General features: G+C 72.4%; 113 protein-coding genes and 2 pseudogenes (2 of these 115 running past the window's edge). 59 read left to right on the top strand and 56 right to left on the bottom strand.

Features of this window, described 5'->3' with window-relative positions; translation table 11 throughout:
- Positions 1-1,040, top strand: partial view of a ketosynthase chain-length factor gene (locus ACRAS8_RS16235; RefSeq protein ID WP_438486768.1) — the 3' portion only. Its footprint begins 196 nt before the window's first position; 1,040 of the gene's 1,236 nt are visible here — the last part of the coding sequence; its start codon lies off the left edge, out of view; it ends in the stop codon at positions 1,038-1,040.
- Between the two features lie 78 nt (positions 1,041-1,118).
- Positions 1,119-1,376 (top strand): acyl carrier protein, encoded by a 258-nt coding sequence (locus tag ACRAS8_RS16230; protein WP_438486767.1) that lies wholly within the window; start codon positions 1,119-1,121, stop codon positions 1,374-1,376.
- A gap of 34 nt (positions 1,377-1,410) precedes the next feature.
- Here ACRAS8_RS16230 and ACRAS8_RS16225 read toward each other — a convergent pair whose 3' ends face one another.
- From ACRAS8_RS16225 to ACRAS8_RS16215, 3 genes are all read right to left on the bottom strand, one after another.
- A complete protein-coding gene (locus ACRAS8_RS16225) occupies positions 1,411-2,589 on the bottom strand; it encodes an MAB_1171c family putative transporter (RefSeq protein ID WP_438486766.1) in 1,179 nt (392 codons plus the stop codon).
- A 34-nt stretch (positions 2,590-2,623) separates the two neighbouring features.
- Positions 2,624-3,052, bottom strand: coding sequence for a toxin (locus ACRAS8_RS16220; RefSeq protein ID WP_438486765.1), 429 nt, complete (start codon positions 3,050-3,052; stop codon positions 2,624-2,626).
- A 177-nt stretch (positions 3,053-3,229) separates the two neighbouring features.
- Positions 3,230-3,655, bottom strand: a complete 426-nt coding sequence (locus ACRAS8_RS16215) for a helix-turn-helix domain-containing protein (protein ID WP_438486764.1) — start codon at positions 3,653-3,655, stop codon at positions 3,230-3,232.
- 179 nt (positions 3,656-3,834) lie between these two features.
- On the opposite strand from ACRAS8_RS16215, the gene ACRAS8_RS16210 reads away from it, so the two are divergent.
- The 3 genes and pseudogenes from ACRAS8_RS16210 to ACRAS8_RS16200 form a co-directional block, all read left to right on the top strand.
- A complete protein-coding gene (locus tag ACRAS8_RS16210) occupies positions 3,835-4,716 on the top strand; it encodes an AfsR/SARP family transcriptional regulator (protein ID WP_438486763.1) in 882 nt (293 codons plus the stop codon).
- A gap of 39 nt (positions 4,717-4,755) precedes the next feature.
- Positions 4,756-5,912, top strand: a pseudogene (locus tag ACRAS8_RS16205) (MFS transporter); the annotation flags it as partial.
- 99 nt (positions 5,913-6,011) lie between these two features.
- Positions 6,012-6,182: pseudogene (locus tag ACRAS8_RS16200) on the top strand (DUF190 domain-containing protein); the annotation flags it as partial.
- A gap of 316 nt (positions 6,183-6,498) precedes the next feature.
- Here the strand turns inward: ACRAS8_RS16200 and ACRAS8_RS16195 are convergent.
- Positions 6,499-6,954, bottom strand: coding sequence for a nuclear transport factor 2 family protein (locus ACRAS8_RS16195; RefSeq protein ID WP_438486762.1), 456 nt, complete (start codon positions 6,952-6,954; stop codon positions 6,499-6,501).
- 299 nt (positions 6,955-7,253) lie between these two features.
- On the opposite strand from ACRAS8_RS16195, the gene ACRAS8_RS16190 reads away from it, so the two are divergent.
- The 3 genes from ACRAS8_RS16190 (at position 7,254) to ACRAS8_RS16180 (ending at position 9,772) form a co-directional block, all read left to right on the top strand.
- A complete protein-coding gene (locus ACRAS8_RS16190; RefSeq protein ID WP_438486761.1) occupies positions 7,254-8,039 on the top strand; it encodes an SDR family NAD(P)-dependent oxidoreductase in 786 nt (261 codons plus the stop codon).
- A 32-nt stretch (positions 8,040-8,071) separates the two neighbouring features.
- The gene (locus tag ACRAS8_RS16185) at positions 8,072-9,040 is read left to right on the top strand and encodes an aromatase/cyclase (RefSeq protein ID WP_438486760.1); all 969 of its coding nucleotides are present in this window, start codon (positions 8,072-8,074) and stop codon (positions 9,038-9,040) included.
- A 126-nt stretch (positions 9,041-9,166) separates the two neighbouring features.
- Entirely contained in the window at positions 9,167-9,772 is a 606-nt protein-coding gene (locus ACRAS8_RS16180) for a response regulator transcription factor (protein WP_438486759.1), read from the top strand.
- Here ACRAS8_RS16180 and ACRAS8_RS16175 read toward each other — a convergent pair.
- The 4 genes from ACRAS8_RS16175 to ACRAS8_RS16160 all read right to left on the bottom strand — a co-directional run bounded on the left by ACRAS8_RS16175 (position 9,714) and on the right by ACRAS8_RS16160 (position 15,186).
- Complete coding sequence (locus tag ACRAS8_RS16175; RefSeq protein WP_438490504.1) at positions 9,714-10,739, bottom strand: sensor histidine kinase; 1,026 nt, start codon at positions 10,737-10,739, stop codon at positions 9,714-9,716. The genes ACRAS8_RS16180 and ACRAS8_RS16175 overlap by 59 nt on opposite strands.
- A gap of 365 nt (positions 10,740-11,104) precedes the next feature.
- Positions 11,105-12,664 carry a SagB family peptide dehydrogenase gene (locus ACRAS8_RS16170; protein WP_438486758.1) on the bottom strand — a complete coding sequence of 520 codons (1,560 nt, stop codon included), beginning with the start codon at positions 12,662-12,664 and terminating at the stop codon, positions 11,105-11,107.
- Positions 12,665-12,691: 27 nt separating this feature from the next.
- Positions 12,692-14,908, bottom strand: coding sequence for a TOMM precursor leader peptide-binding protein (locus ACRAS8_RS16165; protein WP_438486757.1), 2,217 nt, complete (start codon positions 14,906-14,908; stop codon positions 12,692-12,694).
- 113 nt (positions 14,909-15,021) lie between these two features.
- Positions 15,022-15,186, bottom strand: a complete 165-nt coding sequence (locus ACRAS8_RS16160) for a hypothetical protein (RefSeq protein ID WP_438486756.1) — start codon at positions 15,184-15,186, stop codon at positions 15,022-15,024.
- 238 nt (positions 15,187-15,424) lie between these two features.
- On the opposite strand from ACRAS8_RS16160, the gene ACRAS8_RS16155 reads away from it, so the two are divergent.
- From ACRAS8_RS16155 to ACRAS8_RS16140, 4 genes are all read left to right on the top strand, one after another.
- The gene (locus ACRAS8_RS16155; protein ID WP_438486755.1) at positions 15,425-16,246 is read left to right on the top strand and encodes an AfsR/SARP family transcriptional regulator; all 822 of its coding nucleotides are present in this window, start codon (positions 15,425-15,427) and stop codon (positions 16,244-16,246) included.
- 156 nt (positions 16,247-16,402) lie between these two features.
- A complete protein-coding gene (locus ACRAS8_RS16150) occupies positions 16,403-17,164 on the top strand; it encodes a thioesterase II family protein (protein ID WP_438486754.1) in 762 nt (253 codons plus the stop codon).
- A 34-nt stretch (positions 17,165-17,198) separates the two neighbouring features.
- A complete protein-coding gene (locus ACRAS8_RS16145) occupies positions 17,199-17,462 on the top strand; it encodes an acyl carrier protein (protein WP_438486753.1) in 264 nt (87 codons plus the stop codon).
- A 5-nt stretch (positions 17,463-17,467) separates the two neighbouring features.
- The gene (locus ACRAS8_RS16140; RefSeq protein WP_438486752.1) at positions 17,468-18,265 is read left to right on the top strand and encodes a cyclase family protein; all 798 of its coding nucleotides are present in this window, start codon (positions 17,468-17,470) and stop codon (positions 18,263-18,265) included.
- Here the strand turns inward: ACRAS8_RS16140 and ACRAS8_RS16135 are convergent.
- Together ACRAS8_RS16135 and ACRAS8_RS16130 are read right to left on the bottom strand one after the other, a co-directional pair.
- The gene (locus ACRAS8_RS16135; RefSeq protein ID WP_438486751.1) at positions 18,160-18,591 is read right to left on the bottom strand and encodes a DUF5701 family protein; all 432 of its coding nucleotides are present in this window, start codon (positions 18,589-18,591) and stop codon (positions 18,160-18,162) included. The two genes, ACRAS8_RS16140 and ACRAS8_RS16135, sit on opposite strands and share 106 nt — an antisense overlap.
- A 334-nt stretch (positions 18,592-18,925) precedes the next feature.
- Entirely contained in the window at positions 18,926-19,621 is a 696-nt protein-coding gene (locus ACRAS8_RS16130; RefSeq protein WP_438486750.1) for an indole-3-glycerol-phosphate synthase, read from the bottom strand.
- A 162-nt stretch (positions 19,622-19,783) separates the two neighbouring features.
- Here ACRAS8_RS16130 and ACRAS8_RS16125 point away from each other — a divergent pair, with 162 nt between their 5' ends.
- Positions 19,784-21,391: a PDR/VanB family oxidoreductase gene (locus ACRAS8_RS16125; RefSeq protein ID WP_438486749.1), complete on the top strand. Its 1,608-nt coding sequence runs from the start codon at positions 19,784-19,786 to the stop codon at positions 21,389-21,391.
- 7 nt (positions 21,392-21,398) lie between these two features.
- Here ACRAS8_RS16125 and ACRAS8_RS16120 read toward each other — a convergent pair whose 3' ends face one another.
- From ACRAS8_RS16120 to ACRAS8_RS16075, 10 genes are all read right to left on the bottom strand, one after another.
- Positions 21,399-22,076 (bottom strand): phosphoribosylanthranilate isomerase, encoded by a 678-nt coding sequence (locus ACRAS8_RS16120; protein WP_438486748.1) that lies wholly within the window; start codon positions 22,074-22,076, stop codon positions 21,399-21,401.
- Positions 22,076-22,759, bottom strand: a complete 684-nt coding sequence (locus ACRAS8_RS16115) for a transglutaminase-like domain-containing protein (RefSeq protein WP_438486747.1) — start codon at positions 22,757-22,759, stop codon at positions 22,076-22,078. Before ACRAS8_RS16115 ends, ACRAS8_RS16120 begins: the two co-directional genes overlap by 1 nt.
- Positions 22,760-22,773: 14 nt before the next feature.
- The gene (locus tag ACRAS8_RS16110; protein ID WP_438486746.1) at positions 22,774-23,913 is read right to left on the bottom strand and encodes an acyl-CoA dehydrogenase family protein; all 1,140 of its coding nucleotides are present in this window, start codon (positions 23,911-23,913) and stop codon (positions 22,774-22,776) included.
- A complete protein-coding gene (gene trpA, locus ACRAS8_RS16105; RefSeq protein WP_438486745.1) occupies positions 23,897-24,766 on the bottom strand; it encodes a tryptophan synthase subunit alpha in 870 nt (289 codons plus the stop codon). The genes ACRAS8_RS16110 and trpA overlap by 17 nt, the downstream gene beginning before the upstream one ends.
- 2 nt (positions 24,767-24,768) lie before the next feature.
- Positions 24,769-26,244, bottom strand: coding sequence for an AMP-binding protein (locus ACRAS8_RS16100; RefSeq protein WP_438486744.1), 1,476 nt, complete (start codon positions 26,242-26,244; stop codon positions 24,769-24,771).
- Positions 26,245-26,431: 187 nt separating this feature from the next.
- Entirely contained in the window at positions 26,432-27,502 is a 1,071-nt protein-coding gene (locus ACRAS8_RS16095; RefSeq protein ID WP_438486743.1) for an alpha/beta hydrolase, read from the bottom strand.
- A gap of 33 nt (positions 27,503-27,535) precedes the next feature.
- Entirely contained in the window at positions 27,536-28,363 is an 828-nt protein-coding gene (locus ACRAS8_RS16090; RefSeq protein ID WP_438486742.1) for an ABC transporter permease, read from the bottom strand.
- Positions 28,360-29,367, bottom strand: coding sequence for an ATP-binding cassette domain-containing protein (locus tag ACRAS8_RS16085; RefSeq protein WP_438486741.1), 1,008 nt, complete (start codon positions 29,365-29,367; stop codon positions 28,360-28,362). The genes ACRAS8_RS16090 and ACRAS8_RS16085 overlap by 4 nt, the downstream gene beginning before the upstream one ends.
- Positions 29,368-29,396: 29 nt before the next feature.
- Positions 29,397-30,434 (bottom strand): alpha-ketoacid dehydrogenase subunit beta, encoded by a 1,038-nt coding sequence (locus tag ACRAS8_RS16080; protein WP_438486740.1) that lies wholly within the window; start codon positions 30,432-30,434, stop codon positions 29,397-29,399.
- Positions 30,435-30,446: 12 nt separating this feature from the next.
- A complete protein-coding gene (locus tag ACRAS8_RS16075) occupies positions 30,447-31,454 on the bottom strand; it encodes a thiamine pyrophosphate-dependent dehydrogenase E1 component subunit alpha (RefSeq protein WP_438486739.1) in 1,008 nt (335 codons plus the stop codon).
- Between the two features lie 198 nt (positions 31,455-31,652).
- Between ACRAS8_RS16075 and ACRAS8_RS16070 the strand changes: the two genes are divergently transcribed.
- Complete coding sequence (locus tag ACRAS8_RS16070; protein ID WP_438486738.1) at positions 31,653-32,777, top strand: cytochrome P450; 1,125 nt, start codon at positions 31,653-31,655, stop codon at positions 32,775-32,777.
- A gap of 46 nt (positions 32,778-32,823) precedes the next feature.
- On the opposite strand, the gene ACRAS8_RS16065 is transcribed toward ACRAS8_RS16070, so the two are convergent.
- From ACRAS8_RS16065 to ACRAS8_RS16055, 3 genes are all read right to left on the bottom strand, one after another.
- Complete coding sequence (locus ACRAS8_RS16065) at positions 32,824-33,114, bottom strand: antibiotic biosynthesis monooxygenase family protein (RefSeq protein ID WP_438486737.1); 291 nt, start codon at positions 33,112-33,114, stop codon at positions 32,824-32,826.
- Between the two features lie 125 nt (positions 33,115-33,239).
- On the bottom strand, positions 33,240-34,196 hold the full coding sequence (locus tag ACRAS8_RS16060) for a DMT family transporter (protein ID WP_438486736.1): 957 nt from the start codon (positions 34,194-34,196) through the stop codon (positions 33,240-33,242).
- Positions 34,197-34,259: 63 nt separating this feature from the next.
- Positions 34,260-35,729 carry an MFS transporter gene (locus tag ACRAS8_RS16055; protein WP_438486735.1) on the bottom strand — a complete coding sequence of 490 codons (1,470 nt, stop codon included), beginning with the start codon at positions 35,727-35,729 and terminating at the stop codon, positions 34,260-34,262.
- 121 nt (positions 35,730-35,850) lie between these two features.
- Between ACRAS8_RS16055 and ACRAS8_RS16050 the strand changes: the two genes are divergently transcribed.
- Positions 35,851-36,633: an SDR family NAD(P)-dependent oxidoreductase gene (locus ACRAS8_RS16050; protein ID WP_438486734.1), complete on the top strand. Its 783-nt coding sequence runs from the start codon at positions 35,851-35,853 to the stop codon at positions 36,631-36,633.
- On the opposite strand, the gene ACRAS8_RS16045 is transcribed toward ACRAS8_RS16050, so the two are convergent.
- Genes ACRAS8_RS16045 through ACRAS8_RS16030 form a run of 4 tightly spaced genes read right to left on the bottom strand, consistent with a single transcriptional unit; the run spans position 36,582 to position 42,106 of the window.
- The gene (locus tag ACRAS8_RS16045) at positions 36,582-37,919 is read right to left on the bottom strand and encodes an activator-dependent family glycosyltransferase (protein ID WP_438486733.1); all 1,338 of its coding nucleotides are present in this window, start codon (positions 37,917-37,919) and stop codon (positions 36,582-36,584) included. The genes ACRAS8_RS16050 and ACRAS8_RS16045 overlap by 52 nt on opposite strands.
- On the bottom strand, positions 37,916-39,562 hold the full coding sequence (locus tag ACRAS8_RS16040; RefSeq protein WP_438486732.1) for an FAD-binding protein: 1,647 nt from the start codon (positions 39,560-39,562) through the stop codon (positions 37,916-37,918). The genes ACRAS8_RS16045 and ACRAS8_RS16040 overlap by 4 nt, the downstream gene beginning before the upstream one ends.
- 34 nt (positions 39,563-39,596) lie before the next feature.
- Positions 39,597-40,847: a beta-ketoacyl synthase N-terminal-like domain-containing protein gene (locus ACRAS8_RS16035; RefSeq protein ID WP_438486731.1), complete on the bottom strand. Its 1,251-nt coding sequence runs from the start codon at positions 40,845-40,847 to the stop codon at positions 39,597-39,599.
- Positions 40,844-42,106 (bottom strand): beta-ketoacyl-[acyl-carrier-protein] synthase family protein, encoded by a 1,263-nt coding sequence (locus tag ACRAS8_RS16030; RefSeq protein WP_438486730.1) that lies wholly within the window; start codon positions 42,104-42,106, stop codon positions 40,844-40,846. The genes ACRAS8_RS16035 and ACRAS8_RS16030 overlap by 4 nt, the downstream gene beginning before the upstream one ends.
- A 330-nt stretch (positions 42,107-42,436) precedes the next feature.
- On the opposite strand from ACRAS8_RS16030, the gene ACRAS8_RS16025 reads away from it, so the two are divergent.
- Entirely contained in the window at positions 42,437-43,513 is a 1,077-nt protein-coding gene (locus ACRAS8_RS16025; protein ID WP_438486729.1) for a serine hydrolase domain-containing protein, read from the top strand.
- A complete protein-coding gene (locus ACRAS8_RS16020; RefSeq protein ID WP_438486728.1) occupies positions 43,510-44,277 on the top strand; it encodes an SDR family NAD(P)-dependent oxidoreductase in 768 nt (255 codons plus the stop codon). Before ACRAS8_RS16025 ends, ACRAS8_RS16020 begins: the two co-directional genes overlap by 4 nt.
- Positions 44,278-44,346: 69 nt before the next feature.
- Here the strand turns inward: ACRAS8_RS16020 and ACRAS8_RS16015 are convergent, their stop codons facing one another.
- Positions 44,347-45,210: a class I SAM-dependent methyltransferase gene (locus ACRAS8_RS16015; protein ID WP_438486727.1), complete on the bottom strand. Its 864-nt coding sequence runs from the start codon at positions 45,208-45,210 to the stop codon at positions 44,347-44,349.
- 218 nt (positions 45,211-45,428) lie between these two features.
- On the opposite strand from ACRAS8_RS16015, the gene ACRAS8_RS16010 reads away from it, so the two are divergent.
- Genes ACRAS8_RS16010 through ACRAS8_RS16000 form a run of 3 tightly spaced genes read left to right on the top strand, consistent with a single transcriptional unit; the run spans position 45,429 to position 47,607 of the window.
- Entirely contained in the window at positions 45,429-45,863 is a 435-nt protein-coding gene (locus ACRAS8_RS16010; RefSeq protein WP_438486726.1) for a SnoaL/DnrD family polyketide biosynthesis methyl ester cyclase, read from the top strand.
- A 3-nt stretch (positions 45,864-45,866) separates the two neighbouring features.
- Entirely contained in the window at positions 45,867-46,706 is an 840-nt protein-coding gene (locus tag ACRAS8_RS16005; RefSeq protein WP_438486725.1) for an SDR family oxidoreductase, read from the top strand.
- A 10-nt stretch (positions 46,707-46,716) separates the two neighbouring features.
- Positions 46,717-47,607, top strand: a complete 891-nt coding sequence (locus tag ACRAS8_RS16000; RefSeq protein WP_438486724.1) for an NmrA/HSCARG family protein — start codon at positions 46,717-46,719, stop codon at positions 47,605-47,607.
- Positions 47,608-47,671: 64 nt separating this feature from the next.
- Here ACRAS8_RS16000 and ACRAS8_RS15995 read toward each other — a convergent pair whose 3' ends face one another.
- The 8 genes from ACRAS8_RS15995 to ACRAS8_RS15960 form a co-directional block, all read right to left on the bottom strand.
- Positions 47,672-48,127: an ester cyclase gene (locus ACRAS8_RS15995; RefSeq protein ID WP_438486723.1), complete on the bottom strand. Its 456-nt coding sequence runs from the start codon at positions 48,125-48,127 to the stop codon at positions 47,672-47,674.
- 28 nt (positions 48,128-48,155) lie between these two features.
- Positions 48,156-49,193 carry a zinc-binding dehydrogenase gene (locus ACRAS8_RS15990; protein WP_438486722.1) on the bottom strand — a complete coding sequence of 346 codons (1,038 nt, stop codon included), beginning with the start codon at positions 49,191-49,193 and terminating at the stop codon, positions 48,156-48,158.
- The gene (locus ACRAS8_RS15985; protein ID WP_438486721.1) at positions 49,190-50,050 is read right to left on the bottom strand and encodes an SDR family oxidoreductase; all 861 of its coding nucleotides are present in this window, start codon (positions 50,048-50,050) and stop codon (positions 49,190-49,192) included. The genes ACRAS8_RS15990 and ACRAS8_RS15985 overlap by 4 nt, the downstream gene beginning before the upstream one ends.
- 174 nt (positions 50,051-50,224) lie before the next feature.
- A complete protein-coding gene (locus ACRAS8_RS15980) occupies positions 50,225-50,599 on the bottom strand; it encodes an ectoine synthase (RefSeq protein WP_438486720.1) in 375 nt (124 codons plus the stop codon).
- Between the two features lie 84 nt (positions 50,600-50,683).
- A complete protein-coding gene (locus ACRAS8_RS15975) occupies positions 50,684-51,715 on the bottom strand; it encodes an anthranilate phosphoribosyltransferase (protein WP_438486719.1) in 1,032 nt (343 codons plus the stop codon).
- Positions 51,716-51,717: 2 nt separating this feature from the next.
- The gene (locus ACRAS8_RS15970; protein ID WP_438486718.1) at positions 51,718-51,987 is read right to left on the bottom strand and encodes a phosphopantetheine-binding protein; all 270 of its coding nucleotides are present in this window, start codon (positions 51,985-51,987) and stop codon (positions 51,718-51,720) included.
- 179 nt (positions 51,988-52,166) lie between these two features.
- Positions 52,167-53,504, bottom strand: a complete 1,338-nt coding sequence (locus ACRAS8_RS15965) for an SWIM zinc finger family protein (protein WP_438486717.1) — start codon at positions 53,502-53,504, stop codon at positions 52,167-52,169.
- On the bottom strand, positions 53,504-56,311 hold the full coding sequence (locus ACRAS8_RS15960; protein ID WP_438486716.1) for a DEAD/DEAH box helicase: 2,808 nt from the start codon (positions 56,309-56,311) through the stop codon (positions 53,504-53,506). Before ACRAS8_RS15960 ends, ACRAS8_RS15965 begins: the two co-directional genes overlap by 1 nt.
- A gap of 232 nt (positions 56,312-56,543) precedes the next feature.
- On the opposite strand from ACRAS8_RS15960, the gene ACRAS8_RS15955 reads away from it, so the two are divergent.
- Entirely contained in the window at positions 56,544-57,227 is a 684-nt protein-coding gene (locus ACRAS8_RS15955) for a dTDP-4-dehydrorhamnose 3,5-epimerase family protein (protein WP_438486715.1), read from the top strand.
- Between the two features lie 26 nt (positions 57,228-57,253).
- On the opposite strand, the gene ACRAS8_RS15950 is transcribed toward ACRAS8_RS15955, so the two are convergent.
- Positions 57,254-58,663 carry an NDP-hexose 2,3-dehydratase family protein gene (locus tag ACRAS8_RS15950; RefSeq protein WP_438486714.1) on the bottom strand — a complete coding sequence of 470 codons (1,410 nt, stop codon included), beginning with the start codon at positions 58,661-58,663 and terminating at the stop codon, positions 57,254-57,256.
- Between the two features lie 216 nt (positions 58,664-58,879).
- Between ACRAS8_RS15950 and ACRAS8_RS15945 the strand changes: the two genes are divergently transcribed.
- Positions 58,880-59,875, top strand: a complete 996-nt coding sequence (locus tag ACRAS8_RS15945; RefSeq protein WP_438486713.1) for a Gfo/Idh/MocA family protein — start codon at positions 58,880-58,882, stop codon at positions 59,873-59,875.
- Here ACRAS8_RS15945 and rfbB read toward each other — a convergent pair.
- Together rfbB and ACRAS8_RS15935 are read right to left on the bottom strand one after the other, a co-directional pair.
- On the bottom strand, positions 59,775-60,833 hold the full coding sequence (gene rfbB / locus ACRAS8_RS15940) for a dTDP-glucose 4,6-dehydratase (protein WP_438486712.1): 1,059 nt from the start codon (positions 60,831-60,833) through the stop codon (positions 59,775-59,777). The genes ACRAS8_RS15945 and rfbB overlap by 101 nt on opposite strands.
- On the bottom strand, positions 60,830-61,897 hold the full coding sequence (locus ACRAS8_RS15935) for a glucose-1-phosphate thymidylyltransferase (protein ID WP_438486711.1): 1,068 nt from the start codon (positions 61,895-61,897) through the stop codon (positions 60,830-60,832). The genes rfbB and ACRAS8_RS15935 overlap by 4 nt, the downstream gene beginning before the upstream one ends.
- Before the next feature lie 224 nt (positions 61,898-62,121).
- On the opposite strand from ACRAS8_RS15935, the gene ACRAS8_RS15930 reads away from it, so the two are divergent.
- A complete protein-coding gene (locus ACRAS8_RS15930) occupies positions 62,122-62,253 on the top strand; it encodes a hypothetical protein (RefSeq protein ID WP_438486710.1) in 132 nt (43 codons plus the stop codon).
- A gap of 26 nt (positions 62,254-62,279) precedes the next feature.
- Here the strand turns inward: ACRAS8_RS15930 and ACRAS8_RS15925 are convergent, their stop codons facing one another.
- Positions 62,280-63,227, bottom strand: coding sequence for a serine/threonine dehydratase (locus ACRAS8_RS15925; protein ID WP_438486709.1), 948 nt, complete (start codon positions 63,225-63,227; stop codon positions 62,280-62,282).
- 101 nt (positions 63,228-63,328) lie between these two features.
- The gene (locus ACRAS8_RS15920; RefSeq protein ID WP_438486708.1) at positions 63,329-63,892 is read right to left on the bottom strand and encodes a YbaK/EbsC family protein; all 564 of its coding nucleotides are present in this window, start codon (positions 63,890-63,892) and stop codon (positions 63,329-63,331) included.
- A gap of 375 nt (positions 63,893-64,267) precedes the next feature.
- Here ACRAS8_RS15920 and ACRAS8_RS15915 point away from each other — a divergent pair, with 375 nt between their 5' ends.
- The 3 genes from ACRAS8_RS15915 to ACRAS8_RS15905 all read left to right on the top strand — a co-directional run bounded on the left by ACRAS8_RS15915 (position 64,268) and on the right by ACRAS8_RS15905 (position 67,898).
- Entirely contained in the window at positions 64,268-65,098 is an 831-nt protein-coding gene (locus tag ACRAS8_RS15915; protein WP_438490503.1) for a glycerophosphodiester phosphodiesterase, read from the top strand.
- Positions 65,099-65,529: 431 nt separating this feature from the next.
- A complete protein-coding gene (locus ACRAS8_RS15910) occupies positions 65,530-66,852 on the top strand; it encodes an acyltransferase family protein (protein ID WP_438486707.1) in 1,323 nt (440 codons plus the stop codon).
- Positions 66,853-67,055: 203 nt separating this feature from the next.
- Positions 67,056-67,898: an arylamine N-acetyltransferase family protein gene (locus tag ACRAS8_RS15905; protein WP_438486706.1), complete on the top strand. Its 843-nt coding sequence runs from the start codon at positions 67,056-67,058 to the stop codon at positions 67,896-67,898.
- Positions 67,899-67,951: 53 nt separating this feature from the next.
- On the opposite strand, the gene ACRAS8_RS15900 is transcribed toward ACRAS8_RS15905, so the two are convergent.
- The 3 genes from ACRAS8_RS15900 to ACRAS8_RS15890 form a co-directional block, all read right to left on the bottom strand.
- On the bottom strand, positions 67,952-68,347 hold the full coding sequence (locus tag ACRAS8_RS15900) for a RidA family protein (RefSeq protein ID WP_438490502.1): 396 nt from the start codon (positions 68,345-68,347) through the stop codon (positions 67,952-67,954).
- 155 nt (positions 68,348-68,502) lie between these two features.
- On the bottom strand, positions 68,503-68,754 hold the full coding sequence (locus ACRAS8_RS15895; RefSeq protein WP_438486705.1) for a hypothetical protein: 252 nt from the start codon (positions 68,752-68,754) through the stop codon (positions 68,503-68,505).
- A gap of 77 nt (positions 68,755-68,831) precedes the next feature.
- Positions 68,832-69,542 (bottom strand): spheroidene monooxygenase, encoded by a 711-nt coding sequence (locus tag ACRAS8_RS15890; protein ID WP_438486704.1) that lies wholly within the window; start codon positions 69,540-69,542, stop codon positions 68,832-68,834.
- A gap of 324 nt (positions 69,543-69,866) precedes the next feature.
- Between ACRAS8_RS15890 and ACRAS8_RS15885 the strand changes: the two genes are divergently transcribed.
- Positions 69,867-70,499 carry a TetR/AcrR family transcriptional regulator gene (locus ACRAS8_RS15885; RefSeq protein WP_438486703.1) on the top strand — a complete coding sequence of 211 codons (633 nt, stop codon included), beginning with the start codon at positions 69,867-69,869 and terminating at the stop codon, positions 70,497-70,499.
- On the opposite strand, the gene ACRAS8_RS15880 is transcribed toward ACRAS8_RS15885, so the two are convergent.
- The gene (locus ACRAS8_RS15880; protein ID WP_438486702.1) at positions 70,496-71,539 is read right to left on the bottom strand and encodes an alpha/beta hydrolase; all 1,044 of its coding nucleotides are present in this window, start codon (positions 71,537-71,539) and stop codon (positions 70,496-70,498) included. The genes ACRAS8_RS15885 and ACRAS8_RS15880 overlap by 4 nt on opposite strands.
- 168 nt (positions 71,540-71,707) lie before the next feature.
- A complete protein-coding gene (locus ACRAS8_RS15875) occupies positions 71,708-73,387 on the bottom strand; it encodes a bifunctional 3'-5' exonuclease/DNA polymerase (protein WP_438486701.1) in 1,680 nt (559 codons plus the stop codon).
- 326 nt (positions 73,388-73,713) lie between these two features.
- Between ACRAS8_RS15875 and ACRAS8_RS15870 the strand changes: the two genes are divergently transcribed.
- The 8 genes from ACRAS8_RS15870 (at position 73,714) to ACRAS8_RS15835 (ending at position 79,206) form a co-directional block, all read left to right on the top strand.
- On the top strand, positions 73,714-73,968 hold the full coding sequence (locus ACRAS8_RS15870) for a chaplin (RefSeq protein ID WP_438490501.1): 255 nt from the start codon (positions 73,714-73,716) through the stop codon (positions 73,966-73,968).
- Positions 73,969-74,219: 251 nt separating this feature from the next.
- A complete protein-coding gene (locus tag ACRAS8_RS15865; protein ID WP_438486700.1) occupies positions 74,220-74,675 on the top strand; it encodes a rodlin in 456 nt (151 codons plus the stop codon).
- A 345-nt stretch (positions 74,676-75,020) separates the two neighbouring features.
- Entirely contained in the window at positions 75,021-75,254 is a 234-nt protein-coding gene (locus ACRAS8_RS15860) for a chaplin (RefSeq protein WP_438486699.1), read from the top strand.
- A 281-nt stretch (positions 75,255-75,535) separates the two neighbouring features.
- Entirely contained in the window at positions 75,536-75,841 is a 306-nt protein-coding gene (locus ACRAS8_RS15855) for a hypothetical protein (RefSeq protein WP_438486698.1), read from the top strand.
- A gap of 291 nt (positions 75,842-76,132) precedes the next feature.
- Positions 76,133-76,546: a rodlin gene (locus ACRAS8_RS15850; RefSeq protein ID WP_438486697.1), complete on the top strand. Its 414-nt coding sequence runs from the start codon at positions 76,133-76,135 to the stop codon at positions 76,544-76,546.
- Positions 76,547-76,932: 386 nt separating this feature from the next.
- Positions 76,933-77,370, top strand: a complete 438-nt coding sequence (locus tag ACRAS8_RS15845) for a rodlin (protein WP_438486696.1) — start codon at positions 76,933-76,935, stop codon at positions 77,368-77,370.
- 137 nt (positions 77,371-77,507) lie between these two features.
- Entirely contained in the window at positions 77,508-78,029 is a 522-nt protein-coding gene (locus tag ACRAS8_RS15840; protein ID WP_438486695.1) for a chaplin, read from the top strand.
- A 331-nt stretch (positions 78,030-78,360) separates the two neighbouring features.
- Positions 78,361-79,206 (top strand): nitrilase-related carbon-nitrogen hydrolase, encoded by an 846-nt coding sequence (locus ACRAS8_RS15835; RefSeq protein ID WP_438486694.1) that lies wholly within the window; start codon positions 78,361-78,363, stop codon positions 79,204-79,206.
- 18 nt (positions 79,207-79,224) lie between these two features.
- Here the strand turns inward: ACRAS8_RS15835 and tatA are convergent, their stop codons facing one another.
- From tatA to rpmB, 3 genes are all read right to left on the bottom strand, one after another.
- The gene (gene tatA, locus ACRAS8_RS15830; RefSeq protein WP_438486693.1) at positions 79,225-79,422 is read right to left on the bottom strand and encodes a Sec-independent protein translocase subunit TatA; all 198 of its coding nucleotides are present in this window, start codon (positions 79,420-79,422) and stop codon (positions 79,225-79,227) included.
- A gap of 110 nt (positions 79,423-79,532) precedes the next feature.
- Positions 79,533-79,838, bottom strand: a complete 306-nt coding sequence (gene rpsN / locus ACRAS8_RS15825; protein ID WP_438486692.1) for a 30S ribosomal protein S14 — start codon at positions 79,836-79,838, stop codon at positions 79,533-79,535.
- Positions 79,838-80,074, bottom strand: a complete 237-nt coding sequence (gene rpmB, locus ACRAS8_RS15820; protein ID WP_438486691.1) for a 50S ribosomal protein L28 — start codon at positions 80,072-80,074, stop codon at positions 79,838-79,840. Before rpmB ends, rpsN begins: the two co-directional genes overlap by 1 nt.
- Before the next feature lie 73 nt (positions 80,075-80,147).
- On the opposite strand from rpmB, the gene rpmG reads away from it, so the two are divergent.
- The 5 genes from rpmG (at position 80,148) to ACRAS8_RS15795 (ending at position 82,641) form a co-directional block, all read left to right on the top strand.
- Complete coding sequence (gene rpmG, locus ACRAS8_RS15815; RefSeq protein WP_189302228.1) at positions 80,148-80,312, top strand: 50S ribosomal protein L33; 165 nt, start codon at positions 80,148-80,150, stop codon at positions 80,310-80,312.
- A 5-nt stretch (positions 80,313-80,317) separates the two neighbouring features.
- Positions 80,318-80,572, top strand: coding sequence for a type B 50S ribosomal protein L31 (locus ACRAS8_RS15810; RefSeq protein WP_018536468.1), 255 nt, complete (start codon positions 80,318-80,320; stop codon positions 80,570-80,572).
- On the top strand, positions 80,572-81,720 hold the full coding sequence (locus tag ACRAS8_RS15805) for a GTP-binding protein (protein WP_438486690.1): 1,149 nt from the start codon (positions 80,572-80,574) through the stop codon (positions 81,718-81,720). The genes ACRAS8_RS15810 and ACRAS8_RS15805 overlap by 1 nt, the downstream gene beginning before the upstream one ends.
- Before the next feature lie 131 nt (positions 81,721-81,851).
- Entirely contained in the window at positions 81,852-82,091 is a 240-nt protein-coding gene (rpsR, locus tag ACRAS8_RS15800; protein WP_438486689.1) for a 30S ribosomal protein S18, read from the top strand.
- 310 nt (positions 82,092-82,401) lie between these two features.
- Positions 82,402-82,641 carry a DUF397 domain-containing protein gene (locus ACRAS8_RS15795; protein ID WP_039634203.1) on the top strand — a complete coding sequence of 80 codons (240 nt, stop codon included), beginning with the start codon at positions 82,402-82,404 and terminating at the stop codon, positions 82,639-82,641.
- A 133-nt stretch (positions 82,642-82,774) separates the two neighbouring features.
- On the opposite strand, the gene ACRAS8_RS15790 is transcribed toward ACRAS8_RS15795, so the two are convergent.
- Positions 82,775-83,284 (bottom strand): ATP-binding protein, encoded by a 510-nt coding sequence (locus tag ACRAS8_RS15790; RefSeq protein ID WP_438486688.1) that lies wholly within the window; start codon positions 83,282-83,284, stop codon positions 82,775-82,777.
- Between the two features lie 316 nt (positions 83,285-83,600).
- Between ACRAS8_RS15790 and ACRAS8_RS15785 the strand changes: the two genes are divergently transcribed.
- The 4 genes from ACRAS8_RS15785 to ACRAS8_RS15770 all read left to right on the top strand — a co-directional run bounded on the left by ACRAS8_RS15785 (position 83,601) and on the right by ACRAS8_RS15770 (position 87,453).
- Positions 83,601-84,464: a helix-turn-helix domain-containing protein gene (locus ACRAS8_RS15785; protein WP_438486687.1), complete on the top strand. Its 864-nt coding sequence runs from the start codon at positions 83,601-83,603 to the stop codon at positions 84,462-84,464.
- Positions 84,465-84,528: 64 nt separating this feature from the next.
- Positions 84,529-85,986: an aldehyde dehydrogenase family protein gene (locus tag ACRAS8_RS15780; protein WP_438486686.1), complete on the top strand. Its 1,458-nt coding sequence runs from the start codon at positions 84,529-84,531 to the stop codon at positions 85,984-85,986.
- Between the two features lie 178 nt (positions 85,987-86,164).
- Positions 86,165-86,713, top strand: a complete 549-nt coding sequence (locus tag ACRAS8_RS15775) for a DinB family protein (RefSeq protein ID WP_438486685.1) — start codon at positions 86,165-86,167, stop codon at positions 86,711-86,713.
- A 77-nt stretch (positions 86,714-86,790) separates the two neighbouring features.
- Complete coding sequence (locus tag ACRAS8_RS15770) at positions 86,791-87,453, top strand: PadR family transcriptional regulator (protein WP_438490500.1); 663 nt, start codon at positions 86,791-86,793, stop codon at positions 87,451-87,453.
- Positions 87,454-87,500: 47 nt separating this feature from the next.
- On the opposite strand, the gene ACRAS8_RS15765 is transcribed toward ACRAS8_RS15770, so the two are convergent.
- The 3 genes from ACRAS8_RS15765 to leuE all read right to left on the bottom strand — a co-directional run bounded on the left by ACRAS8_RS15765 (position 87,501) and on the right by leuE (position 90,409).
- A complete protein-coding gene (locus tag ACRAS8_RS15765; protein WP_438486684.1) occupies positions 87,501-88,916 on the bottom strand; it encodes a glutamate decarboxylase in 1,416 nt (471 codons plus the stop codon).
- A gap of 16 nt (positions 88,917-88,932) precedes the next feature.
- Entirely contained in the window at positions 88,933-89,556 is a 624-nt protein-coding gene (gene wrbA, locus ACRAS8_RS15760) for an NAD(P)H:quinone oxidoreductase (RefSeq protein ID WP_438486683.1), read from the bottom strand.
- 145 nt (positions 89,557-89,701) lie between these two features.
- The gene (gene leuE / locus ACRAS8_RS15755; RefSeq protein ID WP_438486682.1) at positions 89,702-90,409 is read right to left on the bottom strand and encodes a leucine efflux protein LeuE; all 708 of its coding nucleotides are present in this window, start codon (positions 90,407-90,409) and stop codon (positions 89,702-89,704) included.
- Between the two features lie 122 nt (positions 90,410-90,531).
- Between leuE and ACRAS8_RS15750 the strand changes: the two genes are divergently transcribed.
- The gene (locus ACRAS8_RS15750; RefSeq protein ID WP_438486681.1) at positions 90,532-91,290 is read left to right on the top strand and encodes a MerR family transcriptional regulator; all 759 of its coding nucleotides are present in this window, start codon (positions 90,532-90,534) and stop codon (positions 91,288-91,290) included.
- 43 nt (positions 91,291-91,333) lie between these two features.
- On the opposite strand, the gene ACRAS8_RS15745 is transcribed toward ACRAS8_RS15750, so the two are convergent.
- Entirely contained in the window at positions 91,334-91,702 is a 369-nt protein-coding gene (locus ACRAS8_RS15745) for a YbjQ family protein (protein ID WP_438486680.1), read from the bottom strand.
- A gap of 296 nt (positions 91,703-91,998) precedes the next feature.
- On the opposite strand from ACRAS8_RS15745, the gene ACRAS8_RS15740 reads away from it, so the two are divergent.
- Both ACRAS8_RS15740 and ACRAS8_RS15735 read left to right on the top strand, forming a co-directional pair.
- Positions 91,999-92,688 (top strand): DedA family protein, encoded by a 690-nt coding sequence (locus ACRAS8_RS15740; protein ID WP_438486679.1) that lies wholly within the window; start codon positions 91,999-92,001, stop codon positions 92,686-92,688.
- Positions 92,689-93,016: 328 nt separating this feature from the next.
- Positions 93,017-94,681 carry a threonine/serine ThrE exporter family protein gene (locus tag ACRAS8_RS15735; protein ID WP_438486678.1) on the top strand — a complete coding sequence of 555 codons (1,665 nt, stop codon included), beginning with the start codon at positions 93,017-93,019 and terminating at the stop codon, positions 94,679-94,681.
- Positions 94,682-94,826: 145 nt separating this feature from the next.
- Here the strand turns inward: ACRAS8_RS15735 and ACRAS8_RS15730 are convergent, their stop codons facing one another.
- Positions 94,827-95,318 carry an inorganic diphosphatase gene (locus ACRAS8_RS15730; RefSeq protein WP_438490499.1) on the bottom strand — a complete coding sequence of 164 codons (492 nt, stop codon included), beginning with the start codon at positions 95,316-95,318 and terminating at the stop codon, positions 94,827-94,829.
- Between the two features lie 86 nt (positions 95,319-95,404).
- On the opposite strand from ACRAS8_RS15730, the gene dacB reads away from it, so the two are divergent.
- The 6 genes from dacB to folE all read left to right on the top strand — a co-directional run bounded on the left by dacB (position 95,405) and on the right by folE (position 103,328).
- Complete coding sequence (dacB, locus tag ACRAS8_RS15725) at positions 95,405-97,021, top strand: D-alanyl-D-alanine carboxypeptidase/D-alanyl-D-alanine endopeptidase (protein WP_438486677.1); 1,617 nt, start codon at positions 95,405-95,407, stop codon at positions 97,019-97,021.
- A 279-nt stretch (positions 97,022-97,300) separates the two neighbouring features.
- The gene (locus tag ACRAS8_RS15720; RefSeq protein ID WP_438486676.1) at positions 97,301-98,455 is read left to right on the top strand and encodes a zinc-dependent metalloprotease; all 1,155 of its coding nucleotides are present in this window, start codon (positions 97,301-97,303) and stop codon (positions 98,453-98,455) included.
- A gap of 195 nt (positions 98,456-98,650) precedes the next feature.
- Positions 98,651-99,658, top strand: coding sequence for a tRNA lysidine(34) synthetase TilS (gene tilS / locus ACRAS8_RS15715; RefSeq protein ID WP_438486675.1), 1,008 nt, complete (start codon positions 98,651-98,653; stop codon positions 99,656-99,658).
- A 115-nt stretch (positions 99,659-99,773) separates the two neighbouring features.
- Positions 99,774-100,313 (top strand): hypoxanthine phosphoribosyltransferase, encoded by a 540-nt coding sequence (hpt, locus tag ACRAS8_RS15710; RefSeq protein WP_037812418.1) that lies wholly within the window; start codon positions 99,774-99,776, stop codon positions 100,311-100,313.
- Between the two features lie 294 nt (positions 100,314-100,607).
- A complete protein-coding gene (gene ftsH, locus ACRAS8_RS15705) occupies positions 100,608-102,614 on the top strand; it encodes an ATP-dependent zinc metalloprotease FtsH (RefSeq protein ID WP_438486674.1) in 2,007 nt (668 codons plus the stop codon).
- Positions 102,615-102,722: 108 nt separating this feature from the next.
- Positions 102,723-103,328 (top strand): GTP cyclohydrolase I FolE, encoded by a 606-nt coding sequence (gene folE / locus ACRAS8_RS15700; protein ID WP_438486673.1) that lies wholly within the window; start codon positions 102,723-102,725, stop codon positions 103,326-103,328.
- A 126-nt stretch (positions 103,329-103,454) separates the two neighbouring features.
- On the opposite strand, the gene ACRAS8_RS15695 is transcribed toward folE, so the two are convergent.
- Complete coding sequence (locus ACRAS8_RS15695) at positions 103,455-104,570, bottom strand: alpha/beta hydrolase (RefSeq protein WP_438486672.1); 1,116 nt, start codon at positions 104,568-104,570, stop codon at positions 103,455-103,457.
- A gap of 141 nt (positions 104,571-104,711) precedes the next feature.
- Here ACRAS8_RS15695 and ACRAS8_RS15690 point away from each other — a divergent pair, with 141 nt between their 5' ends.
- From ACRAS8_RS15690 to ACRAS8_RS15665, 6 genes are all read left to right on the top strand, one after another.
- Positions 104,712-106,553, top strand: coding sequence for a phosphatidylglycerol lysyltransferase domain-containing protein (locus ACRAS8_RS15690; RefSeq protein ID WP_438486671.1), 1,842 nt, complete (start codon positions 104,712-104,714; stop codon positions 106,551-106,553).
- Positions 106,554-106,674: 121 nt separating this feature from the next.
- Positions 106,675-107,601 (top strand): dihydropteroate synthase, encoded by a 927-nt coding sequence (folP, locus tag ACRAS8_RS15685; RefSeq protein WP_438486670.1) that lies wholly within the window; start codon positions 106,675-106,677, stop codon positions 107,599-107,601.
- Positions 107,602-107,606: 5 nt separating this feature from the next.
- Positions 107,607-108,086: a nuclear transport factor 2 family protein gene (locus ACRAS8_RS15680; RefSeq protein WP_438486669.1), complete on the top strand. Its 480-nt coding sequence runs from the start codon at positions 107,607-107,609 to the stop codon at positions 108,084-108,086.
- Positions 108,087-108,468: 382 nt separating this feature from the next.
- Entirely contained in the window at positions 108,469-108,828 is a 360-nt protein-coding gene (gene folB / locus ACRAS8_RS15675) for a dihydroneopterin aldolase (RefSeq protein ID WP_016574864.1), read from the top strand.
- A complete protein-coding gene (folK, locus tag ACRAS8_RS15670) occupies positions 108,825-109,469 on the top strand; it encodes a 2-amino-4-hydroxy-6-hydroxymethyldihydropteridine diphosphokinase (protein ID WP_438486668.1) in 645 nt (214 codons plus the stop codon). The genes folB and folK overlap by 4 nt, the downstream gene beginning before the upstream one ends.
- A gap of 221 nt (positions 109,470-109,690) precedes the next feature.
- Positions 109,691-109,855 carry the beginning of a DUF3180 domain-containing protein gene (locus tag ACRAS8_RS15665; protein WP_438486667.1) on the top strand. The gene runs 324 nt beyond the window's last position, so 165 of the gene's 489 nt are visible here — the first part of the coding sequence; its start codon is at positions 109,691-109,693; its stop codon lies off the right edge, out of view.

The raw sequence follows: 109,855 nt of genomic DNA, 5'->3' as shown, positions 1-109,855 counted from the left end.
TCCTGCCACAGACGGACGTCTCCACGCGGTACGCGCTTGCGGCCGCGGCGAGCGCCCTGGAGGACGCCGGGGTGGACCCGGCCGGGTTCCCGGAGTTCGACATGGGCGTGATGACCTCGAACGCCACCGGTGGTTTCGAGTTCACGCACCGGGAGTTCAACAAGCTGTGGTCGCAAGGCCCGTCCAAGGTGAGCGTCTATGAGTCCTTCGCCTGGTTCTACGCCGTCAACACCGGCCAGATCTCCATCCGGCACGGCATGCGCGGCCCCGGCAGCGTGGTGGTCAGCGAGCAGGCCGGAGGGCTCGACGCAGTCGGCAACGCGCGCCGCGCCGTCCGCCTCGGCACCCCGCTCGTGGTGTGTGGCGGCCTCGACTCCGCCTTCGACCCCTGGGGCTGGGCATCCCATCTGTCCGGCGGCCGGGTCAGCACCACCGCCGACCCTGCCCGCGCCTACACGCCGTTCGACGTCCACGCGGACGGCTATGTGCCGGGCGAGGGCGGCGCGATCCTCATTGCTGAGAACGCGGACGCGGCCCGGGCGCGTGGCTGTGCCGTGTACGGCGAGATCGCGGGCTATGCCGCCACGTTCGACCCGGCTCCCGGCCGCGGTCGCCCGCCGGGCCTGCGCCGCGCCGCCGAACTGGCCATCGCCGACGCCGGGTTGCGCCCCGCGGACGTCGGCGCCGTCTTCGCGGACGCGGCCGGACTGCGGGCCGAGGACGCCACCGAAGCGGCCGTCGTCCGGGAAGTGTTCGGGCCCGGGGCCGTGCCCGTGACCGTCCCGAAGGCGCTGACGGGCCGTCTGTTCGCGGGCGGCGGGCCCCTCGACCTGGCCGCTGCCTTCCTCGCCCTGCGCGACCGGGTCCTGCCGGCCACCGCGCACACCACCACCGTGCCCCGGTCGTACGGCATCGACCTCGTCCTCGGGGAACCCCGCCCCTGCGACTTCGACGTCGCCCTGGTCCTCGCCCGCGGCAAGGGTGGCTTCAACTCGGCCGTCGTGGTGCGGCGCGCGGAAGCCGGGGACACCCCGCGCTGACCCGCACGCCCGCCTCCGTACCGCCTTCTCTTCCTGACCTTTCGCACGGCCACGTACCGACACCAAGGAGAAGACCCCATGACACGGATCACAGCCCAGGACATCATCCGTCTGCTCGCCCAGAGCGCGGGAGACCTGGAGTTCACCGGGAACCCGGCGGACGCCCTCGACCTCACCTTCGACGCGCTCGGCTGCGACTCGCTCGCCCTCCTGGAGACGGCGGCCCGTATCCAGGACGACTACGGTGTCTCGCTGTCCGAGCAGGTGGTGGGGGATCTCGACACCCCGCGCTCCCTCATGGCCGCCGTCAACGATGCGGTTGCCCAGGCCGGTTGAGCCCCGCGACGTGCACGCTGCACGCCCCGGCCCCTCAGCGCAGTCGGACGAAGGCGTCGGCGACCCGGACCAGCCACGCGATGTCGTCCTGCAACCCGGACGAGCGGCTGCCGCTGTCCGTCCTCGAATCGACGGTGGTCGAGACCTCGGGTGCCCTGCCTGCGCCTTTCTCCCGGATCGCCACGGACAGCGCATACGCCTCGGCTTCGGCGCAGGAAAGCAGCGCAGTGGCGTGCCGGCTGAGGCCGGGAGGCAGATAGGGGCGCAGGGCGCGCTGGCCGTCGCGGATCTCGATGACGCGCCGGTAGAGCCGGTAGTCCAGGTCCCGGAGCGGCAGCAGGTGTTCGAGGCGGTAGGGGAGCGGCGGGTCGAGGACGATGTCGGGCACGGCGCGGTAGAGCGCCAGCCACAGGGGCCGCAGTCGCAGGTAGGCACGGTACTTCGCGCACCATCGCGACCCCCTGCCCAGGCTCGGCCCCCAGGCGGGAACGGTCCAGCCGAACACCTTGAGGACGGTGCCGATGTCACCGGTGAGCCAGTCCGGGGCGTCAGGCAGATGCGCATCGCTCCCTGACAGCTCACCGGTGATCTCCCAGCAGCGGAGCCCGCAGTGACTGAAGGAGAGCACGGCGCCCAGCATGGCGGCCCCCATGCCCCAGCCCAACCAGGACCGCTTGGCGATCTTCATGTACCGCCACGACAGGCGCGCCGTCTCCAGCTGCCCGAACGCGCATACCCCGAAGAAGAGGTAGAGGTATGCCGCATATCCGGGGTCACGCATGTCCGCGGTGCTGAGCCGGTCCGCCACGAGCCGTCGGCCGTCGAGCCCCAGCGCGGCGTGCAGGGTGACGAGCAGGACCGCCATGCCCACCCAGGCGGCGACCAGTCTGCGCGCCCGGGGCCGTGCGGCGTCCGGAGGGTGGGACCAGTAGGTCATGAACACCGTCTGCGCGCCGGTGAAGCCGACGACGGCGACCTCGGTCACCAGGGGCGCCAGATGCTGGTGCCAGGGCAGCAGGGTCGTGGTCGGAGTCACCCGGTTGAGCTGTTCCAGGAAGCTGACGGAGGAACACAGGAAGTACACGCACAGGGCGAGCACGGCCGGGTCCCTGCGGCTGCGCAGCAGCACGGGGAGGTTGTAGAGGAACGCGGCCAGGGCCGCGGCGGCGCAGGCCCAGCCCATGACCTGACTGGGAAGGCTGTCGATCAGCATTCCCCGGGGGAGATTGGCACGGGGGGTGGGGAGTTCAGTCAAGACGACCGGGTTCGGTCGGGGCGCTCGCTCGAGGCAGGCGTGGGCCGATGGTCGCCTCGATGCGCGCGATGATTTCTGCGTCCGCGGGGGGAGGGACCTCGCCGGTAACCTCCGGGGGGCCCGAGGCGGCCTGCTTGAGGAAGAGCGACGCGATCATCTCGGCCTCGCGCTCCTGCGGATCCGTGTATGCGGACCGGTAGAGGACGTCCCGCACCAGCTGAGGGTCGAGATCGGGGAAGAGCGTGTCGGCGCCTTGGGCGATCGGGTCGTCGGCGGTGCGGTGGCCGCAGAGGATGTGGGCCAGTTCGTGGACGATGATGTGGTCCTGATACGCGTGGCTCGCATCGGCCGCGTACACGACGACATCCACATCCTGCCAGGCGAGCCACATCCCGCAGGGCTCCGGGGGCTTGAGCCTCATGGGGACGGTCACCACGGGTCGGCCCCGTAACGCACTGATGTGGCTGCGCAGTTCGGTTATGCTCCGTGGGCCGGGGGCGCCGAGCGACGCGAGGCGCCGTTGGCAGGCGCGGCGCAGATCGGCGTTCCTCCGGAGCCACGTCCGGCGCGGACTCGGCAGAGCGGACACTACGTGGATCTACTCCTCAACGGGCGGTAATCCCTGCAGTTTGCGGACTTGGTCGATAACGGCGGTGATGGCGGCGAGGCTCTCCGGCGGTAGTCCCACCACACGCAGGGCGACGCCGCGCACGCCGGCTTGGCCCAGCTCGTTGAGCGCCGTCAGCTGGGAGTCGACGCGGTCGGCGTGATCGGGGTCGACGAAGTAGGCCGGCGAGACACCGAAGAACTTCGCCAGGGCGCTCAGCAGGTCGGTGGAGGGGTTGGACCGCTTGCCCGTGCGCAGTGCCGACAGATATGCACTGCTCACCTTCAACCCGGGGTTGATGCGCTTGACTTCCTCGGCCACCTCCCGGTTGGTCCAGTGCCTGCCCTGTGGTCGACTTGTGCGGAACAGATGGTTGAGTCTTTCCGCGAGCACCACTTGATCGTCGTTGTCCGGCATGTTCTCACTCTCTGCGCCATTCCGGCACGCTGAAGACTCCAATTGTCTTCAAACAGACGGCAGTTGACAATGAAAGGGCCGTATATGCAGAATGCATACGACTGACAGTTGTCTTCATGTGGCTTCTATCAACTGATAGTTGACTTTTGCTGACGAGCGCTCCGTCATGGAGGGGGACCATGGCAGTCCACATAGGCATCGACGTACTCGGCTCGCTCTCGCTCCATGCGGACGAGATACAGGCGACCCCGACTGCTCCCAAGGAGCGCAAGGTTCTGGCGCTCTTGCTGATGAACCACTCACATGTCGTGCCGGTCTCGCAGCTCGTGGAGGAGCTGTGGCACGACAGTCCGCCCAAGACCGCAGTCACTGCGCTGCAGACCTATATCCGCAACATCCGCCGCAGCATCTCGGCCAAGATGTCGCTGCCGCCGGCTGTGGTGAGCGGTGAGCTCCTGCAGACCAAGAGCATGGGCTACGTCTTCAACACCGCGGCCTGCACCTTCGACCTGGCTGAATTCCGCAGGTACGCGGCGGCCGGCCGGGACGCGCTGCGCGTCGGCGACCAGGCCGGCGCGGTACGGCAGTTGCAGTTGGCCGACGACCTCTGGCAGGGCTCGGCGCTCGTCGACGTCGACCAGGGACTGCCGCTGCAGGCGGAGGTGTCGCGCCTCGAACAGTCGCGGCAGACGGCGCGCAGCTTACGTATCGAGACCGCACTTCGCATCGGCCGCCACGCGGAAGTCCTCGGCGAGCTGGCCGGATTGGTGCTCCAGCAGCCCTTCGACGAGCACCTGCACGCGTACTACATGCTTGCTCTCCAGCGCTCCGGGCGTCGTCCCCAGGCGCTGGAGGTATTCGACCGGCTCCGCCGCTCCATGGCCGACGAACTGGGGCTCGAACCCTCCCCCGACCTGCGCCGGTTGCAGCAGGACATCCTCGGCCCCACGGAACCCACCCGCTATGGAGAGGGGCAGGCGGGCAGGGGCCCGGCCGGCTCGCGCGACGTGCACGCTCTGCTGCAGCGAACCCGCCTCGGTGCACCCGCGCCCGTGGCCTGAGGCGCATCGGCCGGCGGTCCTCGGACAGATCGCAGGGCCGGAAGCCTGCTGCTGTTCGGCGGTCGCATCGCCGACCTGTGGGGCCGCAAACGCGCCTTCGTCACCGGCGTCACCGGCTTCGCCGCAGCCTCCGCCCTGGGCGGCGGCGCCGTCGACACCGCCATGCTCATGGGCGCCCGCGCCCTGCAGGGCGTCTTCGGCGCCCTGCTCGCCCCGGCCGCGCTGTCCCTGTTGGCCGTGACCTTCACCGAGGCCAGGGAACGTGCCAAGGCGTTCGGGATCTACGGGGCCATCGCTGCCAGCGGCGCCGCCCTGGGCCTCATCCTGGGCGGCGTACTCACCGAGTACCTCACCTGGCGCTGGACGCTGCTGGTCAACGTCTTCTTCGCCGCCGCGGCAGCACCGGCGGCTGGAACGCCGCCGGCACCCTCGGCCCGATCGGCACCGGTCTGTTACTGCTGGCGGTGTTCGTGCTCCTGGAGCACCGCGTGAACGCCCCGCTGCTGCCGCTGCGGGTGATCCTCGACCGCAACCGCGGCGGCGCCTTCCTCTGCCTGGCCATCTCGATCACCGGCATGTTCGGCTTGCTGCTGTTCCTGGCCTTCTACCTCCAGGTCGTCCTCGGCTTCAGCCCCCTGCGGTGCGGACTGGCGTTCCTGCCGTTGACGGCCGGCATGATGACCGGCGCCACCCGGATCGGCACCCGCCTGGTTCCGCGCCTTCCCGCCCGCACACTGATGGCCCCCGGCTACCTCGTCGCCGCCGCGGGCCTGGTCATCCTCGCCCAGATCACTCCCGACAGCTCCTACCCCGCCGTCGTCCTGCCCGGCATGGTCGTCACGGGACTGGGCATGGGCACCGCCCTGATGCCCGCCATGAGCCTGGCCACCCACGGCGTCGCCCCGCGGGACTCCGGCGTCGCCTCCGCCTTGGTCAACACCTCCCAGCAGATCGGCGGCGCCATCGGCACCGCCCTGCTCAACACCATCGCCACCACCACCTACCTTCGCCACCACACTGCTGCGAGCCCCGCAGGAGCCGGACGCCTGCATCTGCAGGCGATGGTCCACGGCTACTCCGCCGCCATCCGGTGGGCAGCCGGCTTCCTCACCCTCTCCGCCGCCCTCGCGGCCCTCCTCGTCAACCACCGACCCCGCTCCACCCCACAGACACCTGCAGTCGACGAGTACGCCTGAGGGGCCCCGCGTTTCCCGGACGGGTGTCCGACGGTTCATTTCACGTCCCGCACCGACGCGCTGCCGGCCCCGCCGCGAGCCTGGACGGCGCGAGAGTCTCTCGTCGACACCGAAGAACGCATCCGCGCCTTCCTCCACCAACTCGACGAACTGATCAAGGAGGGCCTGGTCATCCTCGACGACAGCCTGCTCCGGCACCTGTCAACGGCCCGTTGCTCGCCACGTCGGCACGACCGCCGCCGTCGTCGGGATCGTCACCGGCATCGGTGAGGCCGCCGCGTCTTCACGGACACCACCCTGGCCGGCTTCACCCGGGGTGCCTTCTCCTCCAACTTCCGTGACAAAGAAGAGCTGTTCCCTCCCACTACGACGCCCACGTCGACCGGCGGCAGGCCGAACTCGCCTGCCGCGCCGCGTCCCTCGGTGACGCACCCGACCCGGTGGCCGGCCCGGAGCGCCCCCGGCGCTCATCCACCATGCCCTGCCCTACCTCGTACGGGCGCTGAGCAGGTCGGAGGAGGACGGCTGATCGGGACACTGCCAGGAAGTACCGGGGCCCCGGTCACCGTTCCCGCGGATCCGCGGTTCAGCCCAGATCGTCCCGGCGGACCACCCGGGCGCTGATCCGCAGCACGCCATCCTCGCGGACCAGCACGTCATCGCAGGTGCAGACGCGGTGCACCCGCGAGGCGCCGCCCCGTGTGGTGGCGTACACGACGGCGTAGGACCGGACCCGCACCGTGCCGTCCTCCTGCGGGCGGATGTCGAAGACGCCGGGCCAGTGGCGATGCTGTTCGCCGTTCTCCGCCAGCGTCGTGTGGGCGGTCCGCGCTGCTGCCGCCAGCGCGGCCCGGCCCCGTACGGGCTCCGGCGCCGTGGGCACGTCGAACGTTCCGTCCGCGGTGAAGCCCGCCGCCCACTCTTCGGCTGCGCCGGCATCGAGCAGCTGCATGTGGTGGGCGTAGAACTGCTGTGCCTCGGCACGGAGGGCGGCGAGCGCGAGCGCCTCGGTGGTGGGCGGGGTCAGGGTCTGAAGGGTCACTGCGTGCTCCGAATCGTGGTCGGCGTGCCGGTCGGCACGGACGGCAGGGGCAGCGCCAGGCTCCGACGGCGCGATCGAGCCGCGTTGGAGTCCCGCACGTGCCGGTCGCGGGAACCCCGCCCATGAGGCACGCCCGCGCCGTCCAGTACAGCTCCGGCACAGCTCCAGCTGGGGTCCAGTCCGGGTCTTCACAGTGGCGTCGGTTGCCCGTCAGGGCACACCGGACAGCACGTCGACGACACGGCACCCGGCCCGGGCCCCGAGCCCGGGTGCAGCGGCGCCGCCCGGAAGGATGCGTCATGACCTCACAGAACGGACCCGTCGCGCTCGTCACGGGTGCCACCAGCGGCATCGGGCTCGCAGTGGCCCGCGACCTGGCGGCACGGGGCATGCGGGTCTTCCTCTGCGCCAGGACCGCCGAAGCGGTCGCCCGCACCGTCGCCGGACTCCGCGCCGAGGGCCACGACGTGGACGGCATCGCCGCCGACGTCCGCGACCGCGCGTCGGTCACGGAGCTGGTCCGCGCCACCGTGGACCGCTACGGCCCCATAGGCGTCCTCGTCAACAACGCGGGGCGCAACGGAGGAGGCCGGACCTCCCAGATCTCCGACGAGCTGTGGGACGACGTCATCGGCACCAACCTCACCAGTGTCTTCCGGCTGACCCGGGAGGTGCTCAAGAACGGTGGGCTGGAGGGCGCCGCCTACGGACGCATCATCAACATCGCCTCCACCGCCGGCAAGCAGGGCGTCGTCCTCGGGGCTCCGTACAGCGCCTCCAAGCATGGCGTGGTGGGGTTCACCAAGGCGCTCGGCCGGGAGCTGGCACCCAGTGGCGTCACCGTCAACGCGGTGTGCCCCGGCTATGTGGAGACGCCCATGGCGCAGCGGGTCCGCGCGGGCTACGCCGCCGCCTGGGACACAACCGAGGACGCGGTGATCGAGCAGTTCGAGGCCAAGATCCCGCTGGGCCGCTACTCCACCCCCGAGGAGGTGGCCGGGCTCGTCGGCTACCTGACCACTGACCAGGCAGCTTCCATCACTGCCCAGGCGCTCAACGTCTGCGGCGGACTGGGCAACTTCTGACCGTCCGGCTGACCGGAGAGAAAGGCGACCGCATGTCCCGCGACCGTATCCACCAGACTGCCCATCACACCGACGTGGCGGCACCCGCCGGGGTTGTGTACGGCCTGCTCGCCGACGCGACGCGCTGGCCGCAGTATCTCGCACCCAACGTGTACGTCGAACGCCTGGAACACGACGCGACCGGCGAGCGGCTGCGCATGTGGGCCACGGCCAACGGCCAGGTGAAGTCGTGGACGTCACGGCGGCTGCTGGACATCGAGGCTCGGAAGATCGAATTTCGGCAGGAGCGGTCCGCCGCCCCCGTCGCGTCGATGACCGGCACCTGGATCGCCGAACCCACAGGCCCGCAGCGGACCCGGCTGACGCTGCTGCACACCTTCTCCGTCATCGATGACCGGCCGGCGGACGTCACCTGGGTCGAGCAGGCCACCGACCGCAACAGCCGCACGGAGTTGGCGAACATCAGGGATCTGGCGGAGAGTTGGCAGACGCTGGAGCAGCGGACGCTCACATTCGAGGACTCTGTGCGCGTCCAGGGTTCCGCCGACGCCGTCTACGAGTTTCTCTACCACGCGAGCCGGTGGCCCGAACGGCTGCCGCACGTCGCCCGGCTCGACCTGACCGAGGACGAACCCGGCGTACAGACCATGGAGATGGAGACCCGGACGGCCGATGGCTCCACCCACACCACGGAGTCGGTCCGGGTCTGCTTCCCGCATGCCCGGCGCATCGTCTACAAGCAGACCACCACCCCCGCCCTGATGACCGCGCACACCGGCGAGTGGAGCATCTCCACCGACGAGACCGGCACCACCGTCACCTCACAGCACTCGGTGCTGCTGCGGGAGTCGGCCGTTCCGGCGGTGCTCGGCGCGGACGCCGGGCTCCCCGAAGCACGCGCCTATGTACGTGAGGCGCTGGGCCGCAACAGCACGGCCACCATGAACCTGGCACGGGAGTACGCTGAAAAGACCGTGCCCTGGCTTCAGGTCTCCACCTGATTCCGTCGTATTCGGAGTGCCGCCGGTCCGGCGGTGGGGTCACCCTTCGAGCCTTCCCGCTGTCGGACCGGACAGTTACGATCTACCGTGCGATGCCAGCATTGAGCGACGTACGGGGGAAATTCTGTGGTCAGAGTTCTGCTCGCTGAAGACATGCTGATGCTCCGCAAGGCGCTGGTGACACTGCTGGAACTGGAACCGGACATCGAGGTCGTGGCCGAGGAGGAATCCGGGGACGCCGTGCTCGCCTGGGCGTTGAAAACCCGTCCGGATGTGGCGGTGCTCGACATCGATCTTCCGGGAACGGACGGAATCGAAGTGGCGGCCCAGCTCCATGAGCAGGTGCCCGAATGCCGGACACTGATCCTCACCAGTCTGGGACGGCCCGGCAACCTCCGTCGGGCCTTCGAGGCGCACGCCTCCGGATTCCTGCTCAAGGACGCCGAACCCGAGCGGCTGGCCGATGCCATTCGCAAGGTGGCCAAGGGCGAGCGGGTACTCGATCCCAATCTGGCGGTCGTCGCCCTGCAGTCCGCGGAGAATCCGCTGACCGCCCGGGAACGCGAGACCCTGCGGCTGGCCGCCGACGGCGAGAGCGCCGTGGAGATCGCCGGCCGGCTCTTCCTCTCCACCGGCACCGTACGCAACTACCTGACCACCGCGGTCACCAAACTCAACGCGCGCAATCGGATGGACGCGGTAAGGATCGCCCGGGACTCGGGCTGGCTGTGAGCGCCTTCGGGGGCCCGGTGCCCGGACCCCGGGGGGAACGCAGCGGCAGCGAGACGTCCAGCTGGAACCACCCGTTGCCTTCGGGACCCGCGGTGAGCCGGCCGCCGAGCGCCTGGGCCCGCTCCGTGAGGTTGACGAGACCGCGCCCGCCCGCGCCCTGACCTTCGCCGAGGACACTGCCCTTGGCAGAGGCGCCGTCGTTCCGGAGGAGCAGCCGGGCGGTGCCGTCGTCCGTGCTCACCACGATCCGGCAGCGCTGGGCCTTGCTGTGCCGCAGCAGGTTGGTCACCGCCTCCCGCACCACCGCCGCCAGGGTGTCGTTGACCGCCTGCGGGAGGTTCAGGTCCGCCACCCGTGTCGCCGTACGGATGCCCACCGCCTCCAGCACAGACTTCGCCGCCGCGACCTCGGCCACCAGCGACATCCCGCGGTAGCCGCTGGCGACGGCCCGCACATCGGCCAGTGCCGCGCGCGCCGAGGACACCACCTCGGCCAGCTCCTGCTCCGCGCGGACGGGGTCCACCCCCACCATCTTGCGGGCCACCTCGCACTTGACCGTGAGGGTGGAGAGGCTGTAGCCGAGCATGTCGTGGAGGTCGCGGGCGAAGCGCAGTCGCTCCTGGGTGACCGCCAGCGCGGCCACGTCACTCTGGGCCGCGTGCACCTCCCGCACCAGATCGGCGAGGCGGCTCAGCCCGAACACCACCAGCGCGGTGATGAGCGTGGAGACGCCGTTGTACGCCACATCCTCCCAGCCGTAGCCGACCGAGAACTGGATGACTACGGTGCTCGCCACCACCAGCCCCAGAAACGGCCATGCCAGGGCCTTGTGGAGGGCCAGTGCCATGGAGCCGGCCAGGAATCCGGGCATTCCCAGCCAGGCGTTCTTGAATGCCAGGAACGGCAGATAGGTGAGCAGGGCCTGCAGGCACAGCGTTGCGTACCGATAACGCGCCAAGCGGGGCATCAGACCGGGAAAGGAATGAGAAATTTGAAGGAGAAACAAAAGGGCAAGGATTCCGATGCAGCAGACGACAATCCACGGCGCGCTGTGCATCCGTAACACGAATATTCCGGACACCAGGAAAAATCCGAAGAAAACCACGGCAGTGATGGTGACGGCCAATCGCGGCGCGAGCTGTGGACGGCCGGAGCCCCCCAGCATTCTGGCCGCCTCCACAGGGAAACTGGCGAAGAGACAGCTGGCGAGCTTCATCACGCATACCCTCCCGGGAGAATGGCCCTCGGGTCAGCATATGCCGGAAGACCGGAACGCGGAGCTGCTCCGGTTACCCGCAACTGGAACCATTCGTACCGGAATTGGCCGTAAGGTCAGTCCCGCCGGCGCCGGCGGGAGAAGCAATCCCGCAACACCTCGGCCGAACGCCCGGGCCAGTCATAACCGTTGAGCGGCATGCCGCCCGCCGCGGGCTCCGCCTCGGCGGGCGGCAGCGAACCCAGCGCGAACCCCCCGACGCTCGACTCGACCCGCCAGTCCAGACCCGCGGCGCGGGCGAACAGATCGCCGTCCCCGCCCGACGTTGCGCAGGACGCCAGCCCCATCGCGGTGCACACCAGATACAGCGTCTGCTGGAGCACCCCGACATCCTTCAGGAGCGCGGTGTACGCCATCCCGCTGTACTTCCACGTCATCCTGCGGAAACGGCCCGTGATGGTGATCAGCGCCGGCGGCTCGGCCCGCCCGCCGGCCAGCAGCCGTGTCTGGGAAAGCAGTTGACCTGCCACCGGTCGGCCGGTGGCCACCGCCCGGAGCGCGTGCTCCACCGGGTCGTAGTGGTACGTGCCGCACTCCAGCCCCTCACAGTCGCCCACGGTCAGGTAGAGCTCCAGCGCGTAGGTCGAGCCGATGCTCGGATAGGGGCGGCTGCTGCTGCCCGCGCCGTATTCGGCGACATCCGGCGCGGAGCCCAGGGAGCGGATACGGGCCACCCGGAACAGCAGCTCGCCCAGCTGGCGAAGCGTCAAGGGCTCGGTGCCGTACTGCCGCATCGACCGGCGGCCCTCCAGGACCGCGGTCATCGGCGGGTCCTGTGCGAGCAGCCGGTCGAGCGCGGGGCGGACCAGCGGGACGCGCTGGTGCGCCACGACCGGTTTGACCACCGGCTCCGGCGCCATCCGCCCGGCGTACGGGTACGTCGCCCCGTGGGCACCGTCGTGGCAGTCCACCCGGCTACGCGAGTGCAGCATCAGATCGTGCGGCGACCAGGCGATCAGGGCCGGATCGCCGTCCTCGGCGAACCGGCCCGGCTCCTCATCGGGCCCCGATCCGTCGGAGACCAGCATGCCCGCGGCGAGGAGGTAGGAGACCACTGCCCGTACCGTCCCCGCAGGCAGGTGCAGCTCGGCGGCGGTGTCCTCGACGGTGGACGCGCGGCCGAAGCAGCCGGTCAGCCGGACCCCGTCGATGCCCGGCAGCGCGACCCGGTGCCCGGACAGCGGCGACTCGATGCACAGCCCGTCCCCGTCCGACCGCATCAGGGCGAACCGCGACAGCCGGTGCAGGGCACCAGGCCGCGGCGGCACCGGCCGGAAGCTCGCCGTCCGGGAGATCGGCACCACCGACAGCAGCGGATCACCGCCGCCGACGGCCAGTGAGCGGACCAGGACCTGCTGGAGGGCGCCCTCCAGCTCCCGCGGCAACGCGCTCCAGAACGGCTCCAGTTCACTGAGCGGCACCAGCTCCCGCGCCATCCGCTCCAGCACCTGCTGGAGCGCCGTGGACGCGGGCGGGAGCCGCACGTCGTCCCATCGGGTGGTCAGCACCGCGGGCCCGGGCCCGTCCGTCGGTGCCTCCACCAGGGCGTCATCACGGAGCGAGCACACCTCGATAACGTCCTCGGCGCGCTCGGGTGAGGAGAAACGAAGGCTCAAGATCGGGGCCTTTCGGGCGGCGGCGCATCACATGAACAGCGGGATCGGGTTGAGGTCGGCGTAGGAGCGGCGGTGGTCGAGCCGCCCCAGGCTCCGGGGTACGTCGTACAGCCGGCCGGGGGCGAACCGGGCCCGGAAGGACCGCAGCCCCGGGACGATCACCTTCACCACCGGCAGCGCGATGTCGGGCAGTGTCTGATCCAGGACCAGCATCTCCAGCCCCCGCTCGCGAAGCGCCCCCGTGAGGGCCGTGACGTCGTCCCGCAGATCGGCGCGCGCCACCCGGGGGAAACCGTCCGGTGTCCGGGCCGCCTGCCCCGGGTCGGGCAGCAGATACGGCTGGGTGGCCACCGTCGCGGTACGCCACCAGTGCAGCGCGGCCCGGTCGTCGGTGCCGTAGCCACCGCCGGTGCCCCGCGAGCCGATCACCGGCGGCATCATCTGGTTCAGCTCGGTCAGCGCGCGGCGCAGCGCCGTCCGTGGGTCGAAGTGGGCGCCGAACCCCATGACCACGTCCTCGGTGCCCGGCGTCGTACGCCGCGACAGCGCCGCGAAGACCGGGATACCCAGATCGCCGGTGAGGTCGAGCGCCCACACCGTACGGCCGAGGGCGGTGTGCGAGCGGCGCATGGAGTCGGCCCATGCGTCGTCGAAGGCGTCGAGGTCGACGGCGGGCTGGCGGGTGCGGTTGTACCACCACAGGGCGACCGAGTCCCGCTCCACCAGCTCCAGCGTGCCCTGTACGACGGCGTCCTCGGTGCTGCTGCCCGCGGCCGCGCCGTTGGAGTCGGCGACGCAGAACCGGCCACCGGGCAGATGGGCCGCGTTGTAGTAGAGGGAGGCGGTCGGCAGCAGCCGGTGGTGGCCCGCCGTGAGTGACCACACCGGTGTCCAGTCGATCTCCGCGCTCTCGTCGAACGGCTCGGGCACCCGGTGGAACGGGCCGTGCTCGGCGTTCCACCGCTCCCGGTCGGCGAACTGGCGCGGGTGGAAGAGCTGCACCGCATCCGGGTGGACGGCGCGGTCGGCGACGGCACTGTAGGTCGCCCGCACCGTCGCCTCGTCGCCCTGGTAGTGGCCGCTGTAGCGCTCCACCGCCTCGCACAGCGCGCTCACCCGGGCGTGCTCGGCGGTAATGCCCTTGCCCGAGCTGAAACTGCGCAGACCGGCCCGGACCGCGCCCGGACCGTCCGCCGCGACGACCGGATTGTGGCCGGCGTGAAAGCAGTTGAGGAACTCCGGGCCGCGCGGATCGCGCCGGATCTCCTTGACGACGCCGGTGAGTGGGTCGACCAGATGCGCGTACCGCTCCGCCATCTCCCGGGCCGCGACCGCCCGGTCCGCGCCGCCGTTCAGATCGGCCGCCTTCGGGCGGGAGCGGAGCGCCAGCGGGCGCCACGCACGGGCCGTCCGCAGCCCGCGGTCACCGCAGGACGGGCACTGTGGGCGGCGCCGTACCGCGTGGTGGTGCCCGGTCAGGGTCGTGGTGTCCAGGGTCCAGACGGCGTTCTGGCCGGGGTGCCGGTGGCCGGCGAGCCATTTGGCCGCCTCCAGCGCCGTGAGGTGTTCGGCCGCCGCGGCGACCGGCACCGGGGCCGACTCGGGTGCGGGGAGGCGGAGTCCCAGCTCCTGCCAGAGGTAGTTCTCGGCATGGCGGTTACGGCCCAGCCGGTCGGCGAGACAGCTCCAGCAGGGACCCGCGCCGGGGCGGAAGACCGGGCCGAGCCACAGGTCCGCCCGTCCCAGCCGGGTCATCAACCACGGGCGTCCGCTGCGGCGTTGGGCGGCGTCCAGCGCGGCCAGCGCCGGGTCGAGGTAGTCGTCGCAGACCACCACGACGAGTCCGTCCGGACCCAGCTCATCGGTGGGCCTGACCGCCAGACCCGCCGCGCCGAGCGCGGCCCGCAGCCCTGCCGGATCCGCCTCCCCGACGACGGTGACGGACACCTCACCGCGCTCGGCGCGGCGGGCCGCCGCCGAGCCGTCGAGGCCCGCCAGCTCCCAGTACGCCTGCACGGAGCGCTCCGCGGCACCCGGCGTCACCGAGGTGAGCAGCCGGTTCTCCGCGAGCCTGCCGATCAGCAGCCGGACCTGGTCCTCCGACAGGCCCCCGGGCGCATCGGCCGCCACCTGCGCGACATCGCGGGTGCCGTCGAGCAGCCGGGCCACGGCCAGCACCGCGTCACCGCGCAGCGCGGTCACGCCGCGGTCCGACACGAGGTACACCGCTTCGTCGGGCACCACCTCGGCACGGAGATGCGGACGGAAGGCGAGGCCGCCGCCCGCCCCACGCGACGCGCCGGCGCCTGGCCCGGCAGCGGTTCTCAGGGAGTCCTCCACGCCTGCCCCTGCTTCCCTCAGACCTCGGTGTCCGGCGTCGTCCAGCACATGCAGGTGGCGCAGAACCGTGCCATCAGCTCGGTGCTCGGTAAGTGCGACAGGTTCTCTATGAGGAGATCGACGTCGATCGGGCCGCCGTCGCTGTTGGTCTCGACCGCCGCGCCGTGCATACCAGTTCCCATGGAGTGCTCCGTGTCCCGTCGGAATGTGCTGTCACGGCAGCAGTCTTCCGGCGCCGCCCGGGCCCGGACAGTGCCGGTTTCATGCCCGGCACATGAAGTCCTCATATCCGCCCATGGGTTGTCTTCACGGCCGGTCCGGGAGGGCGGCACTGGTCCCCGGGCCTCGTGGATGGCACGTTCGAAGGGCCAGCTGAGCTCAAGTGAGGCTGAGGCGGAAATTCACCACCACGGAGGAATGATGGAGATCAGGGTTCTGGGTCCGCTGAGCGCTGATGTCTGCGGGGGGTCGATCGTTCCCACTGCGGGAAAGCCCAGACAGATTCTCTCGCTTCTGGCGCTCTACCCGGGCCGGGTGATGCCCGTGCCCACGCTGATGGAAGAGGTGTGGGGCACCGACCTGCCCCGCAGCGCGCTCACCACGTTGCAGACGTACATCCTGCAGCTGCGCCGCAGGCTGGGCACCGCGCTCGGCCCGGACGCGTCCAAAGGGTCCAAGGACGTCCTCGTCACCCGGCACGGGGGGTACCTGCTCCAGGTACCCCCCGAATGCGTCGACGTGCACGAGTACGAGCGCCTGGTCGCCGCCGGCCACACCGCGTTCGACGCGGGTGAGGACGGACGGGCGGCGCGGCTGTTCCGGCAGGCGCTGGCGCTGTGGCGCGGCCCCGCGCTGGTGGACGTCCAGGCCGGTTCGATCCTCGACATCGAGGTGATGCGCCTGGAGGAGAGCCGCCTGTGCACCCTGGAGCGGCGGATCGACGCCGATCTGCGGCTGGGCCGCCACACCGAACTGCTCACCGAGCTGACCGCGCTCATCGCCCGGCACCCGCTGCACGAGGGCTTCCACTCCCAGGCGATGGTGGCGCTCTACCGCGCGGGGCGGCAGGCCCGGGCGCTGGACGTCTACCGGTCGCTGCGTGGGCGCCTGCGCGAGGAGTTGGGGCTCGAACCCTCGCCCCAACTCCAGCGTCTGCACCAGGGGTTGCTCTCCGCCGACCCGGCGCTGGACTCCCCCGCCACCGGCCGGCGCGGCCCGACGTTCAACTTCTACGCGGCCTGATGGGGCGGGCCGCCGGCCGGGGTCGCGTCCGGCCGGCGGCCCTGGTCCTCCGCCCTTCGAGCCGAGCTCTAGGCGGCGTCTCCAAGGTGGTGTCGTCCACCGGGCCGGACCGTCCGCCCGGTCCGCCGGGGCGGCGCTTCGAGAAGGAGACCAGCCATGAGGGAACGGCAGCGGGCGTCGCAGCCCGTCACGCTCTACTGCTTTCCCCACGCGGGAGCGGGCATTTCCGCCTTCCGCGACTGGCCCGGCCGCACCGGCCCCGGGACCGAACCGGTGCCCGTCAAACTGCCCGGCCGGGCCGGGCGGCGGCGCGAGGCGCCGGTCCGCGGCGCGGCGGACATCCTGGCCGACCTGCGGCACCTGGTGACCGCCGCACCGGACCGGCCGTACGCGCTCTACGGGCACAGCCTCGGCGGCCTCATCGCCCACGGTCTGGGCGTCGCCCTGGAGCGAGCCGGGCTGCCCGGCCCGGCGCTCGTCGCGGTGGGCGCCTGCGCCCCGCCGGACGCGGCCGCTCCGCTGGCCGACTGTGCCGAGCTGCCGGAGGACGAGCTGCTGGACCGGCTCGCGACACTCGGCGCGCTCCCGGCGGACGGAGCGCCGGCCGAGTCCTGGCGGCGGCTGGTCCTGCCGGCTCTGCGGGACGACCTCCGGCTGGCCGGCAGGCTGCGGGCGGCGGCCGACGGGCCGCTGACCGCACCGCTGCTGGCCGTCTCCGGCGCGGCGGATCCCGTCGCGGGGCCGGAGGTGATGGCCGGATGGCGGAGTTGGAGCACGGGCCGGGTGGTCGAGCGGACACTGCCCGGCGGCCACTTCTTCGTCCGCGGCCCGGAACTGCCGCGGCTGCTCGGCCGGGCCTGCCGCGTCGTGGCCCGCATGGCGGCGCCCCGGGTGCTCGACCCCGTCGCCCACCGATGACCTCTGCCACCTGACCGAGAAAGGCTGATCAACGATGGCCAAGTTCGAACTCACCGACCTGACCCGGACGCTGCGGGAGTGCGCGGGCACCGACGAGACGGTGGACCTCCAGGGCGACATCCTGGATCTCACCTTCACCGACCTCGGCTACGACTCGCTGGCGATGCTGCAGACCACCGGCCACATAGAACGCTCCCTGGGCCTTCGGCTCGACGAGGACGCCGTCAGCGACGCCGACACCCCGCGGCGGTACCTTGCCATGGTCAACGACGCGCTCTCGGCCGGTACGGCGGGATGACGCCGGTGCGTCTCATCGACCTGTCGTCGGGTGTCGACGCCGGTGCGTGGGAGCCGGATCCGGTGGTCCACGAGATCCTCACCCCCGCCGAGGGCGCCCGCCACATGCGGGACGAGATGCAGCGCCACTTCGGCCTGGATTTCGACGTCTCCGCGCTGCCCGACGGCGAGCTGCTCTCGCTGGACACCTTCACCCTCACCAGCCACACCGGCACCCATGTCGACGCCCCCGCCCACTACGGGACCAGGGCCGCCTACGGCACCCCGCGGACCATCGAGCAGATGCCACTGGACTGGTTCCACCGCCCGGCCGTCCGGCTGGACCTGCGCGGGGAGCCGGCGGGCGCCGCGGGGGTGGAGGTGCTCCGGCGGGAGATCGACCGGATCGGCCACGCCCCGCAGCCGTACGACATCGTGCTGCTGCACACCGGCGCTTCCGAACACGCCGGGACGGAGCGGTACTTCACCGAATTCACCGGCCTCGACGGCCCCGCCACGGACTTCCTGCTGGACCTCGGGGTCAAGGTGATCGGCACAGACGCCTTCAGTCTGGACGCGCCCTTCGGCCACATGATCCGCCGCTACCGCGAGACCGGTGACCGCTCGGTGCTGTGGCCCGCCCACTTCGCGGGCCGCCGGCGCGAGTACTGCCAGATCGAGCGGCTGCACCGGCTGGAGGCGCTGCCCGGCCCGTACGGCTACACCGTCAGCTGTTTTCCCGTGAAGCTGGTCGGCTCCGGTGCCGGCTGGACACGCGCGGTCGCTCTCGTCGAGGAGGAGCCCGACGAGGGCGACCGAGGCTGAACGGCCCGCGGCGGCCGGCGGGGCCCGGTCAGGGCACCCCGCCGGCCGCCGTGGTGTACCGGCTGTCCGGCCGTGCGGCGGGCGGCCGCGGAGGCCATGCCGAGCCAGGTGTGCGGGTTGACCTCCCAGCACCAGCCGAGCTTCGGCGCTCGCCGGCTGATCCAGATCGCGGGCACCCGGCGGTCGCCGGAGCGCGAGCCGCCGAGCGAGAAGCACCTGTTCTTGACCGGCACCTGCGGGTGGTGGGTCACGAGCGCGACGCCCTCCTCGATGGTGAGCAGGGTGCGGCCGCGTCCGGCGATGGTCTCCATGGCGTCGTTGGGCACGGCGCCGCAGAACTCCTCGCCCCGCTCGATGCCGCACAGCAGGCAGGCGCTCTGCTCGGGGGCGCCGGGCGGCCGGTCTCCGGCTCACAGCGCTGGGCAGTCACGGCAGCGGCGGTCTCCCGCAGGGGCTCGACCAGGGCCCGGAACTCGTCCGGGGCGAGCCCAGCCTGCTCCGAATACCCGTGGCCGATCAGGTTGGTCACCTGACGGTCGAACTCCGCTCCTGCGTGGAAGATCTCCGGTGGTGCCGGCCCTGACTGCTCGGTCAACTGGGTTCCTCCCGTGGGGGGGTCGAGGTTGTCGGGGTGGGTGGGGCGGCGGATATGGGCCTCGGTCACATGTGCATGCCTGGCGGGGTGTTGACCGTTGGCCAGGCGTTCAGGTCCGGTGACCGCAGCAGCGCGGTGGCGACCAGCAGTCCCCGGTAGCCGGCCGCCAGCAGGCGCGCCGCCGCCTCCGGCCCGTCGATGCCGCCGGCGCTCACCGGGCAGGGCGTGCCCGCGGCCCGGACTGCGGGCAGCAGGCGCAGGCTGCGGCCGAGGTCGCCGGCGCCGCGCTCCCGGTCCCCGATGTCCTTGTTGTTGACGGCGATCACGCACTCCTCGGGGTGCGGTACGCGTGCCAGCTCCTCCTCCGACGTGATTTCGACGAACGGGGTGAGGCCGGTGCGCAGCGCGCCGATGACGAGCGTGCGCAGGGTCCGGGCCGGCAGCAGCCCCGCGGTGAGCAGCACGGCCGAGGCGCCCAGCTCCCGGGTCTCGGTGAGCTGGGCGCGGCGGGTGACGAAGTCCTTCCGGAGCAGCGGCAGCACGGTGTGCTCCCGCACCTCCCGCAGCAGGGCGTCGGTGCCGCCGAACCAGCGGCCGGTCACCACGGACAGGCAGGGCGCGCCCGCAGCCTCGTAGGCGGCGACGACCTCGGCGGGGGTACGGCCGGCGAGGAGGTCGGTGCCGTGCGCGTCCCGCCGCTTGACCTCCATGATCAGCGGTCGTTCGGCGGCCAGGAGTGCCGTGACGAAGGGTGAGTTCATGACCGGTGTTGTACCGGGGGCCGTTGGTACGGCGTTGGTGCGCAACTGGAGCCGCCCCGGCGGGCGGTGGGCCGCTGTCCGGCACGAGCCGTACTCAAGTGGCGGCTGGGACCTTGGGACGTTGATGTCGACGCACGGCACGACAGGAAAGAGAGGTCTTCCGTGTCCACCCTCCCTCTGGACCGGCCGGCACCGGCCCCCCCGAGCGAGCGCGCGCGAGCCGACCGGCAGGAGCGGGCGGCCCGGTCCCGCCCGCGCAGACGCAGCAAGAAGAAGGACGGGAAGGGTTTCCGGCTGAGCGCCCGCGGACGGAAGCTGACGCTCGCCCTGCACATCGCGTCGTCGGTCGGCTGGATGGGCCTGTCCATGTCGATGGCGACTCTCGCCCTCATCGGCTATCTCACGACGGACCCGGGCATCGCCAAGGGCGCGTACTACGCGATGTACGTCTTCGACGAGACCACCGTGTCGATCGTGAGCCTCGTCAGCGGGGTCACCGGCGTCCTGCTGGGCTGCGGCACGCCCTGGGGACTGCTGCGCCACTGGTGGGTGCTGGTCAAGTGGGCGCTGGCACTGTCGGTCGCGCTCTTCGCCTGGGTCTACACGCACCCGCTGGTGCTGATCGCCGCCGCGCAGGCGGGTGAGGCGGAGGGCGGCACCTACCGTCCCAGCACCGAGGGCGCCCTGCTGGCCTGGACGGTCCCACCCGTGTTCGGGCTGCTGGTGTTCCTGTCGCTGCTCTCCGTCTACAAGCCGTGGGGCCGCACGGCGCGCGGGCGCCGGCACGCCGCCGCAGGGCGCGCCCAGGCCGCCGGGGCGGCACCGGGCGGCGACACCCCGGTCACCGTCACCGCCGTCGACCGGCTCGCCGACGACGTGGTGGGGCTGCGGCTGGCCCTCGTCTCCGGCCAGGCGGCCCTCTGGGCACCCGGTGCCCACATCGACCTGGTGCTGCCGTCGGGCCTGGTGCGCCAGTACTCGCTCCATGGCGACCCGGACGACCGGTCCGGTTACCGCGTCGCCGTGATGCGAGAGCCGGCCGGGCGGGGCGGCTCCGTGGAGGTGCACGGTCTGTCGGTGGGCGACCGCCTCGCGGTGCGCGGCCCGCGCAACCACTTCCCACTCGCCGAGGCGGAGAGCTTCCTCTTCCTCGCGGGCGGCATCGGCATCGTCCCCTTCCTGCCCATGATCGCCGAGGCGGAGCGCCGGAACGCCACCTGGCGGCTGGTGTACGTGGGGCGCGGCCGGGACACGATGGCGTTCCGGACGGAGCTGGAGAAGTACGGTCCGGAGCAGGTCCTGATCTGCCCCCGGGACACGGCGGACCGCCCGGATCTGGCCGCGCACCTCGCGGCGAGCCCGGACGGTACGGCCGTGTACTGCTGCGGACCGGACCGGATGATGCGGGCGGTGGAGGAGCTGATGCCGACCGCCTGCCCCTCGGGCCGGCTGCACCTGGAGCGCTTCACGGCCAGTGCGCGCGAGACCGGACCGCAGGACGACCGGCCGCTGGAGGTCGAACTGCGCTCCACCGGAGAGGTGGTGACGGTCGACGCCGGCCAATCCGTGCTGGACGCGCTGCGGGAGGCCGCGCCGGGGCTCTCCGCCTCCTGCGAGGACGGCCTCTGCGGCAGCTGCGAACTGCGCGTCCTGGCGGGCACCCCGGACCACCGTGACGACGTGCTCTCCCGCGCGGAGCGGGAGCGCACCGACGTGATGTACCCGTGCGTCTCCCGCGCTCGCGGGGACCGGCTGGTGGTGGACCTGTAGGGGGCGCTCACCCGGAGGGGGCCGGGGCCGGACCGCGCCAGGCGCGGGTCACGGCCCCGGCCTTCGCGGCGTCGAGGGCCCCGTCTTCCCGGCGGGCGGCGGAGTCCACGTCGATGCCGAGGAAGCCGGGCCGGGCGGTGACCGCGGCGTAGTCCGCGCGGTTCTCGGCGCCGATGCCGCCGGCCAGCAGGAACGGCCGGGTGAGCCGGCCGGCCAGCGCGGCGGCCGCCGGCGGGTCCAGCGGTCGGCCGGTGGAACCCAGCCGGCCGTCCGCCGCGGAGTCGAGCAGGAAGACATCGGTGCCGGTCCGCTCGTACGCGCCGATCAGCGGGGCCTCCGGGCAGTGGGTGCGTTGCAGGTGCAGCACCTTGACGACGGTGAGGTGGGGCAGCTCCCGCTTGAGGGCGCGGACCAGCGCGGGCGGCTGGAAACCGTGCAGCTGCACCCACTCCACCCCGGCCCCGGCGGCGGCCGCCACCAGGGCCGCCCGCTCGCGCGCGAGGGTGACCAGCACCGGCGTCAGGTCGCAGGCCCGGGCCGTGGCGGCCAGCTCGGTCAGGCGCGCGGCGGACAGCTCGGCCCGGCCGCCGGGCACCCCGTGCCACAGCCCGACGAGATCGGCCCCGGCCGCGGCGACGGCGCGGACCTCCTGGGCACGGACCGCGCCGCAGAACTTGACCCGCATCAGGTGCCGTCCGCGCGGGCGGCGTCGCCGGTGAGGGAGCCCGCCGCGAAGCGCGTCCGGCCGGGGCGGAACAGGCCCGGGTGGGCGGCCCGGAGGTCGGCGAGGACCGCTTCGTAGGGCAGGTCGTCGAAGACGCCGTGGTCGCGGACGATCTCCATCTGCCGCCGGCCGTCGCGGCCGTACGGGTGGTGGACGCTGTCGCGGGTGCCGTCGAAGTCGAGCGGGGTGATGCGGTAGAGGCGGCACAGCGTCCGGTTGAACACCGGGGTGGCCTTCACCCAGCGGCCGTCCAGCTGCACCGACGTGAGGCAGTGCTGGTGGAAGACATCCCCGCCGAGCAGCCCGATGAGGCGGGGGGACGCCAGGTGGTTGCGCACATCGGTGAGGACGAGGCGGGCCGGGATGCCCAGGGAGCGCAGCACGGCGGCGTAGACGACCGACTTGTGCAGGCACATGCCGGACCCGGCGCGCAGCACCCGGGAGGCACGCAGGCCCTCGCGGCTCAGGTCGGCTCCGTACACCTCGTAGCGGATACCGTCGCGGACCGCGTAGTAGAGGGCGACGGCCTGCTCGACGGGGGTCGCGTCGGGGGCGAGGGCGGACAGGTGGGCGGCGGTGAAGTCCGCCACCTCCGGGGAGTCGTGGTCGAGGAAGGCGGTGGCGCGCAGGGCGTCATCGGTCACGGTGGGCTCCAAGGTCAGAGGCCGAGCAGGCTGGCTATGCGGTTGCGCTGGATCTCGGAGGTGCCGGAGTAGAGCGTTCCGGCGACGGCGTTGCGCAGCTCCTTCTCGATGCCGTACTCGGCCATGTAGCCGTTGCCGCCGAAGATCTGGACCGCGGCGAGGGCGGAGGCGACGTTGGCCTCGCTGGTGATCAGCTTGCTGATGGCGATGTCCTCGGTGACGTTCTTCCCGGCCGTCATCTTCTCCGCGGTGGCGTAGAGCCACCGGCGTGCGTTCTCCACGCCTATCCGCATGTCGACGAGCTTGTGGGAGACCGCCTGGTACGAGCCGATCGGTGCCCCGAACTGGCTGCGGCTCCTTGCCTGGTCGAGGCAGCGGGTCAGGCGGTGGTGCATCTCGCCCGCGGTCACGATGAAGGAGCAGAGGATCTCCCACTTCATCACGTGGTCGAGGACGAGGAAGCCGCCGCCGGGTCGCCCGATGACGTGATCCGCCGGGACCCGGCAGCCGTCGAGGAACAGCTCGCTCAGCGGCGAGGTGCGCAGCCCCATCTTGGCGACGGGGTGCCCCACGTCGAGCCCCGGTGTGCCGCGCTCGACGAGGAAGGCGGTGATGCCGAGGGGCCCGCCGTCCGGATGGGTGCGCGCGTAGATGACGAAGACATCGGCCACCGGGCCGTTGCTGACGAATGCCTTGCCGCCGGTGAGGACGTACGTGTCGCCGTCGCGGACGGCCCGGGTGCGCATTGCCAGCGCGTCCGATCCGCTGTCGGGCTCGCTGATGGCGTGGGCGCCGATCAGCGAGCCCGCGCAGACACCGGGGAGGTAGCGCTCCTGGAGCGCGGGCGAGCCGAACCGCTGGAGGGGGACGCCGGTGCTGGCGAGATGGGTGCAGACGGAGAAGTTCAGCCCGGCGTCGCGGCAGCCCTCGCCGAGCCCCTCCAGCACGTACATGGTGGTCAGCAGAGACCGGCCGAGGCCGCCCCAGCGTTCCTCGAAGGGGAGGGAAAGCAGGCCGGTGCGGCGCACCGTCTCCCATTTGGCGCGGGAGAACTCCGCCGCGGCGTCTTGGGCGACGTGCCCGTCGCTCAGCTCGTCGAGCCAGGGGCGCAGGCCCGCGCGCAGTTCCTTCTGTTCGTCAGTCCAGCACCTCATGGCGGTCCGTCCTTTCGTCGTCGGTGGGCGGGCCGGCCGGCCGCACGCCCAACTCGCCCACGAGGCGGACGAGTTCACCGGACGGGTCGCGCCGCTCGGTGTGAGCCCGCTCGATCCGGGCCACCGCCGCGCTGCCGACCACGGCCGCGTCGGCGCCGGCGGCACCGAGCAGGGAGACGTCCGCGGCGGTGCGCACCCCGAAGCCGACGGCGACCGGGGCCGGGGTGGCGCCGCGCAGCGCGGTGACGGTCCGGGCGAGCGCGGCGCGGTCCAGGGGCCGGTCGGTGCCGCTGCGGCCGTAGTGGGCCACGAGGTAGACGTAGGCGGTGGCGTCCGCCGCGGCCCGGGCCACCACCGGCGCGGTGGAGACGGCGTAGCAGGTGGCCACGGTGGGCAGCGCGGCCTGCGCCGCCGCGTCGAGGTAGGTGTCGCGGCGGCGGGGCGGCAGGCCGTGCAGCAGCAGCCCGTCGCAGCCGGCGGCGGCCGCCTCACGGGTGAAGCGCTCCTCGCCGATGTCCTTGACGGTGTGGCTCCAGTCGGCGAGAAGCGCAATGCGCAGCCGGCGCAGCGAGGGGCGGACCGCGGCGACGGTCGCGAGGACGCCGGCCGCGGTGGTGCCCGCGTCCAGGGCGCGCCGGGCGGAGCGCCGGATGACGGGCCCGTCGGTGACGGAACCGGGGAAGGGCACGGCGAGTTCGAGGCAGTCGACGCCCTGCTCGTCGAGGGCGGCGGCGATCTCGGGCAGCCGGCCGAGCGGCGGGTCACCGGCGTTGAGGAAGACGGCGAGCCCCGGCCGGCCCGGGTGCCGTCCGGCGAAGAAGCCCGGTGCGGGCGGACGGGGGCGGTGCTCCACGGCTACCGCACCCCGCTCGTGGGCCGGCCGGCGTCCGCACCGAAGTAGCGCCGGGTGACGCAGGCGCGGTCCACCTTGCCGGTGGTGGTCCGCGGCAGCGCCTCGGGGACGACCCGCAGGGTGCTGGGGATCGCGGCGCGGGCCAGCCGGGGCGCCAGATGGCCGCGGAGCACGAGGCTGTTGAGCCCGGCGGCGGCCTCCGCGCGGACCACGGCGTGCAGCAGCCGCCCGGCGACCGGGTCGGGCAGCGCCACCACCGCCGCCTCCTGCACCTGCGGGTGGTCGAGCAGGACGGTCTCCACCTCCTGCGGATTGACCCGCACGCCACGGACCTTGACCTGGAAGTCGGTGCGCCCTTCGAGGTGGTGGACGCCGTCCGCGTCGCGGCGCACCAGGTCGCCGCTGCGGAAGTAACTGCGCCCGGCCTCACCGCCGGGATGCGGGGCGAAGCCGGCCGGGGCGCCGGGGCCGAGGTAACGGCCGGCCTGGAAGGGCGTCGAGACGTGGAGTTCGCCGCGCCCGGGGCCGTGGACGACCGTGCCGTCCTCGGCGACGAGGAGGGTGTGGACGCCCGGCAGCGGCCGCCCCAGCGGCAGCGGGTGGGTGGCGGTCGCGGGGTCGATCTCGTACAAGAAGCTGTCGTTGGTCTCGGTGCAGCCGTAGAGGTTGTGGAGGCGGGCCGCAGGCAGGAACGCCGGCAGTGCGGCGAGGAGCGGCGCGGGCAGTACGTCGCCGGTGGTGAGGGCGTGCCGGACCGAGGGCAGCCGGTGGCCGCCGCGGGCGCGGGCGGCGTCGGCCAGCAGCTGGAAGCAGAGCGGGACCGCCTGGACGACCTCGACACGGTGCCGGTCGATCAGATCCAGCAGATATCCGCCGCGGGTGGCGCGGTCGGGGTCGACGAGGACGGCGCGGCCGCCGTGGGCGAGCGTCGTCCACACGTCCAGTAGGCACAGGTCGAAGTTGAGGGGTGCGTAGTTGAGCACGGCCGTCCCCGGGCCGATGCCGAACCGTGGGCCGGCCCAGGCCACGAAGCGGTCGACCGCGCGGTGGCCCAGCGGTACCGCCTTGGGCACGCCGGTGGAGCCGGAGGTGGTGAGGATGAAGCCGGTGCCGTCCGGGCGGGGCGGGGCGGGCGGGTACGGGTCCGACTCCGGGGCATCCGCGAGGGGCTCGACGGTGCCGCTCACCCCCGCCCGCGCGTGCAGCTGTTCCCGTACCGCCGCGCCGAGCTGCGGGGAGGCCAGCAGGAACGGGCGGCGCTCCAGCAGACAGGCGAGCACCAGTGCGACGGTGCCCGGTGTCTTGGCCGCCGGGACGGCCACGGGGTGCTCGGCGGGCCGGCCGAGGAGCGCACGGTGCGCCGTGGCCAGGCGCAGCAGCCGACCGTACGAGATCTCCGCACGGTCGTGCACGAGCGCCGTGGCGTGCGGCCGGCGCCGTGCCTGGGTGAGGAATGCGTCCACGAGCGTGCGGTCCATACGGGCCTGTCCTTGTCCTGGTCGTCCCGGTCTCCTGGCCTGTCGGTACCGATGGTCGGTTCGCGCTCTGGAGCCTGGTTCGAGCCGTGGTGTAGAGGGCGGGCGCCAAGACGCCACGTGCCGTGGACCCGGGGGTGGTCCACGGCACGTGGGGGGGAGGCCGGCCCCGGGGGATCGGGCCGGCCGGTCAGCTGCCGCCGGCTACCCGGCGGTCGATCCATTCCTGGACCCGGCCGTACCAGAGGGCGGTGGTGCGGTGCAGGTTGAGCACATGGCCGGTGTGGGGGACCACGTAGGTCTCCAGGCGGGCCGCCGGACCGTAGAGGGGTGCGGCGGCGGCCCGCAGGGTGGCGGAGCTGGTGCAGTCGCTGCCGCCGTCGCCGCAGATGAGCCGGTCGTCGCTGCCGACGACGACGAACACCGGGACGCGGATGCGCTTGTTGAGGGAGGTGTCGCCGTAGCCGGGGTCGGCGGGGTAGACGTCGGGCTCCGGATGGAGTTCGTCGCGCACCACCACCCGCGGGTCGGCGGTCTCCGGGGCGTAGAACCATTCGGCCTTGGCGCCGGGGCGCAGGGCGAGGTAGCCGTCGTCCAGACCGCGCCCGGCCAGCAGCGGATGGCGGCGGGCCGGTCCGTAGAGGGAGCCCATCTTCTTGAAGGCGGCGGCGCTGGGCGGGGCGCCCTCACCGGTGAGGACCAGTCCGTCGACGTCCCCGGGGTGGTGGACGGCGACCATCCGGGCGAGGGTCGCGCCGAAGGAGTTGCCGACGAGGACGACCTTCCCGAAGCCGCGGTCCCGCAGCCGCTGCACGACCTGGTGGACGACGAACTCGTGGGTGCGGTCGGTGTAGCGGGAGCTGGGCGGGGCGGAGCTGCGGCCGGTGCCGAGCCGGTCGATGGCGAGCGCGGCGTGCCCGGATCGGGCAGCGGCCTCCACGTACGAGGGGGCGCGCGGAGTGCCGCGCACCGTCCAGTACGTGCGGTCGTAGGTGCCACCGTGCAGCAGCAGCTGGACGGTGGTGGAGCGGCCGGCGCGGGGGCCGCACAGGGTGCCGGCGATCCGCTGGTCGGCGGGAGCGCCGGGGGCCATCGCGACGGTGGCGGAGAACGGAACGCAGTGGACGGTGCGGGCGGGCGGCGGGGCGGTGGCGTCGGTGCGGGGCGCGGGTCCGGCGACGGCCGGGCCGGGTACGGCCGTGAGCAGCAGCGCGGCCGTACCGGCGGCGGACGCCAGCCGGGCTCCGAGGCGCAGGGACATGGGAGTCTCCGGGTGTGGGGTCGGGTGGGGTGGTCAACCGGTGAGGTTGCGGAACCGGCGCACCGACAGCGGGAAGAAGACCGCGAAGAGGACGACGGGCCAGACGACCGCCATCACCGAGGCGTGCTGCACGATCCAGGAGGAGCCGTCCCAGCCGGGGTTGCCGAACAGTTCGCGGGCGGCGGTGACCGTCGACGAGAGCGGGTTCCACTCGGCGATCGTCCCGAGCCAGCCGGGCATCGTGGCGGGTGCGACGAAGACGCTGGTGAGGAAGCCGACCGGGAACTCCAGCGTCTGTACGAGGGTGATGCCCTCGGGGCCCTTCATCAGCAGGCCGAAGTAGATGCCCAGCCAGGACAGGGCGAACCGCAGCAGCAGGAGCAGCCCGACCGCGGCGAGCGCCTCGCCGGTGCTGCCGTGCACCTCCCAGCCGACGGCGAGGCCGACCCCCAACAGCACGGCCAGGGCGAGCACGGAGTTGAGCATGTCGGTGACACACCGGCCGAGGAGGACGGCGGACGGCGCCATCGGCATGGCGCGGAAGCGGGAGGTGACGCCGCGGTTCTTGTCGGCGGCGACGGCCGTGACCGTCTCGCCCATGCCGAAGACCATCGTCATCACGAACATGCCCGGCATGAGGAACTCGCGGTAGTTGCCACCGCCGGGCACCTTCATGGCGCCGCCGAAGAAGTAGCCGAACATCAGGACCATCATCACGGGGAAGAGCAACCCGCTGATGACGGTGCCCGGTTCGCGGGTCCAGTGGACGAGGCCGCGCAGGGTGATGGTCCAGGCGTCGGCGAGGGCCCAGCGGAGCCGGGCCACCGGGCCGCGGGGGAGTGCGGGGATGGTGATGCTCATGCGGTCGTGGCCTCCTGGGTCGACTCCGGCTCCGCGTCGGGCTGCGCCTGTGCGGGTGGGGTGGGGTCCCCGGTGAGATGGAGGAAGACCTCGTCGAGGGTGGGGCGGCGCAGCGCCACATCCTCGGCGACGATGCCCGCGGCGTCGAGCGCGCGGACGGTCTCGGTGAGGGCCGCGCCCCGGTCCCGTACGGCCACGCTGACCTGGCGGGTGTCCGCGTCGGCCACCGGCTCGCCGTCGCCGATCCGGGCCAGTGCGGCCGTCGCCGCGGAGAGGGTGTCGGCGCGGGCCACCACCACGTCGATCCGGTCGCCGCCGATGCGGCGCTTGAGCGCTTCGGGGGTGCCCTGGGCGATGACCCGGCCGGAGTCGATCACGGAGATGCTGTCCGCGAGCTGATCGGCCTCCTCCAGGTACTGCGTGGTCAGCAGCACCGTGGTGCCGCCGTCGACGAGGGAGCGGACGGCGTCCCAGACCTCGTTACGGCTGCGCGGATCGAGGCCGGTGGTGGGCTCGTCGAGGAAGAGCACCGGCGGTGCCAGGACCATGCCCGCGGCCAGGTCGAGACGGCGGCGCATGCCCCCGGAGTACGCCTTGACGGGCTTGCCGCCGGTGTCGGTCAGCCGGAAGCGCTCCAGCAGTTCGTCTGCGCGGCGCCGGGCGGCGGCCGGGGAGAGGTGGTAAAGCCTGCCGAACATGGTCAGGTTCTGGCGACCGCTGAGCGCCTCGTCGACCGCGGCGTTCTGGCCGACCAGCCCGATGCGGTACCGCACCTCGGCGGCCTGCCGGGCGACGTCGTACCCGGCCACCTCGGCACGGCCGCCGTCGGCGCGCAGGAGGGTGGACAGGATGCCCACGGTGGTGGTCTTGCCGGCGCCGTTGGGGCCGAGTAATCCGCACACCGATCCCTCGGGCACCTCCAGGTCGAGCCCGTCGAGCACGTCGGTGGTGCCGTAGCGTTTGCGGAGCCCCTCGGCGAGGACGGCCGGTTTACGCGATTCCACGTTCTTTCCTTTCGGTCGCTCTGTCCCACTCAGTACGGCCCGACGAAGCCGGCGTCGACACCGGCGAGGGCGGGTACGGCGGGTCGCTCCGCGCCGACCAGCTCCAGACAGGCGGCGGCGATCTGCTCCGCACCGGGATGGAACGCCTCCTCCAGCGGCCAGGACACGGGCGCCGGACAGTCGGGCGGCGTCACCCGCCTTACAGGACAACGGAGTTGGCCCGGGACATTCTCGGCTATGACGGCGGCGACCTCGGCCGAAAAGCCATATCTGGCCCAGCTGGTGTCCGCCACCACCACGCGTCCGGTCTTCGCCGCCGAGGCGCAGATGATCTCCTCGTCCAGCGGCCGGATGCTGCGGACGTCCACCACCTCGACGCCGATGCCCTGCCGGGCCAGCAGTTCGGCGGCGCGCTCGGCCTCGTGGACCATCAGGGACGCCGCGATGACCGTCACGTCGCCGCCGTGTCGGGCGATGCGCCCCTTGCCGAACGGGACCGCGGCCCGGGCCTCGGGCACCTCGCCCTCGACGGGGTAGAGCGAGCGGTTCTCCATGAGCACCACCGGGGTGTCCGCGCGCAGGGCGCTGAGCAGCAGGCCCTTGGCGTCGGCGGGTGACGCCGGGGCCGCGACGTACAGTCCGGGAAAATGGCCGAAAACGGCGTGCAGGCTCTGCGAATGCGTGGCGCCCTGCCCCCAGCCGCGGCCGACGACGCCGCGCATGACGACGGGCACCCCGCCCTTGTCGCCGTACATGTACCGCCACTTCGAGGCCAGGTTGATCAGCGCGTCCATGGCCAGGAACATGAAGTCGGCGCGGGTGTGCACCACCAGCGGACGCAGTCCCTGGGCGGCGGCGCCGACGCAGATACCGGCGACCGCGTTCTCGCTGTTGGGGGTGTCGATGACCCGCTCGGCGCCGAAGCGTTCGAAGGCGCCCCGGGTGGTGCCGTAGGAGCCCTTGTGGTCGTCGACGTTCTGCCCCGCGACGATGATGCTCGGATCGGCCGCCATGGCCTCGACGGTGGCCTCGGCGATCGCCTGCCAGTACGTGAGCTTCCGTGTCATCGCGCTCTCCTGTCAGCTCGCGTCGGCGGGGCGCTCGTAGGCGCCGTCGGTCAGCCGGCCGGCGGCGGGGTACGGCGCGGCCTTGGCGGCGGCGACCGCCAGCCGGGCCTCGTCACGGAACTCCTCGTCCCAGGCGGCGAGTTGCTCCTCGATGCCGGACATGGCAGCGCCGAGCCGGTCGGCGGCGCGCCGCACGGGGCAGTGCCGCTGCCACTCCTCGACCTCGTCGTGCGGGCGGTCCACACCGTTGTCCCAGCCGGGGCCGACGTGTTCGCGCCAGCGGTAGGTGGCCAGTTCCAGGAAGTACGGGCCGCGGCCGGCGCGACAGTGGGCGACGGCCCGGCGGGCGGCCTCGTGCACCGCGGTGACGTCGTTGCCGTCGAGATGCTCGGCGACGATGCCGTACCCGCGGGCCCGGTCGGCGATGCGGACTCCGGTGGGCTGGCGGGCGGCGAGCGGTGAGGAGATGGAGTAGGCGTTGTTCTCGCAGACGTAGACCACCGGGATCCGGTGGACGGCGGCGAAGTTCAGCGACTCGTGGAAGACGCCCTCCTCGGCGGCGCCGTCCCCGAAGAAGGTGGCGACCACGCGGTCGGTGCCCCGCTTGGCGAGCGCCCAGGCCGCTCCGGTGGCGACGGAGATCATCTCGCCGAGGATCGCGGCGGAACCGGCGAAGCCGGCGGCGTGGTCGGTCAGGTGCACCGAGCCGCCGCGGCCGGCGGCGCAGCCGGTCTCCTTGCCGTGCAACTCCGCGACCATGTCGGTGAGGTCACCGCCCTTGGCCAGGTAAGGGGCGTGGCTGCGGTGACCGGTATAGACGAGGTCGTGGCCGCGCAGCGCGGCGCACACCCCGACGGCCGCAGCCTCCTGGCCGATGGAAAAATGGACGGGGGTACGCATCTGCTGCTCGTCGCGGTACAGGTCGGCCAGTTCCTCCTCCACGCAGCGGATGCGCACCATCTCCCTGAGCAGTACGGCCGGTTCGGCGGTCCGGTCGTCCGGTGTTGTGGGGGTCGGCACGGCCGACGTCACCTCCGCAGCTCGACAACGGCGAACGCGGCCGATCCTCGCCCCGGCCGATGGAGCACTGGTGGAGCGGGAACCGAGCGGGCCGGACGCCCGGTCCGGCCGCTCGACCGGGGCTCCGCCGCCCGCGCCTAACCTTCGCGTCACACGCGGCGCGAACCGCCCGCGCCGGGAGGGAGAGAGATGCCGCAGATGGCTACGGCAGAACGGGAGTGGGGCCGCCGCCTGCAACTTGTTCAGGGCCTCCACTGGCTGTACGGGGAACAGGGCGACCCCTACGCCGCCCTGTTGCGGGGCCACCCGGCCGGGACGCGGGAACTGTACGACCGCTGCCGCGCCCGCGGTCCGCTGTGGCGCAGCCGCCTCGGCACCTGGGTGTGCACCGCCCACGGCGTCGCGGCCGAGCTGACGGCCGTGCCCCGGCAGCCGCCCGGCGGGCCGGGACAGCAGCCCCGGACGGCCGTCACCTGGGACGAGGGCCTTGCCGCGGCCGGCCCGCCGGACCCGTTCGACCTCGGCCGGGCCCACGCGGCGGCCGAGGAGGGCTGCGCCCGGCTCCTGCCGGGGCCGGGCGGCACCATCGATCTGGTGGCCGAGGTGGCGGCGCCGCTCCCGGTCCGGATCCTGGCCGAGCTGCACGGGTTGACCGGGGCGGACGCCCGGCGGCTGGCCGGTGCCCTGGCCGCGGCCGCGCCCGCGCTCGACGCGGCGCTGGCGCCGCCGTCCTGGCCGGAGGCGGCGGCGCTGCTCACCGCGGTGGGCGAGCTGCGGGCGCTCCTCGGCGACCGGGCGGCGCGGCGGGTCGTGGTGGCGGCGCGGATGGCGCGGGAGCTGACCGCTGCGGCGCTGCACGCCCTGATGCCCCGGCCCGGCACGGACGCGCCGGACGGGCGGGGGCCGGACCGGGCGGCCCGGATCGTGACGGAGACGCTGCGCCACGACCCGCCGGTGAAGGTGGACGCCTGGACCGCGGCCGCGGAGTTCGAGGTCGCCGGCGTGCGGATCGGTGCCGGGGAGCAGGTGGCCGTCCTGGTGGGCGCCGCGGGCCGGGACCCCGGCGTCTTCGCCGACCCGGACCGCTTCGACCCGGACCGCTTCGACCCGGACCGCTCAGGCTCCCGTGGCCGCGGGCCCGAGCCGCTGATGCCGGCGCCGCACGGTGTGGCGGCCGGGCCGTTCGCCCGGGCGGTGGCCGAGGCCGCGGTGGGAGCGGTGGCCGGGCACGCCCCCGGGCTGCGCGCGGCGGGTCCGGCACTGCGGCGCGCCCGCCGGCCGGTCACGGGCGGGCTGGAGCGGCTGCCGGCCGTGGCGGGCTGAGCGGCCGCGACGGGGAGGGCCCGTGGGCACGGTCCCTCCCCGTGCGTCAGGCGGTGCGCTCCAAGAGCGTGGTGTAGAGGTGGGGTTCACCGGTGGCCAGGGCGCGCAGCGCGTCCCGGTGCTCGGCGAAACCGGGCTGTTCCAGGGCGCGCCGGAAGGACGCGCGGTCCTCCCACTCGGCCACGTTGACGTACGCCTTCGGATCGTCGGCGTGACGCAGCAGGCGGTGGCGGACGAAGCCGGGCTGGGCGGCGAAGAACGCCGAGGTCCGCTCGAAGGCCCGCTCGAACTCCGCGGCCGTCCCGGTGACGGTGAACCGGTTGATGAAGGTGAGCACAGCGACTCCTGTCGTGGAGGGTCTTTCGGCAAGGGGGCGGGTCTTCCTACGGGGCCCGCCCGGCCCGGGAGTGCGGAGCCCGTCCCGGCACACGGCGGCAGGCCCCGGCATACGGCGCGCGGCGGTCAGCGCACCGCGGTGGGACGGGGGGCGGCGGGCGATCCGGCTGCGGCGTGCGGCGGGGTGCCTCGGCGCGGCAGCAGGCTCAGCACGACACCGGCCACGATGACCGCCGTGCCCAGCGCCTCCCGCGCCGTCAGGGCGTGTCCCTCCAGCAGCACCGTGCCGGCGGTGAGCACCACCGGCACCAGGTACAGCACGCCGGACGTCCGCAGCGCGCCGTCGTCGCGGATCAGCCGGGCGAAGCACCAGTAGATCAGACCGGTGTTGAGCACCCCGAGCACCAGCAGTGCGCCGATGACGGCGGGTGACCACTGCGGGGCGCGGTCGAACCCGCCGTCGGGCAGGTTGATCGCGGACCAGCCGACGCCGATGACGGCCTGGGTGGTGGCGAGCACCAGCGGTGGCATGCCCTCGCCGCCCTCGCCCGCCGGGCCCATCAGCTTCTCCATCAGCAGCATGGACCAGCCGTAGGCGAGCGCCGCGACCGCGTTGACGGCGGCGCCCGCGGACAGCCAGGCGGCGCCCGCCTGCCACGGCGCGTACAGCACCAGGACCCCCGCGAAACCGATGACCAGCCCCGCGGTCGGCAGGGGGGCGAGGCGGCCGCGGTGGCGCGGTGCGAGGCAGAGCACGGCGACGCAGAGCGGCACGCTGGCGTTGAACACCGACACCATGCCGACGTCGCGGCCCGTGGCGTCGTCGACGAGGGCGACGAGGAGGACCGGCAGCGCGTTGGCGAGGAAGGCGATCAGCACCAACTGCGCCCAGATGCCGGGGCGGCGCGGCAGCCGGGCGTCGCTGCACAGCAGCACGCCCAGCATGGCTACGGCACCGATGGTGATGCGGACGAAGCTGAACTGCGCCGCGTTCAGCCCCTGGAAGGCGATTTTGATCCAGAAGTAGCTCGATCCCCACATCAGGGCGACGGCGGCGAAGCGCGCCATGGAGGCGTAACGCACGGCATTGCCTTTCGGTCTCTCGGAGGTCTTTCGGGGTTCTTCACGGAGGTCTCCCGGCTGCGCTCAGCCGGTGGTCCCCCGGCGGCCCGCGGTGTTCCCGGCGGCGCCCGACGGGCGGATGAAGAGGGCGACGGCGAAGGCGGCCGCCGCGCAGCAGGCACCGGCCGTGAAACTCGCCGACATGCCTGCCACGAAGCCCGCGGCGCCGGGGTCCGCGGCCCGCTGGGCGTGCGTGGCGACGGTCACCAGCACCGCCAGGCCCAGTGAGGCGCCGACGGTCTGCAGCGCGTTGTGCACGCTGGACGCCGCGCCCGCCTCGCTGCTGCGCAGCCCGGAGGTGCCGAGGATGGTGGCGGGGATGACGCAGCACGCCATGCCGGAGCCGAAGACCAGCAGCGCCGGCAGCACGGTGTCGCCGTAGCCGGAGCCGGGCGTGAGCTGCGCGAGCCAGAGGTTGGCGACGGCGAGCAGCGCGGCACCCGCCAGCATGAGGCGCCGGGGCCCGATGCGCCGCTCCAGCCGCACCGCGACGCCCGACATGGCGATCATCGTGAGGGCGATGGGCGTCAGCGCGGCGGCCGAAGCGAGCGGGGTGAAGCCGGCGGTCTGCTGGAAGAACTGCACCAGGAAGAAGCCGGTGCCGATGAGCGCGCCCTGCACCGCGAAGGTCGCCCCGTACGCACAGGCGCGGTTGCGGTCGGCGAAGAGCCGCAGCACCACCACGGGCTGCTCGGCCCGGCGCTCGACGAACAGGAACAGCGCCAGGAGCGCCAGTCCGGCGGCGATCGTCGCGGCCACCAGCGGGTCGTCCCACGGGTGTTCGGCGACCCGGGCGAGGCCGTACACCAGCGCGGCGGCGGCCCCCGTCGACAGCAGGGCGCCGGCCAGGTCGAAGCGGCCCCGGGTGCGCCGCGTCTCCGGGACGACCAGCGGTACGCAGACCAGGACCACCAGGCCCAGCGGGACGTTCAGCAGCAGCAGTCCGCGCCAGGAGGTCAACGAGGAGAGCGCACCGGAGAAGAGCAGCCCGCAGGCGGTGCTGGCCGCGCCGACGGCCGTGTACACGGCGATGGCCCGCTTGCGCGCGGCGCCCTCGGGGAACCGGCTCAGCACCAGCGCGAGCGCGCTCGGCACGGCCAGCGCGGCGCCCAGCCCTTGCACGGCGCGTACCGCGACCAGGAATTCCCCGGCTGGCGCCACCGCGCGCAGCACGGCGGACAGGGTGAACAGCGTGACGCCCGCGAGGAACACCTTGCGGCGCCCCAGCAGGTCACCGGCGCGGCCACCGAGGAGGAGCAGCCCGCCGAAGGGCAGCAGGTAGGCGGTGACGACCCAGCTCAGGCCGACGGGGGTGAGGCCCAGGTCGCGGCTCATCGCCGGCAGGGCGATGTTCACCATCGACTCGTCGAGCATGACCATCGCGTTGCAGGCGGCCAGCAGCCCGAGCACGAGCCCGCCGCCGGCCGCACCGCGCGGCTGCGGTGCCGGCGGCGGTGCGGACGGCGCCGGTGGTTTCGATGTCTGCGCGGGCATGCCGTGCCTCCTGGGGTGCCGGGGTCGGATCGGCCGGCGGACGCGTGCGGACCGGCGTACGCACACCGTGGCAAGGCGCACTAGAGCGTCCTTCGAGCGCCGGTGCCTAATCTCCGCAGTCATGACGACCTCTCACCCGAACCCGTACGGCTCCACCCGGGGACGGCCCGCGGTCCTCGTCACCGGCGGCGGTACCGGCATCGGCCGGGCCACCGCCCGGGCGTTCGCGGCGCGGGGCGCGCAGGTGCTGGCGGTCGGCCGGACGGCACGGACGCTCGCCGAGGCCGCGGCCGGTCACCCCGCGATCCGCCCTTTCCCCGCCGACCTCACCGACCCGGAGGCACCGGAACGGATCACCGCCGCCGCGCTCGACGCGTTCGGCAGGCTCGACGTGCTGGTGCACAACGCCGCGGTGGTGCGGCCCGAACCGGCCGGGGCGATCACCCGGGCGGCCGCGCTGGAGCAGGTGGAGACCAACCTGCTGGCGCCGCTCCTCCTCACCCGGGCCGCGCTGCCCGCTCTCACGGCGGCGCGCGGCACGGTCGTGACCGTCGGCACCGCCGCCTGCCTGGGGCGGCGCGCCTTCCCGGGGATGTCGGTGTACGGCGCGACCAAGACCGCGCTGGACTCCCTGGTGCGCTCCTGGGCGGCGGAGCTGGCCCCGCGGGGTGTCCGGGTGGTCGGTGTGGCCCCCGGGGAGACGGACACCGGCATCGGCGCCCGCATGGGGTGGAGCGCCGAGGAGATCGCCCGCCACCAGGACGAGGCCGCCGCGCGCACCCCCTCCGGCCGGGTGGGCCGGCCCGAGGAGGTGGCGTGGTGGATCGTTCAGCTGACCCGGTCCGAGGGGAGCTATGCGAACGGGACGGTGGTGGCGGTGGACGGCGGTGCCTCGGTGCTGTGAGTCCGGCCGTCGTTCCGGGTGCGGGACGCCGCGGTCATCCGTTCCAGGACCGGCACGAGGTCGTTGGGCGACGGCTCGGCGAGGACCTCGGACCGCACCCGCGCCGCCGCGGCGGCGAACGACGGTTCGTCCAGCAGCCGTTGGACGGCCGCGCGCAGCGCCCCGGCCGTCAGCTCACCGGCCGGCAGCGACAGCCCGTAGCCCAGCTCCGCCATCCGCCGGGCCTTGGCCTCGGTGTCCCAGCCGTACGGGAGCATCACCTGTGGGACGCCGTGGAGTTCGGCGGTGGCACGCGTCCCGACCCCTCCGTGGTGGACGACGGCGGCGCAGGTCGGCAGGAGGTTGTTGAGGGGGACGAAGTCGACCAGGCGGGCGTTGTCCGGGACGGTGGGCAGCTGCGCGCGGGCCTCGGCGCCGAGCGTGGCGACGATCTCCGCGTCCAGGTCGGCCAGGGCGTCGAGCACCGCGCCGAAGGAGAACCCGCCCAGTTCCCCGGAGAGGCCGAGGGTGAGGCAGACCCGGGGCCGCTCGGCCGGGGCCCGCAGCCAGTCGGGCACCACGGAGGGGCCGTTGTGCGGGACGTAGCGCACGCCGACGGTCGGCAGACCGAGGTCCAGCCGGGAGGCGGGCGGGGTGATGTCGACGGTCCACTCGCCGGTGACCAGCTCCTCGTCGAACCCGAGGCCGGGGTCGTAGCGCCGCACCACCCGGTCCAGCCACTCCGCCATGGGGTCCGGCCCCGGGCCGCCGGGCAACTCGGCCGACTGCCGCAGGAACGCCTGCCGGGCCCGCACCGTGATGTCCACACCGTGCAGCAGCCGGGCGTGGGCGGCGCCGGTCACCCGCGCCGCGACCGCGCCCGCGAAGGTGTGCTGTTCCCAGATCACCAGGTCGGGGCGGTAGTGGCGGGCGTAGGCGATCAGGTCGTCGAGCATCGGGTCGTTGCTCACCGAGGCGTGCAGCGCCGACACCGCGATGGTCTCCAGGGCCAGCAGCGACTCATGGGTCCACCGCTCAGGGTGGTCGCCGGTGAAGTCGAAGCCCTGGACGTGGTCGGAGCCCTCCTCCAGGATCTGCGCGAGGAGACCGGGCGCCCACGGGTCGTCGGCGTACCAGCCGGCGGTGCCGACCGGTACGGCGGTCAGGCCCGTACCGGTGATGTGGCCGGTGAGGTCGGGGTGGCTCGCCACCTGCACCTCATGGCCGGCGGTACGCAGCGCGGAGGCCAGCGGGACCATCGAGAAGTAGTGGGTGTGGTGGGGGAACGCGACGAACAGGACCCTCATCGGCCGGCCTCCGGGCGGACGGACAGGGGCGTGCCGCCGAAGACGCCGCGGGGGTCCCAGGTGGCCTTGACGCGCCGCAGCCGCGGATAGGCGTTCCCGTGGTAGAGCCGGTGCCAGGGCACGCCGGAGGTGTTCCACGCGGGGTCGGCCATGTCGATGTCCGGGTAGTTGATGTAGCAGCCGTCGCTGTCGCGTCCGGGCGCCGGGACGCCGCCGGTGTCGGCGTACACGTCGCGGTAGAGGCGGCGCAGCCAGTCGACGCAGGCGGCGTCCGCACCGGCGTCCTGCCAGGTGTTCATGTAGAGCGCCTTGAGGACGGAGTCGCGGTGTGCCGAGGCGGTGGCGCCCGGCGCGGCGGTGTTGATCCGGCCGCCGAACGACTGGAGTGACACCGACAGGGCGTCGTGCGGCGGGGCGGGGGCGTTGAGGCGGTCGTACAGGGTGTCCGCCTGCTCCGGGCGGTAACCGCGCCGCAGATACGCCGACTTGATCTTGAAGCGGCCGCTCTCGCCGTCCTGCGCGGCGGCGAGGGAGCGGGTGGCCGCGAGCCAGGGCGACGCGGCGGGCGCGGGCAGCCGCCCGGCGCCGCCCAGCCCCTCCGCCAGCGCCTCGAAGTACTCCCGCAGCAGCCGGGCGGCGCCGGGCCGGTCGCCGTCCATGTGGGCGTGCGCGGCGGCGGCCGGCCCCTCTTCCCCGGAAGCGGTACGGCCGTAGAGCACCAGCCCCCCGAAGAGACCGGCGTACGGGGAGCGGGCGCCGCTGTGCTGTTCGTGCCAGCGGCCGTGGTTGCGCAGCAGGCGCCGCAGCGCCGCCCGGTCCAGGCCGTCCCGGGCGAAGTTCAGCCGCCCCGTCAGCACGGTGGCGGGCGGGCGGGGTAGCAGCAGCGCGGGGTCGTCGTGGTGCGCGGGGGCGCCGGGCGAGCGGAACCAGTAGCGCGTCACCACGCCGAAGTTGCCGCCGCCTCCTCCGGTGTGGGCCCACCACAGCTCGCGGTGCGGGTCATCGGGCTCCCGGGTGGCGACGACGGCGCGGGCCCGGCCGGCGGCGTCCACGACCACCACCTCGACCGCGTACAGGTGGTCGGCGGCCAGCCCGTGCGCGCGGGAGAGCGCGCCGTAGCCGCCGCCGGCGAGGTGGCCGCCCAGTCCGACGGTGGCGCTGGCGCCGCCGGGCAGCGTGACGCCCCAGCCGTAGTAGAGCTTCTCGTACACGTCCAGTAGCCGCGCGCCGGCCTCGGCCATGAAGGCGCGGCGCTGCGGGTCGTAGGCGACGGCGTCCATTTCGCCGAGGTCGAGGACGAGCCGGACCGCCGGGTCGCCGACGAAGTTCTCGTAGCAGTGCCCGCCGCTGCGCACCGCGATCCGCTTGCCGTCCCGGACGGCCGCACCGGCCGCCGCCACCACCTGGGCGGTGCTGGTGGCCAGGCAGAACGCGTCGGGGCGGGCGGTGAACCGCTTGTTGCTGCCGCGCTGCGCCAGGTCCGGGTAGCGGGGATCGTCCCGTGTGACGAGTGCGCCGCCCCGGGTGGGCCGGGCACCACCGCCGTCGGCGCGGGCGGGCGCGGGGACGGCGGTGGCGAGCCCGGCGGCGGCACCTGCCGTGAGCACCCCGGAAACAAAACGGCGGCGGCTGGGGACGGTCATCTCTCGCCCTTCTGTCGGTATTTCGGTATTGCGGTCATCGCTCGGGCAGGCCGCGGCCGACCACGGCCGCGGAGTTGAAGCCGCCCCGGCCGCGCGCCAGGACCAGCGCCCGGCGCAGCGGCAGCTCCCGTACCCCGGTGACCAGGTCCACGGGGCAGTCGGCGGCCGGGCGGAGCGTGCCGACGGTGGGCGGCACGACCTGGTCGCGGAGGGCGAGCAGGGCGGCTGCCAGATCGAGCGAGGCGCCGCCGGCCAGCAGCCGCCCGGTCATGGACTTCGGTGCGGTGACGGGCACGGCGCGCGGCCCGAACACCTCGGCGAGAGCCTCGGCCTCCGCGCGGTCGGCGGCGCGGTCGGCGGCGGCGTCCGCGAAGACGACGTCGATGCCGTCGGGCGTCACGCCCGCATCGGCCAGGGCGAGCCGGGCGGCGTCCGCCAACCGGGACCTGCCGGGGCCGTCGAAGGTGGTGCCGTAGCCGTCGAACGACCCGTGGACGCGGGCGCCGCGGGCCCGGGCCGTGGCGGCGTCCTCCAGGACGAACAGGGCACCGCCCTCGCCGACGACATGGCCACGGGCACCGGCGTCGAAGGGAAGGTAGGCGCGGGCCGGGTCGGTGGACCCGCTGAGCCGGCCGTCGGCGAGGTGGGCCGTCCATCCCCACGGGCACAGCGACGAGTCGACGCCACCGGTGACCATGGCCCGGCCGCCCTTGCGGAGCTGGCGCCTGGCGTGGGCGACGGCGTCGATACCGCCGGCCTGTTCGGTGACGACGACCCCGCTGGCCCCGCGCAGCCCGTGCCGGATGGAGATCTGGCCGGTGTTGACGGCGTAGAACCACGCGAAGGACTGGTAGGCGCTGACGTGCCGGCCGCCCTTGCTGCGCAGCGCCTCCAGCTCCCGCTGCCCGAACTCGAAGCCGCCGGCGGAGCTGGCCGTGACCACGCCGACGCCGTACTCCCGCTCCCCGGCAGGCCCGGTACCGGAGTCGTCGAGCGCCTCCTGGGCGGCGGCCAGCGACAGCCGGGTGACCCGGTCGGTCTGCGGCAGCAGCCGGCTCGGCAGGTGGTCCTCGTCGACGAAGCCGGGGACCTCGCCGGCGAGCCGCACCGGGTAGCGCGCCGCGTCGAAGCGGGTGAGCGGGCGGATGCCGCTCACCCCGCGCAGCGTCGCGTCCCACCAGGCGGCGGTGGTCAGCCCGTTGGGCGCGGCGACGCCGATGCCGGTGATGACGGCGTCGCCGGTGCGCCGCGGGGCCGCGGCCCGCGCGGGGGTGGCCGTGGTCATGCTGCCTCCCGCGGTCGCGGCCGGGTCAGGACGATGGCGCTCTGGAATCCGCCGAAGCCGCTGCCGACGCTCAGCACGGTGTCGGTGCGCTGCTCGCGGGCGGTCAGCGGGGTGTAGTCGAGGTCGCAGGCCGGGTCGGCCTCGTGGAGGTTGGCGGTCGGTGGCACGGTGTTGTGCTCGATGGCCAGGGCGCTGGCCGCCACCTCCAGGGAGCCGATGGCGCCGAGCGAGTGACCGATCATCGACTTGATGGAGCTGACGGGCGTCCGGTAGGCGTGGTCGCCGAGGCTGCGCTTGAACGCGGCGGTCTCGTGCCGGTCGTTCTGCTTGGTACCGGAGCCGTGGGCGTTGATGTAGTCGACGGCGGTGGGGTCCAGCCGCGCCTCGTCGAGCGCGGCGCGGATCGCCTCGGCCATCTCCACCCCGTCGGAGCGCAGCCCGGTCATGTGGTACGCGTTGCTGCGCCCGGCGAACCCGGCGATCTCGGCGTAGACATGGGCGCCGCGCCGACGGGCGCGCGCGTACTCCTCCAGGACCAGCACGGCCGACCCCTCGCCCAGCACGAAGCCGTTGCGGGTGCGGTCGAAGGGCCGGGAGGCGGTCGCCGGGTCGTCGTTGCGCGGGCTGGTCGCCTTGATGGCGTCGAAGCAGGCCACGGTGATGGGGGAGATCGGCGCCTCGGTCGCACCGGCCACCATCACGTCGGCGCTGCCCTCGCGGATGAGGTCGACGGCGTGTCCGAGGGAGTCGAGCCCCGAGGTGCAGCCGGTGGAGATCAGCGAGACGGGGCCGTGGGCGCCTACGGTGCGCGCCACCTCTGCCGCGATGGAGCTGGGCACGAAGTAGTCGAAGAGATGCCGGACCGCCTTGGTGTGGTCGACCTCCCAGGCGCTGCCGTCCCCACTGACCACCGCGTACTCGGTGTCGAGGCCGGTGGTGCAGCCCACCGCGCTGCCGAGGGTGACGCCGGTGCGTACCGGATCCAGGTCCTCCAGCCCGCTGTCGGCCAGTGCCTCGCGGGCGCTGACGACGGCGAACTGGGCGGCCCGGTCGAGCCGTTCGGCCTCGTCGGGCGTGAAGCCGTGGTCAGCCGGGTCGAAGTCGGCCTCGGCGGCGATGCGGGAGCGGTAGGCGGAGGCGTCGAAGAGGGTGATGCCCCGGGTGGCGGTGCGCCCCGCGGTGATCAGTTCCCAGAATCGCGCGACGCCCGTGCCGCCGGGAGCCACGATGCCGATCCCCGTGATGACGACCCGCCTCATCGGTTGTGCCTCACAGTTGTCCTCCAGAGGTGAGCTGACTGCGCCGCGTCACACCGGCGGACCGGGCCGGGTACGGCGAGGGGCGCGGCCGCCGCTCGCCGGCGGGCTCGTCACCGCGGCACACCGGCACGGTGTCCGGTCGGCGGGCGGTCTCGGAGCGCGGCTTCGTAGTGCCTGAGCCTCACCCACCGAACTGGAGAACGACTCGAACCTCCCCCGGCTCCCACCGGCGCGAGCCGGGCTCCAGCCGCGCCCGGGCACCGCTCGATTCCCTGCGGACACCGTCGAGGCACAGGAATCCCGAACCGACTTCCGTGGAGGTCTCCCGACATGACGCAGACGACGACAGGCCGGCCGGAGCAGACGGCCCTTCAGCAGGCGGTGCAGCAGGCCGCGGACCAGCTCGTCGCCCTGGGCGCGGCGGGCGTGCAGTTCCGCGTCGCCCGGGGCGACATCTCGTTCGTCGTCACCTCCGGCGTCGCCGAGCTGGGCACCGACCGCCCCGTCCCGGCCGACGGCCGCTTCCGCATCTCCTGCATCACCAAGCCGTTCGTCGCCGTGGCGGTTCTCCAACTCGTCGCCGAGGGACGGATCGACCTCGACCGGACCGTGGAGAGCTACCTTCCCGGTCTGCTGCCGCACGGCGAGAAGATCACCATCCGTCAGCTGATGCAGCACACCAGCGGGCTGTACAACTACATGGACTCGTTCCAGAAGCCCGGCGACCGCTTCCTGAGGGACCGCTACAAGCACTTCGAGCCGGAGGACCTCGTCGCCATCGCGGCGGCCAAGCCCCTGGAGTTCGAGCCGGGCAGCAAGTTCGCGTACTGCAACACGAACTACTTCGTCATCGGCCTGCTCATCAAGAAGGTGACCGGCCGGTCCTACCGCGACGAGATCACCGAGCGGATCCTGGAGCCGCTCGGGCTCACCGATACGTTCCTGCCCGGCGACGACCCGAACATCCCCGGGCCGCACGCCCACGGCTACATGCAGATAGGCGGCGAATCCGTCGACGTCACGCTGATGAACCCGTCCGAGGCCGGCTGTGCCGGAGAGATCATCTCGACCACCGCCGACCTCGACCGCTTCTTCACCGCCCTGTTCAGCGGCAAGCTGCTGAACGAGCCCGAGTTCACCGAGATGACCACCGTGGTGCCGGAGGACATGATCGAGGACCTCCCGATGGGCATCGGCTACGGCCTGGGCATCATGAAGCTCGGCAACGACAAGGACCTCGACCTGTGGGGTCACGGCTCCGGCATCCCCGGGTACTCCACCTTCGCCGCCACCACGCGCGATCTCGACGCGCGTGTCCAGCTGTCCTTCACGCTGGGCGACAGGGACTTCAGCGTCGAGGCCGAGGAGGCGGTCGTCCGCGCTGTCAACACCGCCCTGTGCTCGTGAGCCCGGCGCCCGCAGGGGATGTGGCGCGGGCCGTCGTCATCACCGGCGGCGGCACCGGGATCGGGGCCGCCGCCGCCCAGACCTTCGCCGAGGACGGTGCGCATGTCCTGATCGCCGGACGCAGCGCCACCTCCCTCAGGGAGACCGCCGGGCGGAACGACCGGATACGTTATGTGGTGTCCGATGTCCTCGACGACGGCGCACCGGATCTCATCGTCTCCACCGCGCTACGGGAATTCGGCCGTATCGATGTTCTGGTGAACAATGCCGCGCATCCCGGATTCGGCGCACTCGCCACCCTGGAGCCGGAAACCGTCCGGGCCCAGATCGGCACCAATCTCCTCGCCCCGGTATTTCTGACGCAACGCGCACTGGACGCGCTGGAGGAAAGCAGCGGCGTCGTGGTGAATGTCGGCTCCGCCGGGGCGCTCGGCCGCCGCGCCTGGCCGGAAAATTCCGTGTACGGCATGTCCAAGGCGGCGCTGGATTTCCTGACCCGCACCTGGGCCGTGGAGCTGGCACCGCGTGGCATCCGCACGGTGGGCATCGCCCCGGGCGTCGTCGACACGGGCGTCGGGGTGCGCGCCGGGATGCCCCGGGAGGCGTACGAGGGGTTCCTGGCGCAGATGGCGGAGCGGATCCCGGCGGCCCGGGTCGGCCGGCCGGAGGAGGTCGCCTGGTGGATCGTGCAGCTGGCACGGCCGGAGGCCGGGTACGCCAACGGCACGGTGCTCGCGGTGGACGGCGCGCTCTCCGTGACCTGACCGCGGGCGGCACGCCGTACGGAGAATGGCCCCGGGAAGCCCGGGGCCATTCTCCGTACAAGGCCGATCTCAGCGGTCGACGGACGCCGTCACATACCGGACCGGGACGTCGATGCGGATGATGCCGTCGGCACCGCGCAGGGCGTCGAGAGAGGTGATCAGCCGGGTGCGCAGCGCCTCGGCCTCCGCCTGCGGCAGGTGCTGCCACAGCAACCGCATGCCCTGGGTGTGCGACCAGTCGACCCACGCCTCACCGGACCGTGCGGTCATCTCGACCACCTCGTCGGCGATCTCCACCTCGGTGTATCCGGCGGTGTGCAGTGCCGCCTCGAGATCGCCCGGCTCCTCCAGCCAGGAGTGCAGCTGGCGGTGGAGCTGCTCGGGGTGCCAGGCGGAGGGCAGGTGATCGAGGAGAGAGATCGGGACCCAGCGGCTGAAGAGCGGCGGCAGGAAGGGGAAGGTGTCGCGGCGGAAGACCGGGCTGGTGAAGGCGATCCGGCCGTCGTCGCGCAGCAGGCGCGCGTACCGGGCGAGCGCCGCACGGGCGTCGGGCAGGAAGATCAGGCTGTAGCTGCCGAGCACGAGGTCGAAGGAGCGCTCTGGCAGCTCGGGGTGTTCGCCGTCCATGACCCGCAGGTCGACGTTGCCGATGCCCTGGCGCTCCGCCTCCTGGCGGGCCTCGGTGATCATCGCCTCGGCGATGTCGATACCGAGCGCGTATCCCTCGGGCCCGATCGCGCGGGCGGCCGGCAGCAGGGTGGCGCCGAGCCCGCAGCCGACATCGAGCAGCCGCTGCCCGGGGCCCGGTGCGGCCCGTTCCACCAGGCGCCTGCCCATCGGGGTGAAGAAGTCCACGCCCAGCCGGTCGTAGGTGGCTGCGGCGCCGTTGAAGGCGGCGGTGACTTTCGTCTTGTAGGTGTTCGTGGTCTGCACGGTCGACTCCTGGTCTCTCGGGGTGCCGGAAAAAGCTGCTGCACGCGTGCACCACCATGATCTGGACAGGCCGCGCACTATCGCTGGAAAAGAATTCGAGTACCGGTGGAGCGGGGCAATTCCGTGGTTGCCCGCCCGCCCGGCAGACGCGAAACTACGGGATATCCCTCAGCATCGAACCGCCCCGGAATGCGGGCGGAAATCCGACGGAGGAATTCATGAGCAGTCAAATAGCCGCGGTGCGCCGCATGGTGGCGGCGTACAACACCGGCGAAACCGGCGACGTCGCGGAGTTCATCCACCCGGAATATCTGAATCCGGCGTCGCTGGAGCACATGGACCTGCGGGGCCCGGATGCCTTCGCGATGGCCGTGAAGTGGCTCCGGATGACGTTCTCGCAGGAGGCGCATCTGGAGGAGGTGGCGCTGGAGGAGCGCGGTGACTGGGTGCGGGCCCAGCTCGTCCTGTACGGCCGCCACGTCGGCGACCTCGTGGGGATGGCGCCGACCGGCCGCCGTTTCTCCGGTGAGCAGACCCACCTGATCCGCTTCGTCGACGGCAAGATCCGCGACCACCGTGACTGGCCCGACTACCAGGGCACCTACCGGCAGCTGGGGTCGCCGTGGCCCGAGCCCGGCGGCTGGAGGGACTGAACCATGATTCTTGTCACCGGAGCGACCGGCAAGGTGGGCCGGGAAGCCGTACGGCAACTGTCCGGCCTCGGTCACCGGGTGCGGGCGCTGACCCGCAGGCCCGGTCAGGCCGACTTCCCCGAGGGCGTCGAGCCCGTCGGTGGCGACGTATCCGATCCGGCGTCCCTCACCGCCGCTTTCGAGGGCGTCACCCAGGCGCTCGTCGTGCTCTCCGGCGAGGTGTCCGCCGGGGCCCGCAACGTCGCCGCGGCGGCCGCCGCGGCCGGCACCGGGCATGTGGTGCTGCTGTCGTCGGCGAGCCTGGAGCACCCGCTGCCGCACGCCATCGCCGACGAACACCGCGCTGCGGAGGAGGCGTTCACCGCCGCCGGCGTGACCACGACCGTCCTGCGTCCCGGCCCGTTCCACGCCAACACCACCTGGTGGGCCGAGACAGTCCGGGAGCGGGGCGAGGTACGCGACTGGATCGGCAACAACCCCGGGGCGCCGGTCGACGAGTACGACATCGCGTCGTGCGCCGTCGCGGCGCTCACCGGGGCCGGCCCCCGCGGCGGGACGCATCTGCTGACCGGCCCGGAGGTGCTGACCTCCGAGGAGCAGGCCCGCATCCTGAGCGGGGTGCTCGGCCGCGAGCTGACGTTCTCCGTGGCGCCGGCCATGGAGGTCGTGGAGATCTTCACGCGCCTGGGCGGAGACCGGGCGGCCGCTGTGGGCAACGTCGCCGCCCTGCGCAGCCCGCAGGTGCCCTGGGCGCGGCCCACGGCGGCCGTACAGGAACTGACGGGCCGCGCTCCGCGCCCGTACCAGGAGTGGGCCGCCGCCAACGCGGCCCTGTTCGGCTGAGGGGCAGGCGATGACGAACGAGACGACCGGCACCGTCCTGGTGCTCGGGGCGACCGGTCAACAAGGCGGGGCCACCGCGCGCGAGCTGGTGCGGCGCGGCCGGACCACCGCGGCGCTGGTGCGCGACCCCCGGTCGGCGGCCGCCCGGGCGCTGGCGGCCGAGGGCGTCCGGCTGGTCCGCGGCGACCTGGACGACGAGGCGTCGCTGCGGGCGGCCATGACCGGCGTGCACGGCGTGTTCTCCGTGCAGAACTTCATGACGCCGCAGGGGCTCGGTGGCGAGGTCCGCCAGGGCCGCGCGGTGGCCCGGGCCGCGCGGGACACCGGCGTGGCACACGTGGTCTACAGCTCGGTGGGCGGCGCCGAACGCCACAGCGGCGTACCGCACTTCGACTCCAAGCGGCACATCGAGCGGTACCTGGCGGAGCTCGGGGTGCCGACGACGGTGCTGCGCCCGGCGTTCTTCATGGACAACTTCGCGGCGAACGGGCCGTCCACCGAGGAGGGAACGCTGGTGGTGCGGCTGGCGCTCCGGCCCGGCACCCGCGTGCAGTTCGTCGCCGTGGCGGACATCGGCTTCTTCGCGGCGGAGTCCTTCGACCGGCCGGACGTCTATCTGGGCCGGGCGCTGGAGCTGGCGGGCGACGAACTGACGGCCACCGAGGTGGCCGCCGCCTTCGCGGCGCACAGCGGCCGCCCGGCACGGTTCGAGGAGCTTTCGCTCGACACGGTGGCCGCGAGCCCGCACATCCCCAACGCCCCGGAGATCTCGCTGATGTTCGAGTGGTTCCAGGAGCATGGGTACCGCGCGGACATCCCGGCGCTCCGCGCGCTCCACCCGGGGCTGCTGACCTTTGCGGACTATCTGAAGGGCGCCGTCCCGACGGCCGCGGCCGGCTGACCCGCACACGTCCCGGGGCCGGAACCGTGGTGGCGGTTCCGGCCCCGGGACGTGTGCGGGTACCTCACATGACGTCGGCGTCGACGAAGCCCAGCTCCTTGAGCATCGGCAGGTAGTTGAAGACGTCGTAGTGCTCGATGACCCGCCCCGCGTCGTCGAACCGCAGCTCCTCCAGCATGTACCAGGTGACCTTCCGGCCGGTGGCCTTCTTGCCCAGGAAGTCGCCGCCGTGGGTGGCGGTCACCGTGATGCGGAGGATCACCCGGTCGCCCTCGGCGACGATGCTGCGGCACTCCAGCCGCAGACCGGGGAAGGCGGCGAGCCCGCCGCGCATCGCGGCGACCATCCGGCGGGAATCGACGGGCCGGTCCTCGGAGAAGTGCTGGATGTCGGGGGACCAGTGGCGGGTGATGCCCTCCAGCTCACCCCGGTTCCAGGCGGCGACCATGGAGAGCGCCAGCTCCTTGTTGCGTTCGTGCACGGACGTGTGGGCGGGCGCGGGGGTGACAGATGCGGTCATGACGGGTTCCTCTCAACGGGTGGGTGGGTCACGGGATCAGGACGTGCTTGCCGACAGTGGTGCCGTCGAGGAGCGCGCGGACGGCGCCCGCGGCGTCGTCCAGCGGGTGGCGGGCCGCGATCCGCGGGCTGAGGACGCCCTCGTCGACCAGGCGGAACAGGGCGGCGAGGGCGGCGTCGAAGCCCGCGCCGGGCTTGACGTAGTACATGCACTGGCGACGGCCGGAGGTGAGCTTGAAGGTGCGGGCCGCCCAGCGCACCGCGGTGCGGCGCAGCGCCGGAACGTGCGGCCTGAACCACTGGCCGGGGCGGTACCCGGCCACCGACGAGTCGAAGGAGACCAGGGTGCCGCCGTCGGCGAGCATCGCCCAGCCGGCGTCGAGCCCCCGCCCGCCGATGTGGTCGAAGACCGCCTGGACACCGCCCGGCACCAGCTCCCGCACTGCGGACGGCAGGTCGGGCGTCCGGTAGTCGAGAGGTTCGGCGCCCAAGGCGCGGACGGCGTCGTGCTTGGCCGGCGAAGCCGTGCCGAGGACGCGTACGCCGTGGTGGACGGCGAGTTGGGTGAGGAGGGTGCCCACCCCGCCGCTCGCGCCGTGCACCAGCGCGGTGTCGCCGGGGCCCAGCGCGGCCAGCCGGTGCAGCATCTCGTGGGAGGTCACGCCGTTGGTGACCAGCGCGACGGCGACGGCCGCGTCCAGGTGCTCCGGTACGGCCGCCAGGGTCTTCGCGGACGTCTCGACGTACTCCTGCCAGGCGCCGTGCCGGGGCATCGCCGCGACGCGGTCGCCGACGCGCCAGCGGGTGACATCCGAGCCCGCCGCGACGATCCGGCCCACCAGGTCGTAGCCCGGCACGAACGGGAAGCGGGGTGGGAAGGGGTGGAGGCGCCGGAGCATCTGCACCTCGGCGTAGGAGACGCCCGCGGCCTCGACCTGGACGACGACCTTGCCGCGGCCGGGCACCGGGCGCGGGTCCCGGCAGGACACCAGCCGCGTCTCGGGGGCCCCGCTGCCGGTCATCATGATCCGGGCGTTGGCGGTCCGGTGGGCGGCGTCCGCGGTCATGTGGTCCCTCTCCGGGAGTGCGGTATGAGGTCGGTGGCGTGGTCGGCGGCCCACCGGGCGAAGGTGCGGGCGGGCCGGCCGGTGACCCGCCGTACGGTGTCGAGCGGCACGGGCGGGTGGACGAGCGCGTCGGCGAGATATCCGAGCACCATCTCGACCACCGGCCCCGGCATGAACCGGCCCAGCTCCGCGCGCGCCGCGTCGGGGCTGATCTCCTCGAAGGCGACGGGGGCGCCCCTCGCCGCGGCGAGGGCCGCGGCCTGCTCCGCCTGTGTCAGGGCCTGGGGCCCGGTGAGGTGGTACGCCTGTCCCTCGTGGCCGTCCTCCAGGAGAGCGGCCACCGCCACGTCGGCGACGTCCGCCTCGTGGATCAGGACGCGCCGCGCCCCGGCGTACGGGCCCCGGACCACGCCCTCCGTGCGGAGCGAATGCCCCCATTTCCACAGGATGTTGTTGGCGAACTCGTCCGGGCGGACGAAGGTCGCCGCCAGCCCGGACTCCTCGACCGCCCGCTCCACCGCGGCGTGGTGGGCACCGCTGTGGTTGTCCCCGGAGGTGTCGAGCACCGACGAGGAGGAGAGCACGACGATGCGCCGCACCCCGGCCCGCTTCGCCAGGGCCACCACCTCACGCGCCGTCCCCGGCTCCGGGAAGAGGTAGAGCCGCTCCGCCCCCGCCAGGGCCGCGGTGAGCGTGTGCGGCCGCGTCAGATCTCCTTCGTACACCTCGGTGCCGGCGGGGAGACCGGCCTCCTGCGGGCGCCGGGTCAGGGCCCGTACGGGGGCGCCGGCGGCGAGGAGGCCGTCGACCACATGGCGGCCGACCGCTCCCGTCGCTCCTGTCACCAGAACTGTCACGCCTAGCTCCATGCTGTCGGTGGTGTCGGTGGTGTGGGTCTTCGCCGCGCGGGCTGCGAGGCCGTGGCGCCGCCGGCCGGCACGGCCTTGCCGGCGGCGCGGGGGCCGGGCCGGCGGCCGCCCCCGGCGCCGGGAGCGGTCCCCGCACGGCAGCGGGCCCGTCCCGGGTGACCGTCAGTAGTGCGAGAAATCGGCGGAGTCGAGGTTGTGCGCCTCATCGCCGCGGAGCGCGGGGGTGAAGATGCACACCAGGCGCAGGTCCTCGTGCGGGGCGGCCACCAGCCAGTGGGCGTCGTGGCGGTCCAGCGCGTAGAGCGTGCCGGGGGTGATCGGGTGGGAGACGCCGTCGCCGTCGATCACCTCTCCGCTGCCGTCGATGCAGTAGCAGCTCTCCAGGTGATTGCGGTACTCCAGGCGGGACTTGGTGCCTGCCCGCACCACGGTGTCGGTGACGGTGTAGCCGACGCCGTCGGCCTCGGTGAGAAAGCGGCGGCTGACGCCGTTGCCCCATTCGACGCTGGTGACGTCGTCGAGCTTGCGGACGATCATGTCGGTCGGTCCTTTCGGTGAGGGGTCAGGGCCCGGCGGTGCGGCGTCGGTGCCGCGGGGGCCGGCGGGCCCGGTCGGGGGGTGTCAGGCCGGGGCCGGCGCCGTGGCGCACAGCCGGCCGAGCAAGGCGAGCGCGGCGCCGTCGCGCAGGGCACTGCGGGCGGCACGCAGCGCCTCGGGCCAGTCGCCGGTGGCGTGGGCGGCGACGGCGAGCGCGGCCGCGTTGAGGCAGACGGTGTCCTCGGCCGCGGGGTGGCCGTCGCCGGCCAGCAGCGCCCGGAAGCCGGCCACCGGATCGGGACCCGGCCGGAGGTCTGCCAGGCCACCGCCGCGCAGGCCGAGGGCGGCCGGGTCGAGGGTGAACGCGTCCTCGCTGCCCTTGGCGAAGGTGTGCAGGCGGTTCGGGGCGAAGCCGAGCAGTTCGTCGGCGCCCGCGTCGTTGCCGCACAGCCACACCGTCCGGCCGGTGCGGTGCGCGGTGTGCGCGGCGGCGTGGCGCAGCCCGGTGTGCAGGCGCGGGTCCGAGACCCCGGTGAGCTGGGCGGCCACCGGCATGTCGGCGAGGAAGGGCCCCATGGCGTTCACGAAACGGCCCAGGCGGCGGAAGTCCATCGGCAGCACGCTGCGGGCGAGCCACACGATCTCCTCGGGGTAGACGAAGGCGCCCGGGAAGGCGAGGCCGCAGCGGTCCAAGGTGTCCAGAGTCTGGTCGTACGACGTCGTCGTCGCGATGCCCAGGCGGTCGAGGAGGTCGTGGGAACCGAGGGCCGAGGTGTGGGCGCGCGAGCCGGTCTTCACCACGCGGACGCCCATGGCCGCCGCGACGAACGCGGCTGCCGTGGAGAGGTTGAGGGTGCGCGGGCCGCCTCCGGTGCCGACGATGTTGACGGCGTCGCGGAACGCCCCGGAGGGCGGCTGAGGGCGGCGTTCGGCGAGCGAGTCGAGCAGCCCCGTCAGGCCGGTGCGGCACGGCATCCGGGTGGCGAGCGACGCGAGCAGCGCCACGCTCTCCCCCCGGCGCAGCGTGCCGTCCCGGAGCCCTTCCCACAGGGACCGCCATTCGTGCGGTTCCACCGGCCGGTCCCGGGTGAGCAGGGCGGTGACGGCGGGGTGCATGACTAGGCGGCCTCCGCCCCGGCTGCGGCGGCCTTCGCCCGTACGACGAACGCGTCGATGGCGGCGACGGACCGGAACGACTCCGGGTCCAGCTCGGTGTCGTCGGTATTGAGGGCGTAGGTGTCCTCCAGCCAGGCGATCACCTTGAGCAGCCCGAGACTGTCGATGATCCCGTCCGCGAGCAGATCCTGGTCGTCGGCCAACTCGCCCGCGGGCACGTCGGGCAGAAACTCACCGACGAGGAACTCCTTGATGGCCTGGGCATGTGACATGGCGGTTCTCCCTGATGAGGCGGGGGTCCGTGACGACACGATCGTGGTCGCACCGTCTGGAGGCTCGTTCGAGCCATGCTCTACGCCACCTGGGGCGGTGGGGGAGCGGGGAGAACGGCCGCGCCCGGCCCCTGCGGCAGGGACCGGGCGCGGTCGGTGGCGGTACGGAAGGCGGGCGGTCAGGCGTCCCCCACCGGATCCGCCGGACTTGCCGGCTCCAGCAGTTCGGCCAGGGCCGACGACGGGTCGGTGTCGGGGGCGCCCGCCGGCCACCAGACGCCGGACGTGCGGCGGTACGGGTACCACCGTCCGTCGCGGCCCTGCCGCAGCTGGAGGCCGCGACCGGTCAGGGTCCAGCGGTTGCCGTCCGCCGTGAACGGCGACGGCTCCCCGGCCTCCGCCTCGTCCCAGGCGGCCAGCAGCGCGGTACGGGCCCGGGCCGTCTCCTGCTCGGACGGAGCCCAGCACTCCTCCAGGACCTCCAGGCCGGCCCGGCCGCCGGTGCGCCAGGCGGCCGCAGCCCGGTCCAGCCCATCCGGATCACCGCAGGACTCCCGCAGCCGGGCCCGTACGCGCGGGTCGGGGTGGGTGGCGGCGAGCCGTACGGTGTCCTGCCACCCGTTCAGGGGCGGGGGCGGCTCCGTGGCGGAGGTGAGGAGCGCGGCGAGCAGCTCCCGCGCCCGGACGGCGGCGTCCGCGGCGAGCACCTCCAGGGGGTCGGCCCCGATGCCGGTGACCGGGGCGCCGGAACGCTGCAGCGGCCCGGGCAGCGGCGGCAGCGGTGGCAGCGGGACGGCGGGACGGTCATAGGCCTGCCGGTTGGCCTCCCAGAGGCGGTCGTCCGGCCCGGCCCCGGCACCCGGCTCCGGTCCGGCCGTCCCGTCCTCGTCGTCCGGCCCCTCGTCGTCCTCATCCCCCGCCGTCCCGGTCATCGCCTGGAACAGCACGGCGCACTTCAGCTCCTCCAGGGCGCTCTCGGCGTCCCGGCCACGCAGGAGCAGCAGCAGCCACGGATCCTCGTCGAGCAGCCACCCCACCTGGTAGCCCAGGGCCGTGGCATGGGGGCAGGGGTGGTCGAGACCGTCACAGTCGCACTCCGCGCCCAGGTCCGCGTAGCCGGGCAGCAGCCCCACCCGCGCGTCCTCCGCCGCCTCCAGCAGCTCCTCGGGAACCTCACCTGCCAGCAGCGCCTCGGTCACGGCGGGCCGGTCCGCGCAGTGCTCCCAGAGCCGCTCCCACGCGTTGTCGTCCAGCTCCTGCGGCGTGAGAACGGTGGTGAAGGCTTCCTCACCGCCATACACATCGGCCGCGATCCGCCCCGGGCCGAGGGTGACCGGGCCGATCCGCCCGCTGCGTGCGAGGGTCCGGCCCTCCTTCAAGGGCCCCTCCTCCGGCCAGGCGTCCTCCACCGCACCGGCCCAGGACTTCGCCCAGAAGGAGCGGCCGCGGACGCGTCCGCCCCGCCGGGCCGGGAAGGCGGGAAAACCCCGTGCCCGGCTGCTGTCCGACCCGCTCATCACATGCTCCTCAGTTCCACAAGGTTGGCCAGTTCGGCGTTGGTCAGCTCCGTCAGCGCCTGCTCGCCCGCACCGAGCACCGCGTCGGCCAGCTCCTTCTTGGACTCCAGCAGTCGCGCGATGCGGTCCTCGACCGTGTCCTCGGCGATCAGCCGGTGCACCTGGACGGGACGGGTCTGCCCGATGCGGTACGCGCGGTCGGTGGCCTGTGCCTCCACCGCCGGGTTCCACCAGCGGTCGTAGTGGACGACATGGTCGGCGCGGGTGAGGTTCAAGCCGGTGCCGGCCGCCTTCAAGGACAGCAGGAAGACGGGGAAGGCGCCGTCCTGGAAGGACCGCACCAGTTCCTCCCGCCGGGCCACGGGCGTGCCGCCGTGCAGCAACCGCGCCTCGACGCCGCGTTCGCGCAGATGACGTTCGAGGAGCCGGCCCATCGTGACGTACTGCGTGAAGACCAGCGCCGCGCCGTCCTCGGCGGTGATGGTGGCGAGCAACTCGTCGAGGAGAGCGAGCTTGCCGGAGCGCCCGGGCAGGAGCCCGTCCTCCTCGCCGAGGAACTGCGCCGGGTGGTTGCAGATCTGCTTCAGGCCGGTGAGCAGCTTGAGGACGAGTCCGCTGCGGGCGATGCCCGTGCCGGCCCGGATCTCGGCCATCACCTCGTCGACCTGCTTACGGTAGAGGGCTTCCTGCTCGCCGGTGAGCGCCACCGGGCGGTCGGTCTCGGTCTTGGGCGGGAGTTCGGGCGCGATGCCGGGATCGGTCTTGCGCCGCCGCAGCAGGAAAGGCCGTACCAGGTCGGCGAGGAGGCGGGCGGTCGTCTGTTCCTCGACACCCTCCCGGCGCTCCGCCTCGATGGGCGCGATCCAGCGGCGGCGGAAGCGGCCGTACCCGCCGAGGAGCCCGGGGGTGGTCCAGTCGAGGATCGACCACAGCTCGGCGAGGCTGTTCTCGACCGGGGTGCCGGTGAGCGCGATCCGCGCCTGCGCGGGGATGTGCCGCAGCGCCCTCGCCGTACCGGAGCGGGCGTTCTTCACATGCTGGGCCTCATCGGCGACCACCAGTCCCCAGCGCTGCCCGGCGAGCTCCCCCGCGTCCAGGCGCATGGTGCCGTACGTGGTGAGGACGAAGCCGTCGGCGGCGCCGTCGAGCGCCCGGCCGGGGCCGTGGTAGCGCCGCACGGGGGTGCCCGGGGCGAACCGGCTCACCTCGCGCTCCCAGTTGCCGAGCAACGAGGCGGGGCAGACCACCAGCGTGGGGCCCCGGCTGTGCGTGTGCTCCTGGCGGACCAGGTGCAGGGCGATCAGCTGGACGGTCTTGCCCAGGCCCATGTCGTCGGCGAGGCAGCCGCCGAGGCCGAGCGCGGTGACCCGCTCCAGCCAGCGCAGACCGCGCAGCTGGTAGTCGCGCAGGGTGGCGGTGAGCGCCGCCGGCTGTGCCAGGGGCGCGCCGCCGTCGTCGGGGGCGGCCAGGCACCGGCGCAGGGCGTCCAGCCAGGGCCCGGGGGCGACCCGGATGCGCTCCTGCCCCACCTCGGCGTAGCCGGTCAGCGCCACGGCGAGGGCTTCGATCGCGGTCAGCGGCGGCAGTTCCGGCTCGCGCGCCTTGCGTGACAGGGCGGCGTCGACGAGGGCCCAGCGGCCACGCAGCCGCACCACGGCCCGACCGTCCTCCGCGACGGCGGCGGTCTCCACGTCGGTGAGTGGTTCCCCGTCCAGCTCGATCCGCCACCGCATGCCGACGGTGCCGTCACCACCGAAGAAGGAGCGGAGTTCGGCGGGCGGTTCGCGGTCGGCGCCGACCACCACCCGGGCGGTCAGCGCCCGCGCGGCGTCCTTCGGCCAGACCACGTCGACGCCCTGGGCGGCCAGCCGGTGGGCGGCACCCGAGAGCAGCTCCCGGACCTCCGCATCGTCGAGGACGAGCCGGCCGGGCACCGGGATCAGCCGCTCCAGCGGCGGCCACACACCGGCGGCCCGGCGGAGGGCGAGGACCGTCTCGGCCTGGGCGCGCGGGCCGAGCGCGTGGTCGGCGCTGCGGAACAGCTCGTCCGCGTCGAGGGCGAGATCCGGGTGGGCGAGGCTGTGGGCCCGGGGCACGAGGTGGGGGACGGGCGGCCGCCCGCCGTCCGCGGCCAGCTCGATCCGCAGGGAAACCCGGACACCGGAGTCGAGTCCGGCGGAAATCTCCTCGGCCCACCTCCGCAGGTGGGGCACGTGCTGCGGCGCGGTGGCCGCGAACGCGTCCCGGCCCGTGGCGGCGGGTGCCGCCGCGGTGCGCGGCAGGGTGTCGGCGACCGCGTCGGCGAAGGCGCGTACCAGCTCCGCGGGGTCGGTACCCGGCGCCGCGAAAGCCTCGGCGGGCGCGGCCTCGGCCAGCTCTCGCAGCCGCCTGGCGTCCTCAGGGTCGAGGGGCCCGGCCCGCCAGGCGTCGTACCCGCCGGCGGAGACGCCGGGCAACAGGCGCTCGCGGGCGGTCAGGTGCAGCCCCAGTGCCAGCGCGCCGCCCCAGAACGCCGCCGCCCGGTGGGCGCCGGTGCCGGCCCGGCCACGGGCGAGCATCAGGGCGGGGAGGGCGTCGGCGAGGGGCAGCCGCAGGACGGGCACCCGGCGCAGGGTCACCTCCCCCGCCGCGCCGCCGGGTGCCACCAGCTCGGCCGCGCCCTGCTCGCCCGTGGCCGGGCCGGGTGGCGGGGCGCCGCCCGCCGGGTCCCAGAAGACGACGCGACCCGTCCGCGCCGGGTCGCCCGGCTCGAACACGACCGCGTACTGCGCCAGCAGTTCCGCCTCTTCGCGTGCCATCCACACCATGCGTTCTGTTTTCTCCTGGCTGGGTCCATCGAACTGCCGTTTGTCGGAGTACCGGTCCTGTGGAAGTGCTGGTTCTGTCGGAGTGCTGTGAACGACGGCGGGGGCCGCCGTGTTCCCGAACAGCCGGGCGGGATGGCCGGTTTACCGCCGGCGCGGCGTGGTCGTCGACCGATGCTCCAGGGCGGTTCCGCAGACTCGGGGCGCGATGGCACATCAGCTCCCAGGAGGACAGATGACCGGCCCCTTCCGCCCCGCAGGTCCCGCACCGACCGCCCCCAGGACGTTTGCCACCCCCACCGCGGACGTCCGTGAACTGGCGGTCGCCGGCTGCTTCCTGTTCACCCCTCGGGTGTACCGGGACCGGCGGGGCATGTTCGTCTCGCCGCTCCAGGACGAGGCGATCGTCCGGGCGGTGGGGCACCGTATGCCGCTCGCCCAGACCAACCACACCCGCTCGGCCCGGGGCGTCGTGCGGGGCGTGCACTTCACCACCGCCCCTCCCGGCCAGGCCAAGTTCGTCAACTGCGTCCGCGGCCGGGCCAAGGACGTGGTGGTGGACCTGCGGTCGGGTTCCCCCACCTTCGGGGCCCTCGACACCGTCGAGCTGGACGCCGAGTCGTTCCGAGGCGTGTACCTGCCGGACGGGGTGGGCCACGCCTTCCTCTCCCTGGAGGACGACACGGTGATGTCGTACCTGGTGTCGACGCCGTACCGGGCCGAGCTGGAGCAGGCGGTCGACCCGCTCGACCCGGCGCTCGGCTTGCCCTGGCCGGACCGGGGGCGCTTCACGCTCTCGGACCGGGACGCCGCCGCGCCGAGCCTCGCCGAGGCCACGGCGCGCGGCCTGCTCCCGCGATACGAGGACTGCCTCGCCCTCGCCGAGGAGCGCCGCCGCGCCACCCACGCGGGATGCTGACGCCGCGGCCGCCGCCCGGTGGCCGCTCACACGCGAGCGGCCACCGGGCGGCGCCGTGCGGCGGCGTGGTCCTCGGGCAGGAACCCCAGCAGGGTCAGCAGGGAACGCGCCTCCACGTTGAGGTGGTTCCCGTGCTGCACGAACGTCATGAGCTGACGCATCGTCATCCACGCATAACCGGGCGGCACCTCGTCCGGAAAGCCGTCGTCGGCCTCGACGAGCAGATACCGGCTGCGGGCATGGTGGAACCGCCCGCCCTCCTCGGACTGGACGGTGTCGAACCGGATGCTCCCGGGCGCCGCGGCCTCCACCACGTCCAGGAACGGCGGCCGGGCGGCGGCGCCGAGCCCGCCCAGCGTCGTGGCGGCATAGTCGGCGGGCTGGCACTGCACGGTGGGCGCCATCTCGACGCGGTCCAGCGCCCCGGTCTCGACCCGCGCCTGCACCAGCAGATGCAGGACGCCCCTCACCCGCCGGGCGAGGAACGCCACGACGCCCTGGCTGCGCGGCGCGAACAGCGGCTGCGACCAGCCGCTCACCTCGCGGTTGGGTGCCTCGACACGGACGCCGATGACGGTGAAGTGCCGCCCCCTGTCATGGGAGATCATGCCGTCGCGCAGCGACCAGCCCTCGATACCGGCCAGCGGGACCAGCCGCCGCTGCAGAGTGCACCCGGCCTTCGCCTCGGTGAACCAGCTCAGCAGCTCGGCGGTGGTGTGACGGGCGGGCGCCCCGGGCTGCCAGGATCGGGCCAGTGCGGCGTCGAAGGAGTCCTCGCCCGCCGCTGCCGCCACCGGACGGCGCAGCCAGGTGGCACCGGACAGGACCGTGCGGGTGTCCATGTTGACCAGGTCGTCGTGGTGGAGGAGTTCGGCGATCCGGTCGAAGGTGAGCCAGCAGAAGTCCTCCAGGACCGGGACGTCCTCATCGGTCCGGACGATCATGTTGCGGTTGCGTTTGGCGAGAAACCAGGCGGCCTGCTCGGACTGGAGCGCGTCGGAGAGGATCTGCCCCCGGCGCGGCGCGATGAAGTGGTCGAGGTAGGGGACGGGCCGGCCGCCGTGCACCCGGGTGTAGTTGCTCCTGGTGGCCTGCACCGTCGGCGACAGCTGCACCAGATTGACGTTGCCGGGCTCCATCTTCGCCTGCAACAGGCAGTGCGGGACCCCGTCGAACTCCTTCACCAGGATGCCCAGGATGCCGTGTTCAGGCTGCGCGATGATGGGCTGCTGCCACGCGTCGACGGCCCGGCCCGAGCAGGTGACGTCAAGTCCCCGGACGGAGAAGAACCCTCCGCTGCGGTGGCGGAGGTCGCCCGAGCCGTCCGCCGGCGACCATCCGTCGAGCCGGTCGAGCGGGACCCGGGTCACGCGGTACGCATGGGCCCGGCGCCGTCGGTCGAACCAGCGGTGGAACGAGGCGGTGTCGGCGAACACGAGGGTCTCCCGTCGATTGCTGCGGTACCCGGCGGGCCGGGCCGGCGCCCGGAACCACCTCGCCCACACGGTGGTGGCCGCCCCGGATCACCCCCGGCAGTGTGGCCGCACCCTCTTGAGCCCAGCTCGACCTGGGGTCGAGCACCCGCGCCCAGACTCGGGGCACCCGGGCCCCGGACCGCGGGAGCCGCCACCACACGACCGGAAGGCACGCACATGACCCGACCGCTGCGCTTCGGGGTGCTGGGCTGCGCCGACATCGCCCGGCGCCGGATGCTCCCCGCGATGGCCGTCGCCGCGGACATCGAGATCGCCGCCGTCGCCAGCCGCTGCCAGGCCCGCGCCGCCGAGGTGGCTGCCGCCCACGGCGCCCGCCCGGTGTCCGGATACGACCGTCTCCTGGCCGACCCGTCGGTGGACGCGGTGTACGTACCGTTGCCCGTGGCGCTGCACGCCGAGTGGGTGGCGGCGGCCCTCGACGCAGGCAAGCACGTCCTGGCGGAGAAGCCCCTGACAACCGACCCGGCGACCACCCGGACCCTGCTGGCGCGGGCCGCCGGGAAGGGTCTCGTACTGCGCGAGAACGTGCTCTTCGTCCACCACGGACGGCACGCGGCCGTACGCGCCCTGATCGCCGACGGCGCGATCGGCGCGCCCCGGGCGCTGCACGCGGCGTTCACCGTTCCCGCCCCCGGCGACGACAACATCCGCCACCAACCCGACCTGGGGGGCGGCGCGTTGGCCGACATCGGCCTGTATCCCGTGCGGGCCGCGGTGCATCTGCTGGGCGTGGGTCTGCGGGTGGCCGGCGCCGTGCTGTCCACCGCGCCGGGCCGCCGGGTGGAGACCTCCGGCGCCGCACTGCTTCACCGCCCCGACGGCGTGAGCGCGCAGCTGACCTTCGGGATGGACCACGCCTACCGATCGGAGTACGAGGTGTGGGGCAGCGAGGGCCGCCTCCGCGTGGACCGCGCCTTCACCCCGCCGGCCGACCTCGAACCGGAGATCGTCGTGGAGCGGGCGTCGGGCACCCGCACGGTGCGGCTGCCCGCAGAGGACCAGGTGGCGGCGGCACTGTCCCGCTTCACCCGGGCGGTGCGGGAGGGCACCCTCACCCCGCCCGACGTACCGGAGACGCTGGCCCAGGCGGACCTGCTGGACGCGATCCGGCGCGCGGCCGCCGGCTCGCGAGCGACGGGGTCCGGCGGATGAGCGGCTCCCACCAGGAGCGGTGCTCCCGGTACCAGGCCACCGTCTCGGCGAGCCCCCGGGTGAAGTCCTTCCGGGGGCGGTAACCGAGCCCCTCGGTGATCTTGCGGCAGTCGACGGAGTAGCGGCGGTCGTGGCCCGGGCGGTCCTCGACGGCGTCTACGCGGGACCAGTCGGCGCCGCACGCCTCCAGCAGCAGCCCGGTCAGCTCCCGGTTGGTCAGTTCGGTGCCGCCCCCGATGTGGTAGATCTCGCCCGCCCGTCCGCCGGTGCGGACCAGCTCGATGCCCTGGACATGATCGTCGACGTGCAGCCAGTCCCGGACATGGCCGCCGTCCCCGTAGAGCGGCACCCGGCCGCCGTCCAGCAGCCGGGTGATGAACAGCGGGATGACCTTCTCCGGGAACTGGTGGGGGCCGTAGTTGTTGGAGCAGCGGGTCACGCGGACGTCGAGCCCGTGGGTGCGATGGTGGGCGAGGGCCAGCAGATCGCTGGACGCCTTCGCCGCGGAGTACGGCGAGCTGGGCGCCGGCGCCTGGCTCTCCGGCCAGGAGCCGCTGTCGATCGATCCGTAGACCTCGTCCGTGGAGATGTGCACGAAGACCTTCGGCCCGTGGCGTACAGCGGCGTCGAGCAGGGTGTGCGTCCCGACGACGTTGGTGCGCACGAAGCCGGCACCGTCCAGGATCGAGCGGTCGACGTGCGATTCCGCGGCGAAGTGCACGATCTGGTCGTGCGCGGCCACCAGATCGTCGACGAGCGGGGCGTCGCAGATGTCGCCCCGCACGAACGCGAACCGGTCACTGCCGCGCACCGCGTCGAGGTTGGCGGGATTGCCCGCGTACGTCAGGAGGTCCAGCACGGTGACCGTCACACCGGGGTCGCCGTCCGGACCGAGCAGGGTGCGGACGTAGTGCGAGCCGATGAAGCCCGCGCCGCCGGTCACCAGGATCCGCGTCATGAGAAAATCTGCACCTTGCTGTAGTCGCCGACGATGAGTTGGTGGGCTGCCGGCGTCCGGGGGGCCGGAGTGACGCTCACGTTGCGGCCGATGAGGGACGCCTGGACGCGCCGCACCCCGTCGAGGCGGGACTCCCCCAGAACGATGGAGAACTCGATCTCGGTGTCCTCCACCAGGCAGTTCTCCCCTATGGAGGTGTAGGGGCCGACATACGAATCACTGATCACGGTGCCCGCGCCGATGACCGCGGGACCGACCACGCGCGATCCGCACACCCGGGCACCCGCCTCGACCCGCACCCGGCCGATCAGCTCGCTCCCGGCGTCGACGGTGCCGTCGTTCCGCGCCTCCAGCCCCTCCAGGACCGAGCGGTTCACCTCCAGCATGTCCTGCACGTTGCCGGTGTCCTTCCAGTAGCCGGAGATCACGGTGGACCGCACGTCGTGCCCCCCGTCGATCAACCACTGGATGGCGTCCGTGATCTCCAACTCGCCTCGGTCGGACGGCCGGATGGCCCGTACGGCGTCGTGGACGGCGGCACCGAAGAGGTACACCCCGACGAGCGCGAGGTCGCTCTTGGGCTTCTCCGGTTTCTCCTCCAGACCGACCACCTGCCCGTCCGTGTCCAGCTCCGCGACGCCGAACGCCGTCGGGTCGGACACCCGGGTCAGCAGGATCCGCGCGTCGGGGCGCTCGGCCGCGAACTCCTCCACCAGCGAGGTGATGCCGCCCACGATGAAGTTGTCGCCGAGGTACATCACGAAGTCGTCCTCGCCCAGGAACTCCCGGGCGATCAGCACCGCGTGGGCCAGCCCCAGCGGTGCCTCCTGCCGCAGGTATGTGACGTCGAGCCCGAAACGGGAGCCGTCACCCACCGCCGCCCGGATGTCGTCGGCGGTGTCGCCCACCACGATGCCGACCTCGGTGATCCCGGCCTCGGCGATGGCTTCCAGGACGTAGTACAGGACCGGCTTGTTGGCCACCGGCACCAGCTGCTTCGGCGAGGTGAGGGTGAAGGGGCGCAGGCGGGTCCCTGAGCCTCCGGACAGGACAAGAGCCTTCATGCCCGGCATGATGCTCCACCGTCCTTGACTGCCGCTGGTGAGCCGATCGCGCCCGGCAGGACCGCGCCACCGCGGTGCGCACCTCCACGCACGGGAAAACCCTCCGCCCCGGCGGATTTCCGGGGTCGTTGCAAGATGTGGTCGTGTTGATCAGGCTGCGAGCAGTTTGTTCAACGCCGGTACCACGTCCGCCTGCGCGGAGCGGCCTGCCGGCCGAGCGTGCGGTGGTCGAGGACGCCGTCCACCAACTGCGCGGCGAGGACGAGGTCGAGGCGCATCTGCGGCAGCGGGACGCCGGGGCGCTGACGATCGCGTACACCACCCCGGTGGTGTACGCGACCTTCCGCCGGCCCTGACGCATCGGAGATCCGTCAGCAGCGCCCTAGCGCGGGACGAGATCCCCCGGGTCCGTGTTCGCACCGCACAGCACGACGCAGACCGTCTCTCCGGGCGCGGGGGCGTAGGCGCCGGACCGGAGGGCCGCGAGGGCGGTGGCGCCGGCCGGTTCGACGGCGATGCGGTAGGCGTCCCACAGGTGTTGGCGGGCGGCCACGATCGCGTCGTCGGGGACCAGGACCGAGCGGGTGCCGGGGTGTTGGGCCCAGTCCAGGGCGGCCGGGGAGACCAGGCGGGCGCCCAGGGCGTCGGCGGCGACGGAGCGGACCTCGACCGGGACCGGGGCGCCCGCCGCGAGCGCCGCGTTCAGCGCCCGGGAGTGCTCGGGTTCGACGGCCACGGTCCGGATGCCGTGGTGGTCGGCGGCCGCGGCGGTGCCGGCGAACAGCCCGCCGCCGCCGGCCGCCACGATCACCGTGTCGACCGCGGGCAGCGCGGCGGCGACCTCTTCGAGGAGGGTGCCGGCCCCGGCGGCGATCAGGGGGTGGTCGTAGGCGTGGGACTCCAGCGCGCCGGTGTCGGCCGCGTACGCGCGGGACGCCGCCAGGGCCTCGGAGTACTCCGTCCCGACCTGGTGCACCCGGGCGCCGAGCGCCCGGAGTCCGGCCACCTTCACCGCGGGGGAGGTCTCCGGCAGGAACACGTCGGCGGGGACGCCGTGCCGGGCCGCCGCCCAGGCGCAGGCGATCCCGGCGTTGCCACCGGAGGCGATGACGACGCCGGCCTCCGGCATGGTGCCGGCTTCCTTGTGCGCGGCGGTGAAGTTGGCCGCGCCGCGGGCCTTGAAAGTGCCCGTGTGCTGCAGGAACTCGCAGGCGAACCACACCCGGGCGCCGTCGGGATCCGAGTCCGCGGGCGCGAGGGACACCGGCCGGACCTGCCCGGCGATACGGGCGGCCGCGGACTTCACCTCGTCGTAGGTGAGCTGGGGCATGGCAGAGCCTCCCGGAGTGCGGAGCCCGGGGCGTGGTGGGTGCCCGTTGCCGCCGCGGGCTCCTCGGCGGCAACGGTGGGGCTGGTCTTGACGGCCGGGTGTCAGCCGGCCAGCTGGGGGAGGACCTCGGCCCGGGGCAGCTGGGCCAGGAAGCGGCCGGGGAGGATGAGCTTGCCGCGGCGCCGGCCGCTGCCGATGAGCACGTACGGGCTGGCCGCGACCGCCTCGTCGATCAGCACCGGCCAGTCCGCCGGCAGGCCGAGCGGGGTGATGCCGCCGTACTCCATGCCGGTCTCCGCGACGGCGGTCTCCATGGGCGCGAAGCTGGCCTTACGGGCGCCGAGGTGCTTCCGGACCGCCTTGTTGACGTCGACGCGGGTGGTCGCCAGCGCGACACAGGCGGCGAAGGTGACCTCCTGGCCGCGCTTGGCGCTGACGATCACGCAGTTCGCGGAGGCGTCCAGCGGCACGTCGTAGGTCTCGCAGAAGGCGGCGGTGTCGGCCTTCTCCGGATCGGTGTCGACGACCAGCACCGACTCCGCCGGCTCGGCGCCCGCCCACGCGCGCAGGGCCGCGGCGGTGGGGTCCGCCACCAGTTCCGGACGCTCGACGGCGCGCCAGGCCGCGTCGAAACGACCGAACGGTGTGGTGAGGGAATTGATCATCTTTGCATCGTAGTTCAGGCGTCCCCGCCTGCCGAGGGACCGAGGTCCCGACCTCGCGGCCGGAGCGCTTTTCGGCCCGCTCGGATGGCCGCCTCCCGGCGGAGCCGCCGCCGAAGGGCTTGACCTGCGGAAAAGACCGGCGGAGGGGGCGTGCGGCGGGTCGGCTCGCGTGGCGGCGGGGGCGAGTGGGAGGCAGGGTCGGGAGGCAGGGCAGCTGCGGACTCATCGGACAGGCCCTAGGGGGCCGTACCTGACGCAGACGGCAGCGTCTGCGGTCGAGCGACCTGGAGGCTCCGCGTGCATGGGAGATCGGTGCGGATCCGGCGGCCGTTGCGGGCCGCGTCCGGTGCGTGCGCTTTCCTCGTCACGGTGACCATGGCCTCGTCGGCGCTGGCGTCCGGTCCGGAGGGACGGCAGCAGTTGGCCACCCGGGGCGGGACGTTCGTGAAGCTGCCGGAGGAGCGTGGCACGCCGTTCGTGATCGCCCACCGGGGCGCGTCCCGCTACGCGCCGGAGAACACCCTCGCGGCCGTCGACGCGGCGCACCGCCGGGGCCTGGTGTGGGTCGAGAACGACGTGCAGCGGACCAGGGACGGGCGGCTGATCGTGCTGCACGACACCACGCTCAACCGGACCACCGATGCCGCGAAGGTGTTCCCGGACCGGGCGCCGTGGAGGGTGGGGGAATTCACCGCGGCGGAGATCGCGCGGCTGGATGCCGGGAGTTGGTTCGGGAAACGGTTCGCGGGCGAGCGGGTGCCCACGCTCGCCGACTATCTGCACCGGCTGGACCGCAATCAGCAGGGGCTGCTGCTGGAGCTCAAGGCGCCCGAGCAATATCCGGGAATCGAGGCGCAGACGCTGCGCGAACTGCGGGCGCTGGGCTGGCTGGACCGGGTGCATATCCGTCATCGGCTGGTGATCCAGAGCTTCTGTGTGCGCTGCGTGAAGCGGGTGCACAGGCTGATGCCGGAAGTGCGTACGGGAATTCTGGGGCGGCCGCCGATGAGCCGGCTGCGGCGTTATGCGCGGTTCGCCGATCAGATCAATCCCCGTATGGCGGAGGTCGGTTCGCGCTGGGCCCGGGCGGTGCACCGGCTGCGGGGGCCGCACGGTCGGCAGCTGGAGATCTTCGCGTGGGACGTGGGGACCGAGGCGAGTGTGCGGGCGGTGCGGGCGCGGGGCGTGGAAGGCGTCATTGACTGAACATCGACTGAACATCGGTGGAACGCCCGCTTGTTGGGGTCGGGTGTTCGGGCCGGGTGTTCGGGTTGGGTGTTCGGGTTGGGTGTTCGGGTTGGGTTTCGGGGCGGGTGGTTTTTTCGGGTGGGCCGGAGTTGCGGCCGTTCCTCCGGGGCCGGCCGGTGTAATCTCCCGCCCGAATTTGCGGGGTTCCGACCGGCGCAGGTGAAGGTGCGATGAAAGCCGGCGGCCCGGTGGGCGGTCGCGGCCGGGCGGGATTTACGGGATTCCGTCGGCGCGGCTAAGGTGCCGGAGATGTTCGCCGCCAAGCTCCTCGTAAAAAGACTAAGACGCTGGATTCGGTTTATGGGTTCCGTTGTGGAGCCCACTGCTTCTGTGGAGCCCACTGCTTCCCGGCGTCCGGGTCCTTCCGACGGCGCGTTCCGGGAGGGCCGTTGACGCACGAGATTCCGGCGTACGGCGAGCGGCGGGTGCCGCTGCCCGCGCCGCGGCAGATGCCGCAGGACCCGCCTTCCGGGGCGGATGCGGCCGGGGGCACGGACCGGGCAGGGCTCTCCACGGCGACGATCCCCGCGTCCTCGGCGGCCCCCGCGTCCTCGGTGGCTGGACCGGCGGCGCCGCCCGGGCCGACCGCGGGCGGCGGCGGAGGCGGGAGCGGCGGGCGGCACGCCAAGGGGCGCGCGGGCCGGGCGAGCGCCGGCACCGGCCGGGCGGCGGACACCGGCCCCCCGGCCACCACCCGCGACGCCTTCTTCGACAACGCGAAGTACCTGGCCATCGTGCTGGTGGCGATGGGGCACTCCTGGGAGCCGCTGCGCTCCGGCAGCCGGGCGGCGGCGGCGCTCTACCTCGCCGTCTACGCGTTCCACATGCCGGCCTTCATCATCATCTCCGGCTATTTCTCGCGCAGTTTCGACCTGCGCAGGGACCGGCTGCAGCGGCTGATCACCGGCGTCGCCGTCCCGTACGTCCTCTTCGAGGTCGCCTACACCTTCTTCAAGCGCTGGGCGGACCACGACCCGGGCTATCCGATCACCCTGCTCCAGCCGTGGTACCTGACGTGGTTCCTGGTCGCGCTCTTCATCTGGCGCCTGACCACCCCGCTGTGGAAGATCGTGCGGTGGCCGCTGCCGCTCGCGCTGGTCATCGCGGTGCTGGCGTCCGTCTCACCGGAGATCGGTGACGACCTCAACCTCCAACGGGTGCTGCAGTTCCTGCCGTTCTTCGTGCTGGGGCTCACCCTGCGGCCGGAGCACTTCCAGCTGCTGCGTCGCAAGGAGGTGAGGCTCGCCGCGCTGCCGGTCGTCGCCGGTGCGCTGGTCGTCGCCTACTGGGCCGCGCCGCGGATGAACGCCGCGTGGTTCTACCACCGCGACAGCGCACAGGAGTTGGGCGCCCCCTGGTGGAGCGGCGTGCTGATGACCCTGGCGATGTTCGGCTGCTCGCTGCTGCTGGTGGCCTGTTTCTTCGCCTGGGTGCCGGGCCGCCGGATGTGGTTCACGGCGCTGGGCGCGGGCACCCTCTACGGCTATCTGCTGCACGGCTTCCTCGCCAAGGGCTCGCGCTTCTGGCACTGGTACGACCACGCCTGGCTGCACACGCCGTGGGGGCAGGCGCTGCTCACCCTGGCCGCGGGCGCGCTGGTCACGCTGCTGTGCACGCCTCCCGTACAGCGGATCTTCCGCTTCGCCATGGAGCCCAGGATGACCTGGGCGTTCAAGCCGGATCCGACGGGGATCGCGCGCGGCCGCGGGTGAGCAACGCCGGGACGGGCTGGGCAGGAGCGGGGGTCCCCGCCGCTCGCTCCGTCGCGAGTCCTAGGGCCCGTCGGACAGGCCCTAGGTCCGGCCGCGGCGTGGCGTCGTCCCGTTGGCCGATACGGTGCGGTGGCGGTGTCTCGTAGGCTCCGTTGCGGCCCTCCCGACCTGGGAGGACGCCACGACGAAGGGGGACAGACACCATGACCGGATCCGGATCCACCTGGGGCGGCGAGCGGCTCGACCTGGACGCGTATCTGGCGCGCATCGGCTACGAGGGCGACCGCCGGCCGACCCTGGAGACGCTGCGGGCGCTGCACGCCGCGCACAGCGAGGCCATCGGCTTCGAGAACGTCGAGATCGTGCTGGGCCGCCCGATCCCGCTCGACCTGGAGACGCTGCAGGCCAAGATGGTCCGGCAACGGCGCGGCGGCTACTGCTACGAGCAGAACCTCCTCTACGCGGCCGCCCTGGAGCGCCTCGGCTTCCGGGTCTCCGGTCTCGGCGCGCGCATCCGGATGGGCGAGGACAAGGTGCGCCCGGTCACCCACGCCCTGCTGAAGGTGGAACTGGACGGTACGGACTGGATCACCGACGTCGGCTTCGGCGGCGAGGCGCTGCTCGCCCCGCTCCCGCTGCGGGACGGCGTCGAGGACCGGCAGGGCGCCTGGACCTTCGGCCTGGTCCGGGAGGCTCGGGAGAAGGAGACCGAGGCGTGGGTGCTGCGGTCGCTCCATGAGGACGGCTGGTTCGACCTGTACGCCTTCGGGACCGAGCAGCGCTTCCCGGTCGACTACACCGTCTTCAACCACTACATATCGACCCACCCGCGCTCGCCGTTCACCGGCAGGATCGTGGTGCAGAAGCCCGGGCACGGGCTGCGCCGCACGCTGGTCGGCCGGGAGCTGACCCGGACCCGGCCGGACTGGTCGCGGGAGGTACGCGAGGTCCCGCCGGAGGAGATCCCGGCCCTGCTGGACGCCGAGTTCGGGATCACGCTCTCGGCACCGGACGCCGAGGCGCTGGTGGCGACCTACGGGGAATGAGGGGAATGAGCGGTCCTTGGCCCTGTCGTCAAACTCCCGCCTGCCTTGTCGCGCTACCGCACCACCGCGATTCCCTCGATCTCCACCAGCGCCGTCTCGTCCCACAGGCGGGTGGCGCCGATGACCGCCATCGCCGGGAAGTCGCTGCCGACCAGGCGCTTCCACACCCGGCCCAGCTCCCCGGCATACCGGCGGTAGTCGGCCACGTCGACCGCGAAGACGGTGAGCTTGACCAGATCGGCGGGGGCGGCGCCGGCGGCGGCCGCCACCTCCAGCAGATTGCCGAGCGCCCGCTCGAACTGCGCGACGATGCCGTCCCCGACGATCCGCCCCGCGCCGTCGAGCGCGGTCTGCCCGGCGAGGAACACCAGCGTGCCGGGGGCGGTGACGCGCACGGCGTGGCTGAAACCGGTCGGTGGCGCGAGGTGCGACGGGTTCACCCGCTCCAGGCCGCCGCCGCTGCCACGATCGCCGCCGCGATCGGCACTGCTGGCACTGCCGCTGCGATCGGCGCTGTTGCCGCGATCGGCGCTGTTGCCGTGGCCGTCGTCGTTGCTGTCGCTCATTCCCGCCGGCTCCCTTCCGTCGCCAACTCGTCCCGCGCTCATAGGGATTGAAGCGCCTCCTGCTCCTCCCGGGGAAGTCGTTCATCGCAGACGACGAGCCCGAAGCCGGCCGGTGACGCCGGTGACACCGCTTCGTACATCGCCTGACGGCCGACCAGTTCCTCGATGGTCACCCGGCCCTCGGGCAGCGCCCGGTCGGTGATCCGCTTGCGGCGGTCCCCGGGGCTCGGCTTGGTGACCGGCGCCTCGCTCGCGGCCTGGCCGTCCGCTGCCCCTTCGGTGTCGGCCAACGCTGGTCCCTTCGCGGCTCGGACGGCCCAGGGGGGTACGAGGGCCCGGGCGGCGGCCGTACCTCCGAGGACGGCCCCTACCCGGCGAGTTTAGGCCGTGGCGACCCCGCGGAGGCCGCCGATATCGGCTCCCTCCCGTCGAGCAGGCCCCGGGCGCTGTAGGGGCGGCAGCGGACGAACGCCGCCTCGTGGTGGAACGGCACGGCGCGGTGTTCCCCGACCACCTCTCTGTGCTGCGGGTGCGCCGTCCCGTACGCGTAGCGGCTCATCGCGGAGACGCTCCGCCATATCGAGAACGTGGCGACGAAGCGGGGAGGTCTGGCCAGGGCGGCGGAGGCGATCATCGAGGGATCGGCCGCGGCCCGCCCCGCGGCCCGGGAATCGGCCCGCAGAAACGGCACGGCCCGGCGCAGCCGCAGCGAGCCGAGGGTGAGTACGGCGACCGGACCGTCCTCGTCCGTCAGCGTGGCGCCGGGGTCGGCCTCGACCGGCATCGGGCTCCAGGCGCCCAGGACCTGCACCGGACGGAGCCGCACCAGCCAGCCGCCGGCCAGGCGCCGGGCCAGCGGATCCTCGGCGAGGAAGCGGTCGAGCGCGGCGTCGTCGTCCCACGACGCGAGCAGCGCGGCCCGGCCGGGACGGACCTTGGGCGGGCCGGCCGCGATGGCACCGGTGAGGGTGGTGGCCGCGAACCGCAGACCCGGGACCGCGCCCGGCCGCGGTGACCGCCCGAGCACGGCGCGCGTGCCGCCCGCACCGATATCGGCGAGATGTACGGAAATGATCATGCCGAGCCCCCGTGTCCGTCCGTGCTGCCCCTGCGTCCGATCTGCCTTGGTACTACCTCTTGTACTGCCGCTGTTCCCGGTGCTGCTCTCGCTACTTCTCTCGTGCTGCCTCGGTGCGGCGCTGCTGCCGCACTGCCGCACCATCGCGATGCCGTGTGCACCGCAGGCAACGCATAAGTTACTACTGCATATACCGCTTGGTACACCACTCAGTATGCTCCTTCTCGGAGACAATTGCGAGCCGAATACCACGGCGAGAACACGCCGGCTTCGCGCCGCCGGGCCGACGCCGTGCGCGACCGGCCAGGACCACGAGGACGCCCCATGAACGAGATCGACCGGAACCGCGCCGCCCGGGCGGAGGCCAGGACGCGGATCGAGGACGCGGCCGCCCGGCTGTTCGCGGAGCGCGGCTTCGCGGGCACCACGATCGGGGAGATCGCCGCCGAGGCGGGCCTGAGCAAGCCGATGCTCTACCGCCACTTCGACTCCAAACAGGAGCTGCACCTCGCCCTGCTGGAGCGCCACCGCGACGAGCTGGCCGCCGCCCCCCTCCGCGAACTCCTCCACGGCGAGGGGGAGCCGGCCGACCGGCTGGAGGCGATGTACGACGCCTGGTTCGGCCATGTGCAGAGCCACCCGTACACCTGGCGGATGATGTTCCGTGACACCACCGGCGACCCCGAGGTGCAGGCGTTCCATCGCGAACTCCAGCGCCGGCAGCGGGAGACGGACATCGGCCTGCTGCGCGAGGCCGCCCCCGGCCTCCCCGAGGCCGAACTGGAGCCGCTGGGCGAGGCGATCCGCAGCTCCCTCTACGGCCTCGCCCTGTGGTGGCTGGAACGCCCCGAGACCCCGCGCGAGGTCCTGGTCGCCACGATGACCCGCCTCACGCGCGGCCTGCTCCCGACGGGAGCCGGACGGGGCCTCGAAGAGCAGCCTGAAACCGGGCCCTAGAACCGCCCGTGCAACGCCGCCCTCAGGTGTCCCGTCCAGTGGGCCGCCATCTCTCTCGCGAGCCGGGTTCCGGGGGCGGCGAGCTCGAAGCCGTGCCAGGCGCCGGGCACGTTGTGCACCGTCACCGGCACCCCCGCGTCCATCAGGCGCCGGGCATACGCCAGGCCGCGGTCGCGCAGCGCGTCGAGGTCGCAGACCAGGAGGTACGCCGGCGCCAGGCCCGACAGGTCGGCGGCCCGGGCCGGTGAGGCGTAGGCGTCCGGCGCGGGCCGCCGTTCCCGGTCGAACGAGCCCTCGGGGAGATAGTGCCGCCACGCCAGCCGGACCAGCCGCAGGGTGTCCACACGCGGGTCCGGTGCAACGTCACCGGCATCCCCCGCATCCCCGGCGTCTCCGTCCGCGTCCGCCGGGACGGGCTCGTCGGCGATCCGGTCGTCCACGTCCGGAACGCACATCGACTGGTAGGCGATCGCCGGGCCGCCGCGGTCGCGGGCCATCAGCGCGACCGCCGCGGTGAGCCCGCCGCCCGCCGACTTGCCGTGCACGGCGATGCGCCGGGGATCGATGCCCAGTTCGGCGGCGTGCGCGGCCGTCCACTCCAGGGCGCGGTAGCAGTCCTCCACGCCGGACGGGTAGCGGTGTTCGGGCGCGAGGCGGTACTCGACGGCGACGACCACGGCGGGCAGCCGGCGGCAGAGCCCGATCGCGGTCCGGTCCTGGCCGGGGAGGGAGCGGCCGATGGCGAAGCCACCGCCGTGGAGGTGCAGCACGGTGGGCAGCGGCCCGGTGGGCGCGGGGGCGTCGCCGGGCTCCGGGGCGTAGACCTCGACGGTCAGCGCGCTGCCGTCCGGCCGCGGGATGTCGTAGCGCCTGCTGCGCACGCCCGAGCGGTCGGCGGGATACGCGGCCAGCAGCGCGTCGAACCGCGCACGGGTCGCCGCGATGTCCTCGTACGGGTCGGAGAACGGCCCCAACGATCCCAGATACGGGACGAGTTCGGGATGGACCTTCGAGGCGTTTAAGCCGGACGGGACGGTCATGGAATGTCTTTCCTCCTTCTGTTCTCTCCTCTGTTGACGCGGCGGGGCGCCGCAGCGCGATGACCGGAGATCACCGATGAAACCGGAAATACGCGGCGTGCGGGGGGAGTTCGGGAAAACCGCGGGGAGTTGGGGAAAACCGCGGGGACCGCTGCCGCGCCCGCCGGCTCATTTCGCGTCCCCGTAGCACTCCACCACCGCCGTAGTGAACGGGAACCGCACCGGCGTCGGTCCGAAGGCGATCCGGCTCGCGGTGGCGGCCGCCGCCGTGATGGCCTCGGCGACGGTGCCGGCCTCTTCCGCCGGGCAGTGCACGATCACCTCGTCGTGCTGGAAGAAGACCAGCTCCGCGCGGAGCCCGGCGCGGGCCATCGCATGGCGCAGTGCGGCCAGCACCAGCAGGGCCCAGTCGGCGGCGCTGCCCTGCACCACGAAGTTGCGGGTGAAGCGGCCGCGGGCGCGCGCCGCCGAGCCGTTGCCGTGGCCGCCGGGCCGTTCCTCCTCCTGGGGCAGGCCCGCCTCGTCGGGCGGCGCCATCGAGGCGGGCGGGCAGGTGCGGCCCATCCAGGTGCGCACCAGCCGGCCCTCCTCACCGGCGCGGGCCGCGTCGTCGACGTAGGCCACCGCGGCCGGATAGCGACGGCGCAGATCGGCCATGTGCTTGAGGGCGTCGCCCGAGGTCTGGCCGTAAATGGCGCCCAGCAGGGCGAGTTTGGCCTGCTCGCGGTCGCCGCCGAAGGCGCGGGCGGCCAGATCGGCGTAGAGGTCCTCGCCGGTGCCGGCGACCTCCATCAGGCCCCGGTCGCGGGAGACCGCGGCCAGCACCCGCGGTTCCATCTGGTCGACGTCGGCGACCACCAGGCGCCATCCCGGATCGGCGCGCACCGCCTGCCGGATCACCTTGGGGACCTGGAGCGCGCCGCCGCCGTTGGTCGTCCACCGGCCGGAGACCGTGCCCCCGGGGAGGTACTCGGGGCGGAACCGGCCGTCGTGCACCCACTGTTGGAGCCAGGACCAGCCGTGGGCGGTGTGCAGACGGTACAGCGACTTGTACGCCAGCAGCGGTGCCACCGCGGGGTGGTCGATCTGCTGGAGCTCCCACTTGCGCGTCGAGGAGAGGGCGATGCCGGCGCGGGCGAAGGCCCTGATGATGTCGTGGGGGAGATCGGGGCGGACCCGCACGCCCGCCCCGAAGGCCCGCGAGACCTCGTCGGCCAGCTCCGCCATGCGCCGCGGCTCCAGCCCGCCCGGAAACCGCTCGCCCAGCAGGCGGTCCAGCACCTCGCGGTGCACGTCCGCGCGCCAGGGAATCCCCATCCGGGACATCTCCGTGGCGACCAGCATCCCCGCCGACTCGGACGCCAGCAGCAGCCGCATCCGGTCCGGGTGCTCGGCCCGTGCCGTACGGGCCACCTGGCCTGCGTAGACCTCCAGCAGTGCGGTGAGTTCGTCGGTGCCGGGCGGCAGTGGCACCGGGCCCGGCTCGAACAGGGACGGCTGGGTCCCGGCGGCGCGCACCGGGGCGTCGGCCGGCACCGGGAGGCCGTGCAGCCGCGCCCAGGCGGCGGCCAGCGAGCGCGGCTGGCCGGACTGGCCCTCCTCATGGCCGATCAGCAGCGCCTCGGCGGCCTCGACGTCATAGCAGCGCTCCACCCGGACCCCGGCCGCCAGCAGCCGCCGGTGGATCTCGGCCGTGGACCGCCACACCCACCGCTCGACCTCGGGACGCGACCGCACCGCCTCGACGAGTGAGGGCTCCCGCACCACCGGCCCGCCGGGCCGGCCGTCCTGAGTGAGCGGGCAGAGACGAGCACCCCCGTCGCCCGTCTCCGCCACCGCCCATCTCATGCCCTGAGTCTTGCACCAGGGTCTGACAACGGCCCCGACCAGCGCCCCGACACCGCGCGCGCCCCGGGACAGGCGGCAATCACCGCCGCGCGACCGACGGCGTGCGACGATGCCGGGACGAGCAGCGCCGCGGGGCGCGTGGCAGGCCCGCCGGGCCGGGCGCCGCGCACGCGGCCGTGGTCACCGCAGGCGTCCCTTACGGCGGTTATGACCGTTCATCACCCGTTTGGCCCGCTACTTTTGCCGGGTTTGTTCCGTTGAACTGCTTGTCGCTCCAGGCGGCGCGCACAGAAAACCCCCTGCTGCTCTCAGTGAAGAGGTTCGCCGTGAAGTTTGTCTCCCAGGCTGTCGTCCTGTCCGCCGCCGCGGGCATTGCCGTCGTGGGCGGGGCCGGAATCGCCAACGCCGGCGGGCACGGTGGTGATGCCCGCGCCAAGGGCGCTGCCGTAGGTTCGCCCGGCGTGTTCTCCGGCAACCTCATCCAGGTGCCGATCCACATCCCGATCAATGCGTGCGGCAACACCGTCGACGTCATCGGAGTGCTCAACCCGGCGTTCGGCAACATCTGCGTCAACCGCTGAACGCGGTCCGGAGATCGAGGCCCGTCCCGCCCGGGGCGGGCCTTTCATATGCGGAATTCCCCGGCGGGGTAAGGCATTTGCCGCATGCGCACCCCGGTGACCAGGTCGGTTAACCGGAGTTGACGCCCGTACGCAGTGAATATGGGTCTATGGTTGCGCGGCAGTTGAGTGAACTCGCGAAACCGCTTTCTGGTGAGCGAGTTGACCAGTGCGCTCCGGATACGGGCACTCCGCTTTCAGAAGGGTAAAAAGTGATCAAGAAGGTTCTGGCCACGACGGCAGTTGCCGCTTCCATGGTCGGTATCTCGGCTACGGTCGCCCCTCAGGCGGTGGCGGCCGGCGGTCGCCACCACGGCGGCACCACGACGATCAACGGCAACCGCAGCGTGAGCGCATTCGGCAACTCCACCACGCACGGCAGGATGAGCCCGCAGCTGGAGCTCGTCCAGGGCTCGCTCAACAAGCCCTGCATCGGCCTCCCGATCAAGGGGAACTTCGGCTCGCTGGTCGACTTCTTGGCTGCGGCCACGGTGCAGGACATCAACGTCCTGGCCAGCCCGCAGAACCAGCAGTGCACCGAGAACTCCACCCAGGCCAAGCGTGACGATTCACTGTCGCACATCCTGGACGACATCCCGATCCTGTCGGGCAACGGCGTCAAGAACGGGTACAAGAGCGGATTCAAGGGCGGACACAGGAGGCACTGACGGCTGTCGGCCCCGGCCGACGCACCGCAGGTGACACCGCGCGGCCGGCGGGCGGGTCCGGCCGCCGGCCGCGGGGCCGGAGTTCCCACTTCCCTATTGGCAGGAATTCGTATTTCGGTGGTCTTTCGTCTGTTCGGATGACGCGGTTTTCCGGATGGTGTGCACGGCGGCCGGTAATTGCTGTGCGGCATTCGAGCGATTCCTCCGAAAACTTCCCCGCGGGGGTTTCGCCGACACGGACAAATCGTTACCAATAGCGACAGCGGAGTTACGGGCGACCAGATCCGCGCCCGTGCGACACGATGGTCGTGTGCGCTACGGATCCCGCTGCGGGAAGGGCTGAAAGTGAAGTACGCAAAGGTTGCAGCCATCACTGCCGGCACACTCATGGCGGTGGGCGCTGCTACGCCGGCCTTCGCCGACGCGCACTCCGTGGGCGGCGCGAAGGGCTCCCCGGGTGTGATCTCCGGCAACGTCGTCCAGGTTCCGATCTCCATTCCGATCAACCTGTGCGGCAACACCGTCGACGTCATCGGGATTCTCAACCCGGCGTTCGGAAACCGCTGCATCAATCGCTGACCGAGGAAATTCGAGCCGTGTTGCGGTCACCGGTCCCGGCTCGCCGTCGCCGCGTGCCGGGACCGGTTGCTTTTCGGCCCGTTGCGGAAGTGTCCGGGGCGGTCCGAAATCTTTCGGGTGGCGCGCCTGAAGAATCGGAACTTCTGGGTTTCTCCGGGCGATGGCACTCGTTAGCCAGAGGGAAAGCGGTGATCCGAGCAGCGAAGCGATTGCTCGCGCGGCGTTGATGTCGGTTGATGTCGCGATTCCATCGAGCACCGCACCAGAAGGGACACAGGGACGTGAAGTACGCGAAGTCCGCCGCGGCTGTTGCCGGCTCCGTGATGGCGCTGGGCGCGGCTGCGGCCGTGCCCGCTTTCGCCGCCGAAACCGGTGCGCCGAACATGACCTCGCCGTCCATGAGCCTCAATGGTGGACTGATGGATGCGCTGAACAGCGACCAGCTGGACAGCCGCCAGGTGACGCCGCTGGTCAACACCGTCCGGGGTGTGGAGAAGACCACCAAGCATCCCAAGCAGCTTCTCGGCGGTGCCACGGGGGCCGCCAAGGAGATTGCCATGCTGGGTGGGGTGCCGTTCGGCACGTGACGGGCCGGCGAACCGGAATTTCCACTGTCCCAGGGGGCTGCCCGGGGAACGGAAAGCGACCGTGTGAAGCCTCAGCCGCCGGATCGGGAAGCCTGCGTCGATCGTTTTCGGCGGACGGTGAACCGGTTCGGATGGTGAATCTCGGTTGTGGAGTTCCGGACGGGATATCTGATCGCCGGGAAAGAGTCAGAGCACCAGCTCATTTTGAGTGAATGAGCACAACTGAATGCGCTCTTGCGAGTTGGCCAGAATGTCCGGCTCCAGGGCATCCCGAAACACGAAGGACCAACAATGATCAAGAAGACGCTGGCAACCGCCGCCGCGGCTGCCTCCATTGTCGGGGTGGCCGCGGCGGCCGCCCCTGACGCAATGGCCTCCGGTCATCAGCACGGCACGTCGACCGTCAACGGCAACGGTGCGAAGCAGTTCTTCGGAAACTCGACGACGTACGGCTACATGAGCCCGCAGATCGGTCTGATCCAGGGCTCGCTCAACAAGCCCTGCGTCGGCCTGCCGGCCAAGCTGAACCTCGGCTCGCTGGTCGGCGGGGTGCCGGTCACGGTGCAGGACATCAACGTTCTGGCCAACCCGCAGAACCAGCAGTGCACCGAGAACTCCACCCAGGCCAAGGGTGACGATTCGCTGTCGCACATCCTGGACGACATCCCGATCCTCTCCGGGAACGGCAAGCACAACCGCCACTGATCCGCCGCACCGTGCCCGGGCCGCTCGGATTTCCTTGTCCGGGCGGCCCGGGCATTCGCGGTTTTACTGGCCGGTCGACTCGTGGATTGTTATTGGCTCGTGACTGCCGGTGGTCCCGCCGAATCGTTGGGAATAGCGTGTGGAGGGATGCATGTCAATGCCCTCGCGAGACGATGGGGTTGCCGGGGCATTGGCATGCTGGCCGGAAAAGAACGCGGGGCTCGGAAACGTTCTCGTGATGTCGCCGGCCCGCGGCGTGCCGTAGGTCTTTTCGGGAGAATTATCGCCATCTATTTGGGTGATGGTGCGGAACTCGGGTGCTCGTGGTCGGTTGTTCAAACAGGGCTCCTGTGTCGGGAGTTCCTTCTCCTGAAGGGTTTAGCGCGATGAAGAAGATGATGGCGGCCGCGGCGATCGCGGCATCGCTCGTCGGAATTTCGGCCGCGGCGGCTCCAGAGGCCCTGGCGTCCGGCCGTGACCACGACGGCGGCACCAAGACCGTCAACGGCAACGGTGCCAAGTCCGTGTACGGCAACTCCAAGACACACGGGAAGCTCAGCACCCAGCTCGGGCTCGTGCAGGGCAGCCTGAACGCCCTGTGCATCGGCCTGCCCGCCAAGGGGAACTTCGGTTCGCTGGTCGGGTTCGTCCCGGTCACGGTGCAGGACATCAACGTCCTGGCCAACCCGCAGAACCAGCAGTGCACCGAGAACTCCACCCAGGCCAAGCGCGACGACTCGCTGGCGCACATCCTGGACGACATCCCGATCCTGTCGGGCAACGGGACCAAGAACGGGTACAAGGGCGGGATGAAGAGGCGCTGACGGGCGTCGGCCCCCGGCCGACTCATCGTTTGCGACACCGGGCGGCCGGCGGGCGTGTGCGCCGCCGGCCGCCCGGTCGTACGAGCACGACGGGATACGGGCGGGCCGCCCGGACACGAGCTGTGGAGTGAGGGGACATGCGACGGAGCCTGAAGGCGTGCGTGCTCGTGGCGGCGGTATCGGGGGTGCTGGGGGCGGGGGCCGGTCCGGCGTTCGCGGACGGCGGTGTGCCGGGCGGCGCCGCGGACGCGCCCGGCACGGTGTCCGGGAACGCGGTGCGGGTGGAGGTGCACGCCCCGTTCTCCGTGTGCGGCAACTCCCTTGTGGTGGTGGGGGTGTTGAGCCACGGAACGGGGAACGGGTGCGGGAACGGAGCGGCGGCCGGGCGGGCGGTCCCGGTGCGGCATCACGCCGCGGCGTCGGCGGCGCACCGGTGGCGGGCGGCCGCGGCGCCCGCGCGGGCGCACCGGCCGCACACCAGGGTGCGGAGCGAGCACGACCGCCGGGTGGGGGCGGTGGCGCGAGCCGGACGGTCGGCGGGGAAAGCGCTGCTGGCGGCCAGTGGCGCGGAGCGGCTGAAGGTGGCGGCCGGGGCCGGCGGGGCGCTGCTGGTCGCCGGGGCGGCGCTGCTGCGCCGGGCCCGCAGGCGTCAGGGGTGAGCGCGGGTCGTCGGAGGCTTCCGCAGGGCTCCGGCGGCCGGCCGAGCGGTGCGGCGGGCCGCTCGGCCGGAGCCGCCCGGTCGAGGTGGCGCCCTGGGCGCCGGACGTCCCGACCGCAGCCGTCGTACCGCTGGCGCCGGGCGGAGCTGCGGCTGGAAGTCCGCCCGGGGATACGACGGGTCGTGCGGATCAACGTGTGACAAGGGGGCCCGGCACGGGAAGGATCGTTCTTTCGCTCATTGGTGGGATGCGTCTTAACCGGATGTTCGGGGAAGAATGGGGGCAAAGGCGGTAAAACCTATTAAAGGTAGTTGAGCGAGGGGGAGTGGGCATGCTTGTCGCGCTGGCGCAGACCGACTGCGTACTGGGGGACGTACCGGAGAACCTGCGGGTCGCGGGGGAGCAGATCGAGCAGGCCGCCGCCCAGGGGGCGGATCTCGTGGTCTTCCCCGAACTCAGCCTGCACGGTTATCACTTGGGGGCGCTCAAGCGGGACGAGTCCATCGAGGCGGACGATCCGCGGCTGCGGGAGCTGAGCACCCTGGGGCCGGATGTGCTGGTCGGGTTCCACGAGCACACCCGGCTGCGGGCGTACAACACCTCCGCGTACTACGTGGACGGGGCGCTGGCCCATGCGCACCGCAAGCTCTATCTGCCGAACTACCTGGCCTGGGAGGAGCGCAAGCACGTCAGCCCGGGGCAGTCGCTGCGCTCGTACGAGCTGGCGAAGTCGAAGAGCGGGGGGCGGGGGGCGACGCTGGTCTGCAACGACGCCTGGCAGCCGGTGCTGCCGTGGCTGGCGGTGCAGGACGGGGCCGAGGTGCTGTTCGTGCCGACCAACAGTGCGGCGAGCCTGGATCCGGAGGCTATGGACACCGGGCTGTACTGGGACACGCTGCTGTCCTACACGGCGCGGATGCTGCAGTGCTGGGTGGTCTTCGTCAACCGCGTGGGCAACGAGCACGGGGCGTCGTTCTGGGGCGGTTCGCGGGTGGTGGATCCGCGGGGCGCGGTGGTGGCGCAGGCACCCAAGTGGGAGCCCTCACTCGTCACGGTCGAGATCGATCCGGCCGAGGCGCGCCGGCAGCGGCGGGCGGTGCCGCTGGTCGCGGAGGCCCGGCTGGGGCTGATCGACCGCGAGGTACGGCGGCTGATCGACGAGGGCGGCGACAGCTGAGCGGGGTGGCGGGCCGGGTCAGTGGCCGGCGGGCTGCTCCGTGCGGGCGGCCTCGGCGGGCCGCTCGTCCCTGAGGGCCTTGGTCTCCGACTTGAGGATGCGCATCGAGCGGCCGAGGCCGCGCGCCATGTCGGGGAGCTTCTTGGACCCGAAGAGCAGCACGAGGACGGCCACGATCAGGATCAGGTGCCAGGGCTCCAGGGCGTTGCGCAGCATGGCGCTCTCGCTTTCGTCGGGGTGCCTGCGGAGGTCTGTCCAGTATTACCCGAAGGGCCCGGCAGCCCGGTCCAGGGGTCGTGCCCGGGGCCGGGCTGCCGGGCCGGCGGTCACCAGCTGGACTTGGTGACCCCCGGCAGATACCCCTTGTGCGCCTGCTCGCGGAGGTTGATCCGGGAGAGGCCGAAGGTGCGGAGGTAGCCGCGCGGGCGGCCGTCGACGCTGTCGCGGTTGCGGACGCGGGTGGCGCTGGCGTCCCGCGGCTGGCGGGACAGCTCCCGCAGGGCGGCGGTCCGCTCGTCCTCGGAGGAGCGCGGGTTGCGGATCACGGCCTTGAGGACGGCCCGGCGGGCGGCGTAGCGGGCCACCGTGAGGCGGCGCTGCTCGTTTTTGGCGATCTTGCTCTTCTTGGCCATCAGACCTTCTCCCCTCGGGCGCGGATGCGGGCGACGGCGGCCTCGATGCCGATCGCGTCGACGGTCTTGATCCCCTTGGCGCTCAGGGTCAGCCGGATGTGGCGGCCCTCGCTCGCCAGCCAGTAGCGCTTGCGCTGGACGTTGGGGTCGAAGCGGCGGGAGGTGCGGCGGTGCGAGTGGGAGACGGTCTTGCCGAAGCCCGGCGCGCGGCCGGTCAGCTGGCAGTGGGCGGACATGGTGCGGTCCCTCCGGTGGTCGGGCCCTCCACGGGCTTATTGAAAATGGAAACCATTTGCGTATACTAACCCCATGGCCCGCAACGAGATACGCCCGGTCGTCAAGCTCCGGTCCACCGCCGGCACCGGCTACACCTACGTGACCCGCAAGAACCGCCGTAACGACCCCGACCGCCTGGAACTGCGCAAGTACGACCCGGTCGCCGGCCGGCACGTCACCTTCCGAGAGGAGCGCTGAGCCCGATGCAGCCTGGAATCCACCCCGCCTACGGGCCCGTCGTCTTCCGCGACCGGGCCGGCGACTTTGCCTTCCTGACCAGGTCGACCATGACGAGTGACAAGACCATCGAGTGGGAGGACGGGAACACCTATCCCGTCGTCGACGTCGAGATCTCCTCGGCGAGCCACCCCTTCTACACGGGCACCGCGCGGGTGCTGGACACCGCCGGCCGGGTCGAGCGGTTCGAGCGCCGGTACGGCAAGCGCGGGGCCCGCTGATGGAGCGGCTGAGCGTCGTGCTGGTGGGCGGCCTGCACGCGGACGCCCGGCGGGCCGCCGTCGAGCGGCTGCTGACGGCCGTCCCCGGCAGCGTCGCCCTCCACCACGACCTGGCCTCCGCGGCCGACGGCACCGTCCGGCGCACCGTCCGCGACGCCGGCGGCACGCTGGACACCGGCGAGGCGCCACTGGTCAACGACTGCGCCTGCTGTGCGCTGCGCGAGGACCTGGTGCCCGAGCTGGTGCGGCTGGCCGCGGGCCGGACCTGCCGGCTGGCGATCGTCGAGCTGTGGGACTCGGTCGAGCCCAAGGCGATGGCCGAGGTGGTCACCTCGTACGGGGGTGACGACCTGGAGCTGACGGGCGTGATCACCGCCGTCGATCCGGCGCTGCTGCTGCCCTGTCTGGGCAACGGCGACGACCTCGCCGAAGCCGGGCTGGCGGCCGCCGCCTCCGACCAGCGCACGGTCGCCGACACCTGGGCGCGCCAGCTGGAGTACGCGCCGGTGCTGGCGCTGGCCGCGGGGGAGGAGCCCGCGGACGACGCCGACCTCGCGCTGCTGACGCAGCTGCATCCGACGGCGCGCCAAGTGTCCGTGAAATCAGGGGAGTTGGCTGCGGCCGCGCTCGCCGGCTTCGACGTGGAGGCCGCCGCGGGACGGCAGCACCCGGCCTGCGCGCTGCTGCCCCAGGAGGCCGACGCGGCCGGTGTGGCCACGCTCGTCTGGCGCGGCAGCCGGCCCTTCCATCCCGAGCGGCTCTTCGCGGCCCTGGAGGACCTGGCCTGTGCGGCGGCGCGCAGCCGGGGGCGGTTCTGGCTGGCCGACCGGCCGGACACCCTGCTGTCCTGGGACGCCGCGGGCGGCGCGCTGTGCGTGGAGAACGCCGGGCCGTGGCTGGCCGCGCTGCCGGACGCCGCCTGGGAGATGGTGCCGCCGCTGCGTCGGGCCGCCGCCGCGCTGGACTGGCACCCCGAGCACGGCGACCGCGGGCAGCACCTGGTCTTCACCTCGCCCGGACTGGACCGCGACGGGCTGCGCCTGCTGCTGGAGTCCTGTCTGCTCACCGACGCCGAGTACGCGGGTGGTCCGGCGGCGTGGAAGGGCCTGGCGCCGGCCTTCGACGAACTGCTCGACCCCGTGTCGTGACGCCCGGCCCGTTATGGCGCCCTGCCCGTCGTGACGCCCGGCCGCGCGCCGGCCACGGAAGTACGCACCAGCCCGCACAAGTCCACACCACCCATGCAAGCCCGAAGTGGCCCGTAGAAGGAAGTCCTGTCATGCCCCGTCGGCCCCTCTCGCGGCGTCAGGCCGCCGCCCCCCGCCCCAACCCGCTGGACGCGGCGGGCATCACGTACATCGACTACAAGGACACCGATCTGCTGCGGAAGTTCCTCTCGGACCGCGGCAAGATCCGCAGCCGCCGGGTCACCCGGGTCACCGCCCAGCAGCAGCGGCAGCTGGCCCGCGCGATCAAGAACGCCCGGGAGATGGCGCTGCTGCCCTACGGCTCGCGGTGACGGGCGGGGCGGCCGCTTGGACTGGACCAACACGTGGGCCCTGGAACCCCAAGGGCGCGGTAAACGTCTTTTCCTTGACCACGAGGGCTTCGATCCCGGCACCTCGTCCCAGGTGCGGGCGTACCGCATCACGGGCGGCGGTGGGCGGGCGATTGTAACGGAGGGGCCGGGGAAGGTGTTCAACAAAATGTGACCGGCCCGGCACCGCCTGTCGTGCACGTGCATCTGCGCATGCATCCGCATGTGAACGCAGCTATGATCCCGGGCAGTTGACACCTTTCATCACTGCGTTCACCACCGGGAGAGCCCTGTGCCCCACGCATACAACGGCATGGCCGCAACGGATCTCCGCGATGTGACATGGCAGAAGAGCCGGCACAGCAACTCCCAGGGCTCCTGCGTGGAATTCGCGAAACTGCCCGGGGGTGACATAGCGGTCCGCAATTCCCGCTTCCCGGACGGTCCGGCGCTGGTCTACACGCCGGCCGAGGTCGAGGCGATGCTGCTGGGCGTGAAGGACGGGGAGTTCGACCACCTGGTGCGCGACTGAAGACTGAAACGGGCAACGGCTCCGGGCGCCGGTCCGGAGCCGCCACGGCAAACGCATATCGGGCGCCCGCGGAGAGCGGGCGCCCGACGTATGAGGTTTGGCGTACGGGGAGCGCGGGCCGTGTGGGCCCGCGCTACGACAGCCGGAAGAGGGCCCACACGATCTTGCCGCGCCGGCCCCCGGGCAGCCGGTGCCAGCCCCAGCTGTCGCTGAAGGAGTCCACGAGGTAGAGCCCGCGGCCCGATTCGTCGCCGGAGTCCGCCTCGCCGGCCTCCGGTGAGGCGTCGCTGGGGTCCCGTACCGCGCAGACCAGGCGGGAGGACCAGCGCATCAGGTGGAGTCGGGCGGGCAGGCCGGCGTCGGTGAGGTCCGTGCCGAGGCCCGGGTGGTCCGGGGCGGCCAGGACCGCGTGCCGCAGGGCGTTGGTGACGAGTTCGGAGACGACCAGGGCGACGCCGTCGAAGTGTTCCTCCAGGCCCCAGCCGGTGAGCGTTTCGCGGGTGAACTTGCGGGCGCCGCCGACCGATTCGTAGCGCGGCGGGAGCGGGCAGGACACGGATCCGGAGACGGCCAGGGGGTCGACGGGAGGAAAGCCCTGCCATAACGGCTCGAAATCGAGCATGGTCGAAACCTTGGTCCCCATGCGAGGCACTCCTGGCGTTCGCGGACGTCATGACCCAGGCCGGTCAGCCGGGGATCTGGCGGGTCTTTCACGAGCGTGCATGCGTGCGAGCTCTATGGTTCCCAATGCGTAGGGCAGATGCAAGGGCAGATGCACGTGCAGCTGACGTGATTGCGTAGGGCTGGCCCCATAAGCGCCGTATTCTTCCTGTGATTTCTTGTGGAGGGCTTGCGGGGGCGGCACATATCAGTAACCAGATGAGCACTCAACGAAGCCCGGACATGGCAGACTGCGCCTTCACTGTTGGACGGGGCGGGGTCACAGGAGGGTCAGAGAGGTGTCCGCAAGTGAGTCGGGCGGGTCGGTGGTGCGGAGGATCCTGCTCGGATCCCAGCTCCGTCGGCTGCGTGAATCGCGCGGGATAACCCGTGAAGCGGCCGGCTACTCGATCCGTGCGTCCGAATCGAAGATCAGCCGCATGGAGTTGGGCAGGGTGAGCTTCAAGGCACGTGATGTCGCAGATCTCCTCACGCTGTACGGCGTGAGCGACGAGCATGAGCGCGAGGCGCTGCTCGCACTGGCCAAGGAGGCGAACGTCGCGGGCTGGTGGCACAGTTACAGCGATGTGCTCCCCGGCTGGTTCCAGACGTATGTGGGGCTGGAAGGGGCCGCGTCCCTGCTCCGCGTCTACGAAGTCCAGTTCGTCCACGGCCTGTTGCAGACCGAGGAGTACGCGCACGCCGTGGTCTCCGGCGGGATGCCGGACGCGCCGGCCGCCGACGTCCAGCGCCGGGTCGCGCTGCGCCAGGAGCGGCAGAAGCTGCTGATATCGGAGCGGGCGCCGCAGCTGCACTGTGTCCTCGACGAGGCCGCGCTGCGCCGCCCCTACGGCGGACGGGCCGTGATGCGCGGGCAGTTGAAGCATCTGATCGACATCTCGGAGCGGCCCAACGTGCGGCTCCAGGTGATGCCGTTCAACTTCGGCTGGCACGCGGGGGAGAGCGGTGCGTTCACCATGCTGCGCTTCCCGGAGTCCGATCTTTCCGACGTCGTCTATCTGGAACAGCTCACCAGCGCCCTCTATGTGGACAAGCCGGAGGAGGTCGCGCAGTACGAGCGGGCGATGGAGCGGCTGCAGGAGGACAGTCCGGGACCCTCGGAGACCAGGGATCTTCTGCGTGGTCTGCTCCAACTCACATGACCCGGCAGTAGGATGACGCCGGATCAGCCCCCCGCAGAGCAGTGCCGCACAGAGTAGGGATGCCATGTCCTTCTTCGCAGACCTGGCCTACCAGTTCATCGACGGTGAGTGGCGGGCCGGCAGTGGCTCGTGGGACATCATCGATTTCAACCCCTACGACCAGGAGAAGCTGGCGTCGATCACGGTCGCCGGCGTGGACCAGGTCGATGCCGCCTACCGCGCCGCGGAGCGGGCGCAGCGGGACTGGGCGCTGCGGAATCCCTACGAGCGGCGGCAGGTGACCGAGCGGCTGCTGCGGCTGATCGAGGAGCGCGAGGAGGAGATCGTCGAGGCGCTCGTCCTCGAACTGGGCGGCACCCGGATCAAGGCCGCCTACGAGGTCCGGCTCGCCAAGGAGTTCGTCCGCGAGGCGACCCAGCTGGCGCTGCGGCCGCAGGGGCGGATACTGCCGTCCCCGGTGGACGGCAAGGAGAACCGCGTCTACACCCTGCCGGCCGGGGTCATCGGCGTGATCAGCCCCTTCAACTTCCCGTTCCTGATCTCCATGAAGTCCGTGGCGCCGGCGCTGGCGCTGGGCAACGCGGTGGTCGTCAAGCCCAACCAGAACGCCCCCATCACCGGCGGCGGGCTGATCGCCAGACTGTTCCAGGACGCGGGGCTGCCGGACGGGCTGCTCAATGTGCTGATCACCGACATCGCGGAGATCGGGGACGCGCTGATCGAGCACCCGGTGCCGCGGGTGATCTCGTTCGCCGGGTCGGACAAGGTCGGCCGGCATGTCGCGGCGGTCAGCGCCGGGCACTTCAAGCGGGTGATCCTCGAACTCAGCGGCAACAGCGCGCTGATCGTGATGGACGACGCCGATGTGGACTACGCGGTGGACGCCGCCGTCTTCAGTCGGTTCGTCTACCAGGGCCAGGTCTGCATGGCTGCCAACCGGGTGCTGCTGGACCGCGCCATCGAGGCCGAGTTCACCGAGAAGTTCGTGGCCCGGGTGGCGGCGCTGCGGACCGGCGATCCGCGCGATCCGCGCACCCAGATAGGCCCGCTGATCAACTCCTTCCAGGCGGAGGCGCTGACCTCGCAGGTCGACCGGGCGATAGCCGAGGGGGCCACGGCGCTGCTGCGCGGCCGTACCGAGGGCAACCTCGTCGAGCCGAGCGTGCTGGCGGGGCTGGCCGCGGACTCCGCGCTGCACGGCCAGGAGCTGTTCGGGCCGGTGGCCCTGCTGGTGCCGTTCGACGGCGAGGACGAGGCGGTGCGGATCGCCAACGACACCCCGTACGGGCTGAGCGGCGCGGTGCACACCGCCGATGCGGAGCGCGGGGCGCGGATCGCCCGGCGGATAGAGACCGGCATGATCCACGTCAACGACGGGACGGTGCACGACGAGCCGCAGGTGGCGTTCGGCGGGGAGAAGTTCTCCGGGATCGGGCGGCTGAACGGCGAGTCCACGGTCGAGGCGTTCACGACGCAGAAGTGGGTGTCCATCCAGCACGGGCGGACGCCGTTCCCGCTGTGAGGCGGGGCGTGATCCGGGCGGTATCGGGGCCGGTTCTTCTCGATCCGTTTCGGATCTAGGACGCCAACTGTCCTACTTCCTTCGTAGCGTTGGGGATGTCGGAAGGCGGCCGGACGGTTCGGTACCGGGCCGGACGCCCCGCGGCGCTCCGCCGTCGACGTGACGAAAGGTGAAACCCATGCCCACTCATGTTCCGGCCGAGGCCCACGGTGACGAGCGCGGTGCGCTGCTGGCCTTCCTGGAGGCGCAGCGCGGCGGACTGCGGCGGGCGGTCCTGGGGCTGACCGATGCGCAGGCCAAGGAGCGGCCGAGCGCCAGCGAGCTGTCGCTGGGCGGGCTGGTCAAGCACGTCGCGGAGGTGGAGCAGCGCTGGCTGGAGCTCGCGCAGCAGCGGGAGCACAGCGTTCCGCGCGATCAGAGCAACTGGCACCTGAGCTTCCAGCTCCAGGACGGCGAGACCGTCGCGGGGATGCTGGCGTACTGGGAGGAGGTCGCGGCCGAGACCGAGAAGTTCGTCCGCGCCGTGCCGAGCCTCGACGACACCTTCCCGCTGCCCCCGGCTCCGTGGTTCCCGAAGGACGGCCGGCAGTCGATGCGGTGGCTGGTGCTGCACCTGATCGAGGAGACCGCCCGGCACGCCGGCCACGCCGACATCGTCCGGGAGTCCCTGGACGGCAAGACCGCGTTCGCGCTGGTCGACGAGGAGCGCACGGCGCGGGAGGGGTAGCCCACCGGTCCCGGCGCCCGGCCCCTAGGCTGGCGGCAGGGCGCGTGCGGGATGCGCGCTCCGGGATTGAGGTGGCGATGTCGGCGATCCGGCTGCTGGTGCTGGGGGCCGTGCGGCAGCACGGCCGGGCGCACGGCTATCAGGTCCGCAACGACCTGGAGTACTGGGGCGCGCACGAGTGGTCCCACGCCAAGCCGGGGTCGATCTACCACGCCCTGAAGCAGATGGCGAAGCAGGGGCTGCTGCTCGCCCATGACGTCGCGCCGAGCACGGCCGGCGGGCCGCCGCGCACCGAGTACGAGGTGACGCCGGCGGGCGAGGAGGAGTACTTCCGGCTGCTGCGGGCGGCGCTGGTGCAGCGTGATCCGAGGACCGACCTGCTCAGCGCCGGGATCGGCTTCATCGTCGATCTGCCGCGGGACGAGGCGGTGGCGCTGCTGAGGGAGCGGGTGCGGGCCCTTGAGGAGTGGCGGGCCACGGTCACCTCGTCCTATGTGCCCGAGGGCGGGCCGGGACGGCTCGGCCACATCGGCGAGATCATGGGGATGTGGGTGCACGCGGCGGACAGCGGCGCGGCGTGGACCCGCGGGCTGATCGAGCGGATCGAGGGCGGGGCGTATGTCTTCGCCGGCGAGGGGGAGCCGTTCGTGGGGGTGCTCGCGGAGGGGCAGGAGAACCCGTACGCGGTGCCGGAGGGCGGCACCGGCGAGGACGGGGGCGGGGCGGGCGGCGCCGGCTGAGGGCGCGGGGCGGCTCGGGGCTCCCTCCGGGGTGCGCCCGCCGTCCGTCAGTGGTGGAAGGCGGTCGCGAGCTGCTCCGGGCGGCCCAACGGGGCTGATTGGCTGCGGAGTTCGGGTAGCAGCTGCTCCAGATCGGCCAGGAAGTTGTCGGCCAGGTCCAGCGAGAAGCCGTTGCGGCAGACCACGCGGAGGACGGAGAGGTCCTGGCGGTTGGGCGGGAAGCTGTAGGCGGGGACCAGCCAGCCGCGCTCCCGCATCCGCCGGGACACGTCGAAGACGTCGAAGGCCGTGACGTCATCGGCGGTGGTGAAGGCGAAGACCGGCAGCTGGTCGCCCCGGGTGAGCAGCCGGAAGTCGCCCAGCGCGCCGATCCGTTCGGCCATCGAGCGGGCCACGTCACGGGTGATCTGCTGGACGGCGCGGTATCCGTCCCGGCCCAGCCGCAGGAAGGTGTAGTACTGGGCGGCCACCTGGGCGCCGGGGCGGGAGAAGTTGAGGGCGAAGGTCGGCATGTCGCCGCCCAGGTAGTTGACGCGGAAGACCAGTTCCTCGGGGAGCGCGGCCTGGTCGCGCCAGAGCGCCCAGCCGACACCGGGGTAGACCAGGCCGTACTTGTGTCCTGAGGTGTTGATGGACGCGACCCGGGGGAGGCGGAAGTCCCAGACCAGCCCGGGGTCGAGGAACGGCGCGATCATGGCGCCGGACGCGCCGTCCACATGGACCGGTACGTCCAGGCCGGTGCGCTCCTGGAGGGCGTCGAGGGCCGCGCAGATCTCCGCCACCGGCTCGTAGGAGCCGTCGAAGGTCGAGCCCAGGACGGCGACGACGCCGATGGTGTTCTCGTCGCAGAGGGCGGCGGCGGAGTCCGCGTCGAGGTGGAAGCGGTCGCCCTCCATGGGGACCTGGCGGGCCTCCACTTCCCAGAAGTTGCAGAACTTCTCCCAGCAGACCTGGACGTTGGCGCCCATGACGAGATTGGGGCGGGCGGCGCCCGGATAGCGGTCCTGGTTGCGCCGGGCCCAGCGGCGTTTGAGGGCCATGCCGGCGAGCATGCAGGCTTCGCTGGAGCCGGTCGTGGAGCAGCCGATGGCGGCGTGTGGGTCGGGGGCGTGCCAGAGGTGGGCGAGCATCGCCACGCAGCGCCGCTCCAGTTCGGCGGTGCGCGGGTACTCGTCCTTGTCGATCATGTTCTTGTCCCGGCACTCCGACATCAGGACGTCGGCCTGCGGCTCCATCCAGGTGGTGACGAAGGTGGCGAGGTTGAGCCGGGCGTTGCCGTCCAGCATCAGCTCGTCGTGGACGAACTGGTAGGCGGTGTGCGGGGAGATCGGGCCCTGGGGGAGGGTGTGCCGCGGCGGGGAGGTCTCCATGCCGGAGGTCGGGTCGGCCTCGCCGTAGAAGGGGTTCACCGGGTGGCCGCGGCGTCCGCGGTCGTGTGCGGAGGCGCCTTTGTGGAGGGTCATCTGCTGCGGCCTTTCGTCAACCGGCGGCGGCCAGGCCGGCTTTGATCGCCTTGGTGAACTTCACGACCCGCTCCGCCTGGATGCGGGCGGCGGTGCGGACGGGGGCGTCCAGCGGGGTCTCCGGGCCGCCGACGTGCGAGGTGCCGTAGGGGTTGCCGTCGTCGAACTTCGCCGGGTCCGTGTAACCGGGAGGGACGAGGATGCCGCCGAAGTGGTGGACGGTGTGGTAGAGCGCGAGGAGGGTGGACTCCTGGCCGCCGTGCTTGGACTGGGTGGCGGTGAAGCCGCTGTAGACCTTGTCGGCCAGCCGGCCCTGCTGCCAGAGGCCGCCCAGGGTGTCGATGAACTGCTTGAGTTGGGACGTCACATTGCCGAAGCGGGTGGGGCTGCCGAACAGCACCGCGTCCGCCCAGACCATGTCGTCGTGGGTGGCCTCCAGGATGTCGGCGGTGGCGGCGGCGTTGGCCGCCCAGGCCGGGTTGGAGTCGATGGCGGACTGCGGGGCGAGCTCGGCGACCCGGCGCAGCCGGACGTCGGCGCCCGCGTGCTCGGCGGCGTCGGCGATCAGCCGGGCCAGTTCGGCGACGGTTCCGGTCGACGAGTAGTAGATGACGGCGACGTTGACGTCGTGCAGGGGCATGGACGCACCTCCTGGAACCCGACAATAGGGGCATAAGGTGCGGATGGCTTCCAGGGTTCGCCCAGTGGAAGCGCGCCCGGGCCGGGCTCGCGCGGGTGCCGGCCCGGCCAGGGGACCGGCGTCGCGCGGGCCCGGCCCGTACCGCTCAGCTCGCGCCGGCCAGCGACAGCTTCGCGGCGAAACCGAGGAAGGCGGCGCCGGCGCCCGCGGACAGTCCGGCCGTCAGCCGCCTGCGGCGCCGGAAGGTCGCCGCCAGGAACGTCCCGCTGAAGATCAGCAACGACAGATAACTGAAGCTGAACAGCTGCGCCCAGGCGCCGAGCGCCACGAAGGACAGCGCCGGGTGCGCATAGGCGGGGTCCACGAACTGCACGAAGAACGAGATGAAGAACAGGATCGCCTTCGGGTTGAGCAGGCTCACCACGAACGCCCGGCGGAACGGCCGCTCGACGGGCGCCTTCTTCGGAACCGCCCCGTCCGCCGGTCCGTCAACGGCCCTGCCGGCCTGCTCGCCCCCGGCGTCCCGCAGCGCCGCCCGGGACGCCCGGCCGCCGCGCCACAGGGACCAGGCGCCGCGCAGCATCCCGACGGCCAGCCACGTCAGATAGCCCGCGCCGGCGAACTTCACGATCCCGAACAGCACCGGGCTGGCCTTCAGCAACGAGGCCACGCCGCCCGCCGACAGCGTCATCAGCACCGTGTCGCCGCACAGCACACCCGCCGCCGCCCGGTACGCCACCCGGCGGCCGCGGCGGGCGGCCACCGAGACGACGTACAGCGAATTCGGCCCGGGCAGCAGGATGATCAGGGCGAGGCCCGCCAGGTACGTGGACAGATCCGTTATTCCGAGCATGCGCGGAGGATCTCACCCGCCGGCGCGCCGCCTCACCGGCTTTTCAGCATCCGGACTTGCACCTCACGCCGCGTGAGGAGCCATCGTGAAGCGCGTACCGATGACCGACGAGGGAGCGGAAGTTGAGCTATTCGGTAGGCCAGGTGGCCGGTTTCGCCGGGGTGACGGTGCGGACCCTGCACCACTACGACGAGATCGGGCTGCTGGTGCCCGGCGAGCGCAGCCACGCGGGACACCGCCGCTACGGCGACGCCGACCTGGACCGGCTCCAGCAGATCCTGTTCTACCGGGAGCTCGGCTTTCCGCTCGACGAGGTGGCGGACCTCCTGGACGACCCGGACGCGGACCCGCAGGCACATCTGCGGCGCCAGCACGACCTGCTGACCGCGCGGATCGGCCGACTCCAGGACATGGCCGCCGCCGTCGAACGAGCAATGGAGGCACGCAGGATGAACGTACGGCTCACCCCGGAGGAGAAGTTCGAGGTCTTCGGCGACTTCGACCCCGACCGTTACGCCGAGGAGGCCGAGCGGCGCTGGGGCGGCACCGACGCCTACAAGGAATCGCAGCGCCGGACCGCCACGTACACCAAGGAGGACTGGAAGCGGCTGAAGGACGAGTTCGACGCCATCCACCGCAAGATGGCGGACCTGCTCGCGCAGGGGGTGCCGGCGGACTCCGAGGCGGCGATGGACGTCGCCGAGGAGCACCGGCGCTTCATCGGCGGGGCGTACTACGACTGCACCTACGAGATCCACACCGGGCTCGGCGAGATGTACGTCGCCGACGAGCGGTTCACCGCCACCTACGAGGCGATCCACCCCGGGCTCGCGGTGTACATGCGGGACGCGATGCTGGCCAACGCGGTGCGGCACATGTGAGCGTCCCCGCCGTGGTGCTGGTCTCCCGGGGCGCCGACCGCGTTCAGCCCTGGGCCTCCAGCACCACGGCCGTGCCGTAGGCACAGACCTCGGTGCCGACGTCAGCGGCCTCGGTGACGTCGAAGCGGAACATCAGCACGGCGTTGGCGCCACGGGAGCGGGCCTGTTCCACCAGGCGTTCCATGGCCTGGTTGCGGGTCTGGACGAGGGTCTTGGTCAGACCGCGCAGCTCACCGCCGATCATCGACTTCAGGCCCGCGCCGATCTGGCTGCCGAGGTGCCGGGAGCGCACCGTGAGGCCGAAGACCTCGCCGATCACCTGTTTCACGTGAAACCCCGGTACGTCGTTGGTCGTCACGACCAGGACGTCGGACTGCGCGTGCTGCCCGCCGCCGTACTCCTCGATGCCCATGCTCCGCACCTCCTGCCCTTCCTCCGGTCAGGATCACCCGGACCGGAGGGAGCGGCCAGCGGTCGGGGGCGCTCGGGTGGGCACGCAAGGAGCCGGTGGGGGAGCGACCGGCCGCCGGTACCCGTCGTCAAACACGGCTCCGGGGCGGCCCCGGAGCCGTGGCCGGGGGCCGCTCCTGGAACCACGGCACGTCATAGTCCGTTGATAGCTTTGGGCCGCACACCGCGCCTGCACCCCTCGCTTCAGCTCGTCGCGCCGCGCGAGCCGGGCGCCCTCGACCCAGGAGCCTTCACCCCGTGAATACTCTCGCGCTCGGCCCCCAGTGGCTGAACTCGGACTACTTGATCACGAATTTCGGCCTGATCGGCGTCCTGCTCATCGTCTTCGCGGAGTCCGGCCTGCTGATCGGCTTCTTCCTGCCCGGGGACTCGCTGCTGTTCACCACCGGCCTGATGGTGACCACGGACAAGATCGACAAGCCGCTGTGGCTGGTGTGCGCGCTGGTGGTGCTGGCGGCCGTGCTGGGCGACCAGGCCGGCTATCTCTTCGGCCGCAAGGTCGGCCCGGCGCTCTTCAGCCGCCCCGACTCCCGGCTCTTCAAGCAGGAGAACGTCGAGAAGGCGCACGACTTCTTCCAGAAGCACGGCCCGAAGTCGCTGATCCTGGCCCGTTTCGTGCCCATCGTGCGGACCTTCACGCCGATCATCGCGGGCGTGAGCCGGATGCAGTACCGCTCCTTCATCATCTTCAACATCATCGGCGGCACGCTGTGGGGCGCCGGCGTGACGCTGCTGGGCGCGGCGCTGGGCAACGTCGCGTTCGTCCACAAGAACATCGAGCTGATCCTCGTCGCGATCGTGCTGATCTCCGTGGTGCCGGTTGCCATCGAATTCCTCCGCGCCCGGAGGAAGGCGAAGCGGGAGCCGGCGGTGGCTCCGGCGACGGCGGCCCGCCCGCAGGCGCGGGGCCGTCACGCCAAACGCTGACGCTTGGTCGGTGCTTCCCACGTTGTCGGCGTTCCTGCCGTAGGGGTTCGCCGCTGCTTTTTGCGCCTGCGACGCATTGCGGTGCCGCTGCGCGGGGCTGTCGGGTGCGGTGCCGGGCCTCCGGCACACCACCCCCGGAGGCCCGGCACCGCACCCGACAGCCCCGCGCAGCGGACAAAGGCCAAGCGCCGGCAGGCGCAAAAAGCCGAACCCCTACGGCGGGGAAGCCGACAACGTGGGAAGGCCCCAAAGAAGCGCGCGGCGCAGCCATACGGCATCGTGTGCATGACCAGTCGGCAGGAGGCGCAGGCAAGAGGAGTGGGGACAGGTGTCGTCGGATCCATCCCGCGGAAGCGAGGAACGCAAACCGCCGGACGAGGCGCACAGCGCCTTCACGCCCCCGCTGGGCGTGCCCTTGCCCCCGGCTCCTGAGGAGGAGCACCCCACCTCCGAGTTCGCGCTGCCGGACGGGCTGCTGGCGGAGGCGCCGGCGGAGCCCGAGGGGTCGGCGTTCGCCCCGCCGGGGGGCACCACCGGCCAGACACCGCTGCCGGCGTTCACGCCGCCGCACGGCATACCCGTGCTCAGCCTGACCAAGGAAGCACCGTGGCAGGACCGGATGCGCACCATGCTGCGGATGCCGATCCACGAGCGGCCGGTGCCCGAACGCGTGGAGCGCGCCGAGGAGGAGGGCGGCGGCCCCGCCGTGCCCCGCGTCCTGGACCTGACGCTGCGTATCGGCGAGATCCTGCTGGCCGGCGGTGAGGGCGCCGAGGACGTCGAGGCGGCGATGTTCGGCGTCGCGCACGCCTACGGGCTGGAGCGGGTCGAGCCGACCGTCACCTTCACCCTGCTGTCGATCTCGTACCAGCCGTCGCTGGTGGACGACCCGCTCACCGCCAGCCGGACGGTCCGGCGGCGCGGCGTGGACTACAACCGGCTGTCGGCGGTCTTCCGGCTGGTGGACGAGATCACGTCGGAGGGGATCAGCCTCGAGGAGGCGTACCGCGGGCTGGCGGAGATCCGCCGCAACCGGCACCCGTACCCCAGCTGGGCGCTGACGGTGGCCTCCGGGCTGCTCTCCGGCGCGGCGAGCATGCTCGTCGGCGGCGGGACGCTGGTGTTCGTCGCGGCGGCCCTCGGCTCGATGCTGGGCGACCGGATCGCCTGGCTGGCGTCGGCGCGCGGGCTGCCGGAGTTCTACCAGTTCGTGGTCGCGGCGATGCCACCCGCCGGGATCGGGCTGGTCTTCGCCCTGGCGCACTCCAGCGTGCAGTCCTCCGCGGTGATCACCGGTGGGCTGTTCGCCCTGATCCCGGGGCGGGCGCTGGTCGCCAGCGTGCAGGACGGACTGACCGGCTACTACATCACCGCCTCGGCGCGCCTGCTGGAGGTCGGCTACCTGATCGTCGGCATCGTCGTCGGCGTGCTGTCCGTGCTCTACATCGGAGTTCAGGCCGACCCGGGCCTCCAGCGGCTCAGTCCGCAGCAGGCGCTGCGGGTCTACAACGAGCCGATGGTGCAGATCGCGGCGTCGATGCTGCTGGCGCTGGCGTTCTGCGTCCTGCTCCAACAGGAGCGCCACACCGTGGCGTTCGCGACCATAAACGGCGGGCTCGCATGGGTGGTGTACGGGGTGCTGACCGTCAACGCACACTTCAACGCGGTGCCCTCCACCGCCATCGCCGCCGGCCTCGTCGGCCTCTTCGGCCAGCTGCTCTCCCGGTACCGCTACGCCTCCGCGCTGCCCTATGTGACCGCGGCCATCGGCCCGCTGCTCCCCGGTAGTGCCACCTACTTCGGGCTGCTCAACTTCGCCCAGGGGAATCTGCTGGAAGGCTTCTCCTCCCTGATCAAGGCCGCCTCGCTGGCGCTGGCGATCGCCGTCGGGGTCAACCTCGGAGGCGAGGTGGCGCGGCTGTTCCTGCGGGCGCCCGGGCTCACCGAGGCCGGCGCGGGGCGCCGCGCGGCCAAGCGGACCCGCGGCTTCTGAGGACCTCGGGCACCGCACCCGCGACACGGACGACGGGCGGCCCCGGATGGGTGCCGCCCGTTCGCGTACGAAAATCAGAGCGCGCCGGCGGGTGTGCGGAGCCCCGGAGAACCCCGTCGCCGCCGGACCCGCTCCGTCGGTCGGGTCAGTGCCCGCCCTGCGCCTCGTAGCGCTTGTAGGAGCGCTCGATCTCGGCCTCGGCGTCGGCGCGGCCGACCCAGTTGGCGCCCTCGACGGACTTGCCCGGCTCCAGGTCCTTGTAGACCTCGAAGAAGTGCTGGATCTCCAGGCGGTCGAACTCCGAGACGTGGTGGATGTCGCGGAGGTGCTCCACGCGCGGGTCGGAGGCGGGGACGCACAGCAGCTTGTCGTCGCCGCCGGCCTCGTCGGTCATCCGGAACATGCCGATGGCGCGGCACGTGATCAGGCAGCCGGGGAAGGTCGGCTCATCCAGGATGACCAGCGCGTCCAGCGGGTCGCCGTCCTCGCCGAGGGTGTTCTCGACGAAGCCGTAGTCGGCCGGGTAGCTGGTCGAGGTGAAGAGTCGACGGTCCAGGCGGATCCGACCGGTCTCGTGGTCCACCTCGTACTTGTTCCGCGAACCCTTCGGGATCTCGATGGTGACGTCGAACTCCACGGGTGGCTCCTCCATGATCAACACATACGTCTGGTGATTAAGTGTCCCCCACGCAGGTGTGTGGTGGCGAAAGGGGCTGGTCCGAGATGCCCGAGACCCGAATGTGGCAGGTCAGATGGCAGTCGGCGCAGCGTTCCGCGCGGGTGGCGGCAGGCCGGGCCGGGCGCTGCGCACGCACCGCGGCACGGGCCGCACGGCGCGCCGCGCACACCGCATCGGGTGCCGCACAGCGGACGTGGCAGGCCGCACCGCGGCAGACGCGGCAGACCTGGCAGCTGACAGCGGTGTCCGCCGCCACCGGTCTGGCGGTCGCGGTCGCCGCGGTGACGGCGGCCGGGCCGTGGGACTCCGGTCAGCGTACGGCCGAGCGGGCGGCGGCGGTCCCCGCTCCGGCAACAGGTGGCGAGCATCACGATGACGGCCGGGCGCCCGGCCCGGCGCCCAGCGCGCCGGCCGTGCTGACCGCGCTCGGCGGGCCCGTACGGGGCGCGGTGGGCCGCGGCGGGGCCGCGCCCGTGCCCACCGACGCCGGACTGGCCGACGCACTCGCCCCGCTCCTGGCGGACCCGGCGCTGGGCCCGCTGCGGACCGCGTCCGTCGTGGACGTCGCGGCCGGCCGGCAGGTCTTCGGCGAGCAGCCGGACCAGGTGGCCACCCCCGCCTCCACCGTCAAACTGGCCACCGCCGTGGCCGCGCTCTCCCGGCTCGGCGCCGACCACCGCATCGACACCCGTGTGGTGCTGGCCGGCAAGGACCGGATCGTCCTGGTCGGCGGCGGCGACCCGACGCTGACCGCCCGCGCGGCCGCCCCGGGCCCCGGCGACCAGCCGGCAAGCCTGCGCGCCCTCGCCGACGCCACCGCCCGCGCCCTCCATCAGCGCAAGCTCACCACCGTCGGCCTCGGTTACGACGCCTCCGCTTTCACCGGCCCCGCCGAGCACCCCATCGGCCCCAACGAGAACATCGCCCCCGTCAGCGCCCTGATGACCGACGAGGGCCGCCTCGACGACAGCGACCACGGCACCGCGCCGCGCTCCACCGACCCCGCCGGCGACGCCGCCCGCACCTTCGCGGGCCTCCTCAAGGAACGCGGCATCACCGTCACCGGCGACCCCGCCGAGGCCCGCGCCCCGAAGAACTCCGACCGGATCGCCGTCGTCCACTCCCTGCCGCTCTCCGCCCTCGTCGAGCGGATGCTGACCTACAGCGACAACGACATCGCCGAGGCGCTGGCCCGCCAGACCGCCCTCGCGGCCCACCAGCCCGCCAGCTTCGAGGGCGCCGCCAGGGCCGTGCGGGACGCGCTGGCCGCCCAGCACCTCCCGCTGGCCGGCGCCGTCTTCGAGGACGGCAGCGGCCTGGACCGGGACGACAAGGTCTCCGCGAACCTCCTCTCCCACCTCCTGCTGGCCGCCGCCGCACCCGGCAAGCCGGAACTCCGCCCGGCCGTCACCGGCCTCCCGGTCGCCGCCTTCACCGGCACCCTCAGCGGCCGCTACGTCGGCGACACCGCCGGCGCCGGCACCGTACGCGCCAAGACCGGCACCCTCACCGGCGTCAACACCCTCGCCGGCACCGTCGTCGACGCCGACGGCCGCCTCCTGGCCTTCGCCTTCATGACCACCGGCACCACCGACCCCCAGGCCGCCCAGAAGGCCCTGGACCGCATGGCCTCCACGCTCGCCAACTGCGGCTGCCGCTAAGGAGACCCACGGACGCCAGCCCCCACTCACCGTCTCCATGACCACCCACGGGAGGGGACGGGCCGGAGGGGCAGGGGGTGTGTCCGGACGTAAAGCGCAGCAGTCCGGACACACCCCCTGCCCCGGAGGCCCGGCACCGCACCCGACAGCCCCGCGCAGCGGCCCCGCGCCGCAGGCGCAAAGCTGGCGGCTAACCCCCACGGCGGGACAGCCGACAACGTGGGGCTGCCCACCCCCTTCGGCTACCCCTTAGCGGAGCGACCCCCGTACCGTGAACCCATGACGAGCATCGGTGGTGTCGAGATGGTCGACTGGAATCTCGCGGTCGCGACCGCGACCCGGTTCGTACGGCCCGGTCCGGAGGTGAGCCGGGACGAGGCGCGGGCGATCGTCGCCGAGCTGCGCCGGCACGCCAAGTCCTCCGAGGAGCACGTCCGGGCGTTCACCCGGATGGCGCAGCCCGGCGCGATGGGCGAGACGGGCGAGGCGGCGCCGCACGACACGCCGGTCCTGGTGGTGGACCGGCCCGGCTGGATCCGGGCCAACGTCGCCGGGTTCCGGGCGGTGCTGAAGCCGCTGCTCGCCAAGATGGAGGACCGGCGGTCGGAGATGCCCGGCGGCGCGGTGCTGGGCGCGGTCGGCGGCAAGGTGACCGGCGTGGAGCTGGGCATGCTGCTGTCGTTCCTGGCCTCGCGGGTGCTGGGCCAGTACGAGACGTTCGCCCCGGCCTCGCGGGACCTGCCGGCCGGGTCGCAGGGCGGCCGGCTGCTGCTGGTGGCGCCGAACATCGTCCACGTGGAGCGCGAACTCGACGTGGCGCCGCACGACTTCCGGATGTGGGTGTGCCTGCACGAGGAGACCCACCGGACCCAGTTCAGCGCCGTGCCCTGGCTGCGGGACCACATCGAGGGGGAGGTCCAGTCCTTCCTCGCGGAGACCGACATCGACCCGGGGACGCTGCTGGAGCGGCTGCGGGAGGCCGCCCAGTCGCTGGCCGGCGCCAAGCCGGAGGGCGAGGAGGGCGAGGAGAGCCGGTCGCTGGTGGACCTGGTGCAGACGCCCGCGCAGCGGGAGATCCTCGGCCGGCTGACCGCGGTGATGTCCCTGCTGGAGGGGCACGCCGACTTCGTCATGGACGGGGTGGGGCCCGAGGTGGTGCCCTCGGTGGCGGAGATCCGGGAGAAGTTCCAGAAGCGGCGGGCCAGCGGCGCGGGCCGGCTGGACCAGGCGCTGCGGAAGCTGCTGGGGCTGGACGCCAAGCTGCGGCAGTACCGTGACGGTGAGCGGTTCGTGCGGTCCGTCGTCGAGGAGGTCGGCATGGACGGCTTCAACCGCGTCTGGACGTCGCCGAACACTCTCCCGACCAAGCAGGAGATCGCCAAACCGGCGGACTGGGTCGCGCGGGTGCACCGGAAGGCGGACGGAGCACCGTAAGCACATTACGCGAGCCGGGCACGTCGCACGGCAGAAGAGCGCCCCTTCAATCACCCGTCTGAGGGACCGTGACGGGTGGATAGGCGTGCAATGCTCGGGGAACTGCTCGCCTCTGTCACCATCTAGGCACTCTGTGTGACGAAGTGCCGACCTCGGCCCGAGGCTCGCCCCCCAGCTGAACGATTGGAAACGGACATGGGTCCCCATCCAGCGGTCGCCGCGATACGCCTGGCGGTCCGCCGCGTACTCCACGACGTGCTCACCCACCACCGCGCGCAGGACCGGCCCGAGGCACCCCTCGTGCTCGTCGCCTGCTCCGGCGGCGCCGACTCGATGGCGCTCGCCTCCGCCCTTGCCTTCGAAGCCCCCAAACTGGGCGTCCGTGCCGGGGGCGTGACCATCGACCACGGCCTCCAGGAGGGCTCCGACCTCCGCGCCGCCGAGGTGGCCCTGCGGCTGCGGGCCCTCAAGCTCGACCCCGTCGACGTCGTCGGCGTCGAGGTGGGCCGGACCGGCGGCCCCGAGGCGGCCGCCCGGGACGCCCGCTACGCCGCTCTGGACGCCGCCGCCGACCGCCACGGCGCCAGCGCGGTCCTCCTTGGCCACACCCGCGACGACCAGGCGGAGACCGTCCTCCTGGGGCTGGCCCGCGGCTCCGGGATCCGCTCGCTCTCCGGCATGGCCGCGGCCACCGGGACCGACGGCCGCTACCGCCGCCCCTTCCTGGACCTGGACCGGCAGACCGCCCGTACGGCATGCCTCATCCAGGCACTGCCCGTCTGGGACGATCCGCACAACACCGACCCCGCCTACACGCGTTCACGACTGCGGCACGAGGGGCTGCCGGCTCTGGAGAAGTGCCTGGGCAAGGGCGTCGTCGAGGCCCTGGCACGGACCGCCCAGCTCTCCCGCGACGACGCCGACGCGCTGGACGCCTGGGCCGCCGAGGCCGAGACGGCGATCGTCGACGAGGCCGGCACGCTGGACGTCGCCGGGCTCTTCGCGCTGCCGCCCGCGGTGCGCCGCCGGGTGCTGCGCCGGGCCGTCATCGCGGCCGGTTCGCCGGCCGGTTCGCTCTTCGCCCGCCACATCGAGGAAGTGGACCGGCTGATCACGGCCTGGAGGGGGCAGGGGGCCATCAACCTCCCCGGGCGCGTGGGTGTGCGACGGCAGGGTGGCAGACTGGTCATTCGGCAGGGCTGAGCCGCAGGAGATCACGCCCTGTCTCGTGATCTCACGGCCGGTTCCCGCTTCGTGAGCTCGACGACCGATCTGCACACCGAACCGAACGAGAGTGGCACGGGTGGACGACAAGGACATGGGCGCCGACCTTCAGTCGGTGCTCATCACGAAGGAAGAGATCGACGCCAAGCTGGCGGAGCTGGCTGCGAAGATCGACGCGGAGTACGCGGGCAAGGACCTGCTCATCGTCGGTGTCCTCAAGGGCGCGGTGATGGTGATGGCGGATCTGGCGCGTGCGCTGTCCACCCCCGTCACGATGGACTGGATGGCCGTGTCCTCCTACGGCGCGGGCACCCAGTCCTCCGGTGTGGTCCGGATCCTCAAGGACCTGGACACCGACATCAAGGGCAAGCACGTCCTGATCGTCGAGGACATCATCGACTCGGGCCTGACGCTGTCGTGGCTGCTGTCGAACCTCGGTTCGCGCGAGCCCGCCTCGCTGGAGGTGTGCACGCTGCTGCGGAAGCCGGACGCGGCCAAGGTCGCCATCGACGTGAAGTGGATCGGCTTCGACATTCCCAACGAGTTCGTCGTGGGCTATGGCCTGGACTTTGCGGAGAAGTACCGCAACCTGCCGTTCGTCGGTACCCTCTCGCCGCACGTCTACGGCGGCTGAGAGCCCACCCCGCGCTCGTCCGGCCGCCGCGGCCGGGCGGGTACGACCAGGACTCGACGGCCCGTGTCGCGGGCGGGAACCCTACGGGGTCTCCCGCCGTTGGAGCAGGGAGAAGGGGAATCCCGGGCTTCATTGTTCCCCGCCGGCACGGGCGCCGGGTGACAATGCTGGGGTACCGTCCGAAGGCAGTCTGTTTTCGGGCCAGTAATACACACCGTACGCACGACCAGCCCTCCCGGGGGCGTTGTGCCTCACTGTGGCAGGAGGGACGGGGCCTTAGGCGGCTCCGTGTGGATGGACGTGAAGCGATACTTCCGTGGGCCAGTCATGTGGATCGTGCTGGCCGTCCTCGCCGTGGTCGTGTTGATGCAGGTCGTCGGCTCGTCCGGCGGCTATAAGACGGTGGACACCGGTCAGGTCGTCAAGGCGATCGCTGACAACAAGGTGAAGTCCGCCGAGCTCACCACCGGCGACGAGAACAAGATCAAGATCGAGCTGTCCGGCGACAACAAGATCTCCGGCTCCAACAAGATCCAGGCCAGCTACATCGGCGACCAGGGCGTCGACCTGGCGAAGAACCTGCAGGCCAAGTACCAGACCGGCGAGATCAAGGACGGCTACACCGTCTCGCCCTCGAAGCAGAACCCGTTCGTCGGCGTGCTGCTCTCGCTGCTGCCGTTCGTCCTCATCGTGGTCGTCTTCCTGTTCCTGATGAACCAGATGCAGGGCGGCGGCTCCCGGGTGATGAACTTCGGCAAGTCGAAGGCGAAGCTGATCACCAAGGACACCCCCAAGACGACCTTCTCGGACGTCGCGGGTGCCGACGAGGCCGTCGAGGAGCTCCACGAGATCAAGGAGTTCCTGCAGGAGCCGGCGAAGTTCCAGGCCGTCGGCGCCAAGATCCCCAAGGGCGTGCTGCTCTACGGCCCGCCCGGTACGGGCAAGACGCTGCTCGCCCGCGCGGTCGCGGGTGAGGCGGGCGTCCCGTTCTACTCGATCTCCGGCTCCGACTTCGTCGAGATGTTCGTCGGTGTCGGTGCCTCCCGGGTCCGTGACCTCTTCGAGCAGGCCAAGGCGAACGCCCCGGCGATCGTCTTCGTCGACGAGATCGACGCGGTGGGCCGCCACCGCGGTGCCGGTCTCGGCGGCGGTCACGACGAGCGGGAGCAGACGCTCAACCAGCTCCTCGTCGAGATGGACGGTTTCGACGTGAAGGGCGGCGTGATCCTGATCGCCGCCACCAACCGCCCGGACATCCTCGACCCGGCGCTGCTGCGCCCCGGCCGCTTCGACCGGCAGATCGCCGTCGACCGCCCGGACCTGCAGGGCCGGCTGGAGATCCTCAAGGTCCACCAGAAGGGCAAGCCGGTCGCGCCGGACGTCGACCTCTCGGCCGTCGCCAAGCGCACCCCCGGCTTCACCGGTGCCGATCTGTCCAACGTCCTGAACGAGGCCGCCCTGCTGACGGCCCGCAGCGACCAGAAGCTGATCGACAACCACTTCCTGGACGAGGCGATCGACCGCGTCGTGGCGGGCCCGCAGAAGCGGACCCGGATCATGTCCGAGAAGGAGAAGAAGATCACCGCGTACCACGAGGGCGGGCACGCCCTGGTCGCGGCGGCTTCGCCGAACTCCGACCCGGTCCACAAGATCACGATCCTGTCCCGCGGCCGGGCCCTGGGCTACACCATGGTCCTGCCCGACGAGGACAAGTACTCCACCACCCGCAACGAGATGCTCGACCAGCTGGCGTACATGCTGGGCGGCCGCGCGGCGGAGGAGCTGGTCTTCCACGACCCGACCACCGGCGCCGCCAACGACATCGAGAAGGCGACCGCCACCGCCCGCGCCATGGTCACGCAGTACGGCATGACCGAGCGGCTCGGCGCGATCAAGTTCGGCACGGACAACTCCGAGCCGTTCCTGGGCCGTGAGATGGCTCACCAGCGCGACTACTCCGAAGAGGTCGCCGCGCTGGTGGACGAGGAAGTCAAGAAGCTCATCGAGACCGCGCACAACGAAGCGTGGGAGATCCTCGTCGAGAACCGCGACGTCCTCGACAACCTCGTGCTGGAGCTCCTGGAGAAGGAGACGCTCAACAAGGAGCAGATCGCCGAGATCTTCAAGCACGTGGTCAAGCGCCCGGCCCGCCCGGCGTGGACCGGCTCCTCGCGCCGTACGCCCTCGACCCGCCCGCCGGTGCTGTCGCCCAGGGAGCTGGCCCCGGCCAACGGCTCCGCGGCGCAGCCGGTCTCCATGGAGAAGGCGGACGCGCCCGAGGAACCGCGTTCGGAGAGCTGAACCGCCGCCCGACCAGGGCACCCGGAATACACGCCGCGCCTCCCGAGGTTTTAGCCTGGGGGCGCGGCGTTCCGCGTTTCGAGCGGGCCCAGGAGGAACGAGGCACCAATGACGGACCCAGTGACGCTGGACGTCGAGCGCGCGATCGGCACGTTCGACGAGAAGCGTGCCGAGAACGCCGTGCGCGAGCTGCTCATCGCGGTGGGCGAGGACCCGGACCGCGAGGGCCTGCTGGAGACGCCGGCGCGGGTGGCCCGGGCGTACAAGGAGCTGTTCGCGGGGCTGTGGCAGAAGCCGGAGGACGTGCTCACCACCACCTTCGACCTCGGTCACGACGAGATGGTGCTGGTCAAGGACATAGAGGTGGTCTCGAACTGCGAGCACCACCTGGTGCCGTTCGTCGGCGTGGCCCACGTCGGCTACATCCCGTCCACCGACGGCAAGATCACCGGGCTGTCCAAGCTGGCCCGGCTGGTCGATGTGTACGCCCGGCGTCCGCAGGTCCAGGAGCGGATGACCACCCAGATCGCCGACTCGCTGATGAAGATCCTGGAGCCGCGCGGCGTGATCGTGGTCGTCGAGTGCGAGCACATGTGCATGACCATGCGCGGGGTCCGCAAGCCGGGGGCGAAGACGACGACATCCGCGGTGCGCGGGCAGCTGCGCGATCCCGCGACGCGGGCCGAGGCGATGAGCCTGATACTGGCCCGCTGAGGCCGGTGAGCCGGCCGCCCGGCGCGCCCCGCGGGGTGCGCGGCGGCCTGACGGAGACGCAGAGCGGCCCGGGGCCCGCGGCGGAGATCGCCGGGGCCCCGGGCCGCTGCCGGGTCGTGCGGGGCGTCAGGCCTTCAGGCGGCCGCCCATCCACTCCAGGGCGGCCGGGATCTCCCGGCGCCAGGTGTTGAAGTTGTGGCCGCCGCTGTCGAGGATGATCGACGCGACCCTGGACGGCGACTTGGTGCCCTCGATGAACTTCAGCGTCGGCTTGTAGTTGCTCTCGCCGTGCTTGCTGGTCGTGACCAGCAGGTTCACCGGGGGACCGGGCAGGTGCTCCTGCCGCCAGTGCAGGTCGTGCTCCTTCTGCAGCTGCTTGTCGCCGCCGAAGAGGGGGCCGGTGGTGGCGTCGATCGGCGCCTTGTAGTCACCGGAGAGGGACACGGCCGTGGAGTAGGCGTGGGGGTTGCGCATGGTCATCATCAGCGCGCAGTAGCCGCCGGTGGAGTCGCCCATGATGCCCCAGCTCTTGGCGTCCTTGCCGACGCGGTACTGGCCGCTGATGTCGTGGCGCAGATCGTGGGTGAAGAACGTCTGGGTCTGCGGGCCGTTGGGTATGTCCACGCACTCCGTGTCGCGCGGCGGGGCCACGGTCGGGCGCATCATCACCAGGACGGTCGGCTGGATCCGGTTGTCCTTGAGCAGGTTGTACTGGGTCTGCGGGTAGTGCAGCTTCTTGTAGAGCGCCTCGGCGGTGCCCGGGTAGCCGGTGAGGATCACCGCGGCCGGGAACTTCTTGTGCGCGTACTTCTTCTGGAAGTACTGCGGCGGCAGGTAGACGTACGCCGGGCTGGCGATCTTGGACTTCTGGCCGCGGATCAGGACCTTGTCCAGGCGGCCGGCGGTCGCCGGGACCGAGGCGCCCTGGATGCTCAGGCGCTCGGTGCCCAGCATCTTGAGGCTGGTGCCGTTCGGGCCGGACTTGTAGTTGGTGACCACACCCGGCTCCTGCTCCTGGCCGAAGAGGTCGGCCCAGGAGGCGTAGAAGCCGAAGGTGTTGTTCGCGAACAGGCCGATGGCCGCGAAGAGCGACAACTGCGTGGCGAAGAGCAGGCCGATACGGCCGAGCACCGCGCGCCAGTTGCCCTTCGACAGCCGCGGCCAGAGCCAGATCGTCAGAACGAACAGCGCCACCGCTACGAGTACGGCGAGAAGCAGCACTTTCTTGCTGGTGAGACCCATGTCGTGCTTTCTTCCGGGCGGCCGGGCCATCCGGACCGCAAGTGGAACCCCGAGCCCTGAGACGCCGTCATACAGGGCGCAAAAGTCCAGATGCTGCGACCAAGGCTCGCACGTTCTCTCGACCGGGGCGACGGGAAAGTGATGTCTGACAGGCTAGATGGCGAAAAGTCGGAGAAGGTTGCGTGGTCTGCGCCACGCTGGCTCCGCGGCCCGCGGCCCGCGGCGGTCCCCGGCCTGGTGGGCTCGGCCGGCGTCGTGGTCGGGCTGCTGAATCTGCTCTCCGGGATCTTCCCGCGTTTCCGGCACAGCCGGGTGCACGCGGTGGCCGAGGTGCTGCCGGGCGCGGTGAGCCCGCTGGCGGCCTCCGCCTCGCTCGTCGTCGGGATCCTGCTGCTGCTCCTGGCCCACGGGCTCAAGCGGCGCAAGCGGCGGGCCTGGGTGGCGGCGGTGGCGCTGCTGCCGGTGGGGATCGCCGCCCAGCTGGTGTACCGGCACTCGGTCTTCGGGGCCGTGCTGTCGCTGGTGCTGCTGGGATTCCTGGTGTGGCACCGGCGGGAGTTCGCGGCGCTGCCCGATCCGCGCAGCCGCTGGAAGGCGGTGGCCAACTTCGTCGTCCTCGGAGGGGTGAGTTTCGGCCTCGGGATGGTGATCGTCAGCTCCCATCCGCACAAGATCGTCGGTGCGCCGTCGTTCGGGGCGCGCGCCGAGCACGTCCTGTGGGGGCTCTTCGGCTTCGAGGGGCCGGTCGCCTACACGAACGGCGTCGACTACACCGTGGGCTACTCGCTCGGTGCGCTGGGCCTGCTGACCGTGGCCACCACCGCGTACCTCGCCTTCCGCCCGGAGCACCCGGCGGCCCGGCTGACGGACGAGGACGAGCAGCGGCTGCGGGAGCTGCTGGCCCGGCACGGCGGCCGGGACTCGCTGGGCTACTTCGCGCTGCGCCGGGACAAGGGCGCGGTCTTCTCGCCGTCCGGCAAGGCCGCGGTCTGCTACCGCGTGATCTCCGGGGTGATGCTCGCCAGCGGCGACCCGATCGGGGACGTCGAGGCGTGGCCGGGCGCCATCGAGCGCTTCATGGAGGAGGCGCGGGCGCACTCCTGGACCCCCGCGGTGCACGGCTGCAGCGAGACCGGCGGCCAGGTCTGGACCCGGGAGACCGGGATGGACGCGCTGGAGCTGGGCGACGAGGCGATCGTGGACGTCGCCGACTTCACCCTGTCCGGCCGCTCGATGCGCAACGTGCGGCAGATGGTCAAGCGCATCGAGCGCAACGGGTACACCACCCAGGTGCGGCGGGTGCGCGACCTGGAGCCGGAGGAGCTGGAGCGGGTACAGAAGGCCGCCGACGCCTGGCGCGACACCGACGACGAGCGCGGCTTCTCCATGGCGCTCGGCCGTATCGACGCGGTCAAGGACGGCGACGCGGTGATCGCCACCGCGCATCTGGCCCCGGCCGAGGGCGAGGAAGCCGGCCCGTTCGGTGACCTGAAGGCGCTGCAGTACTTCGTGCCCTGGGGGCCGGACGGTATGTCGCTGGAGCGGATGCGGCGCGACCGCGGCGCCGACCCCGGTATGAACGAGCTGCTGATCGTCGCCGCCCTGCAGACCGCGCCGGAGCTGAAGATCAAGCAGCTCTCGCTGAACTTCGCGGTCTTCCGCTCCTACCTGGAGCGGGGCGAGCGGCTGGGCGCCGGACCGGTGATGCGCGTCACGCGCGGGACGCTGCTCTTCCTGTCGCGCTGGTACCAGATCGAGTCGCTCTACAAGTTCAACGACAAGTTCCAGCCGCGTTGGGAGCCGCGGTTCGTGGTCTTCCGCACCAGCCGGGACATCCCGCGGATCGGCCTGGCGACCATGCAGGCGGAGGGCTATCTGGAGCTGCCGCGGGTGCTGCGCCGCCGGAAGGCCGCCGCGCCGCAGCCCTGCGCGCATCCGGAGGAGTCGGTGCTGGCCGCCGGGACGCTGGAGAAGGTCGCCTGAAGCCGCGCGGGCGGGCCGCCCGGGTGCCTGTCGACGGGTCCCCGGGCGGCCCGTCGGAGGGCGGGTCCGCGCAGTCGGCGGGGGCAATCCGGCCGGTCGGCACACGGCCTACGCTGGTGCCATGAGTACCTTGCGCGGCCGGGTGGCCGGACTGCCGGACTGGGACCGCTGCGCGGTGATGGGCGTCGTGAACGTGACGCCCGATTCGTTCTCCGACGGCGGCGAGTGGTTCGACACCGAGCTCGCCGTCAAACACGGTCTGGACCTGGTGGCCCAGGGCGCCGACATCGTCGACGTCGGCGGCGAGTCGACGCGGCCCGGCGCGCCCCGGGTGGACGAGGCCGAGGAGCTGCGCCGGGTCGTCCCGGTGGTGCGCGAGCTGGCCTCGGCGGGGGTGGTGGTCTCCGTCGACACCATGCGCGCCGCGGTGGCCGCGCAGGCCGTGGAGGCCGGCGCACGGCTGGTCAACGACGTCAGCGGCGGCCTGGCCGACCCGGCGATGGTGCCCACCGTCGCCGACCGCCACGTGCCGTTCGTGGTGATGCACTGGCGCGGCCAGTCGATCGACATGAACAACCGGGCGGTCTACGCCGACGTCGTCCGCGAGGTCGTCGACGAGCTGGCGGTGAGCCTGGAGCGCGCGGTCGCCGGCGGGGTCGACCCGGAGCGGATCATCGTCGACCCGGGACTGGGCTTCGCCAAGGAGGCGCCGCACGACCTGGCGCTGATCGCCCAGTTGAACCGGCTGCGGGCGCTTGGCCGACCGCTGCTGGTCGCCGCTTCGAGGAAACGGTTCCTGGGCAGGGTGCTGGCAGGCGGCGAGGGTGCCGCTCCACCGCCGGCCCGGGAGAGGGATGCCGCGACGGCGGCGGTGTCGGCGATCGTGGCGCGAGAGGGGGCCTGGGCGGTGCGGGTGCACGAGGTCAGGGCGAGCGCGGACGCGGTGCGGGTGGCCCGTGCCGTCGAGGACGCGGCGGGGGCCGCCGGGGGCGCCGGGGCGTTCGGCGCGGACCGGGTGGGCGGTACGACGACGACGGGGACGAAGTGAGCGGCTTGGGCCCACGGACGGACATCGAGCTGGTCGAGCAGGCGAACACCGCGCTGTACGAGACCATCGAGCGCGGCGACCACGAGGCGCTGTCCGAGCTGTGGCTGGACGGCCAGGTGAGTGTGGTCCACCCCGGGTGGCCGGTGCTGCGCGGGCGCGGCGAGGTGCTGCGCTCGTACGCCCTGATCATGGCGAACACCGAGTACATCCAGTTCTTCCTGACCGATGTGGAGATCGACGTCATCGGCGACACCGCGCTGGTGACGTGCACCGAGAACATCCTCAGCGGCGGTCCGGCCGAGGACGACGGCTCGGTGGGGCCGCTGATCGGCCAGCTGGTCGTGGCCACCAACGTCTTCAAGCGGACCGAGGACGGCTGGCGGGTCTGGTCGCACCACGGCTCGCCGGTGCTCGCGGACCGCGAGGACGACGACGGGGACGACGCCGACGAGGACGAGGAGGACGGGCCCGCCGGGCGGCTGTGAGCGCCGGGCGGGCGGTACGTCCCATTCCGCGGACGTGTGAGTGGCTTCACAGGTCTGTTCCTCAAGGGGCGCGCGCCGGCGTGCCCGGCGTCAGCGGCCCGGCCGGGGCGCACCCGTTCGAGCCAAGTGCGGCATGGGTAGGGGTGGGACGGGTGTGCACGGGTAAGAGGCCGCGCGGATGATCTCCCGCGCTCTGCCCGGCTGCCCGCGCGACCCGGCCTAGCAGCAGAACGGGGCCTTGTCCATAGCCCCCATGGGCGAGCACTGTCGGTGCTCGCAGGTAGATTCGAATGGGGCAGCGTCGCCGGACGGCTCTGGTTGCTGCCCGAATCCGACGAACAGTGGCGCCAGAGGTGCCGCCGGACCAGTGGGAGTGATTCGCGTGGATCGTGTCGCGCTGCGTGGGCTGAAGGCCAGAGGACACCACGGGGTGTTCCCCCGGGAACGCGAGGAAGGCCAGACCTTCATCGTCGACCTGGTCCTCGGCCTGGACACCCGCCCGGCGGCGGCCTCCGACGACCTCGCGAAGACCGTCCACTACGGCATCGTCGCCGAGGAGGTGGTGGCCGTCGTCGAAGGCGAGCCCGTCGACCTCATCGAGACCCTGGCGGAGCGCATCGCCGATCAGTGCCTGAAGCACGAGGGGGTGCAGGAGGTGGAAGTGGTGGTCCACAAGCCGGACGCACCGATCACCGTCCCCTTCGATGACGTGACCATCACCATCACTCGGAGCCGAGTATGAAAACCACCCACCAGCCGGCCCCCGCCACCTCCCGCGCCTCCCACACCGATCCGGTCAACGACCCGACCGTCCAGCCCGTGCCCGCCTCGGTGGTGGAGCAGGTGGACGCCGCGGACGTCACGCTCTCCAACCCCAAGCGCGCGGTGATCTCGCTGGGCAGCAACCTCGGCAACCGCCTGGAGACGCTCCAGGGCGCCGTCGACGCGCTGGAGGACACCCCGGGCGTCCGCGTCAAGGCGGTCTCCCCGGTGTACGAGACCGAGCCGTGGGGCGTCGACCCCGCCTCCCAGCCCTCGTACTTCAACGCCGTGGTGCTGATCAAGACGACGCTGCCGCCGGAGTCCCTCCTGGAGCGCGGGCACGCCATCGAGGAAGCCTTCGAGCGGGTGCGGGACGAGCGCTGGGGCCCGCGCACCATCGACGTCGACATCCTCGCCTACCAGGACGTGCGGTCCGACGATCCGCGGCTGACGCTGCCGCACCCGCGCGCCCACGAGCGGGCGTTCGTCCTGGTGCCGTGGCACGACATCGACCCGGAGGCGGAGGTTCCGGGCCGCGGTGCGGTGGCCGCGCTGCTGGCGGCGGTCGGCAGCGAGGGTGTGAACCTCCGGGCGGACCTGGAACTGCGGCTGCCGGAGTAGTCGTTAGGGTTGCGGGCCGGCCGCGTACGGCGGCGATGCGTCCGGGACGGCGGAAGCGCTGGTGTACTGGCGCGAGGACGCCGGCGGCGGCGCGGGCACGCGTGCGCGGGCGGCCGGACGGACACGACGGATACGGCGGCCGCACCGGTGCGTGCGGCCATGAGAGCGGACCCGGTCATCGCGGCACCGATGACCGGGACGGTGCGAGGGGCGATCGCTCGGTGAAGCAACTACGGATCAAGGTCCTGGTCGGGCTGTTCGTGGTGGCCGGGATCCTGGCCTGGGCGGGCGCCCGGTTGTGGGACTCCTTCGGGACCCTGCCCGGAGTGCCGGTGGCGGCGCCCATCGTGCTGGCGCTGATCGCCGCGGTGCTGGCCGCCACCGCC

Origin of the sequence: Streptomyces sp. S186 (assembly GCF_051603415.1) — a bacterium.
Lineage (GTDB): Bacteria > Actinomycetota > Actinomycetes > Streptomycetales > Streptomycetaceae > Streptomyces.
Note: the sequence above shows the minus strand (reverse complement) of the source record. Positions and strands in the feature narration are given on the sequence as shown.

Excerpts from the sequence above, each read along its gene's own strand:
- ACRAS8_RS16230 (WP_438486767.1), top strand. The coding sequence starts at position 1,119 with ATGACACGGATCACAGCCCAGGACATCATCCGTCTGCTCGCCCAGAGC.
- ACRAS8_RS16225 (WP_438486766.1), bottom strand. The coding sequence starts at position 2,589 with ATGCTGATCGACAGCCTTCCCAGTCAGGTCATGGGCTGGGCCTGCGCC.
- ACRAS8_RS16220 (WP_438486765.1), bottom strand. The coding sequence starts at position 3,052 with ATGAGGCTCAAGCCCCCGGAGCCCTGCGGGATGTGGCTCGCCTGGCAG.
- ACRAS8_RS16215 (WP_438486764.1), bottom strand. The coding sequence starts at position 3,655 with ATGCCGGACAACGACGATCAAGTGGTGCTCGCGGAAAGACTCAACCAT.
- ACRAS8_RS16210 (WP_438486763.1), top strand. The coding sequence starts at position 3,835 with ATGGCAGTCCACATAGGCATCGACGTACTCGGCTCGCTCTCGCTCCAT.
- ACRAS8_RS16190 (WP_438486761.1), top strand. The coding sequence starts at position 7,254 with ATGACCTCACAGAACGGACCCGTCGCGCTCGTCACGGGTGCCACCAGC.
- ACRAS8_RS16185 (WP_438486760.1), top strand. The coding sequence starts at position 8,072 with ATGTCCCGCGACCGTATCCACCAGACTGCCCATCACACCGACGTGGCG.
- ACRAS8_RS16175 (WP_438490504.1), bottom strand. The coding sequence starts at position 10,739 with ATGCCCCGCTTGGCGCGTTATCGGTACGCAACGCTGTGCCTGCAGGCC.
- ACRAS8_RS16160 (WP_438486756.1), bottom strand. The coding sequence starts at position 15,186 with ATGGGAACTGGTATGCACGGCGCGGCGGTCGAGACCAACAGCGACGGC.
- ACRAS8_RS16155 (WP_438486755.1), top strand. The coding sequence starts at position 15,425 with ATGGAGATCAGGGTTCTGGGTCCGCTGAGCGCTGATGTCTGCGGGGGG.
- ACRAS8_RS16150 (WP_438486754.1), top strand. The coding sequence starts at position 16,403 with ATGAGGGAACGGCAGCGGGCGTCGCAGCCCGTCACGCTCTACTGCTTT.
- ACRAS8_RS16145 (WP_438486753.1), top strand. The coding sequence starts at position 17,199 with ATGGCCAAGTTCGAACTCACCGACCTGACCCGGACGCTGCGGGAGTGC.
- ACRAS8_RS16130 (WP_438486750.1), bottom strand. The coding sequence starts at position 19,621 with ATGAACTCACCCTTCGTCACGGCACTCCTGGCCGCCGAACGACCGCTG.
- ACRAS8_RS16120 (WP_438486748.1), bottom strand. The coding sequence starts at position 22,076 with ATGCGGGTCAAGTTCTGCGGCGCGGTCCGTGCCCAGGAGGTCCGCGCC.
- ACRAS8_RS16110 (WP_438486746.1), bottom strand. The coding sequence starts at position 23,913 with ATGAGGTGCTGGACTGACGAACAGAAGGAACTGCGCGCGGGCCTGCGC.
- ACRAS8_RS16100 (WP_438486744.1), bottom strand. The coding sequence starts at position 26,244 with ATGGACCGCACGCTCGTGGACGCATTCCTCACCCAGGCACGGCGCCGG.
- ACRAS8_RS16095 (WP_438486743.1), bottom strand. The coding sequence starts at position 27,502 with ATGTCCCTGCGCCTCGGAGCCCGGCTGGCGTCCGCCGCCGGTACGGCC.
- ACRAS8_RS16090 (WP_438486742.1), bottom strand. The coding sequence starts at position 28,363 with ATGAGCATCACCATCCCCGCACTCCCCCGCGGCCCGGTGGCCCGGCTC.
- ACRAS8_RS16080 (WP_438486740.1), bottom strand. The coding sequence starts at position 30,434 with ATGACACGGAAGCTCACGTACTGGCAGGCGATCGCCGAGGCCACCGTC.
- ACRAS8_RS16070 (WP_438486738.1), top strand. The coding sequence starts at position 31,653 with ATGGCTACGGCAGAACGGGAGTGGGGCCGCCGCCTGCAACTTGTTCAG.
- ACRAS8_RS16055 (WP_438486735.1), bottom strand. The coding sequence starts at position 35,729 with ATGCCCGCGCAGACATCGAAACCACCGGCGCCGTCCGCACCGCCGCCG.
- ACRAS8_RS16050 (WP_438486734.1), top strand. The coding sequence starts at position 35,851 with ATGACGACCTCTCACCCGAACCCGTACGGCTCCACCCGGGGACGGCCC.
- ACRAS8_RS16045 (WP_438486733.1), bottom strand. The coding sequence starts at position 37,919 with ATGAGGGTCCTGTTCGTCGCGTTCCCCCACCACACCCACTACTTCTCG.
- ACRAS8_RS16040 (WP_438486732.1), bottom strand. The coding sequence starts at position 39,562 with ATGACCGTCCCCAGCCGCCGCCGTTTTGTTTCCGGGGTGCTCACGGCA.
- ACRAS8_RS16035 (WP_438486731.1), bottom strand. The coding sequence starts at position 40,847 with ATGACCACGGCCACCCCCGCGCGGGCCGCGGCCCCGCGGCGCACCGGC.
- ACRAS8_RS16030 (WP_438486730.1), bottom strand. The coding sequence starts at position 42,106 with ATGAGGCGGGTCGTCATCACGGGGATCGGCATCGTGGCTCCCGGCGGC.
- ACRAS8_RS16025 (WP_438486729.1), top strand. The coding sequence starts at position 42,437 with ATGACGCAGACGACGACAGGCCGGCCGGAGCAGACGGCCCTTCAGCAG.
- ACRAS8_RS16010 (WP_438486726.1), top strand. The coding sequence starts at position 45,429 with ATGAGCAGTCAAATAGCCGCGGTGCGCCGCATGGTGGCGGCGTACAAC.
- ACRAS8_RS16005 (WP_438486725.1), top strand. The coding sequence starts at position 45,867 with ATGATTCTTGTCACCGGAGCGACCGGCAAGGTGGGCCGGGAAGCCGTA.
- ACRAS8_RS16000 (WP_438486724.1), top strand. The coding sequence starts at position 46,717 with ATGACGAACGAGACGACCGGCACCGTCCTGGTGCTCGGGGCGACCGGT.
- ACRAS8_RS15995 (WP_438486723.1), bottom strand. The coding sequence starts at position 48,127 with ATGACCGCATCTGTCACCCCCGCGCCCGCCCACACGTCCGTGCACGAA.
- ACRAS8_RS15990 (WP_438486722.1), bottom strand. The coding sequence starts at position 49,193 with ATGACCGCGGACGCCGCCCACCGGACCGCCAACGCCCGGATCATGATG.
- ACRAS8_RS15980 (WP_438486720.1), bottom strand. The coding sequence starts at position 50,599 with ATGATCGTCCGCAAGCTCGACGACGTCACCAGCGTCGAATGGGGCAAC.
- ACRAS8_RS15975 (WP_438486719.1), bottom strand. The coding sequence starts at position 51,715 with ATGCACCCCGCCGTCACCGCCCTGCTCACCCGGGACCGGCCGGTGGAA.
- ACRAS8_RS15970 (WP_438486718.1), bottom strand. The coding sequence starts at position 51,987 with ATGTCACATGCCCAGGCCATCAAGGAGTTCCTCGTCGGTGAGTTTCTG.
- ACRAS8_RS15965 (WP_438486717.1), bottom strand. The coding sequence starts at position 53,504 with ATGAGCGGGTCGGACAGCAGCCGGGCACGGGGTTTTCCCGCCTTCCCG.
- ACRAS8_RS15960 (WP_438486716.1), bottom strand. The coding sequence starts at position 56,311 with ATGGTGTGGATGGCACGCGAAGAGGCGGAACTGCTGGCGCAGTACGCG.
- ACRAS8_RS15955 (WP_438486715.1), top strand. The coding sequence starts at position 56,544 with ATGACCGGCCCCTTCCGCCCCGCAGGTCCCGCACCGACCGCCCCCAGG.
- ACRAS8_RS15945 (WP_438486713.1), top strand. The coding sequence starts at position 58,880 with ATGACCCGACCGCTGCGCTTCGGGGTGCTGGGCTGCGCCGACATCGCC.
- rfbB (WP_438486712.1), bottom strand. The coding sequence starts at position 60,833 with ATGACGCGGATCCTGGTGACCGGCGGCGCGGGCTTCATCGGCTCGCAC.
- ACRAS8_RS15935 (WP_438486711.1), bottom strand. The coding sequence starts at position 61,897 with ATGAAGGCTCTTGTCCTGTCCGGAGGCTCAGGGACCCGCCTGCGCCCC.
- ACRAS8_RS15925 (WP_438486709.1), bottom strand. The coding sequence starts at position 63,227 with ATGCCCCAGCTCACCTACGACGAGGTGAAGTCCGCGGCCGCCCGTATC.
- ACRAS8_RS15920 (WP_438486708.1), bottom strand. The coding sequence starts at position 63,892 with ATGATCAATTCCCTCACCACACCGTTCGGTCGTTTCGACGCGGCCTGG.
- ACRAS8_RS15915 (WP_438490503.1), top strand. The coding sequence starts at position 64,268 with ATGGCCTCGTCGGCGCTGGCGTCCGGTCCGGAGGGACGGCAGCAGTTG.
- ACRAS8_RS15905 (WP_438486706.1), top strand. The coding sequence starts at position 67,056 with ATGACCGGATCCGGATCCACCTGGGGCGGCGAGCGGCTCGACCTGGAC.
- ACRAS8_RS15890 (WP_438486704.1), bottom strand. The coding sequence starts at position 69,542 with ATGATCATTTCCGTACATCTCGCCGATATCGGTGCGGGCGGCACGCGC.
- ACRAS8_RS15885 (WP_438486703.1), top strand. The coding sequence starts at position 69,867 with ATGAACGAGATCGACCGGAACCGCGCCGCCCGGGCGGAGGCCAGGACG.
- ACRAS8_RS15880 (WP_438486702.1), bottom strand. The coding sequence starts at position 71,539 with ATGACCGTCCCGTCCGGCTTAAACGCCTCGAAGGTCCATCCCGAACTC.
- ACRAS8_RS15875 (WP_438486701.1), bottom strand. The coding sequence starts at position 73,387 with ATGAGATGGGCGGTGGCGGAGACGGGCGACGGGGGTGCTCGTCTCTGC.
- ACRAS8_RS15850 (WP_438486697.1), top strand. The coding sequence starts at position 76,133 with ATGATCAAGAAGACGCTGGCAACCGCCGCCGCGGCTGCCTCCATTGTC.
- ACRAS8_RS15845 (WP_438486696.1), top strand. The coding sequence starts at position 76,933 with ATGAAGAAGATGATGGCGGCCGCGGCGATCGCGGCATCGCTCGTCGGA.
- ACRAS8_RS15840 (WP_438486695.1), top strand. The coding sequence starts at position 77,508 with ATGCGACGGAGCCTGAAGGCGTGCGTGCTCGTGGCGGCGGTATCGGGG.
- ACRAS8_RS15835 (WP_438486694.1), top strand. The coding sequence starts at position 78,361 with ATGCTTGTCGCGCTGGCGCAGACCGACTGCGTACTGGGGGACGTACCG.
- tatA (WP_438486693.1), bottom strand. The coding sequence starts at position 79,422 with ATGCTGCGCAACGCCCTGGAGCCCTGGCACCTGATCCTGATCGTGGCC.
- rpsN (WP_438486692.1), bottom strand. The coding sequence starts at position 79,838 with ATGGCCAAGAAGAGCAAGATCGCCAAAAACGAGCAGCGCCGCCTCACG.
- rpmB (WP_438486691.1), bottom strand. The coding sequence starts at position 80,074 with ATGTCCGCCCACTGCCAGCTGACCGGCCGCGCGCCGGGCTTCGGCAAG.
- rpmG (WP_189302228.1), top strand. The coding sequence starts at position 80,148 with ATGGCCCGCAACGAGATACGCCCGGTCGTCAAGCTCCGGTCCACCGCC.
- ACRAS8_RS15810 (WP_018536468.1), top strand. The coding sequence starts at position 80,318 with ATGCAGCCTGGAATCCACCCCGCCTACGGGCCCGTCGTCTTCCGCGAC.
- ACRAS8_RS15805 (WP_438486690.1), top strand. The coding sequence starts at position 80,572 with ATGGAGCGGCTGAGCGTCGTGCTGGTGGGCGGCCTGCACGCGGACGCC.
- rpsR (WP_438486689.1), top strand. The coding sequence starts at position 81,852 with ATGCCCCGTCGGCCCCTCTCGCGGCGTCAGGCCGCCGCCCCCCGCCCC.
- ACRAS8_RS15790 (WP_438486688.1), bottom strand. The coding sequence starts at position 83,284 with ATGGGGACCAAGGTTTCGACCATGCTCGATTTCGAGCCGTTATGGCAG.
- ACRAS8_RS15780 (WP_438486686.1), top strand. The coding sequence starts at position 84,529 with ATGTCCTTCTTCGCAGACCTGGCCTACCAGTTCATCGACGGTGAGTGG.
- ACRAS8_RS15775 (WP_438486685.1), top strand. The coding sequence starts at position 86,165 with ATGCCCACTCATGTTCCGGCCGAGGCCCACGGTGACGAGCGCGGTGCG.
- ACRAS8_RS15770 (WP_438490500.1), top strand. The coding sequence starts at position 86,791 with ATGTCGGCGATCCGGCTGCTGGTGCTGGGGGCCGTGCGGCAGCACGGC.
- ACRAS8_RS15765 (WP_438486684.1), bottom strand. The coding sequence starts at position 88,916 with ATGACCCTCCACAAAGGCGCCTCCGCACACGACCGCGGACGCCGCGGC.
- wrbA (WP_438486683.1), bottom strand. The coding sequence starts at position 89,556 with ATGCCCCTGCACGACGTCAACGTCGCCGTCATCTACTACTCGTCGACC.
- leuE (WP_438486682.1), bottom strand. The coding sequence starts at position 90,409 with ATGCTCGGAATAACGGATCTGTCCACGTACCTGGCGGGCCTCGCCCTG.
- ACRAS8_RS15745 (WP_438486680.1), bottom strand. The coding sequence starts at position 91,702 with ATGGGCATCGAGGAGTACGGCGGCGGGCAGCACGCGCAGTCCGACGTC.
- dacB (WP_438486677.1), top strand. The coding sequence starts at position 95,405 with ATGCCCGAGACCCGAATGTGGCAGGTCAGATGGCAGTCGGCGCAGCGT.
- ACRAS8_RS15720 (WP_438486676.1), top strand. The coding sequence starts at position 97,301 with ATGACGAGCATCGGTGGTGTCGAGATGGTCGACTGGAATCTCGCGGTC.
- tilS (WP_438486675.1), top strand. The coding sequence starts at position 98,651 with ATGGGTCCCCATCCAGCGGTCGCCGCGATACGCCTGGCGGTCCGCCGC.
- hpt (WP_037812418.1), top strand. The coding sequence starts at position 99,774 with ATGGGCGCCGACCTTCAGTCGGTGCTCATCACGAAGGAAGAGATCGAC.
- ftsH (WP_438486674.1), top strand. The coding sequence starts at position 100,608 with ATGGACGTGAAGCGATACTTCCGTGGGCCAGTCATGTGGATCGTGCTG.
- folE (WP_438486673.1), top strand. The coding sequence starts at position 102,723 with ATGACGGACCCAGTGACGCTGGACGTCGAGCGCGCGATCGGCACGTTC.
- ACRAS8_RS15695 (WP_438486672.1), bottom strand. The coding sequence starts at position 104,570 with ATGGGTCTCACCAGCAAGAAAGTGCTGCTTCTCGCCGTACTCGTAGCG.
- ACRAS8_RS15690 (WP_438486671.1), top strand. The coding sequence starts at position 104,712 with ATGTCTGACAGGCTAGATGGCGAAAAGTCGGAGAAGGTTGCGTGGTCT.
- folP (WP_438486670.1), top strand. The coding sequence starts at position 106,675 with ATGAGTACCTTGCGCGGCCGGGTGGCCGGACTGCCGGACTGGGACCGC.
- folK (WP_438486668.1), top strand. The coding sequence starts at position 108,825 with ATGAAAACCACCCACCAGCCGGCCCCCGCCACCTCCCGCGCCTCCCAC.